This window comes from Cognataquiflexum nitidum (assembly GCF_022538055.1).
GTDB classification, from domain to species: Bacteria; Bacteroidota; Bacteroidia; order Cytophagales; family Cyclobacteriaceae; genus Cognataquiflexum; species Cognataquiflexum nitidum.
On the sequence record NZ_JAKZAM010000002.1, the window covers coordinates 57672 to 173014 of the forward strand.

General features: G+C 40.2%; 95 protein-coding genes, 1 tRNA gene and 1 pseudogene (2 of these 97 cut by a window edge). 54 read left to right on the top strand and 43 right to left on the bottom strand.

The genetic code is table 11. The features are described 5' to 3' along the window. Together MMU07_RS01475 and MMU07_RS01480 are read right to left on the bottom strand one after the other, a co-directional pair. Positions 1-924 carry the 5' portion of a DEAD/DEAH box helicase gene (locus MMU07_RS01475; RefSeq protein WP_241124058.1) on the bottom strand. The gene continues 276 nt to the left of window position 1, outside the view, so 924 of the gene's 1200 nt are visible here — the first part of the coding sequence; its start codon is at positions 922-924; its stop codon lies beyond the left edge, outside the window. Positions 925-1455: 531 nt separating this feature from the next. Next, positions 1456-2349 carry a Fic family protein gene (locus MMU07_RS01480; protein WP_241124059.1) on the bottom strand — a complete coding sequence of 298 codons (894 nt, stop codon included), beginning with the start codon at positions 2347-2349 and terminating at the stop codon, positions 1456-1458. Positions 2350-3395: 1046 nt separating this feature from the next. Here MMU07_RS01480 and MMU07_RS01485 point away from each other — a divergent pair. Both MMU07_RS01485 and purL read left to right on the top strand, forming a co-directional pair. Next, positions 3396-4025, top strand: a complete 630-nt coding sequence (locus MMU07_RS01485) for a hypothetical protein (protein WP_241124060.1) — start codon at positions 3396-3398, stop codon at positions 4023-4025. A 399-nt stretch (positions 4026-4424) separates the two neighbouring features. Next, entirely contained in the window at positions 4425-8105 is a 3681-nt protein-coding gene (gene purL, locus MMU07_RS01490; protein ID WP_241124061.1) for a phosphoribosylformylglycinamidine synthase, read from the top strand. A 140-nt stretch (positions 8106-8245) separates the two neighbouring features. On the opposite strand, the gene MMU07_RS01495 is transcribed toward purL, so the two are convergent. Beyond that, entirely contained in the window at positions 8246-8626 is a 381-nt protein-coding gene (locus tag MMU07_RS01495) for a GxxExxY protein (RefSeq protein ID WP_241124062.1), read from the bottom strand. A gap of 159 nt (positions 8627-8785) precedes the next feature. Here MMU07_RS01495 and MMU07_RS01500 point away from each other — a divergent pair, with 159 nt between their 5' ends. After that, positions 8786-9772 (top strand): GSCFA domain-containing protein, encoded by a 987-nt coding sequence (locus MMU07_RS01500; RefSeq protein ID WP_241124063.1) that lies wholly within the window; start codon positions 8786-8788, stop codon positions 9770-9772. On the opposite strand, the gene MMU07_RS01505 is transcribed toward MMU07_RS01500, so the two are convergent. Then, a complete protein-coding gene (locus MMU07_RS01505; protein ID WP_241124064.1) occupies positions 9759-9950 on the bottom strand; it encodes a hypothetical protein in 192 nt (63 codons plus the stop codon). The two genes, MMU07_RS01500 and MMU07_RS01505, sit on opposite strands and share 14 nt — an antisense overlap. A gap of 203 nt (positions 9951-10153) precedes the next feature. On the opposite strand from MMU07_RS01505, the gene MMU07_RS01510 reads away from it, so the two are divergent. The 3 genes from MMU07_RS01510 (at position 10154) to MMU07_RS01520 (ending at position 15523) form a co-directional block, all read left to right on the top strand. Beyond that, positions 10154-12181, top strand: a complete 2028-nt coding sequence (locus MMU07_RS01510) for a thioredoxin domain-containing protein (protein ID WP_241124065.1) — start codon at positions 10154-10156, stop codon at positions 12179-12181. An 8-nt stretch (positions 12182-12189) separates the two neighbouring features. Beyond that, positions 12190-14709: a replication restart helicase PriA gene (gene priA / locus MMU07_RS01515; protein ID WP_241124066.1), complete on the top strand. Its 2520-nt coding sequence runs from the start codon at positions 12190-12192 to the stop codon at positions 14707-14709. 283 nt (positions 14710-14992) lie between these two features. Next, positions 14993-15523: a YfiT family bacillithiol transferase gene (locus MMU07_RS01520; protein WP_241124067.1), complete on the top strand. Its 531-nt coding sequence runs from the start codon at positions 14993-14995 to the stop codon at positions 15521-15523. A 549-nt stretch (positions 15524-16072) separates the two neighbouring features. Here the strand turns inward: MMU07_RS01520 and MMU07_RS01525 are convergent. The 3 genes from MMU07_RS01525 to MMU07_RS01535 are packed head-to-tail and all read right to left on the bottom strand — an operon-like array spanning position 16073 to position 20740. After that, complete coding sequence (locus MMU07_RS01525; RefSeq protein WP_241124068.1) at positions 16073-17125, bottom strand: 2-oxoacid:ferredoxin oxidoreductase subunit beta; 1053 nt, start codon at positions 17123-17125, stop codon at positions 16073-16075. Further along, positions 17100-18938, bottom strand: a complete 1839-nt coding sequence (locus MMU07_RS01530; RefSeq protein WP_418884497.1) for a 2-oxoacid:acceptor oxidoreductase subunit alpha — start codon at positions 18936-18938, stop codon at positions 17100-17102. The genes MMU07_RS01525 and MMU07_RS01530 overlap by 26 nt, the downstream gene beginning before the upstream one ends. Continuing rightward, complete coding sequence (locus MMU07_RS01535; RefSeq protein ID WP_241124069.1) at positions 18935-20740, bottom strand: FAD-dependent oxidoreductase; 1806 nt, start codon at positions 20738-20740, stop codon at positions 18935-18937. The genes MMU07_RS01530 and MMU07_RS01535 overlap by 4 nt, the downstream gene beginning before the upstream one ends. Before the next feature lie 194 nt (positions 20741-20934). Here MMU07_RS01535 and MMU07_RS01540 point away from each other — a divergent pair, with 194 nt between their 5' ends. Next, on the top strand, positions 20935-21696 hold the full coding sequence (locus tag MMU07_RS01540) for an SDR family NAD(P)-dependent oxidoreductase (RefSeq protein WP_241124070.1): 762 nt from the start codon (positions 20935-20937) through the stop codon (positions 21694-21696). Positions 21697-21707: 11 nt separating this feature from the next. On the opposite strand, the gene MMU07_RS01545 is transcribed toward MMU07_RS01540, so the two are convergent. Beyond that, the gene (locus MMU07_RS01545; protein ID WP_241124071.1) at positions 21708-22442 is read right to left on the bottom strand and encodes a LytR/AlgR family response regulator transcription factor; all 735 of its coding nucleotides are present in this window, start codon (positions 22440-22442) and stop codon (positions 21708-21710) included. Next, positions 22439-24382 carry a tetratricopeptide repeat protein gene (locus MMU07_RS01550; RefSeq protein WP_241124072.1) on the bottom strand — a complete coding sequence of 648 codons (1944 nt, stop codon included), beginning with the start codon at positions 24380-24382 and terminating at the stop codon, positions 22439-22441. Before MMU07_RS01550 ends, MMU07_RS01545 begins: the two co-directional genes overlap by 4 nt. Positions 24383-24644: 262 nt before the next feature. Here MMU07_RS01550 and MMU07_RS01555 point away from each other — a divergent pair, with 262 nt between their 5' ends. The 17 genes and pseudogenes from MMU07_RS01555 (at position 24645) to ggt (ending at position 43315) form a co-directional block, all read left to right on the top strand. Continuing rightward, a complete protein-coding gene (locus tag MMU07_RS01555; RefSeq protein WP_241124073.1) occupies positions 24645-25166 on the top strand; it encodes a nuclear transport factor 2 family protein in 522 nt (173 codons plus the stop codon). Positions 25167-25385: 219 nt separating this feature from the next. Next, on the top strand, positions 25386-26690 hold the full coding sequence (locus tag MMU07_RS01560; protein ID WP_241124074.1) for a DUF418 domain-containing protein: 1305 nt from the start codon (positions 25386-25388) through the stop codon (positions 26688-26690). A 129-nt stretch (positions 26691-26819) separates the two neighbouring features. Continuing rightward, positions 26820-27344, top strand: coding sequence for a YybH family protein (locus MMU07_RS01565; protein ID WP_241124075.1), 525 nt, complete (start codon positions 26820-26822; stop codon positions 27342-27344). Positions 27345-27725: 381 nt separating this feature from the next. Further along, positions 27726-30074 (top strand): annotated as a pseudogene (locus MMU07_RS01570) (TonB-dependent receptor). Between the two features lie 161 nt (positions 30075-30235). Beyond that, entirely contained in the window at positions 30236-31003 is a 768-nt protein-coding gene (locus MMU07_RS01575; RefSeq protein WP_241124076.1) for a hypothetical protein, read from the top strand. A gap of 233 nt (positions 31004-31236) precedes the next feature. Further along, complete coding sequence (locus MMU07_RS01580; RefSeq protein ID WP_241124077.1) at positions 31237-31392, top strand: hypothetical protein; 156 nt, start codon at positions 31237-31239, stop codon at positions 31390-31392. Further along, positions 31317-31622 (top strand): RidA family protein, encoded by a 306-nt coding sequence (locus MMU07_RS01585; protein WP_241124219.1) that lies wholly within the window; start codon positions 31317-31319, stop codon positions 31620-31622. The genes MMU07_RS01580 and MMU07_RS01585 overlap by 76 nt, the downstream gene beginning before the upstream one ends. Before the next feature lie 75 nt (positions 31623-31697). Next, positions 31698-32123: a nuclear transport factor 2 family protein gene (locus tag MMU07_RS01590; protein ID WP_241124078.1), complete on the top strand. Its 426-nt coding sequence runs from the start codon at positions 31698-31700 to the stop codon at positions 32121-32123. Between the two features lie 156 nt (positions 32124-32279). Further along, positions 32280-32915 (top strand): DUF2306 domain-containing protein, encoded by a 636-nt coding sequence (locus MMU07_RS01595; protein WP_241124079.1) that lies wholly within the window; start codon positions 32280-32282, stop codon positions 32913-32915. Between the two features lie 41 nt (positions 32916-32956). Then, positions 32957-33379 (top strand): hypothetical protein, encoded by a 423-nt coding sequence (locus MMU07_RS01600; RefSeq protein ID WP_241124080.1) that lies wholly within the window; start codon positions 32957-32959, stop codon positions 33377-33379. A 10-nt stretch (positions 33380-33389) separates the two neighbouring features. Continuing rightward, on the top strand, positions 33390-34391 hold the full coding sequence (locus MMU07_RS01605; RefSeq protein WP_241124081.1) for a cytochrome c: 1002 nt from the start codon (positions 33390-33392) through the stop codon (positions 34389-34391). A 94-nt stretch (positions 34392-34485) separates the two neighbouring features. After that, on the top strand, positions 34486-35667 hold the full coding sequence (locus MMU07_RS01610) for an acetyltransferase domain-containing protein (RefSeq protein WP_241124082.1): 1182 nt from the start codon (positions 34486-34488) through the stop codon (positions 35665-35667). 184 nt (positions 35668-35851) lie between these two features. Continuing rightward, complete coding sequence (locus MMU07_RS01615) at positions 35852-39007, top strand: WD40/YVTN/BNR-like repeat-containing protein (RefSeq protein ID WP_241124083.1); 3156 nt, start codon at positions 35852-35854, stop codon at positions 39005-39007. 55 nt (positions 39008-39062) lie between these two features. Continuing rightward, positions 39063-40367, top strand: coding sequence for a M20 family metallo-hydrolase (locus MMU07_RS01620; protein WP_241124084.1), 1305 nt, complete (start codon positions 39063-39065; stop codon positions 40365-40367). A 290-nt stretch (positions 40368-40657) separates the two neighbouring features. Next, on the top strand, positions 40658-41449 hold the full coding sequence (locus MMU07_RS01625) for a sterol desaturase family protein (RefSeq protein ID WP_241124085.1): 792 nt from the start codon (positions 40658-40660) through the stop codon (positions 41447-41449). A 19-nt stretch (positions 41450-41468) separates the two neighbouring features. After that, on the top strand, positions 41469-41579 hold the full coding sequence (locus tag MMU07_RS21805; RefSeq protein WP_418884498.1) for a HepT-like ribonuclease domain-containing protein: 111 nt from the start codon (positions 41469-41471) through the stop codon (positions 41577-41579). Positions 41580-41617: 38 nt separating this feature from the next. Next, on the top strand, positions 41618-43315 hold the full coding sequence (gene ggt / locus MMU07_RS01630; RefSeq protein WP_241124086.1) for a gamma-glutamyltransferase: 1698 nt from the start codon (positions 41618-41620) through the stop codon (positions 43313-43315). A gap of 79 nt (positions 43316-43394) precedes the next feature. On the opposite strand, the gene MMU07_RS01635 is transcribed toward ggt, so the two are convergent. The 8 genes from MMU07_RS01635 to MMU07_RS01670 form a co-directional block, all read right to left on the bottom strand. Further along, positions 43395-43949 (bottom strand): RloB family protein, encoded by a 555-nt coding sequence (locus MMU07_RS01635; protein ID WP_241124087.1) that lies wholly within the window; start codon positions 43947-43949, stop codon positions 43395-43397. Next, positions 43942-45198 carry an AAA family ATPase gene (locus tag MMU07_RS01640; protein ID WP_241124088.1) on the bottom strand — a complete coding sequence of 419 codons (1257 nt, stop codon included), beginning with the start codon at positions 45196-45198 and terminating at the stop codon, positions 43942-43944. The genes MMU07_RS01635 and MMU07_RS01640 overlap by 8 nt, the downstream gene beginning before the upstream one ends. 207 nt (positions 45199-45405) lie before the next feature. After that, positions 45406-46311 carry a class I SAM-dependent methyltransferase gene (locus MMU07_RS01645; protein ID WP_241124089.1) on the bottom strand — a complete coding sequence of 302 codons (906 nt, stop codon included), beginning with the start codon at positions 46309-46311 and terminating at the stop codon, positions 45406-45408. Positions 46312-46546: 235 nt separating this feature from the next. Beyond that, entirely contained in the window at positions 46547-46981 is a 435-nt protein-coding gene (locus MMU07_RS01650) for a hypothetical protein (RefSeq protein WP_241124090.1), read from the bottom strand. 60 nt (positions 46982-47041) lie between these two features. Next, complete coding sequence (locus MMU07_RS01655) at positions 47042-47251, bottom strand: helix-turn-helix domain-containing protein (RefSeq protein WP_241124091.1); 210 nt, start codon at positions 47249-47251, stop codon at positions 47042-47044. 3 nt (positions 47252-47254) lie between these two features. Then, positions 47255-47791: a DUF2975 domain-containing protein gene (locus MMU07_RS01660; RefSeq protein WP_241124092.1), complete on the bottom strand. Its 537-nt coding sequence runs from the start codon at positions 47789-47791 to the stop codon at positions 47255-47257. Positions 47792-48079: 288 nt separating this feature from the next. Continuing rightward, positions 48080-48466, bottom strand: coding sequence for a hypothetical protein (locus MMU07_RS01665; protein WP_241124093.1), 387 nt, complete (start codon positions 48464-48466; stop codon positions 48080-48082). Positions 48467-48583: 117 nt separating this feature from the next. Continuing rightward, entirely contained in the window at positions 48584-49063 is a 480-nt protein-coding gene (locus tag MMU07_RS01670) for a hypothetical protein (protein WP_241124094.1), read from the bottom strand. Positions 49064-49504: 441 nt separating this feature from the next. Between MMU07_RS01670 and MMU07_RS01675 the strand changes: the two genes are divergently transcribed. From MMU07_RS01675 to MMU07_RS01685, 3 genes are all read left to right on the top strand, one after another. After that, on the top strand, positions 49505-52774 hold the full coding sequence (locus MMU07_RS01675; RefSeq protein ID WP_241124095.1) for a WD40/YVTN/BNR-like repeat-containing protein: 3270 nt from the start codon (positions 49505-49507) through the stop codon (positions 52772-52774). Positions 52775-52914: 140 nt separating this feature from the next. Further along, complete coding sequence (locus MMU07_RS01680; RefSeq protein ID WP_241124096.1) at positions 52915-53280, top strand: hypothetical protein; 366 nt, start codon at positions 52915-52917, stop codon at positions 53278-53280. Continuing rightward, positions 53277-54275, top strand: a complete 999-nt coding sequence (locus MMU07_RS01685) for a type II toxin-antitoxin system antitoxin SocA domain-containing protein (protein ID WP_241124097.1) — start codon at positions 53277-53279, stop codon at positions 54273-54275. Before MMU07_RS01680 ends, MMU07_RS01685 begins: the two co-directional genes overlap by 4 nt. Positions 54276-54454: 179 nt before the next feature. On the opposite strand, the gene MMU07_RS01690 is transcribed toward MMU07_RS01685, so the two are convergent. From MMU07_RS01690 to MMU07_RS01740, 11 genes are all read right to left on the bottom strand, one after another. After that, positions 54455-55579 (bottom strand): MBL fold metallo-hydrolase, encoded by a 1125-nt coding sequence (locus MMU07_RS01690; RefSeq protein ID WP_241124098.1) that lies wholly within the window; start codon positions 55577-55579, stop codon positions 54455-54457. A 199-nt stretch (positions 55580-55778) separates the two neighbouring features. Then, on the bottom strand, positions 55779-56801 hold the full coding sequence (locus MMU07_RS01695; protein WP_241124099.1) for an ATP-grasp domain-containing protein: 1023 nt from the start codon (positions 56799-56801) through the stop codon (positions 55779-55781). Positions 56802-57487: 686 nt separating this feature from the next. Further along, on the bottom strand, positions 57488-58087 hold the full coding sequence (locus MMU07_RS01700) for a carboxymuconolactone decarboxylase family protein (RefSeq protein ID WP_241124100.1): 600 nt from the start codon (positions 58085-58087) through the stop codon (positions 57488-57490). Positions 58088-58504: 417 nt separating this feature from the next. Next, complete coding sequence (locus MMU07_RS01705; RefSeq protein WP_241124101.1) at positions 58505-59734, bottom strand: carboxypeptidase-like regulatory domain-containing protein; 1230 nt, start codon at positions 59732-59734, stop codon at positions 58505-58507. Between the two features lie 350 nt (positions 59735-60084). Next, positions 60085-60429: a DUF6984 family protein gene (locus MMU07_RS01710; RefSeq protein WP_241124102.1), complete on the bottom strand. Its 345-nt coding sequence runs from the start codon at positions 60427-60429 to the stop codon at positions 60085-60087. Positions 60430-60772: 343 nt separating this feature from the next. Beyond that, positions 60773-61351 (bottom strand): hypothetical protein, encoded by a 579-nt coding sequence (locus MMU07_RS01715; RefSeq protein ID WP_241124103.1) that lies wholly within the window; start codon positions 61349-61351, stop codon positions 60773-60775. A 192-nt stretch (positions 61352-61543) separates the two neighbouring features. After that, positions 61544-61984, bottom strand: a complete 441-nt coding sequence (locus MMU07_RS01720) for a hypothetical protein (RefSeq protein ID WP_241124104.1) — start codon at positions 61982-61984, stop codon at positions 61544-61546. 97 nt (positions 61985-62081) lie between these two features. After that, complete coding sequence (locus MMU07_RS01725; RefSeq protein ID WP_241124105.1) at positions 62082-63620, bottom strand: amidase; 1539 nt, start codon at positions 63618-63620, stop codon at positions 62082-62084. Positions 63621-63739: 119 nt separating this feature from the next. Then, the gene (locus tag MMU07_RS01730) at positions 63740-63979 is read right to left on the bottom strand and encodes a hypothetical protein (protein WP_241124106.1); all 240 of its coding nucleotides are present in this window, start codon (positions 63977-63979) and stop codon (positions 63740-63742) included. 313 nt (positions 63980-64292) lie between these two features. Next, positions 64293-65285 (bottom strand): IS3 family transposase, encoded by a 993-nt coding sequence (locus MMU07_RS01735; protein ID WP_241124107.1) that lies wholly within the window; start codon positions 65283-65285, stop codon positions 64293-64295. A 20-nt stretch (positions 65286-65305) separates the two neighbouring features. Beyond that, a complete protein-coding gene (locus MMU07_RS01740; RefSeq protein WP_241124108.1) occupies positions 65306-65698 on the bottom strand; it encodes a hypothetical protein in 393 nt (130 codons plus the stop codon). Positions 65699-67310: 1612 nt separating this feature from the next. Here MMU07_RS01740 and tnpA point away from each other — a divergent pair. The 9 genes from tnpA (at position 67311) to MMU07_RS01785 (ending at position 75904) form a co-directional block, all read left to right on the top strand. Next, entirely contained in the window at positions 67311-67772 is a 462-nt protein-coding gene (tnpA, locus tag MMU07_RS01745) for an IS200/IS605 family transposase (protein WP_241124109.1), read from the top strand. A 112-nt stretch (positions 67773-67884) separates the two neighbouring features. Beyond that, positions 67885-68529, top strand: coding sequence for a hypothetical protein (locus MMU07_RS01750; protein ID WP_241124110.1), 645 nt, complete (start codon positions 67885-67887; stop codon positions 68527-68529). Continuing rightward, complete coding sequence (locus tag MMU07_RS01755; RefSeq protein ID WP_241124111.1) at positions 68526-69242, top strand: DUF3307 domain-containing protein; 717 nt, start codon at positions 68526-68528, stop codon at positions 69240-69242. The genes MMU07_RS01750 and MMU07_RS01755 overlap by 4 nt, the downstream gene beginning before the upstream one ends. A 2-nt stretch (positions 69243-69244) precedes the next feature. Next, entirely contained in the window at positions 69245-70051 is an 807-nt protein-coding gene (locus MMU07_RS01760; RefSeq protein WP_241124112.1) for a metallophosphoesterase family protein, read from the top strand. Positions 70052-70276: 225 nt separating this feature from the next. Continuing rightward, positions 70277-72454 (top strand): DUF5916 domain-containing protein, encoded by a 2178-nt coding sequence (locus tag MMU07_RS01765; RefSeq protein ID WP_241124113.1) that lies wholly within the window; start codon positions 70277-70279, stop codon positions 72452-72454. A gap of 197 nt (positions 72455-72651) precedes the next feature. After that, the gene (locus MMU07_RS01770; protein ID WP_241124114.1) at positions 72652-72933 is read left to right on the top strand and encodes a hypothetical protein; all 282 of its coding nucleotides are present in this window, start codon (positions 72652-72654) and stop codon (positions 72931-72933) included. 159 nt (positions 72934-73092) lie between these two features. Further along, positions 73093-74946: a hypothetical protein gene (locus tag MMU07_RS01775; RefSeq protein WP_241124115.1), complete on the top strand. Its 1854-nt coding sequence runs from the start codon at positions 73093-73095 to the stop codon at positions 74944-74946. Between the two features lie 82 nt (positions 74947-75028). Next, positions 75029-75286, top strand: a complete 258-nt coding sequence (locus tag MMU07_RS01780) for a VF530 family protein (protein ID WP_241124116.1) — start codon at positions 75029-75031, stop codon at positions 75284-75286. A 405-nt stretch (positions 75287-75691) separates the two neighbouring features. Further along, positions 75692-75904, top strand: a complete 213-nt coding sequence (locus tag MMU07_RS01785) for a hypothetical protein (RefSeq protein ID WP_241124117.1) — start codon at positions 75692-75694, stop codon at positions 75902-75904. A 607-nt stretch (positions 75905-76511) separates the two neighbouring features. Here the strand turns inward: MMU07_RS01785 and MMU07_RS01790 are convergent. After that, the gene (locus MMU07_RS01790) at positions 76512-78080 is read right to left on the bottom strand and encodes a M81 family metallopeptidase (protein WP_241124118.1); all 1569 of its coding nucleotides are present in this window, start codon (positions 78078-78080) and stop codon (positions 76512-76514) included. 323 nt (positions 78081-78403) lie between these two features. Between MMU07_RS01790 and MMU07_RS01795 the strand changes: the two genes are divergently transcribed. Next, positions 78404-78685: a hypothetical protein gene (locus tag MMU07_RS01795; RefSeq protein WP_241124119.1), complete on the top strand. Its 282-nt coding sequence runs from the start codon at positions 78404-78406 to the stop codon at positions 78683-78685. A 241-nt stretch (positions 78686-78926) separates the two neighbouring features. Here MMU07_RS01795 and MMU07_RS01800 read toward each other — a convergent pair whose 3' ends face one another. The 6 genes from MMU07_RS01800 to MMU07_RS01825 form a co-directional block, all read right to left on the bottom strand. Beyond that, positions 78927-79601 carry a hypothetical protein gene (locus tag MMU07_RS01800; RefSeq protein WP_418884496.1) on the bottom strand — a complete coding sequence of 225 codons (675 nt, stop codon included), beginning with the start codon at positions 79599-79601 and terminating at the stop codon, positions 78927-78929. A gap of 85 nt (positions 79602-79686) precedes the next feature. Then, positions 79687-80256 carry a Crp/Fnr family transcriptional regulator gene (locus MMU07_RS01805; protein ID WP_241124121.1) on the bottom strand — a complete coding sequence of 190 codons (570 nt, stop codon included), beginning with the start codon at positions 80254-80256 and terminating at the stop codon, positions 79687-79689. 168 nt (positions 80257-80424) lie between these two features. Beyond that, a tRNA-Ser gene (locus MMU07_RS01810) sits at positions 80425-80509 on the bottom strand. Between the two features lie 204 nt (positions 80510-80713). Next, positions 80714-81442: a CBS domain-containing protein gene (locus MMU07_RS01815; RefSeq protein ID WP_241124122.1), complete on the bottom strand. Its 729-nt coding sequence runs from the start codon at positions 81440-81442 to the stop codon at positions 80714-80716. A gap of 301 nt (positions 81443-81743) precedes the next feature. Further along, positions 81744-82943: an acetate/propionate family kinase gene (locus tag MMU07_RS01820; RefSeq protein ID WP_241124123.1), complete on the bottom strand. Its 1200-nt coding sequence runs from the start codon at positions 82941-82943 to the stop codon at positions 81744-81746. A gap of 97 nt (positions 82944-83040) precedes the next feature. Further along, positions 83041-84399 (bottom strand): NfeD family protein, encoded by a 1359-nt coding sequence (locus tag MMU07_RS01825; protein ID WP_241124124.1) that lies wholly within the window; start codon positions 84397-84399, stop codon positions 83041-83043. A 123-nt stretch (positions 84400-84522) separates the two neighbouring features. Between MMU07_RS01825 and MMU07_RS01830 the strand changes: the two genes are divergently transcribed. Continuing rightward, positions 84523-86385, top strand: coding sequence for a M1 family metallopeptidase (locus MMU07_RS01830; protein ID WP_241124125.1), 1863 nt, complete (start codon positions 84523-84525; stop codon positions 86383-86385). A gap of 97 nt (positions 86386-86482) precedes the next feature. Here MMU07_RS01830 and MMU07_RS01835 read toward each other — a convergent pair whose 3' ends face one another. Together MMU07_RS01835 and MMU07_RS01840 are read right to left on the bottom strand one after the other, a co-directional pair. Beyond that, the gene (locus tag MMU07_RS01835) at positions 86483-86659 is read right to left on the bottom strand and encodes a histone H1 (protein WP_241124126.1); all 177 of its coding nucleotides are present in this window, start codon (positions 86657-86659) and stop codon (positions 86483-86485) included. A gap of 101 nt (positions 86660-86760) precedes the next feature. Further along, the gene (locus MMU07_RS01840) at positions 86761-88011 is read right to left on the bottom strand and encodes an aminotransferase class I/II-fold pyridoxal phosphate-dependent enzyme (protein WP_241124127.1); all 1251 of its coding nucleotides are present in this window, start codon (positions 88009-88011) and stop codon (positions 86761-86763) included. Positions 88012-88192: 181 nt separating this feature from the next. Between MMU07_RS01840 and accC the strand changes: the two genes are divergently transcribed. Genes accC through MMU07_RS01855 form a run of 3 tightly spaced genes read left to right on the top strand, consistent with a single transcriptional unit; the run spans position 88193 to position 91565 of the window. Beyond that, positions 88193-89692: an acetyl-CoA carboxylase biotin carboxylase subunit gene (gene accC / locus MMU07_RS01845; protein ID WP_241124128.1), complete on the top strand. Its 1500-nt coding sequence runs from the start codon at positions 88193-88195 to the stop codon at positions 89690-89692. Beyond that, a complete protein-coding gene (locus tag MMU07_RS01850) occupies positions 89692-90993 on the top strand; it encodes a DUF1015 domain-containing protein (protein WP_241124129.1) in 1302 nt (433 codons plus the stop codon). The genes accC and MMU07_RS01850 overlap by 1 nt, the downstream gene beginning before the upstream one ends. After that, positions 90990-91565 (top strand): Maf family nucleotide pyrophosphatase, encoded by a 576-nt coding sequence (locus MMU07_RS01855; RefSeq protein ID WP_241124130.1) that lies wholly within the window; start codon positions 90990-90992, stop codon positions 91563-91565. The genes MMU07_RS01850 and MMU07_RS01855 overlap by 4 nt, the downstream gene beginning before the upstream one ends. A 57-nt stretch (positions 91566-91622) precedes the next feature. Here MMU07_RS01855 and MMU07_RS01860 read toward each other — a convergent pair whose 3' ends face one another. The 3 genes from MMU07_RS01860 to sdaAB are packed head-to-tail and all read right to left on the bottom strand — an operon-like array spanning position 91623 to position 94979. Beyond that, the gene (locus MMU07_RS01860; protein ID WP_241124131.1) at positions 91623-92933 is read right to left on the bottom strand and encodes an efflux RND transporter periplasmic adaptor subunit; all 1311 of its coding nucleotides are present in this window, start codon (positions 92931-92933) and stop codon (positions 91623-91625) included. An 18-nt stretch (positions 92934-92951) separates the two neighbouring features. Then, positions 92952-94298, bottom strand: coding sequence for a TolC family protein (locus MMU07_RS01865; protein ID WP_241124220.1), 1347 nt, complete (start codon positions 94296-94298; stop codon positions 92952-92954). Between the two features lie 6 nt (positions 94299-94304). Next, positions 94305-94979 carry an L-serine ammonia-lyase, iron-sulfur-dependent subunit beta gene (sdaAB, locus tag MMU07_RS01870; protein ID WP_241124132.1) on the bottom strand — a complete coding sequence of 225 codons (675 nt, stop codon included), beginning with the start codon at positions 94977-94979 and terminating at the stop codon, positions 94305-94307. Positions 94980-95134: 155 nt separating this feature from the next. Here sdaAB and MMU07_RS01875 point away from each other — a divergent pair, with 155 nt between their 5' ends. Further along, the gene (locus tag MMU07_RS01875) at positions 95135-95968 is read left to right on the top strand and encodes an aminotransferase class IV (protein ID WP_241124133.1); all 834 of its coding nucleotides are present in this window, start codon (positions 95135-95137) and stop codon (positions 95966-95968) included. Between the two features lie 19 nt (positions 95969-95987). On the opposite strand, the gene MMU07_RS01880 is transcribed toward MMU07_RS01875, so the two are convergent. After that, a complete protein-coding gene (locus MMU07_RS01880) occupies positions 95988-96782 on the bottom strand; it encodes a thymidylate synthase (protein WP_241124134.1) in 795 nt (264 codons plus the stop codon). A 250-nt stretch (positions 96783-97032) separates the two neighbouring features. Here MMU07_RS01880 and MMU07_RS01885 point away from each other — a divergent pair, with 250 nt between their 5' ends. Further along, a complete protein-coding gene (locus MMU07_RS01885) occupies positions 97033-99252 on the top strand; it encodes an efflux RND transporter permease subunit (protein ID WP_241124135.1) in 2220 nt (739 codons plus the stop codon). 3 nt (positions 99253-99255) lie between these two features. On the opposite strand, the gene MMU07_RS01890 is transcribed toward MMU07_RS01885, so the two are convergent. Together MMU07_RS01890 and MMU07_RS01895 are read right to left on the bottom strand one after the other, a co-directional pair. Beyond that, the gene (locus tag MMU07_RS01890; RefSeq protein WP_241124136.1) at positions 99256-100329 is read right to left on the bottom strand and encodes an endonuclease/exonuclease/phosphatase family protein; all 1074 of its coding nucleotides are present in this window, start codon (positions 100327-100329) and stop codon (positions 99256-99258) included. Between the two features lie 116 nt (positions 100330-100445). After that, positions 100446-101792: a M24 family metallopeptidase gene (locus MMU07_RS01895; protein WP_241124137.1), complete on the bottom strand. Its 1347-nt coding sequence runs from the start codon at positions 101790-101792 to the stop codon at positions 100446-100448. A 212-nt stretch (positions 101793-102004) separates the two neighbouring features. On the opposite strand from MMU07_RS01895, the gene MMU07_RS01900 reads away from it, so the two are divergent. The 11 genes from MMU07_RS01900 to MMU07_RS01950 all read left to right on the top strand — a co-directional run. Then, positions 102005-102580, top strand: a complete 576-nt coding sequence (locus MMU07_RS01900) for a DUF2911 domain-containing protein (protein ID WP_241124138.1) — start codon at positions 102005-102007, stop codon at positions 102578-102580. 120 nt (positions 102581-102700) lie between these two features. Beyond that, positions 102701-105124, top strand: coding sequence for a penicillin acylase family protein (locus tag MMU07_RS01905; RefSeq protein ID WP_241124139.1), 2424 nt, complete (start codon positions 102701-102703; stop codon positions 105122-105124). A 3-nt stretch (positions 105125-105127) separates the two neighbouring features. Beyond that, positions 105128-105484, top strand: coding sequence for a hypothetical protein (locus MMU07_RS01910; protein WP_241124140.1), 357 nt, complete (start codon positions 105128-105130; stop codon positions 105482-105484). 166 nt (positions 105485-105650) lie between these two features. Further along, entirely contained in the window at positions 105651-106157 is a 507-nt protein-coding gene (locus MMU07_RS01915) for an ArsR family transcriptional regulator (protein ID WP_241124141.1), read from the top strand. A gap of 225 nt (positions 106158-106382) precedes the next feature. After that, the gene (locus MMU07_RS01920) at positions 106383-108983 is read left to right on the top strand and encodes an SLBB domain-containing protein (RefSeq protein WP_241124142.1); all 2601 of its coding nucleotides are present in this window, start codon (positions 106383-106385) and stop codon (positions 108981-108983) included. 34 nt (positions 108984-109017) lie between these two features. Beyond that, complete coding sequence (locus tag MMU07_RS01925; protein ID WP_241124143.1) at positions 109018-109164, top strand: hypothetical protein; 147 nt, start codon at positions 109018-109020, stop codon at positions 109162-109164. A gap of 52 nt (positions 109165-109216) precedes the next feature. Beyond that, positions 109217-110323 carry a GNVR domain-containing protein gene (locus MMU07_RS01930; RefSeq protein ID WP_241124144.1) on the top strand — a complete coding sequence of 369 codons (1107 nt, stop codon included), beginning with the start codon at positions 109217-109219 and terminating at the stop codon, positions 110321-110323. A 208-nt stretch (positions 110324-110531) separates the two neighbouring features. Then, positions 110532-111848 (top strand): UDP-glucose dehydrogenase family protein, encoded by a 1317-nt coding sequence (locus MMU07_RS01935; RefSeq protein ID WP_241124145.1) that lies wholly within the window; start codon positions 110532-110534, stop codon positions 111846-111848. A gap of 152 nt (positions 111849-112000) precedes the next feature. Next, positions 112001-113311 (top strand): nucleotide sugar dehydrogenase, encoded by a 1311-nt coding sequence (locus MMU07_RS01940; protein ID WP_255737161.1) that lies wholly within the window; start codon positions 112001-112003, stop codon positions 113309-113311. A gap of 12 nt (positions 113312-113323) precedes the next feature. Further along, positions 113324-114376, top strand: coding sequence for an SDR family oxidoreductase (locus tag MMU07_RS01945; protein WP_241124146.1), 1053 nt, complete (start codon positions 113324-113326; stop codon positions 114374-114376). 588 nt (positions 114377-114964) lie between these two features. Continuing rightward, on the top strand, positions 114965-115343 hold the beginning of the coding sequence (locus tag MMU07_RS01950; RefSeq protein WP_241124147.1) for a lipopolysaccharide biosynthesis protein. The gene runs 956 nt beyond the window's last position; 379 of the gene's 1335 nt are visible here — the first part of the coding sequence; its start codon is at positions 114965-114967; its stop codon lies off the right edge, out of view.

The window sequence follows — 115343 nt, forward strand, 5'->3', positions numbered from 1 at the left end:
GATGTCAATACCACGCGCTGCGATATCTGTAGCGATCAAGACTTGGATTTTACCGTTTTTGAAATCACTCAAAGCATTCTGACGTGCATTTTGGCTTTTGTTTCCGTGGATGGCAGCAGTTTTTACATTTTCCTTTTGAAGTTGTTTTACCACTTTATCCGCGCCGTGTTTGGTTTTGGTAAATACCAAAGCCGAACCGATTTTCTTTTTTTGCAACAGGTGAAGCAAAAGCTCAGGCTTGTTTCCTTTGTTGACATAGTATAGGTGTTGGTCGATCTTGTCAACAGTAGAGGATGGTGGAGTCACTTCCACAAAAGCCGGTTTGGTCAGCAGTGAATCTGCCAATTTTTGGATTTCGGGAGGCATGGTAGCCGAGAAAAACAAAGTCTGTCTTTTGGCCGGAATGATCGAAATGAGCTTTTTGACATCATGGATAAAACCCATGTCAAGCATCCTGTCCGCTTCATCAAGGACAAAAACTTCCAATTGTCTCAAATCAACAAAGCGTTGATTGATCAGATCGAGTAATCTTCCCGGAGTGGCCACAAGCACGTCCACTCCTCTTTTGAGGGCGTTGACCTGATGGAGTTGGGATACACCGCCAAAAATGACGGTATGTTTGATATTGGTGAATTTGCCGTAAGCGGCAAAACTTTCATCAATTTGAATGGCGAGTTCACGTGTTGGCGTCAGGATCAAAGTCTTGATTCCTGATCGGATTTGCTTTTTCTCAGCAATGTGTTGGATAATTGGAATGGCAAAAGCTGCTGTCTTGCCTGTTCCGGTTTGAGCACATCCGAGCAGATCTCTTCCCTGGAGAACCAATGGAATCGCTTGTTGCTGAATGGGAGTGGGGGTAGTGTATCCTTCATTGGCGAGTGCCTTGAGGATAGGATCAATAATTCCTAAATTTTTGAATGCCATGTTGGCTGAGTGTAATTGGGCCGATGGAGATGTTGTATGTTCTGTATCAGCGGGGAGATTTATTAAAAGCGGCTTACAACTTGCCGTGCTTTTTTACAAAGTGGGACAAAGGTAGGCTTTTTTTGGGAGGAAAGCACTATGATTTTAACTCACGCAAAGACGCGAAGACACAAAACAAGAAACAATATAGCCCACAGAGACACGAAGCCACTAAGAAAAGTTTTCCTGTTATCCTGCTTCTCCAGAAGCGGGATTCCTTTTTTATTCCCGCGAAGGCGCGAAGGGGCAAATGAAAAACACTAATTTCCTGCTTTGGCAATTATTGATCAGGAAGATTGAAAGGCATTTTGGTGGATGTTTTTCTAAAGAAAAAATGTCCGATTTTTACCAGCTCCATGTTCTTGGTTCATGGTATTTTTGTCCATAACCTTTAACCACAATAATTATGGAACGGAGAAAATTTATTGTCACTACTGCTGCGCTTGCTTTTGGGGTCGTGGAGGACAAGCAGGAGTTATTGGTTTGAGCCATTTATTCAAATTCTATTTCAAAGTATTTCAGAAGGTTTTTATACTGATCTTGAGCTGTGTGACAGGTGTCCAACAGATATTCCCTTACTTGATTCCATTCCTGTAAACCTCTGTAATAAAAAAGTTTCAATTCGTCGGATATGATAAAAGGTACGATGCCATTAGCTAGACATTCTTTAAACATGATTAATCTTCCTACCCGTCCATTTCCATCCTGAAAGGGATGAATCACCTCAAACCCATGGTGAAAATTTAAGATGTCTTCTAGGGATTTCCTTTCTAATAGATGATAATCATGGAGTAATTTCTTCATTTCATTCCCTACCTCTTTTGGATGGCAGGTCTCATTGCCCCCAACCTCATTAGGAAGGAGTTTGTATTTGCCAACATTAAACCAATCTTTACCACTGTCGGAAGTTCCCGATTTTATCAAAAAATGCAATTCCTTAATCATTGATTCAGTGAGTTTGGACTTGGCCTTTTCGATGATGAAATCAATGCTTCGAAAATGGTTAGTAGTCTCTATGATGTCATCAACATTGATGTTTTGGTCAGAAACTCCTATTGTATTCGTATCAAAAATAAACCGAATCTGATCATGCGATAGTTTGCTGCCTTCAATTCTATTAGAATTGTACGTCAAGTCAATTTGAGTTCGATGGTAAATCCCTCCCTTTAATTTCATTGATTTTTCAGCCTTTAAGCGATCAAGCAATGGGTTTCCGATGATTGTCTTGAAATTTATCTTTTTAGAAAACACTGCATCTTCGGGGATATTCCATGTTTTACCTGTAAGAAAAGCTCCTTTAATTTTACCTGAAGTACAATAATGCCTGACTGTCCTTTCAGGAATATTCCATTTTTTGACAAATTCCTTGACTGAAATGTATCGCATCTAAGTGTTGATCTAAACAATTATCGGCAAAGAAATATTTTCTCTTTGTAAAATTGATCATTTTTTGCCGATATCGGCAAGAATTTCCAGTTTTCTGTTTTCCTTCAGTTATCCTGCTTCTCCAGAAGCAAGATACTTCTTATTTCTCGGGAAGACGCAAAGTTGTAAAACAAGAAAGAATATAGCCCACAAAGACACGAAGCCACTAAGAAAAGTTTTCCTGTTATCCTGCTTCTCCAGAAGCTGGATTATTCGGCACACGCAAAGTCGCCAAGTCGCAAAGCAAGAAAGAGTATAGCCCACAAAGACACGAAGCCACTAAGAAAAGTTATCCTGTTATCCTGCATCACCTGAAGCTGGATTATTCGGCTCACGCAAAGACCCCAAGTCGCAAACAAGAAAGAGTATAGCCCACAAAGACACGAAGCCACTAAGGAAAGTTTTCTTGTTATCCCGCTTCTCCAAAAGCTGGATTATTCCGCTCACGCAAAGACGCCAAGTCGCAAACAAGAAAGAGTATAGCCCACAAAGACACGAAGCCACTAAGGAAAGTTTTCTTGTTATCCCGCTTCTCCAAAAGCTGGATTATTCCGCTCACGCAAAGACGCCAAGTCGCAAACAAGAAAGAGTATAGCCCACAAAGACACGAAGCCACTAAGGAAAGTTTTCTTGTTATCCCGCTTCTCCAAAAGCTGGATTATTCCGCTCACGCAAAGACGCCAAGTCGCAAAACAAGAAAGAATATAGCCCACAAAGACACGAAGCCACTAAGAAAAGTTTTCCTGTTATCCTGCTTCTCCAGAAGCGGGATCCTTCTTGTTTCCCTCAAAGCCGTAAAGAGAAAAAACAAGTCTTTCCTACAAATTGATCAAATTCGAAGTCTAAATCAAAATAAATATCAAAGGGTATTTACTGCGATTGGATATCTAACTAAAAGAGATTAAGTTTAAATAATTGAAAAGTATCTGAAACTGTTTCTCATGTACATCATATGGCGTGCATGAGCAAGAGTTGCGTGAATAACACAATTTCCTGCAATATTTTAAATGAGATTAGAAACAATAAATAAAGAACTGGAATGCATCTTCTCGACAGTTGAGTTCGAAGAGAACGGTGAAATTCATATCACTGGGGCTGATTGGTATTCTGACGACTTAAGAATTGAGTTTGTAATAAAAACTGGTATTGAGGGACAAAGCCAACTCTGGGAAGCTCAAATTAGTGGAGTTAGAGAAGATTTGATTAAATCGGACTTTGCTGACAAACTAGAACTGTTTGAAGAACATCCACTTCTTTGGACTTACAATCAAAGGCAGACAAATTTATACTTTGGAAGACCAACAGAAAGACCATATGAATTGTTTGTAAACATTTACAACATACATCTTCAGGTGACGAGGAACAGAATTCCATTTGACAAATTTTTAAACAATACATTAGCAACAATTGAGATATGTAAATCGACAATGGGATTATTCGCTAAAGGTCCCATTAAAATAATGGAAGCATATAAAGAGGAACTTGAACGACATAACATGAACCCGTCCATTGTTGGGGGACATAATCCTAAGAGATGGCTTGACGGACACCAGGTTGACGAGACCGAGATTGTTAAAGTATTGGTGATGGGTGACTCTTATGTAGTTGGAGAAACATTTGATTTTCAAAGAGTGTGAAAAAATAATACCGCCAACTTTACCTTGGATCCTGCAGGATAAATCCTTTAGCTTAAAACACACGGCTCTGAAAGCCCGTCTTCTCATAGCAGAGAACCGTTAATAGTTCGAATTCGGCATAAGTATTGAACCTTTCGTGCAACAACATGAAATAACTAAATAGGTTGTATTTAAATTGCAAACAATGGCTGACTGAATAACATCAATTAATGGTCAGGAATTTTCTTTTTTTTTTTCTTCAGCCTTCCTCCCTCATCCTTTTCCTTTTTACCTCTCACTTTCTACCATTTACTTTCCACCCCCTTATCCTTCATCCCTCATCCTTTAAAACATTCCTTTAATCTTTTGACCCAATTGTTTACCTTTGTGGCTTCTTAAAAAAGGCTCCAAAAAACGCTCATGATCCTCTTTTTCCAATCTCCCAAAGCCCTGATTTATGCTGTTCAGGCCAAAAACCCTCTCCCTCAACAAGATATTGACAAACTGAATTGGCTCTTTGGTGAGTCCAAACAGATCCAGGCTGACAAAGTCTTGGGAAAATTTGCCGGTCCTAGAAAGGAAATGATCACGCCTTGGTCTACCAATGCGGTAGAAATCACGGTCAATATGGGGATTTTGGGAATCCAAAGAATGGAAGAATACTTCCCGATAACCGAAAATGACAGCATTGACCCGATGCTTCAAAAAGTATATGAGGGATTGGATCAGGATATTTTTGATATCCATTTGCAGCCTGAAAGAATCATCCCGGTTACAGACATCAAAGCTTACAACCAAAAAGAAGGTTTGGCCCTCAGTCAAGAAGAGGTGGATTACTTGGAAGGAGTAAGCAAATCATTGGGTAGGCCTCTTACAGATTCAGAAGTTTTCGGATTCAGTCAGGTCAATTCGGAGCATTGCCGACACAAGATTTTCAACGGTACTTTTGTGATTGACGGGGTTGAAAAGGACAAGACGCTTTTTCAGCTGATCAAGGAAACTTCCAAAAGACATCCCAATAAAATCGTTTCCGCCTACAAAGACAACGTGGCTTTTGTAGACGGACCCAAGGCACAACAATTTGCACCAAAAACACAGGATAAAGCTGATTTTTTTGAGACTGAAACCATACAAACGGTCATATCCCTCAAGGCAGAAACACACAATTTCCCGACTACAGTCGAGCCTTTTAACGGTGCAGCTACCGGCGCCGGCGGAGAAATTAGGGACAGGTTGGCAGGTGGAACAGCCTCCATTCCTTTGGCGGGAACTGCTGTTTACATGACTTCCTATCCAAGGTCCGAGACTGGTAGAAGTTGGGAGAAAGACCTGACCGAAAGGAAATGGCTCTACCAAACTCCGATGGATATCCTGATCAAAGCTTCCAACGGAGCTTCAGATTTTGGAAATAAATTTGGTCAGCCCTTGATCTGCGGATCGGTATTGACTTTTGAGCATGAGGAAGACGGAAAATCCCACGGATTTGACAAAGTCATCATGCTGGCAGGTGGAGTCGGATTTACAAGGAAAGAATACGCCAAGAAAAACGAACCTAGCAAGGGTGATAAAATCATCGTCATGGGCGGGGACAACTACCGCATAGGTATGGGCGGTGGAGCGGTTTCGTCTGTAAATACGGGTGAATTCAGCAATGCCATAGAGTTGAACGCCATCCAACGTTCCAATCCGGAGATGCAAAAGCGGGTTTCCAATGTGATCCGCGCCATGGCCGAGTCTCATGAGAATCCGATCATTTCCATCCATGACCACGGAGCCGGAGGGCATTTGAACTGCCTGTCTGAATTGGTGGAAAGTACAGGTGGAACGATTCATTTGGACAAATTGCCGGTTGGCGACCCCACACTTTCTGCCAAAGAAATCATCGGAAACGAATCTCAGGAAAGAATGGGATTGGTGGTACATGAAAAGGATGTGGCTACACTTCAAAGGATTGCGGAGAGAGAAAGAGCGCCATTCTATGTCGTAGGTGAAACTACCGGAGACATGCATTTCAAATTTGAGAATTTTGAAACAGAGGAGAAGCCCGTCGATTGGGATTTGGCCTATATGTTTGGAAGTTCGCCAAAAACCATTTTGGAGGATACTCCTGCAACGACAGATTACGAAGAGCCAAAATACTCAGCCAAGGAGCTGAAAACATACATTGAGCAGGTTTTGCAATTGGAAGCTGTGGCTTGTAAGGATTGGTTGACCAATAAAGTTGACCGTTCTGTCACGGGAAGAGTGGCCAAGCAGCAGACCACGGGAGAAATCCAATTGCCCTTGAACAATGTGGCAGTGATGGCTTTGGACTTTACAGGAGAAAAAGGAATTGCAACCTCCATCGGACATGCACCCGTTGCGGCCTTGGCAAATCCTGAAGCAGGATCAAGGTTGGCGATTGCAGAATCACTCACCAACTTGGTTTGGGCACCGATTACAGACGGTTTGGCTGGGGTTTCCCTCAGTGCCAATTGGATGTGGCCCGCAAAAAATCCCGGAGAAAACGACAGGCTTTACCGCGCGGTGGAAGCCATTTCAGACTTTTCCATTGCTTTGGGAATCAACGTGCCGACAGGAAAAGATTCCCTTTCCATGACACAGAAGTATCCCGGAGGTAAGACAGTTTATTCGCCCGGAACAGTCATCATCTCCACAGTAGGGGAGTGTTCAGCTCCGAAAATGACTGTTTCTCCGGATTTGAAGCCTATTGCAGGAAGCAAGGTTTATTACATTGATTTTTCAAAAGACACCGCCAAATTGGGTGGTTCCAGTTTTGCACAGGTATTGAATACCATCGGAAACGATACACCGGATGTGAGGGACAGCCAATACTTTGCGAAAGCATTTATGGTGATCCAAAAGCTGATCGAAAAGGGGGAAATTCTTGCCGGTCATGATATTTCCTCAGGAGGGATGATTACTGCTTTGTTGGAAATGTGCTTCCCATCCACCGAAGTTGGTCTGAAAGTGAAAACCGAAAGATTGGCTGAAAAGGACGTTGTCAAAGCTTTGTTTGCCGAAAACCCTGGCGTACTGATCCAGGTGGCCAATCCGGAAAGAACGAGAGCGGTTTTGGAAAACCTTGGAGTTTCCTATATCTCAGTTGCTGAGGTTACTTTAAATGGTAAAGTTGAGTTGCTCGGTGCTGACCTGACGCTGGATATAGTGGAAATGAGAGATACCTGGTTCAAGTCTTCTTACCTGCTTGACAAAAAGCAAAGCGGTGACAAACTTGCTTTGGAGCGCTTTACCAATTATAAAAAGCAGCCATTAGCATACAATTTTGGGGAAAACTGGAAAGGCACATTAGATGCTTTTGGTTTGAATCCATATAGAAAAGAAGCCTCAGGAAAGCGTGCCGCCATCATCCGTGAAAAGGGTGTCAACGGTGACCGTGAGATGGCTTATTCACTTTGGTTGGCAGGTTTTGACGTGAAGGATGTTCACATGACAGACCTGATCGCAGGACGTGAAAACCTCGAAGATGTTCAAATGATCGTTTTTGTGGGAGGATTTTCCAATTCAGATGTATTGGGTTCTGCCAAAGGTTGGGCCGGAGCTTTTCTTTACAATGAAAAAGCGAAACAGGCCTTAGACAATTTCTATGCGAGAAAAGATACATTGAGTTTGGGTGTTTGTAATGGTTGTCAACTTATGGTGGAGCTTGGGCTCGTTACGCCTGACCATGATGTCAAGCCAAAGATGCTGCACAATGCAAGCCATAAGTTTGAATCAATCTTTGTCAATGTGAATGTTCCTGAGAATGAATCTGTGATGTTCAAATCCCTTTCCGGTAAAAGATTGGGTGTTTGGGTAGCACATGGAGAAGGAAAATTCCAATTGCCAAAACCAAAAGACGCTTACCAGATCGGCATGACATACAGCTATGAGGGCTATCCGGGCAATCCAAACGGATCTGATTATGCTGTAGCTGGAATTGTTTCCGAAGATGGCAGGCACTTGGCGATTATGCCACATATTGAAAGATCGCTTAAACCTTGGAATTGGCCGTACTATCCTTCCGACAAATCAAGCGACGAAGTCAGTCCATGGATAGAGGCTTTTGTGAATGCATTTAAGTGGGTGGGGAGACACTAAATGCTCCCACTAAGACACGAAGGCACGAAGAAAAAGAAATAGAAATAGAAATCCCGCAAAGAAGCCGCTAAAAGATCCCACAAAGACACTGAGCCACAAAGAATATCATTTTCTTTGTGGCTGTTTATTGATCAAAGCACCTATAAATACCCATCGATTTTTCGGTGGATTCCATCTTTTATCAAATTGACTTTGAAATTGATCAGTAATCCAAGCTTGATATTTTTTAATCGCATGTAGGTCAACAACATTTTATGGTGGACCTTCTCGATTGTTTCAACAGATTTTAATTCAATGATAAGTTTGTCATCTAAAATCAAATCTGTTCGAAATCCCCTACCAAAGTTCATTCCTTTGTAAGTCACAATTACCTTCTCCTGTCGTGTAAAAGGGATTTTTCTGATATTCAATTCATAAGCAAAAATCTCCTCGTAAATACTTTCAATTAAACCTGGTCCAAGTTCTTTATGAATTTGATATGCGATATCTACCGCTTCGGTTGCCAATTCATTTTCCGTCATGTTCCAAAAGGGATTATTAAGTTATTTCTTATAGCTTAGTTAAATATAACCTTATTCAATTAAATCAAAAATTCCTTCGTGCCTTTGTGTCTTTGTGGGCGAAAAAAATTTTGCGTCTTTTCTCTAAGGATTTGTGGGCTTTCTTTCTAATTTTATAGCATGCTTTGGACTACTTCTTTTGATATCCCTGAGGGGGAAAGTAAGATTAATCATCACAAACCAATCTTTTCTATCGGTTCTTGTTTTTCTACCATGATCGGTGAGAAATTGGCCGAAAGAAAGTTTCCCATTCTCAATAATCCCTTTGGAACGCTTTTCAACCCCATCTCCATCGCCCAAGTAATGGAAGATGCCGCATTGGAAATGCCCATCAATACGGATATGATTTTGGTCAGGGATGGATTGTACCTACATTTTGGGATGCATTCTGATGTGGTGGCTTATAGTCAGGATTCTTTGGAAAGGTTGATCCACAAAAAGCAGCAGCAGACCAAACAGGTTTTGGAAAATGCCTCTCATATCCTGATCACTTTTGGTACCGCCTGGGTTTATGAATATGGAAATGATGGTCAGGTTGTGGCCAACTGTCACAAACAGCCTTCAGATCTATTTGAAAAGAGATTACTCCACCCTGATGAAATCCAAAAAGCTTTTAGCGGTTTTTTCAATATTCTGAGACAGATCAATCCCGATGTACAGGTATTGTTGACCGTCAGTCCTGTCAGACATATCAAAGACGGCATTCCTGAAGACAGGTTGAGCAAGTCCATCCTGAGGTTGGCGGCTCATGACCTTACCGAAACCTACGATTTTGTGCAGTATTTTCCTGCCTATGAGATTATGATGGATGATTTGAGGGATTATCGTTTTTATAAAGAAGACATGATTCATCCCAACGCGCAGGCCGAAGGTTATATTTGGGAAAGATTCAAAACCGCTTGGGTTGATCCCAAGGCTTTCCCATTGATTTTGGAATTTGAAGGGATCAAAAGAGACCTTGCACACAGGCCATTCAACCCGGAGAGCCCAGCCCACATCAAATTTTTAGACAATCTTCAGAAGAAATTGGAACGATACAGCCGGGATTTTGATTTTTCAAAGGAAATAGACTTGTTGAGAAAACAGGTGCATTCTAGGGGGAAGTGAGGGGAGGTTGGAAGTTTGAAGTAGGAAGGAAGTTTGAATCAGAGTAAATTCTGGTGTTTTTGACCGTTGTCGGGTGACCGATGACCGATGCTTGGACTTGTGAAAAGTAGGTGTTACGGTTGTTTTCATGTTTTTCTAAAGAAAATGAATTCTTTACTCCACGATCAATGACTTTCATGATTTTCCCTGAGAGTAGTGAAGACTCTATATTTAAATAGATTCTTCACCTCCGCAAGCTCCGGTTCAGAATGACGGGGCCAACCCGACAACCCAACAACTTGACAACCCGACAACCCGACAACAAGGACAACCACTACAACCATTACAACAACTACAACCATTATAACCATTCCAACCACCACAACCCTTACAACCAACGAAATGTCCAACCGCCTCATACACTCCCAATCACCTTATCTTCTCCAACATGCCCACAATCCTGTCGATTGGTATCCTTGGGGAGAAGAAGCTTTAAATAAAGCCAAAACTGAAAACAAACCGATCATTGTCAGCATCGGCTATTCGGCTTGTCATTGGTGCCACGTGATGGAAAAGGAAAGTTTTGAAGACGATGCTACGGCTGCCATCATGAATGCCCACTTTGTCTGCATCAAAATCGACCGGGAGGAGCGCCCTGATCTAGATAATATTTATATGGAATCGGTACAGGTCATGGGCGTGAATGGAGGTTGGCCGCTCAATGTTTTCCTGATGCCGGACCAAAAGCCTTTTTATGGGGGAACTTACTTTCCCAACAAGCAATGGAAAGCATTGCTCACCAATATCGCAGATGCGTATGAAAAGCATTTTGACCAACTCGCTGAAAGTGCAGAAGGATTTGGAAGGAGCCTCAACAGGTCGGAGTTGGAGAAATATGGATTGGAGTCTGCCAAGACTGAATTGTCAAGTGAGGAGTTGGCTTATGCCATCAAAAAATTAGAGGATCAGTTCGACTTGGAATGGGGTGGGATGAACAGAAAACCAAAATTCCCCATGCCGGCCATTTGGTCTTTTGTGTTGGAATATGCAATCCTGAAGAAAGATGAAGCCTTGACGGAGAAAGTACTTTTTACACTTCGCAAGATCGGAATGGGCGGTATCTATGACCATCTTCGCGGAGGATTTGCACGGTATTCGGTGGATGGGGAATGGTTTGCACCGCACTTTGAGAAGATGTTGTATGACAACGGGCAGTTGATGACGCTTTATGCCAAAGCTTATCAGGTAAGTGGCGAGGAACTGTTCAGGGAGAAAGTGACCGAAACCATCGCTTGGTTGGAAGCTGAAATGCTTCAGCAGGAGGGAGGTTTCTTTGCAGCCCAAGATGCGGATTCGGAAGGAGTGGAAGGAAAATTTTACACTTGGACGTCAGAAGAGTTGGAATCCATCTTGGCGGAGGATATGCGCTGGTTTGTGAAATTGTACAACATCAAATTCAAAGGAAATTGGGAAGATGAAGTCAATATCCTTTTCCAGACAAAATCATATGAAGAACTTTCCAAGGAAGAAGGTCTTTCAGTTTCAGCTTATGTAAACAGGCTTAACCGAATCAAAACCAAGCTGTTGGAGGTGAGGAATAAAAGGATTTATCCGGGTTTGGACGACAAGGTTTTGAGTGGTTGGAACGGACTTATGGTGGAGGGACTCGTTCAGGCTTATCTCTCTTTGGGAGAGGAAAAAGCATTGAAGTTAGCCCTTGCCAATGGAAATTTTATTTTGGACAAAATGTACCAAGACGGGATTTTGTATCGGTCATACAAAAATGGGAAAGCATATACTCCCGGATTTTTGGAAGATTACGCTGCGGTGATCAAAGGATTAATCTCCTTATACAAAGCTACTTTTGATCAGAAATGGCTACACACGGCCAAGGAATTGACAGACGTTGTTTTGGAGCAATTTTATGATGAGACTGACGGATTTTTCTTTTTCAATAATCCCACAGCTGAAAAACTGATAGCCAACAAAAAAGAATTGTTTGATAATGTCATTCCAGCTTCCAATTCTATGATGGCAAGAAATCTTCAGGATTTGGGTCTGTATTTTTATGAAGACAGGTATCTTGAGATTTCCGAAAAAATGCTTGGATCCATGAAAAAGCTGATCATCACCGAACCGGGTTTTCTATGCAATTGGGTATCATTGTATCTGAGTACTTTGGTAGCAAAAGCAGAGATCGCCATTGTGGGCAAAGGGGCATTAGCGAAAGCAAAAGAGATGCAAGCCTCAAATTCATCCAATTTTGAAATTGCTGCGTCTGAAACTGTCACAGAAAATATTCCGCTATTGGAATACAAAACAGCGGATTCTGAAGGAAATGCCTTAATTTACGTTTGCTTCAATAAGGCTTGTCAAAAGCCTGTTTATGAAGTTGCCGATGCTTTGGCACAGTTTCCATCTTTAGCCTGACCTACCTTTTGGAGAGTTTATTTGGTGATTTATACCCACAGGAAGACAGCAAATCCAACTTATTTGCGGACATCATATTGCCTGTACCCATCCCAAAGATGTTTACCTACAAAATTCCGCGGAGTATGGCGGAGCAGATCGGTATCGGTTTTCGGGTGATTGTTCAGTTTGGAAAAAAGAAGGTACTTACCGGCATTATCGGCAAAGTCCACCAAAAGCCGCCTTCCGCTTACGAAGCCAAACCCGTTCTCGATATTCTTGACAACCATGCTACGGTCAATCCATTACAGATCCGTTTTTGGGCGTGGATGGCGGAGTATTATTGCTGCCATATCGGAGAAGTGATGAATGCGGCCCTGCCTTCAGGACTGAAACTCAGCAGCGAAAGCAAAATCCAACTCAATCCTACCTTTGATTCAGACACCTCTCCGTATCCGCTTGACGACAGGGAGGAAATTTTGCTTCAGGCATTGGCTGCCAAAGATGATATGACCTATGAGGAGTGTGAAAATGTCCTCGGTCTCAAATCAATCCATGGTATCATCAAAAGCTTGGTCATCAAGGAAGCCATTTTGGTTTTTGAGCAATTAAAAGAGAAATATACGCCCAAAGTTGAATCAAGAATCCGGCTTTCCAAAGAGTATGCTTCAGACAAGAAAACCTTGGAAGCCCTTTTCAACGATATCGCCAACAAACCAAAGCAGGAGGAAATTTTGCTCAAGTACCTGCAGGAAATCCCGGTGTACAAAAGTCCTGACCTCAACCAAAAAGGATTGGACAAAAAAGTAATTACCGAAGCTAACCTCTCGGTATCCTCCCTCAAGACCCTGATCAAAAACGGCGTGCTTGAAGAGTTCAAAATTATCATCAGCCGTTTTGAGGAGGAAGAGGGAAATGGAGAAGAGATTGTCCTTTCAGAACTGCAGAGCAAAATTCTTGGAGAAATAAAAATCCAATTTGAAGAAAAAAACGCCGTCCTTTTTCATGGAATAACCGGAAGCGGCAAAACAGAAATTTATATTACCCTGATCAAGGAGGTCTTGGCCGGAGGTTCCCAAGTATTGTTGCTATTGCCCGAGATTGCTCTTACCACCCACATGGTCGGCAGGCTCAGGAAAGTTTTTGGTAGCAGTATGGGAGTTTACCATTCCAAATATTCAGACAATGAAAGGGTAGAGGTTTGGAATGGGGTTTTGAGCGGAAAAATCTCCTTTGTGATCGGCGCAAGGTCTTCTATATTTTTGCCATTTGATAGCTTGGGAATGGTGATCGTCGATGAAGAACATGAGTCATCCTACAAGCAGTTTGATCCTGCGCCGAGATTTCAGGCAAGGGATGCGGCGATCATGCTTTCCTGGATTCACCAAGCCAAAACTTTGCTTGGGTCTGCGACGCCTTCCTTTGAATCTTTTTACAATGCCCGAACCAAAAAGTATGGCTATGTGGCTTTGGACAAAAGATACGGAGAGGCACAACTTCCCGAGTACCACTTGGCGGATATGCTAGTGGACAAAAAGAAAAACCTACTGAAGCTTGATTTTACGAGATTACTCAGAGAAAAAATCCAGGAAGCTTTATCCAATCAGGAGCAGGTTTTGATTTTCCAAAACAGGCGTGGCTATGCGCCTTATATAGCCTGTGAAGATTGTGGATGGATTCCAGAATGTGAACATTGCGATGTCAGCCTGACTTACCATCAGTTTGGGGAGGAGATGCGCTGCCATTATTGTGGGTTCAAGGAGAAAGTCCCGCATGCATGTCCTGCCTGTGGAAGCAATAAATTGGGAGCGGTTGGCTTGGGGACAGAGCGGATCGAAGAAAGTCTTTCCTTACTTTTTCCTGAAGCCAGAATCGCAAGGATGGATTTGGATACTACCCGAAGCAAATACGGATACCAGCAATTATTGGAAGAATTTGGAAGCGGTAACATTGATATATTGGTCGGTACCCAGATGATTACCAAGGGTTTGGATTTCGATCGTGTCACTGTTGTAGGAATCATGGATGCAGACAGGATTTTGTATTTTCCGGACTTTAGGGCCGGTGAGCGTGCTTTTCAGCAAATCACCCAAGTGGCAGGCCGGGCAGGACGGCGGGACAAAAAAGGTTCCGTCATCATCCAAACACGAAAACCTGAGGAAGCCATTTTTGGACAGGTGATTTCCGGGGATTACAAGAACTTTTATATTCAGGAAATGGGGGATAGGCAGCGGTTTTTCTACCCTCCTTTTGTCAAAATCATCAAAATCACGACCCGGCATAAGGATTATAAAATTGCAGAAAAGGCCGCAAGACATCTACATAACCTGATGGGCGAAATCGATGTCAAGAAGATCATGTTGGGGCCGGAAAAGGGATTGGTCGGAAAAATCAAGAACCAATACATCTTCGAATCCATCGCGAAGTTGGATAAATCAGGAAATGCCCAAGCCCAATTTAAACATGATTTGCTCCAGCTTTTGGAAGAAATGCAGGTGCATAAGGATTTTAGAGGAGTGAGGTTTGTGGTGGATGTGGACCCTTATTGAGAAGCGAGACGAGAGACGAGAGACGAGAGTGTAGTACTAAGTATCAAGTACTAAGTACCAAGCTAAGAAAAAGTCCTAGGTACCAAGTCCAGGCTATGAATTCAAAATCAGTTAACCAATTAACCAATTAACCAATTAACCAAATAACCAATAACCAAATAACCAATAACCATTAACCATTAACCAAATAACCCCTAACCAAATAACCCCTAACCATTAACCAAATAACCCATAACCAAATAACCATTAACCAATCACCATTTAACAAATAACCAATAACCAAATGGAAATAGAATCATTAAAATTCCCTGTTGGCCGATTTTCCGCACCAAAAGAAATTACTGGCCAACAACTTGAAGAATGGGTTGGAATCATAGAAGAATTCCCTGCCTTACTCCGTGCAGCAACAGATAAACTTTCAGAAGAACAATTGGACACACCTTATCGGCCTGAAGGATGGACGGTGAGGCAGGTAGTGCATCACTGTGCCGACAGTCATATGAACAGCTTTATCCGGTTCAAGTTGGCGCTTACTGAGGATCACCCAACCATCAAACCTTATCATGAAGATCTGTGGGCGGAATTGGCAGATGCCAAAAACCTGCCCATAGAATCAAGTTTGAAGATTTTGGAAGGATTACATCACCGTTGGGTAGTGTTGATCAAATCACTTTCAGAAGCGGATTTGCAGAAAAACTTTTTCCATCCTGCCAACAAAAAAACAAGCACCTTGGCTACCACCATAGCTTTGTATGCCTGGCATTCAAGTCATCATTTGGGGCATGTGAAGTTGGTGAGTGAGAGATTTAGATAGGAAAGTTGAGAAATACCAAGAAGTACAGCAACTGTTCGACAAGGAATTTATACAGCAATGCGGATTGGATGGGTATGTTGATTATTGAGAAATCTAAAAACTTATCGAATCCCAAATCATTTAAATTAGCCCTGAAAGGGCAAAATAACAAAGGGATGGGTGAAGCCCATCCATAATTCATCAGATAATTCCCTTAAGCCCTGAAAGGGCGGGATCATTTTCTTTCTTGTCCTTAGAGATATTTCGCCCCTTCAGGGCTTTTTCCGAACATTTCTTACTATTACGATGGGCTGCACCCATCGCTGGGGTATTTCGCACCTTCAGTGCTGTAACTTTTATACCAACATTTAAACATCCTGCCTCCGATCCAATTGCATTCAAAAAGACAACCAAGACCCATAATATTGGCATTTCTAAATACCAAGCCTATCTAGATAGTTTTTGATAAATTTGCTAATTGCCTGTTACATCCGTCTTCGGTCTTCGGTCTTCCAACCCAAAACCAAGGATTTTTCCTCCAAGAAATGTAGAGGTTGCGCATATACTCATTTATCTATACCCCGCATTAATTTCCCCCAATGCCTCAACACCCGGACAAAGATCTGTTTCTTTCAATTTATTCAAAGGTGTACTGCAAGTACTTAAGGTGCCATGAAGGTCTTTCCATTCGGTATTGACATAGAGTAAGCCTGTAAGGATTTCATTTTTTGTTCTTGCATGCTGAAGGGCATTTGCTACAGAAACCCTGTCTTCCGGATTCCAATCTGTTGCCAATTTATTCAGTTGGATCAAGGTGCCATCGTGCATCGCTACTCGGGTCGACTTGCCTTTTTCGTAATTGGTTTTGATTTCGGGCATTTCCGGAACAAAGTCCAAAGTCGAAGTGGCTTCAATATGTTCCCTCACATAGTCGTAGGATTTGGTAGAACCGGGATTGTTGTTGAAAGTCACACAAGGAGAAATCACATTGAGAAAGGCAAATCCTTTATGGTGCATGGCGGCCTTGATGAGCGGAACCAATTGCTGCTTGTCCCCGCTAAAACTCTGAGCCACAAAGGTTGCTCCCAATTCTATCGCCAAACTCGCTAGATCGATAGCTTGAAATGGATTGACGGAACCGGCTTTGCTCCGCGAACCTTGGTCTGCGGTGGCAGAATCCTGTCCTTTGGTCAGGCCATAGCAGCCGTTGTTCATCACGATATAGACCATATTCAGATTTCGCCGGATGACATGGACAAACTGCCCCATGCCGATAGAGGCTGAATCCCCATCCCCTGAAACTCCAAAATACACCATGTCCTTATTCGCCATGCTTGCACCTGTGGCCACGGAAGGCATACGCCCGTGGACAGAATTGAAACCATGTGAATTGCCCAAAAAGTAGGTAGGGGTTTTGGATGAACAACCGATTCCGGAGATCTTGGCCACTTTATGTGGTTCTACAGACATTTCAAAACATGCCTGCACGATGGCGGCGCTGATGCTGTCGTGGCCACAACCTGCGCAAAGTGTAGACAGCGAACCTTCATATTCCTTTTGGGTATAGCCAAGTTTGTTTTTTGGAAGTTTCGGATGTCTAAAGAGCGGTTTCAGATAACTCATGGTGTTGGGTATTTTCTAGGTTTAAATGCTTTAAAATCTGGTTTTTGATGGCATCAGCTGTGATCGGCATGCCTTCATAATTCAAGACAGGGATCAATTTGGCAGGATTGGTTTCAAGTTCCATGATCATCATGCTGCGCAATTGGGCATCCCGGTTTTGCTCTATGACAAAAACAGTCGAATGGGAATGAATGAATTGAACCACCTCTTCACCAAAAGGGAAAGCTTTGATCCGGATCGCATCTACGATGATTCCATTTTCTTCCAAAATGTCTTTAGCTTCCTCTGCCGAAAAAGTGGATGTTCCATAGAATAGAATCCCTACTTCTGACTTGTTTTCTTTTTGGTACAAATGGGCTTTCGGAACAATTTTCTTCGCCGTTTCCCATTTGACCATCAATCGGTCCATGTTTCGTTTGTAGGCAGCACCATCTTCGGTGTAGGCAGCGTATTCATCCCGTGAAGTTCCTCTAGTAAAGAAAGAGCCTTTGGTAGGATGCGTGCCCGGATAGGTCCTGTAAGGAATACCGTCACCATCCACATCCAGATACCTTCCAAACCGGCCGATATGCTCTAATTCCTCCGCATTGAGTACTTTTCCACGGTCATACTTTCTTTTTTGATCCCAATGAAAAGGCTCACTGATGTGGTCGTTCATGCCAAGGTCCAGATCTGTCATGACCATGATCGGCGTTTGAAGGCGCTCGGCGAGGTCAAAACTTTCGGCTGTCATCTCAAAGCATTCATGGGGAGTAGCGGGGAAAACCAAGACATGTTTTGTATCTCCGTGGGAAGCATAGGCGGCAAGTAGAATGTCCGATTGTTGTGTTCTCGTGGGCATGCCTGTACTAGGTCCGGTTCTTTGGACATCTATGAGGACAGCAGGTACTTCAGCAAAGTAAGCCAAACCTAGAAACTCATTCATCAAAGAGACTCCGGGACCGCTTGTCGCAGTAAATCCCCGGGCACCGTTCCAATTGGCACCGATAACCATCCCCATGGCGGCGAGTTCATCTTCGGCTTGGATGATGGCAAATCTTTTTTCGCCTGTTTCAGGATCGGTCCTGTATTCTTCACAATAATGTTCAAATGCCTCTGCCACCGAAGTGGAAGGCGTGATCGGATACCATGCCATGACAGTGGCACCTCCATAGACTGCACCAAGGCCACAGGCAGTGTTGCCATCTACCAGGATTTTGTCTTTGATGAGGTTCCTTCTTTCAAGATGGAAGTTTAGAGGGTACTCGAAATTTGCTTCGACATAATCCATTCCAAGTTTCAGGGCTTGGATATTGGCGTCGATCAGTTGCTTTTTACCTTCAAATTGTTCTCCGACCAATTTTTCGATTTCGGAATAATCCATGTTTAACAATTTGGCCAAAGCTCCTACATAGATGATGTTTTTAAGGAGTTGTCTTTTCCTTGGATCTGAAAATGCCTCATTGGACATCTCCATCATAGGAACACCGAGATAATGGATGTCTTCTCTGAAATAGGGGGCTGGGAGTTTTTTGGTACTGTCATACATAAAATAACCACCAGGCTTGACACTTTTCACATCCTGTGCCATGCTTTGGGGATTGACAGAAACCAAAATATCGATACCTTCCCTTCTCCCGAGATATCCCTTTTCACTGACACGCACTTCATACCATGTCGGTAATCCCTGAATGTTGGATGGAAAGATGTTTTTTGGAGTAACCGGTATTCCCATTCGGAAAATGGCTTTGGCAAACAGGTAGTTTGCACTCGCCGATCCGGTGCCGTTCACATTGGCAAAACGGATGATAAAATCATTGACTGCTTTTGTCATTTCTCTATAAGGGGTAACGGGGTGATCATTTGATTGGCTTTGGTCGTGTTGTAGAGGAATTTTTGCATGTCCCAAGCTGAGGTAGGGCATCTTTCTGCACAAAGACCACAGTGTAGGCATACATCTTCATCTTTGACCATGACACGACCTGTTTTTAATTCCTTGGAAACCAATAAATCCTGGGTTAGATTTTCTGCAGGAACCAAGAGATTCTGCCTTAGTTCGGGTTCTTCTGCATTGATGGTAAAAGTGATACAGGAAGTAGGGCAGACATCCATGCAGGCATCACATTCTATACACCTGTCTTCTGTAAAAACCGTCTGCACATCGCAGTTGAGGCATCTTTGGGTTTCTTTGTAAGCTGTTGCGATATCAAAACCTAATTCAACTTCTTTCTTTCTGTCTTTGAGGGTTTGGGATTTTTTGGCTTGGGGTACGATATACCTTTGGTCAATAGCCACACCGCTGTCATAACTCCACTCATGGATTCCCATCTTTTGGCTGACAAGGTTGGTGTAGGGAGAAGGCCTGTCATGTACGTCCAATCCTTCACAAAACAGGTGGATCGATACTGCCGCTTGGTGGCCTTGGGCTACAGCTGTGATGACATTTTTGGGTCCAAATGCTGCGTCTCCACCAAAGAAAACCTTGACATTGGTGGATTGGAAGGTGACTTCATCCACCACCGGCATTCCCCATTGGTCAAATTCTAGCCCTATATTTCTTTCTATCCAGGGGAAACTGTTTTCTTGTCCAATTGCAATCAATACTTCATCTGCTTCAATGAAAACTTCATCTTCTTCCGTTGGAAGAAGTTGCCTTTTGCCGTTTTCGTCATAGACGGGTTTTACCTTCTGGAATTTCATCCCGATGAGTTTTCCGTCGTTGACTTCAAAACTCAGCGGAACATGGTTATCAATGATATTGATGTCCTCATGAAGGGCATCTTCTTTTTCCCAAGGGGATGCTTTCATCTCGTCAAACGGGCTTCTGACCACCACTTTGACTTCTTTACCTCCCAATCTTCTGGAGGTTCTGCAGCAGTCCATGGCTGTATTGCCACCTCCAAGTACGATTACTTTAGATGCGATAGATTTGGTATGTTCAAAAGCTACACCTGCAAGCCATTCTATTCCGATATGGATGTTCTTGTCTCCTTCTTTTCTTCCGGGCAATTTTGGTAAGTCCCTTCCTTTTGGGGCTCCTGTCCCAACAAAAACCGCATCATATCCACCCTCCAATACTTCCTTCAAACTCTTGACATAAGTCAGAAATTGGGTATGAATCCCAAGGTCAAGTATGAAATTCACCTCTTCATTGAGCACTTCTTCAGGTAGTCTGAAAGAGGGAATCTGACTTCGCATCATTCCTCCGCCGGCTACCTGCTCATCAAAAAGATGGATTTCATATCCCAAAGGAGCCAAATCCCTTGCAACCGTTAGTGATGCAGGTCCACCGCCGATCAGGGCGATTTTTTTTCCGTTAGATGGAAAAGGACCTTGAGGCATGTATTGCCTGACATCACCTTTGTTGTCCGCAGCGACTCTTTTGAGCCTGCAGATGGCGACTGGTTCCTCTTCGACCCTTACCCTGCGGCAAGCAGGTTCACAGGGTCGGTCACAAGTCCTTCCGAGGACGCCTGGAAAAACATTGGATTCCCAGTTGACCATGTAAGCTTCAGTGAATCTTTCTGCGGCGATGAGTCTGATATACTCAGGTACAGGAGTGTGTGCGGGGCAGGCGTATTGGCAATCCACTACCTTATGGTAGTATTCAGGGTCTTTGGTATTGGTAGGCTTCATGGTTAAAATGGGTTTGATGTCACTTTCCCAATTTTTGTTGAAAAAAGACAAAGCTTCTTAAAGCTAAGAAATTTCAGAATTTAATGCAGATACATTTGATATAAAATTATAATTTATTTTGGTGGTTGATAAATATGCAAAATCTCATATAATTTTGATTTAGAAATTTATCGATTCATAAAAGGGATTTGGCTATGAAACTCCATCAAAAAACATTCATCATTACCGGGGCTACAAGTGGAATGGGAAATGCAATAGCCTTGGATTTTGCGAAAGAAGGGGCAAATCTAATTCTGAGTGGGAGGGATGAACAAAGAGCCAAGACTTTGAAGGCAAAAATAAATGCTGCAGGAGGAAATGCTGAATTTTTAGCAGGAGATGTTGGAGATATTCAATATAACAGCGACCTCGTTTCTTATGCCATACAATCTTTTGGGCAATTGGATGGCTTGGTGACCAATGCCGGAATGCTAGGTTTGGGTTCTGTGACCGAATTGGAGCCCTCAGATTGGGACAAGACATTCAGAACCAATGTCGACTCAGTGTTTTATCTTCTCAAATTTGCCTTGCCTGAATTGCTCAAGAGGCCGACTGCTGCTGTAGTCGTCAATTCCTCGATTGCTGCTTACAAATCTTTTCCCAATCATCCTGCCTATTGTGCTTCAAAAGCAGCTTTATTGGCTTTGGCAAAACAAATAGCGGTGGATTATGGGCCTTCTGTAAGGATAAACACCATGTGTCCCGGTCCTGTGGATACACCTTTTATCCATGCTTCCGCCGTTGCATTCCCTGATCCAATCCAAGCAGTGTCCAATGCCGGAAAAGCAACCTTGCTCAAAAGGCTCGGCCTACCCCAAGATGTTTCAAAACTTGCACTTTTTCTGGCCTGCGATGATTCTAGTTGGATTACCGGAAGTGCATTTACGATCGATGGGGGGATTTTGGCAGCAGGGTAATCATTTTTAGGTCAAACCTTATTCAGCAACCTGTGCAGGTCTTCTTTGAATTGTTTTCCTATAGGGATCAACTTCCCGCCAATTTCCACATGTGATTCTGCCACAGCATCAAGTTTTGAGAAATTGACCACAAAGGAGCGGTGTACTCGTACAAAATTCTTCTGATCAAGTTTTTCGCAAAGTTTGCTTAGCGGGCTGACAATCAAATAATTTTGATTGGTAAGAATGATTTTGCAATAATTCCGTTCTGCCTCAATGTACATGATCTCCTCCAGCAAAACCTTGATAAGTTTGTTTTGATTTCTGATAAAAATCCTGTCTCCCTGATATTCCACCAAAGTATCATTGGAAAATATCTCCTTATTTTTTTCTAAGACCTTTTCTTCTACCAGTGCTATGGTTCTTTCCAAGTCAAGTTTTTTGAACGGCTTGGCGATAAATGCAAAAGGATGGGTTTCTCTGGCTTTGGAAAAGGTAGCATCATCTACATTGGCGGTAAGGTAAATGATGGGGATATCAATATATTGTTGGATATTTTTGGCAGTTTCAATTCCGCTTATTTTTCCTTTAAGCTGAATGTCCATCAATATCATATCGGGTTTGTTTTCCAAGGCATGGTGTACAGCTTCTTCACCTCTGGATTCCAATCCAGTCACCTCGTATCCAAGATTGGTCAGCTGCAAACCGATGTTGGCAGCGATAATCATGTCATCTTCTACAATTAGTATTCGTGTTTTCTGGGTCATGCGGCTTTATGTATTTGGAATTCAAAAAAGATTTCTGTCCCCGGGTTGGAAATTAGGGTCATTTTCCCATCGAGTTGTTTGGTAAGAAGACTGATGAGTTGAGACCCAAAACCCGATCCTTTGATTTCAGGTTTATCGCCTATTCCGATCCCATTATCAGAGACTTGAAGCAAGAGATGCGAATTTTTTTCCGAGAGTGATACTTTAATTATTCCCTTATTTTCATTTGGAAAAGCGTATTTTAGGGAATTTGACAATAATTCATTGACAATCAGTCCAATAGGTATAGCCTGGTCAATTTCAAGGTCTAAGGTATCCATGTCACAAACCAATGAAATGCGCATTGAGGCATTGAAAGTATCGATGATGTATTCACCTAGGTTAAGAAAAAAATCCTTCATTTCTATGGTTTTAAGGTCTCTTCCCTGATAGAGTTTCTGATGAATCAGTCCTATGCTATGCACCCTGTTTTGGGTTTGTTCCATGATACTTTGGAATTCTTTATTTTCAATTTTGGCTGTCTGAAGAGCAAGAAGGCTTGAGATCGTTTCAAGGTTGTTTTTGACCCGATGGTGAATTTCTTTGAGCAAATGTTCCTTTTCGAGATTTTGCTTTTCTAAAAGCATGTTGTATTTTTTTCGACGGACCAAGACAACATATAAAATGCCTAGAATAACAACCAAAAATCCTGCTAGGGTAAGGATGAAAATCTGCAACATTTTTTGTTTTTCCAATCGGGCCTCTTGAAGGTTTATTGTATTTTCTTTTTGGGAAACATCCATTTCAGTTTGTAGCAGTGAAATCCTTTGGTCAGCCTCTGCCGTAAAGACGATTTGCTTGAGCGCGTCATAAGTCCTACTTGCTTCCAAAGCCTTGGCAAATTTTTTATCACCCTCATAGGCCTTACTTAGTTCAAGGTACACAAGGCTCAAATAATACTTATCTCCAAAATCTTTTGTGGCTACCCGGATGCTTTTTTCTAAAAATTTGATGGCATGGGAGAAATCTCCGATGCTATTGTTGGATTTTCCCAATGAAAGCAAAGACCGCATGATCATAAAATCATTTTCCAATAATTCGGCATACTTCAATGCCTCCAAGCCTGATTTTTCGGCAGCTATATAATCACCTTTCTGATTGTATAAATCTGAAAGTGCGATATAGGTGTCGCTTAGGTTATTATAAAACCCATACCGCTCTCCGATGCTGATTGATTCTTGGAAATAGGCCAATGCTTCCTCGTACCTATTGAGTTTGATCAGGTTATTTCCGATTACATGAAGGGTAAAGTCATAATCGAGGTCATATAGATTTCTTTTCTTAAAAAGTGCAATGGATTTCAAACCATATTCCAAACCGATACTGGATTTTCCCTGTTTCCAAAAAAGGTTGCTCATGTCGGAATATGCCATTGCAATTGCTTTTTTATCCCCGTATTTTTCCCCTATTTTGAGGGTTTTTGATGCATAATCAAATGCCTCTCCCAAATTCCCTCTTCTTTCAAACACATAGCCAAGGTTGGTGTAAAGGAGCCAAGATTCACTTTCTGGAATTTTTTCAATCGCACTTTTGAGCACCATCTCAGCCCAATCCAACTCATCAAGTCTTAGAAGGATAGCCCCCTGCGAAACCTGTAATCTACCCTCCCAATACTTATTGTCAATTCTTCTTGCTTCTTCAAGTCCTCGGTTGATGATAGACAGTGATTTTTTAAGGTTTCTTGAATGGGTCAAATACCCTAGATCGTTTAGGACTTTGATCCTTAAGGTATCATTTTGGATTTTTGAAAGGCCTTTTTCTAGATTTTCGAGGTATTCTGATCCAAAATCATCCGATTCTACAAATACCTGCTTATAATTGACTTTCTCATGTGAGAAAAACAATTGGGCCTCGGTACGGAGGGTTATCGTAAAAAAAAGAAAAACAATAATCCATTTCATTTATGAAATATAGCATATTATTTATATCAAAATATTTAAATAAACCGATTATTATTCCTCGGTAATTTTTAGGCATCATTCGGACAGTATAAGGGGTCATTTGTCCTAGATCCATTTTTAATATTAATTAGGATGCTTTAATTAGATCATTCTAATGCCTGAAAGGGAATCATCAATTGGAAAAGAAGTGATTTGATTTCTTTGAATTCAAAACCAACAACCCTTAAAATTCTAACCCCAGCCAATCCTATTTTACCTAATTATGAAATACTTCATGTTAATAGGAATTTTTGTTTTGACTTTGGTTGGTTGCACATCCAAACAGAGGTATAGCCAAGATTCTCCTGAAATTGACACAGTAAAATCGCTTTTTGAAAACTATCTAACAGGAAATTGGGATGCTTATAAATCTCATTTTGCTGATAATGCCAAGATATTCATCAATGTAACAGAAAAAAATCCCGCAAACATTCAGGAACTGATTGCACAGCAAAAAATGGAAATTGAAGGTTTGTCCTCTTATTCTATAAATACAGAAACCCAAACTTTTGAAATGATACTCGATGACAAAGAAGAAACCTGGGTAAACTATTGGGGGGTTTGGAAAGGGACCCTTGCCGCAACGCAAGAGATATTTGAGATCCCGATCCACATTACCTTCCAATTCGTCGATGGTAAAATTGTCAAAGAATTTGGGTATTGGGATAACTCCAAAATTACAATGGCAGTCATGAGGATTTCCATAGCAAAAGCATCAAAATCGTTGGATAAAGCTTCAGATTAAAAAATAAATATTCTGCAGCCTGGACTCTGATATCGGCCGGCAATTTTTATTGACCATGAGAAATTAAATAAACCCTTGTTGAATAAATAGTGAAAATTCAAATGAAACGGTTTGGATTTTAGTTGATGAGAACATCGGGGTAGGGCGCCAATATTATAATAGAGGAGCTCTGTCCCGATACTTGTTTTTAGGTCATTTATTTCTCAAAAAAAGTCACTGATGCTAGCAAAAGAATTTAACTCCACGCTGATTTCTATTGAAACCGCTGAGCGAGTGACTTCGCTTGATGTGATGCGAGGCATTGTGCTTTGCGGAATCTTATTGATGAATATCAATGGCTTTGGTTTGTCAGGGGCCTATAATGACCCGACAGTGTCCGGTGGTGCAGAAGGCTGGAATTTAGGGACATGGGTCGCTGCAAACATGTTTTTTGAGGGTACCATGAGGGCATTGTTTTCTCTTTTGTTTGGGGTAGGTATGTTTATTCTTTTGGATAGATTAGAGAAAAAAGATGCCGGAATAAGGGCAGCAGACATTTATTTCAGAAGGTTGTTGTGGCTGTTGGTTTTTGGTTTGGTTCATGGCTATTTGTTGTTATGGAGGGGTGAGATTTTATTTGAATATGCCCTGATGGGTTATTTTGTTTATTCTTTCAGAAGGATAAGTCCTAAATACCTGGTCATGATTTCAGTCTTTTTGTTCTCCATCGGAACTCTTTGGAATTATGTGGATTACCGGAAGGATGTGGCAATGATGGATCAAGTGGCTTTGGCTGAAACCTACAAGGTGGAAGAAACACCCCTTTCCAAAGAAACAAAAGATGCCCTCAGCAGATGGGAGCAAAAGCTATATGACCGTTCTCAGGAATTTATTGATTTTGAAAATGAAAGTATGCGGAAGGGGTATGTGGATGTGGTGTTTTTTTTAGCTCCTGTCAATACTTATTTCAATACCTATTTCTCTTACAGGTATGATCTGTGGGACATCTTACCCATGATGCTTTTGGGAATAGCACTGTTCAAATGGAAAATTCTTTCAACTGAAAAATCATATGGCTTTTATGGTCTGATGGTTTTGTTTGGATATGGGATTGGGTTACTGGTCAACTACAACGAAATCACCTCCATTATAGCTAGCGATTTTTCTTATGTAGGTTTTTCAAAATCCAATATCACCTATGACCTCGGTCGTATTCCTGTCGCTATGGGGCATATCGGTATGATTATGGTCTTTTCCAAATTACCTGCCTTCGAATGGCTCAAGCATAGCTTGGCGGCAGTAGGGAAAATGGCCCTGACCAACTATCTCATGCATTCTGTGATATGCATGTTTGTATTTACAGGAGTCGGTTTTGGTCTGTTTGGAAAGCTGCAGCGATTTGAACTGCTATATGTAGTGTTTTCCATCTGGATTTTTCAAATGATCCTAAGTCCGATTTGGCTGAAGTATTTCCATTTTGGACCGATAGAATGGATGTGGAGAAGATTGAGTTACCTACAAAATCCGCCTTTTTGGAAAGTTTAGGCAGCTATTTTTAGGATCATTAACAAGAAATACCCTTTTGCCTTTTGGCTTGGATATCAAAAATATTGACAAAATGAAAAAACGGGAAAGCTGAAAACCGAATAGAGTAAGCACTAAACAACCATAAAAATGAACAAGAAAAACTATTTCCTCATAGCGACCGCCTGTATCGCTCTTTCTCTATTTACAGTTGCCTGTAGCTCACCTGCTCCTGAAGAAACTGTTGCACCGGAAGAAGTGGCAACTCCTCCTGCACAAGAACCCGATATGGCTGCTATCAAAGCTGAAATCCAAGATTTGGAAGATGCTTGGGGTGCCGCTGATACTGCAGGTGATATCACTTCTTTAATGGCTTTTTACGCTGATGACGCAGTAAGTATGGGTAGTGGTGCACCGGTTGCAGTAGGCAAAGCTGCCATTCAAAAAGAATTTGAGTCAAGCATGGCCAAAAGACCTGCTGGTCAAACCATCACATTTGAGGTATTGGATATTTTTGGGGATGAAAACACTATCACCGAAGTAGGGAAAACTACCCGAAAGGATGCTTCGGGCAAAGTCGTTTCCTCGGGTAGCTATATGGCGATCTGGGAAAAACGTGATGGAAAATATGTCTGTGTGAGAGATATCAGCAATAACGACTCCAAAGAAAATTAATTCCTTTCAGCTATTTGCTAATTGTATATTTTTTTAAACTGAGTGGGTAAATATAGATACCCACTCAGTTTTTTCGCTGTTTTTTAAGTTGTCCGGATTGACCTGGCTAAAAAACCAAAGAAATGCGACAATATGTTTAAATCAGTATCGTATAACGAATTAGTTAAATAATTATTTATTTTTTCATTCGGTAAATATTACCACGGTTTGGGACATAAATAGGTCTATTTCGTACTTGAATCGTTTTTTTTCAATTTTTTAATCACGACTTTTTATAAATTGATTTTAACTATTTAATTAAATAATAATGTTATGAAAGTTTTTTTGATAATGATTGTAATGTTCCTTTTTGTTTCGTCCGGTTTTTCTCAAGGAATCATAATGGGGAAGGTTCATGATTCTCAATCAAAAGGAATAGCTTTTGCAAATGTGCTGCTGAAAAGCGTCACGGATTCTTTGTTGGTCAAGGGAATCATTACGGATGAAACTGGGAACTATATTTTTTCAGAAATTCCAAAAGGGGAATATTTTGTTGAAGTTTTTATAATGGGATACTCCAAATCCTATACCCCCGGCTTTAATTTTTCAGGAACAGAAAAAAATGAGTTGGAAGGAATAACGGTGGTGGAGGAAGCCCAAAATTTGGAGGAGGTGACTGTAGTGGCTACTAGGCCATTTTTTGAGTTGGAAGAGGGGAAAATGGTAGTCAATGTGGCTAACAGTATTTCAGCTGCGGGGTTATCGGTCATCGATGTACTCGATAGAGCTCCTGGGGTAATGGTCAACAGGCAGAGTAATTCGATCTCTGTTTTAGGGAAAGACGGGGTAGTCATCCTCATGAACGGCCAAAGATTCAGAATGCCATTGGAGGCTGCTTATCAGATGCTGGCAGGTCTCAACTCGAGTGATGTCGAAAAGATAGAAATCATCACTGTCCCTCCTGCAAACTATGATGCTGACGGTGATGCAGGATTTATCAATATCGTGATGAAAAAGGACAATGCTATGGTGGGTACAAAGGGTTCCCTGACCATCGGACAAGGCTATGGTTCCGGCTACAATGGCAATATGAGCTTCAACCTCAATCATCAGGGAGCAAAATTCAGTTGGTTTGTTCTTTTGGCCTCTACCTATGTAAATCAGGAGGCAGAGTGGGAACAATTTAGAGGAAACAATAACGGATTTGAAGACATTCGTATTGATACCTACACCGATAGATTTTCGACCAGAAAATCCATCAATTACCAGGCAGGGTTTGACTACAAGCTAAGCAGCAAAACCATCCTCAGTGGCTTGGTCAGTGGCTACAATAACCGTTGGGAAATGACGGCTTTTAATACTACCAAATCCAGTTTTTCCATTTCCCCTGATACACTTTTTAGGATGACAACGGTAGAAGTCAATAAATGGAGTCATATCATGGGTAATATCAATCTTCAGCATACATTCCAAAACGGGCATGTCATTAGTACCAATGTAGACTACCTGACCTACAATAATGCCAATCCATCTGGATATACCATTATGAATTATGATGAATTCAATGATTTGATAGGTTCACAGGAATTCAGAATAACCAAAGATACCCCCATTGAGCTGTGGGTAACAGACTTTAACCATTCCATGAAAATTGGCAAATCAGTAGCTGTAGAATCAGGTATCAGAGCTACTCTTTCAAAATTCACCAATACTGTAGTGTTCGAAGAGAAACTTGATTCAGATTGGCAGATCGATCCAAAATTCACCAATGATGGCTTTCTCAATGAGGATATATTGGCAGCATTTTCCTCAGCCAAAATCAAATTTGATGAAAAGACTTCCTTGAATGCAGGAGTCAGATACGAGAACACCAAAACCAACCTGACGACAGTGTCAGGAGAGAAAATCGTTGACAGGAATTACGGTGATTTCTTTCCAACGGCATTTTTATCCAGAAAAATCAATCCCAACAACTTGGTTCAGCTGTCCTACGGACGCAGGATTACACGTCCCACTTTCAATGAGATGGCACCTTTTGCGTTTTTTTCTGACCCTTTTACCTTCTTCGCCGGAAATGAAAACATCCTGCCTACTTACACCAATACCTTCAAAACAGATTATTCCCATAAAAGCTGGATTTTCTCGCTGCAGCACAGTACGGACCAAAATGTAATTGCCAGGTTTCAACCTACTTTGGATGTAGAGACAAACACGGTATTTCTGAAAACGGAAAATATCGACCAAAGGCAGACAGTTTCCTTGATGATAGCTTTCCCCTTGAAGTTGACTTCTTGGTGGGAAACCCAAAACAACTTTACAGCAAATTATCAAAGAGTCAAATCTGAGCTGAACGGGGAGATTTAAGATGTTGATCAGAAAGGTCTGCAGGTAGTTTTGACCAATACATTCACGCTTCCCAAAAATTACACCATTGAGTTGATGGGAAATTACATGTCTCCCAGCATCAACGGATATTACTTGGGACTTTCTCGGGGCTTTCTTAACCTAGGAGTCCAAAAAGACTTCCAAAAGGCCGGGGTGCTGAGGTTATCCTGTAACGACATACTCGAAACCAGTCAAATCAGGGGGCAATCATTTGATGGTGCTGATTTAGATTTTTATATAAGATTTAAGTATGAAAAAAGGGTGTTCATGGCTACCTATACCTATCAGTTTGGAAATAGTAAGATCAAAGGAACCAGAGATAGAAAAGTGGGTTCCCAAGAGGAACAGAGAAGAGTCACTAATTGATCAAAATCCAATTTTCTTTTGGGTAAATGAATTCCCGTATTGGGACATTTTTAAGGTTGGTTAGTCCTAAACGCTTCTGTAAAGAGATATAAAATATTGATATTGATTTACAATTTTTAATCAATCTAAAACTAGTTAAAACCATTTTAATCAAAAAAACCATGAAAAAAAGAATGAATTATTTAATCATCTTGTCAATGGGAATAGTCCTCAATTGGACTCTACTTTCGTCCTCAATCGCTCAAAACGAACCACTAGGCCCATTAATGACAGTAACTGAGTTTACCATCAAGCCCGGGCATGAAATGCAATTTAGGGAAGGTGTCAAGGCATGGAAAGCCTGCTACTTAAAAAACGAAGGCGATTGGACATGGAGAATGTGGCAAAGACAGCAAGGAGAAGGAAGTGTCTTTGTGCTTGCTTCTGATATGGCCAACTGGGCTGAAATGGACAAAACCGACGAGTCAGGGAAAAAATGCCAAGACCTAGCCCGGTCGCTGATTAATCCCCATATCGAGAAAGCAACGTCACACGTGACACGTTTTCAACTTGGAATCAGCAAAGCAGCTTCACTTACAGAAGATATGATTAGGGTTTCTTTCTATGATTTGAATCCCTTAAATGGCCATCGACTGATGGAGGTAGTCAAAGAAGTGGAAGGTATCCGTAAAAGTGCAGGTCTTGAACCCGGGGGTTATTGGTATCAATGGCAGACTGCGGGACCCGAAAGCCCAAGTTTCCATCATGTGATGCCTTACAAAGATTATGCAGCGATGGATATCATTCAGGAAGGCGTTTGGCAGACTGTTGAAAAAAACGCCGGAAAGGCCAAAAGGGATGAGCTTCAGGCCGCATTTCGATCATCCCTTCAAAATACTTGGAACTACATCTACACCTTGGATAAGGACATAAGCAATCCCGGCAAGTAAAATAAAAATGTAATCCATTTTGATAAAGCAGTAAAATCCAACTCGGCCAATTGCGAATTAGTTGATAAAAATAGGGTAGAGGCATCGGGAGAAATCCTTTTTGCCAAAGCCCTTTTTTTTATTCGGGTAATAAAACCATGGCTTAGGACATAAAATCTAGTGCTTCGTCCCTGATGGTTTTATTAATCTAAAATCAAAAAGTAAATTCTGTGGTGATACCAAAGGAAAATAACATGAAAATAGAAAAACCTGAATTTTTTAGCCTCCGGCTCGAAATCGAAAATATAGCCACGCCGTCAAGATTGGGAACAGTATCAAAGTCTCCGGGGCTGTCAGCATGGATGATGGAGGCGGGCCCACTGCTGTGGGCGATTTTCTCCAGCAGATGAAAAACTGCTATTCCGATTTGGATAAAATACTGAAACACTATGGCTGCACCTTTGACGATGTGGTGGTAGAAAATGTATTTACCACAGATATGCCGGCATTTTTAGAACATGCAGGTTACCGGAATTCCATCTATACCAAGCATTTTCCGACGGGTTCCTGGCTAGAAGTCAAAGGCTTGGCTTTGCCTGAATTTTTGATTGAAATCGAATTGGAAGTGCATGAAGCATAAGATCCAACTTTTCCAAAGTTTTGAACTTTGGAAAAGCTTCAAAATAATTTAACAATTAAAACCAGTAAAAATCCTATGAAAACGATTGAAAATGATTTAAAAAATGCAACCCAAAACAGGGCGGTCATAGATGGGCTTTATAATGCTTTTGCAGTCGGTGATATCCCGACAGTTCTCGGTAGCATGGACTCCAAAATAGTCTGGAATGAAGCCGAAGGCAATTCCTATGCAGATGGCAATCCATACATAGGGCCTGATTCGGTCTTGAATGGGGTTTTTGGTCGGATAATGCAGGAGCATGAGTATTTTAATTTGGAGGATATCGAGTTGCATGAGATGTACAATAATAATGTGTTGGCCACCTTACGCTATGATGCCAAAACCAAAAAAGGAAAGAAATATAATGCTCAAGTGGCCCATTTCTGGACATTGAAAGACGGGAAAGTGGTGGCTTTTCAACAGTATGTGGATACCAAAAAATTGAGTGATGCTTTAGAATAGAACCTTTCGGTTTTCGGACTTTACCGGTTTCAACTTAAATGAACCCAGGATTCCATCCCAACTTTTAAACCCAAAAACAATAAAATCAGCAAATAGGGAATTATATCCCAAACCGCCCAAATCTCACTGGGAGAATACTAAATCGAAATAAATCTTATGGCCAAAAACCTCACCCTTGTCCCCGATAAACCCAAAGCCTGGCTGATGCTGTTGGCTTGGGGCTTTCTAATCATTTTCGCAGGAAAATTTGTCCTTGTTGAAGCTTTACCCTACTTCGGATTTGACGAGGAAGTGTACGGCAGGTTCTGGAGGATGAAATGGCCGTTGATCGGACATATCACAGGCGGTTTGCTAGCTCTGGTATTGGGACCCTTTCAGTTTTGGGCAGGGTTTAGGAACAGGTACCTGACAGTGCACCGATGGATGGGAAAGTTGTATTTGACAGCAATTCTGATCGGAACCATCAGTTCCACTTCTCTAGCCTGGACCACAGCACTAGCTATTCACTGGACCTGGGCCTTTGCACTTCAAATGCTGGCTTTTGCATGGTTTTGTACCGCTGCAATGGCATTTATTTCCATCAAAAGAAAGAGAATCCAGCAGCATAAGGAATGGATGATCCGGAGCTATGTGGTGACTTTTGCTTTTGTGATATTCAGATGGCTGGCCGCCATGCCTTTTATTATCGAGCTGGGAACTTTCGTGGAAAGGGGTCCGACTTTGGGCTGGGTTTCTTGGGTCATTCCGCTATTGATTACAGAGATTGTATTACAATGGAATAAAAAGGGATAAGCCGAAAACCTGTTTAGAGTAGGCAATAAATGAAAAACAAGATGAAAAGTGTAGCAATCATTACTATCCTTATGGCATTTACCCTAAGTGCCTATTCCCAAGGTTCTTTTACCGAAAAGACCTTCCATGAACTTATGGCTAAGACTGAAGATCGGATGTTTACATTAGAAAATACCGATGAAAACTTTGTGTTTATTACAGGTAATGGCCAGAAAATGGGCCGTACAGAGTTAAAGGAGGCAACCTCAATGATGACCGTTTTAAATGAGTTTTCAGATCTAACAGTAAATCAATCAGGTGGTACTGTGATAGTTTCGGGTCTGATCGACCAAAAGATAAGTCAAAAAAAGAATCCCTCGGATATTTTTGAATACAAAGGCGTATTTACGGCCGTTTATACATCTCAAAAAAAGAAATGGGTACTGATGTCTTGGCAACATTCCGACTATAAGCCGAATAACTAAGCTAACAGCTATGGTAAAGAAAATCATCCTTGGAATCGTTATCCTCTTGGTAGTTGTCATTGGGGGATTTGTTTTTTACGTCCAACTAAATTGGAATAAAATCTATGAAATTCCTTATCCTGATCTTCAGGTCAGTACTGATTCTACGGTAATCGAAAGGGGAAAATATCTGGTTCATGGACCCGCCCATTGTTCCAATTGTCATGTGGGAAGTGTAGCGGAAATGATTGCGGCCGATGCTGGAGAAAACATTCCCCTTAAGGGCGGAGTGCCATTCAATATGGGAGCTCTCGGCACCATGTACCCGAGGAATTTGACTTCTGATTCGGAAACCGGTATAGCAAGGTATTCTGACAAGGAAATGTTTCGGATGATGCGGCATGTGGTAAAACCGGATGGTACGGGAACTTTGATTGTATTGATGCCTTTTTGGAATATGGCGAATGAGGACCTAGTGGCAGTGGTTTCCTACCTCAGAACCATGGCTCCTTTCAATAATGAAGTGCCCGATAATGATTGGACTTTTGTAGGAAAAGCAGTGCGGGTGTTGGCTAGCTCCTTTCAACCGATATCCAACCCAAGTCCAGCTCCGGTTTCTCCTCCGATGGAGGCGACAATAGCCAGAGGAGAATATGTATCAAGGTATTTGGCCAATTGTGTAGGCTGTCATACCAATCGTGACCCCATGACCTTTGAGGCCATAGGTCCTGAATATGCCGGTGGAATGGAATTTGAACCTTGGCCTGAGTTTGCTTTGGCTGTAGGGGGTGATCCTGAAACTTGGATGCGTACCCCCAACATTACTCCCCATCCAAATAGCGCTTTGTCAAAATTTAAAACTGTGGAAGAATGGAAGGCAAGATTCCGTCAGGGAAGGCTGATCAATATATCCCAAATGCATTGGGGACCCTTTTCTAGAATGACGGATAAAGACCTGGAAGCACTTTACCTGTACCTGACAAGTTTGGAGCCTTCTGATTATGATGCAGGAGAGTTGATGTTTAAGAAATAAAAATGTAATCTGAATCTTTCAAATTGGACAACGGTCAATCGACTGTTGTCCAATTCTTTTGTTAGAAAAACAATCTTTAGAGTAATAAATTTTAATGAACACAATACCTGTCCCCAACCAAAGAATCTCCTCCATCGATCTTGTCAAAGGCCTTGCAATGCTCATCATGGCATTGGACCATGTGCGGGATTATGTGCATGCCCCTGCTTTCCTATTTGACGCGGCAGATCCTGAACAAACGACTTTGGCGATATTCTTTACCCGCTGGGTTACACATTTCTGTGCGCCTGCTTTCAGTTTTCTCGCAGGAACCTCTGCTTTTATGATCGGCAAGAGAAAACCAAAAAACGAATTGTCGGGATTTCTCCTCAAAAGAGGACTTTGGCTAGTATTTATTGAGCTTACAGTGATCAATTTTGGGTGGCTTTTTGATTTAAGTTTTGGAACTATTCTTCTACAAGTCATCTGGTCTTTGGGAATCAGTATGATAGTCTTGGCGGGTTTGGTTTACTTATCCCGCAAAGTGATTTTGATTTTTGGCCTTATCCTGATTTTTGGACATAACCTTCTTGACCCTATCAGTTTGGACAACTCTATTGCTTGGGCGCTATTTCACAAACTCAATATTTTCATGCTTTCAGAAAATTTGATGTTTGTGGTGGGCTACCCCATGATTCCTTGGATTGGAGTGATGGCTTTAGGCTATTGGTTTGGAATATATTACGACAAATCAGTTGACAGTTCCAAAAGAAAACTGACCTTCAGCCTTCTTGGTGTTTGTGCCATTATCCTTTTTGTATTGCTGAGGTGGACCAATGTCTATGGAGATCCTGTCCTTTACCAACAGTATGATAGACCCGGTCAGGATCTGGTTTCATTCCTGAATCCAAGCAAATATCCACCTTCACTCTTATTCTTATTGATGACTTTGGGAGGAATACTACTCCTTTTGGCCAATTCCGAGAAATGGAAAGGAAAGCTTGTGGATTTTATTTGCACTTTCGGCCGGGTTCCTTTCTTTTTCTATATCATCCATATCTATCTCATTCACCTGATCGCAATCGGCTTGGCGACTATGACTGGGTTTGTCTGGAAAAAGAACATGGTTTTGGCGGCATGGGGAGCAATCGAAAATCCGATTCCCGGCTATGGGTTTCCACTTTGGGTAGTTTATGTTGTCTGGATTTCAGTGATTTTGGTGTTGTATCCGATTTGTAAAAAGTTTGACCGGTATAAGCAGGGTAATAAAAACAAATGGTGGCTCAGCTATTTCTGATTATGAAATACAGGAATTCATATCACAGGAGATTCAATCCAATATGGATTCTATTCCCATGTGAAATGTAAATTAATGAGGATGCTTCTTCTTTTAAATGTAAATTCCGGTATATTCAATCCTGTGAATGAAGTTAAATTACACACAGATTGAATTAGAACCTAACAATTGAAAACCACCAAAAATGAATCATTTTAAGCATTTTCTCCTCTGTTTATTTCTTTTTCCTATGCTGGGTTTTGCACAGCAGACCAATCATGCCGAGTATTTTAAACAATTTGATTTTAGGTTTATAGGACCTGATGGTAACCGGACTATTGCTGCCGTTGGTGAACCCAACAACCTCATGGTCATGTATGTAGGTATGGCGTCTGGGGGTCTTTTCAAAACTGAAGATGGAGGGACTACATGGCGGTCTATTTTTGATGAGCAGGATATATCTTCAGTTTCTGCTCTAGCTTTGGCGCCATCAGACCCTAATCAAGTTTGGGCAGGCACGGGCGAAACTTTCCTCATCCGTCCGGCCCATGCGATGGGTAATGGGATTTACAAATCCAATGATGCAGGGAAAAGTTTCCAACACATGGGCTTGAAAGAAACATCACGTATCGGACAGATTGTGGTAGATCCCAGAAATCCGGATATCGTCTATGCAGCAGCCTTGGGTCATACTTATGGACCACAAAAAGACAGGGGAGTGTATAAAACCACAGATGGTGGGAAGACTTGGGGAAATGTACTTTTTGTCGATGAGCATACAGGTGCAGTAGATTTGGCATTGAACCCAAAGAATCCTGAGATTATATTTGCAGCTTTTTGGTCCATAGATATCAAAACTTGGGGGCTAAACAGCGGTGGTTTCGGCGGAGGCATCTATCGGAGTAAAGACGGAGGCGCTACTTGGGAAGCTCTGAAAGACAAAGGTTTGCCGGGTGGAGAAAAGAATCCGGTGGGCAAGACTTCAGTAGCAGTTGCCTACAGTGATCCTAATGTGGTCTATGCCTTATTTGAAATGGATAGCCCTCAGCTTTGGAAATCTACAGACGGAGGTGATTCTTGGGCACTTACTATGATCAACCATGACATCAATGAGCGGGCACCCTATTATACCAAATTGAGGGTCTCAACAGACGATCCTGAGGAGATTTATTTTGCTTCGGTAAAATTCAGTACCTCCAAGGACGGAGGCAAAACTCTTGCAAATGCAGGTTATCGGGCAGGTGGAGACAACCATGATATCTGGGTTGATCCGCTAAATCCAAACCGGATATTGGTAGCCCATGATGGTGGGCTTGGGGTGACTTGGAACAAACAAGAATCCTATAAGCAGCATGTGTTCCCCAATGCACAGATGTACCATGTGTGGACAGACAATCAAATTCCTTACAATGTTTATGGAAACCGACAGGATGGATATTCCTACCGTGGCCCAAGCAATAGCCGTCAGGGTAGTATACCCCTGGGACTATGGCATGCCGTGGGAGGATGTGAGAGTGGATGGGCTATTCCTGACCCTATGGACAATCATATTGTTTGGTCGGGATGCTATGATGGAGGTCTCCAGGTATATGACCTCCGGACAGGTCATGCCAGAGATGTAAGGGTTTGGCCCGAAGCAGGATATGGTTGGGCACCACAGGATATGCGGTACAGATGGCATTGGTCATTTCCGATATTTATAAGTCCCCATAATCACAAACGTGTCTATGTTGGAAGCCAATTTGTCCACATGACTGAGGATTATGGGCAAAGCTGGAAAATCATCAGTCCGGATCTCACCCGAAATGATAAATCCCATCAACAGTCTTCCGGAGGTATCGCCACGGACAACCTCATGACCTTTGATGCCTCGGTACTTTTTGCCATTGCAGAATCCCAATTAGAAGAGGGACTTATTTGGACCGGCAGCAATGATGGTTTGGTTCAGTTGACCAGAGACGGAGGCAAGACATGGACCAATGTCTCAGATAATTTCATTGGCAAACCTGATCTGGGGACAATTTCCAGCATTGAACCATCGAGACATCAACTGGGAACTGCCTACGTTACTGTGGATGCACATCAGTTGGGAGATTTTGATCCTTATATTTTCAAAACCACCGATTATGGCAAGACTTGGGAAAAGATAAGCGAAGGAATAGAACATTCAGAATCCAGTTTTGTCCATGTTGCTCGAGAAGATCCAAAAGTCAAAGGAATACTTTATGCAGGAACTGATAAAGGTCTATATATTTCCAAAGATGACGGCAATAACTGGTTCAGACTAAGAAACAATCTTCCTCCTGTACCGATTTATTGGCTGACCATTCAGGAGGAATTCAATGATATGGTTATCGGTACATATGGCAGGGGATTCTACATTTTGGATGATATTGGCGCTATACAAGAATTGGATCAGGAGGTTTTGGCAAAAGAGGTACATCTCTTCAATCAACGGTCGGCATACAGATTTCAAGAAATACAAGGAATCAAAACAGAGGGCCGAACTATGACCACGGGATCAAATCCTCCTTATGGCATGGATATCAATTATTTCTTAAAAAATCCTGCCAAAGAAGTCCTAGTAGAGATTTTTGACTTGGAAGGTAAAAAAATCAGAACCCTCAATGGCAGAAAAGATTCAGGTGTAAACAGGGTTTGGTGGGATTTGCGACATGAACCCACGCTTCAACCAAAATTATTGGTAGCGCCTCAGGATAAACCTTGGGTAAAATTAGAGGGCAGGGAATTCAGACCGCTGGTGACCTGGGATCTGGACCTTTATCGTGGACAATTTGGACCTAGGGTGATTCCTGGAGAGTATGTAATCAGGATCACTGTAGATGGGCAAACTGTCAGTCAAAAAGGAAAGGTCATCAAGGACCCAAATACTGCCGGTACTTTAGATGATATTCAAAAGCAGGTTGAGTTCTCATTGAAACTCAATGCAGCAATGAACGAAGTGGTAGTTGCCATCAATGAAATAGAAACCATCCGCAAGGAACTTGAGGAATTGACAGATCTGAATCAGGATGAACAAATCGCTTTGAAAGCAAATGAACTTGAAGCAAAAATATTGGAAGTCGAAGGAGCTTTATTTGATGTTAACCTTACAGGTGCAAGGGAAGATGCCTTTAGAAATCCGATGAAACTCTATGGAAGAATCAGTGCTTTGGCTAGCGATGCCGGCGGATTTGGAGCTGATTTCAGGCCGACTAATCAGCAAATGGAAGTTTACAATGTCTTTAGAAAACAGCTGGATGACATTCAGGTCCAATACAAAAAACTGATAGAGGAGGAAATACCGAAATTCAACCAGTATCTACTGTCAAGAGATATCCAAATGATTCTGAAAAGGTGATTTTCAATTGAATCGGACTACAAAAGCATTGGGGAAAATGAAAAATTCAATTAGTATGAAATCAATTTTACTGACAATGACACTTTTCTTGTGTGCAATTTCGGTTTTTGCCCAAGTGAAGGTCAATGAAAAACGTATTGAACAAAGAATTTTTGAAATGGCTGAGTTTGGGAAAAATGAAAAAGGAGAAGGCCAAAGGGTTGCTTACAGCAAAGGCGATATTGAAGGAAGAGCCTATTTTATGAACCTGATGCGAAAGGCAGGGTTGGAAGTGCATGTTGATTTTGCCGGCAATATCATTGGAAAAAGGGCTGGTAAAGACCCTTCCAAAAAGCCCATTGCCTTTGGTTCCCATATAGACATGGTGCCCAATGGCGGAAATTATGATGGCACTTATGGTTCCATTACAGCGCTGGAAATCATCGAAGTTTTGAATGAAAATAATATCATCACAGACCATCCTCTTGAAGTCATAATTTTCCAAAATGAAGAAGGGGGATTGGTTGGCAGCCGGGCATTGACTGGGAATTTGAGTAGGGAAGCTTTGTCCCAAAAGTCTGCCAGTGGCTTGACACTTGAGGAAGGAATCAAAGCCATCGGCGGAAATCCGGATAGGTTGGGGGAGGTAGTCCGAAAACCGGGCGATTTGGCAGCATTTATTGAAATCCATATCGAGCAGAGCAAAGTATTGGAAAGCCGTGGTGTCGATATAGCCATTGTCGAAGGGATTGTTGGGATTGAAGATTGGGACATCACTGTCACCGGGATGGCCAATCATGCAGGAAGCACGCCCATGAACGACCGTCAGGATGCGCTGATTGCAGCCTCCAAACTAGTGCTTGCTGTCAATGAAGTGGTCAACAGCTATGAAGGCGACCAAGTTGGGAGCGTGGGCAAAATCTCTGTCCCTTCAGGGGCACCCAATATTATTCCGGGAAAGGTGGAAATGAGTCTGCAGATGAGGGACCTTTCTTCAGAAAAGATCATGAAGATGTTTGGTGATATTGCAAAAAGAGCGGTACAGATCGGCAAGGAAACAAACACTCAAATCCAATTTGAAAATCTGAATTTAGGAACCACCCCGACCTTTGCCAGTCAGGAAATACAGGAAAAAATGATGTCAGCAGCAAAATCCTTTGGCATCTCTTATATCAAAATGCAAAGTGGTGCCGGGCACGATGTACAGGAAATGGGTAAATTGGGGCCGATTGGACTTGTCTTTATCCCAAGCAAAGACGGCATCAGTCACAATCCCAAAGAATATTCCTCACCTGAAGAAATGGCAAACGGTGCCAATGTGATGCTGCATACGGTATTGATGTTGGATAAGGATTTGATCCTAAAAATTGATATTTATTGATACTGGATATTGATTGATATTGGGTCATCCTGATAAATAGATTCAAAACCTCTTGATAAATTAAACAGATAAGTAAGAGCAGAAAAAAGAGGACAATCAATAATGGTAAAGCATTTCCATTGTGACAAATATCCATAAATAACTTGTCCGCTGAGGCGGATTTAATATCCACTAATATCCAATAATATCCACTAATATCTAATATCCATGAATATCTAATATCCATGAATATCTAATATCCACTAATATCCAAACTCCTAACAAAAGAAAATTATCATTTAAGAAATAACATGGAAACCCTCGAATACCTCCTTAGCATTGACATCAATTACATCGCAGTCGGATTGATAGCACTGTTTTTTACTTTGGAACATGTACTCAGCACACAATTTCCATTTAAAGAAAGAGGCCGGCATTTTTGGCACAGTTTCCTGTTTCAGGTGGTATTCCTGATCGGCAACCTATTTTGGGCTGGTTTCTTTGTTTTCTGTATCCAATGGCTCAATCAAAATGAAATAGGATTGTTTTATATGCTTGAAGTTCCCCTTTGGCTGAAGTTGATTTTAGGTATTTTGATTTTGGATTTGGGTACATATTGGTTTCATAGGTTGTCGCATCTTTCTACTGTACTGTGGAGGTTTCACAGGGTTCACCACAGTGATACTACCATGGACTCATCCAATTACTTCCGATCCCATCCGATTGAGGTATTGTTTTGGTTTGGAAGTGCACCCATTCTGATGTCGGCCATTTTCGGATTGGATCTGTTTACCATAGGGGCTTATTTTTTGGTCTTGACTCCTTTTTTGGTCATTGAGCATTCTAATCTAAAGTTCCCTGCATGGTTGGACAAAACCATGGGATTGGTCATCACCACACCTAATCTCCACAAAATCCACCACGATCAGGATCAACATTATACCGACTCCAACTTTGCAGATATTTTTATCCTTTGGGACAGGATTTTCGGAACTTATAAGTACAAGCTTGCTGAGCAGGTCAAACTGGGATTGGCTGAATTTGATGAAGAAAGAAAGCAGACTTTCTGGTATTTGATCAGAAGTCCATTTTTAAGAGATTGATTGTCTGCTTTATTTTTTAATTTCCCATGAATATTTTAATATCAAAGTGACTGCTATTTGGGAAATCATCCAAAAAGCCTTGCCCAAATTGAAATCAATGGTTACAATTATCCTTGAAACTGAGTTTTAACTGTTGCTCAAGAAAATTCTAAATAGCCTTTCCCAAATATGAAAAACTTCAAATCCATTATACTCCAAATCCTCTGTTTAGCCAGCCTCTTTTTTACTCCATTCTTCCTCCATGCCCAGACTTATGGCAAAAACGGTATGGTCGTCTCTGACAATGTCCTTGCTTCGGAAGCGGGAATCGACATTTTGAAAAAGGGCGGAAATGCCATCGATGCGAGTATTGCGACAGCATTTGCATTGGCAGTCACCCATCCTGAGGCAGGCAATATCGGTGGGGGAGGATTTATTGTTTTTATGAAGTCAGATGGCGATGTTACCACATTTGACTTTAGGGAAAAAGCGCCGCTCAAAGCAACTCCTGACATGTTTCAGGATGTCGCAGGTAACCTTATCGAAAATGCAAACCACAATGGCTTAAAGGCTGTAGGCGTGCCGGGGACTGTCGCCGGACTTTACCTCGCCCACCAAAAATACGGAAAATTGCCTTGGGCGGACTTGGTGCAGCCATCTGTTGACCTTGCCAAAAATGGTTTTCCAATGACTTGGGGATTGTACAAAGTGGCTTTGGATATGGAAGATTGGGACGATTCCTATGATATCATGACCAATTATTTCCGCAATGCGGCAGGGGAGATCATCCAACCGGGTGAAATATGGACGCAACCTGCTTTGGCCAATACCCTAGCTTTGATCCGCGACAAAGGTCAGGATGGATTCTATAAGGGTGAAGTTGCCGAAGAAATAGAAGCCTACATGAAAGCAAAAGGAGGGATCATCACCAAGGAAGATTTGGCAAAATATACGGCCATTGAGCGAAAACCTGTCAAAGGAACCTACAATGGCTACGAGATTTATTCCATGCCGCCTCCAAGTTCGGGTGGGGTCGCCCTGATCGAGATGATGAATCTCATGGAACAGGCAGACCTCCAAAAAATCGAATTCAATTCCACGGCTTATGTGCATTTGGTAGCTGAAGCGATGCGAAGGGCATTTGCCGATCGGGCGGAGCATTTGGGTGATCCTGATTTCAATCCTGAGATCCCTTTGGATCGGTTGATATCCAAGGAATTTGCCAAAAAACGGTTTGAGAATATTGACATGCATAAGGCTTCACCAAGTGATTCATCGATGTATGGACAACTCTATGATGGCAGCAGTACGACACACTTTTCGGTTGTGGACAAGGATGGCAATGCCGTTTCCCTGACCTATACCCTCGAAAATTCCTATGGCGTTGGGATGGGTTCCTCCAAACTTGGTTTCATCTTCAACAATGAAATGGGGGATTTCAACCCTGAAGCCGGAGTGACCAACAGCAGTGGACAGATCGGATCCAATCCCAATCTCATTGCCCCGGAAAAACGGATGTTGTCAAGCATGACACCAACCATTGTAGCCAAAGACGGCAAACCCTACCTGATCATCGGAAGTCCGGGAGGAAGAACGATTATCAATACGGTGTTTCAGACAGTGCTCAATGTCTTGGAATACAATATGCGGATCGACAAAGCCATCGAAGCCATGAAAATCCACCACCAATGGCTTCCCGATATGTTGGTCTATGAAAGTCACCTGCTTTCTCCTGACACCCGTGATGCTTTGGAGCAGATGGGACACAAGCTCCGTGCCGTCAATAACCTAGGTGTACTGATGGGAATCACCTATGATCCCAAGCTAAAAGTATATATCGGTGCTGCTGATTCGTCGAGTGAGGATGGGGCAGCGGTGGGGTATTGAGAGATTTTAGGATCATTTTAATTTATTTTCTCGATTCAAAGACCAAAATTGATTAAATTTATTTACAACTTGTTTTTGCTCACTTTTCTTTTTTTATCTTCTCTAATTCTTCAATTAAAATATGAAGATTAGATGAAGGGTTTTTATAGTGATTGGAATTTTTAGCCCTTTCACAAGCTTTTTTACAATTTTCATTAAGCTTCACCATTAATTTGTCATCGATAACCCCTTTTTTGTATTCTTTTCTATTTCTATTGCTTAATTCTTTGGTACAATCTGAACTTTTTAAAATTGCCTTTTGATCTTTATAATGATATAGAAACCAAAGTTCTATAGATGGATTGGATACAATCATTGTAGCCGTAGAAATCTTTTGGAGTTGTTTAATAATTTCAGGTGTGTCACCGTCATACATCAGGAAATCCTTATCCTTTATATCAACAGGCTTGCCTTGTTTTGATTTCTGAATGAAACTTTCATTAATATCTAATCCTCCAATTTTAGAATTGATTTCAATTGGCAGCCTATATTTTGAACGTAGGAATGAAATATAAGCAACTTCAGTTTGTCCCTCACAAAAAATCCAGTAAGTTGGATTAATTCGCTTTCCTTTTGCTCGGTTTCTTTTACTCATGCAAAATATGCTTGATGTTTTCTAAAGAATCATTAACAATAGGAACAGCATCAAACCTTCCTTGGAGGTAGGCCTTTTCAAGATCCATAGTATCCCTAAAATCACTATAATCGTATAGGGAGTACACTTCAGTGGATGCATCTTCTTTTTTATTGACAAAATAGATTTGATCCTTTCTCATTTTTTTTAAATCCAGGAACTTAGTATTATGTGTGGTGCATAAAAGTTGTGCATTTTCACCTGCCTTGAAAAAATTGAAGATGTACTCTATGATTTTCGGGTGCAAACTTTCTTCTATTTCATCTATCAAAAGAATTTTATTATTTCTTACCACATCAAGTATAGTAAGCATGATAAAAAATAATTTGATTGTTCCTTGAGACTCCTCAGAAAGAAAATCGAATGCTTTTCCTGGATCTTTTCGATGGTAGGTAGTTATATGCAAGCTTTCTTGAACAACTTCCTCTATTGTCAAAGTCAAAGTGTCAAGGTTTGCATTTACATTTTTTCCGGGCTGTTTGAGAGACTTAATCTTTACATCCACTATATCACTATCTGCTATTTTCAGCGCTTCCACCAGTTGTAGTTTGTTTTCATGGCTTAGATTTTCAAGAGCAGACTTTCCGAATCCAAGATATTGAAGAATAAAGGTTTTGTGAAAATAATTAAATATTTCCTTTGGTATTTCTCTATCCATTTGACTTGCTCTGCTTATATAAAGACTTTTATTAGAAGTATTATCTGCTACATCCAAAGGTCTTTTCATAACATCTCCAAAAGTGTAAATTTCACTCTTCTCCTTGCCTTTACTTTCATCTCTAGTAAAAATTTCTTTTATTCTTCCTTTAGGATAAAAATAAAGGCTTTCTTCCACTATCTGGGTAGGGGTCAGGCTAAAAGAATACTCATATTCAATACCATTTGAGATAAATCGAATAAAATATTTACTTGGCTTGTTTCCAAAACCATCAAATTTGAAAGGTTTAAAATTGAAAATAGTGTTTTCATTATGCTTATGTGATTCAAAAACCATGGCGTTACAAAAGCGAATTGCTTTTATAATATTGCTTTTGCCTGAAGCATTTGCGCCGTACATGATAACAGTCTTAAGGATATCGGTTTTTTGGAAGCGGAATACATTATCACATAAAGCTCTTGCATTAGCTGATTTGATCCCTGCACCACGAAAGTCAATGCAGATTTCATCCTTGATTGAGAAAAAGTTACTTATACGTATTTCAAGAATCATTTTATTTCCTTTTTTTGTAAAATAATTTCAAATATATCAATTAAAATCACTGATTCAATTTGATTTCACGATCTATATAAAAAAATTTCATGGTGTTCGATTGGTAATTAGTTTATCGAAAAAAATAAGATAGATTATCTCCAACCATTTCGGTATTAGAGATCCTAAAGAATTGAAAATTCGAGAGATCCTAAAAATCATAAAACCCTACACCTTCTCAAACACCAACCGAAAATGATCCATGACCTCCTTTTCAAAACAGACCTTGTTTGGACTTATTTTGAAAACTTCAACCAAGTGCCTGAATTCTTTGTCGGTAAAATACCTCGGAAGCAACGAGAGATAGAGTAAATACTTTTTGAGATGAAACTTTCTGAATTTTTTGCGCCATTGGGCAATGGTTTCGATATAATCCAGTCTTCCACTGCTTTTGGAAATCAATTTAAACCCGGGTTGGGCACAATTGACCACCATTTCGGGACCATAGGGAAGCCATGAACCGGGAAATTGCTTTACCATCAAGGCCATGATATGCGCCGGCGATCCTTTTTCTGCATTCACATCCATTTCTTCAAAATCGATCATATTCTTACTGAATGTCATGGTCTGCATGTAAAACCTTCCCCCAACCGGCAATAAATCATAAATCGTTTGGAAAAAATCGCGATACACTTGCTCCTGCTTGCCCGCTTTCCATTCTTCCACCGTACAGAAATGCTCTAACCCTCCGATGCAGACGATGGCGTCAAAAACCCCAAAGTCCTCCGGCTTTACATACCGGCAATCTTTCACCAAAACATTATAGCCATTCTTTTGGCATGCATTTGCCTGACCCTGCGAAAGTGTCAAACCGATGCTTATAGCACCTCGTTCGTCTGTGATATACCTGGTAAAAGGCGCCCAACCACAGGCCATGTCGAGGACTTTGCTGCCTTTTTTGATGTGGAGACTGTCAGCTATAAATTTGTGCTTTGCTTTTTGGGCATCTTCCAAAGTCATCGAAAAATCGCCATCATATTTGGCACCGCTGTAATCTCCTGTTTCTCCCATGCTGAGCCGGAAGATTTCGTCGATGGTGGTATAGGTAAAATCTAAATCTTTTTGGTCAGCCATGATATTATTCTAAAATCGTGATCAAATATTGTGTGAAACAAAAAATGCAGATATCCATCGAAAATGAACCGATACCAATAAGAATGCTGGTGTTTTACTTTACTTAAAGATAAATTTTTTGGCTGTATTTCCAATTATTATAATATACTATTTATCAACCCAATACAGAAAAATTTTGCAATTGGATTGATTTAATTGAACCTAAAATGAATTTATAGGAAAGACAGTCTGGCTGTTAGAGATTTTTACTTGTTCTTGTTTTCATTATTGCCATCGCAACGAGGAACTCGATATACACAAGAACAGCTACTATCATTATTTCCCCCAAAAAGTACGCAACGCCAAATGCTGTAAGTTGCGGAAAATAGACGAGGACAAGCCCCAAAGTCAAGACACAATAGAGCGAGTTGGCAATTCCAATTACCCATATAAACGGCACCCAATTCCCTTTTAAGAAAAGAAAGCAAGCTGCAGAATAAAGACAAAAAGCGGCAGAAATGAAAGATAGGTAAGTCAAAACCGAAACCGGTAATCCGAATAATTCATAGAAAGTTCTTAAGACTACAAACAAGGAAAGCGTGGTGAGCAATGCCCCCACGCTATCCACCAAAAACAAAATCCTTGGCTTCCCTGTCAGTCGAACGATGATATTATTAATGATACTTTTCACCTAAATTTAGTATTCATCGAAACCCAGATAAAATCTCTTTTGAATAGCTGTAGTCACATTTTATTTGTCTTCGACAAATTCCAAAATATCTCCCGGTTGGCAGTCCAAAGCTTGGCAGATTGCTTCCAAAGTACTGAAACGTATGGCTTTCGCTTTCCCGGTTTTTAAGATCGAGAGATTGGAAAGAGTCAGTTCCACTTTTTCTGACAATTCATTGAGCGACATTTTCCGCTTTGCCATTATTACATCCAAATTCACAATGATCGGCATGGTTTATACGGTTAAGTCTTGGTCGTTTTGTAATTCAATTCCTTTCTTGAATATCGTTGCAATGACGTAGATGACCGCTGCCATCAAAATAAAAGCCTGACTGTCTACCCAAAATCTATCGAGTTGATCGATTTCATAACCCCGATGTAGCAAGTTCTTGGCGGTTTGCCGTGCTATATAGCTCAAAATTCCTATGGAAAAAGTGAGGGAACTGATATGTGAAATCTGTTCGGAAACAAAACTGCTGAATGGCTTTGACAGATCAAGTTTGGTGATCAGTTTGATAAGGATATAAAACAGGTATGCTTTCAAAACCGAGATGACCATGATAAAGGAGTACATGCCGAAATAAGCCCATTTGCTGCGGTTATACATGTCACTTAGGTCCAATTTTTCATAAAGGTGGGCGATTATTTCAGGTTTGAATAGACTGTAAACAAAATTTACAATCAATGCGCCGGCCTCTATGCACAAGCCAACGAAGATTACCCAAGCCACCACAGTCAGGAATTTAAATACGAAGTTGCTGTTTTTTGACATCACTGTTAAAGTTTAAATTGATGTCACAAACATAAATACATATTTATTGAAAAACAATAAATATGTATTGTTAAATAAAATATAATTATTGAATAGGGTGATTTGAAAGATTTGGATCATTCAAATTCAAACCTACATGAGATCGGTTTAGGAACGAAAAAAGGCATGGTACTGATTTTAGCCTATGGAAGGAGCCTACAAAGTCGCTAAATCGAGTTTAATTTAATGAATAGGAAAAATCTTGAATTGACTCGTTTAGAAAATATGGTTTTGACTCCTTCCTTGGCGTTATTCTATTTTGTTTGCCTTCAATTCAGCTTTGATGTCCCTAAATTTCTTATAATTCATAATTGAATATTCTTTGATTTTTTCGAAGGTTTCTTTTGTCAAAACAGCCTCAGCCGCTAATTTGAACTGTCGGTTGGAAAGAAGCTCTTTTCTTTCATTTTCTTTTTCAGTAGCCCTTACCTCTTCAAGTCGTTTGTCAATGATATTTTGAAGGGTAGAAAGTACTGATATTTTTCCTTTGATCTCAGCTTTACCTACAATATCCTCCGTTTTTACAAGGAGAATATGGTATCGGGAAACCTCCTCTGTTAGATCAACCATCAACTCAAACAAACGCGAGGCGCTTTCGGAATGAATTACATCTTGCTTGATATTTTCTATATCCATTTTTGCCTCAGATTTTTTTGGTAATTTTAAATCGTTTTTAGTTTTGTGATCAGGCTCTAACGGAGGAAATAATTTCAACCTACGAAACATTACATGTAACCACACACCTTTTCAAATTTATTTGACCAATGTCCTCTTAAAGAACATCCTTGTAATAAATAGCCCCGTACCGTCTTCGACTCCGGCATGGCTTTCCACGCCACTTGTCACATAGGTCAAAGAAAAGCCTTCAGATTCCAACTCCATGATTCTTGCCCCGATCATGGCATCATTAGAGGCAATGTTCTGGAAATTGATCCCAACACCGCTGAAAAAGTTAAGCAGCTTGGCTTCGTCAAAATTGTTCACTTTGAGTTCACTGCGGCTTACCTCTCTTTGAGAAGAGGCCTTTCCATCGGTTCTCGTGGTTCGGAACTGCTCCGTGTTGACATCGGTCATGTTTTCAATCATTCGAGACCGACCGACTCCCATCGGTACAATTGATTCTACCACTGTGACGATTTTCCATTCATTGAATGGCACATTTGAATCTACTTGACCAAAAGAATGAATGCCAAAGCTTAAGAATAAAAAAAGGAAGAAAATAGATTTTTTCATGAGGAATTTAAATTAGGTGGATTTATGGTGTATTTTAAACGAAATATACCGCTGAATTTTTTAATTCCAAATAGTTTTGAAAAATAGGAAAGAAGAGTTAATTCTATTTGTGGTGGATTTAATTTGCTCAGAATGATTGAACACCTTCAGAATGAAATCACATTAAAATTTGATGGGATAATTGGCTAGAATTATATATCCTACTCAGTTTTAGCATCAGAGGGAGGTATTTAGAATTCACTTAAATCCATTTTTGGAACCGGGAAGGGAAGGGTAAAAGGGGAATGATTTGAATCTGTAGGCTAACCGCATTTCACCCCGGCAAACAATGAAATGGTAGGCAAAAACCTCCGATTGGAAGTTTTTAAGACTTTTTTTGTAAATGGTTAAAGAGAAATTGATTTTTCTTGTACCTTTTTCTTCGATTAAACCGAATCTGTTATGCAAAAAACCATTAGCCTTTTATTCACAACTCTTCTTTTCTTTTCCATAAACAGTTTTCCAATCCGGGCTCAATCCAATCAAAAGGAAATGGCCGCGAAGGTGGCCAATGGACTCCAGCTTAGAGGCATTGGTCCTGCCTTAATGGGTGGAAGAATTGCAGATATAGCCATCAACCCAATCCATAGCAGTACTTGGTATGTTGCTGTTGGCTCAGGGGGATTGTGGAAAACTACCAACAGTGGAACTACTTGGACACCTGTTTTTGACGCCCAGGCCTCTTATTCCATTGGTACAGTTGCTTTGGATCCCAATAATCCCGAAGTGGTCTGGGTAGGTACAGGCGAGAATGTGAGTGGCCGGCATGTAGGTTGGGGAGATGGGATATACAAAAGCATGGATGGAGGTGCCACCTGGCAGCAGATGGGATTGAAAAAGTCAGAGCATATAAGTAGAATTTTAATTGACCCCAGAAATTCTGAGGTGGTATATGTGGCAGCAGAAGGCCCATTGTGGTCATCGGGAGGCGAACGTGGCTTGTATAGAACCAAAGATGGGGGCAAGACCTGGCAATTGGTCCTTGAAATAGATGCAGATACAGGAGTCACTGATGCGGAATTTGACCCTTCAAATCCTGACATCGTCTATGCTGCAGCCTATCAAAGAAGAAGAAAAACCTGGGCCCTACTTGGTGGAGGTCCAAAGTCCGGAATCTATAAATCCTTGGATGGTGGCGAATCCTGGAGAAGGATTAATGCAGGATTGCCTCAAGGCGACATGGGAAAAATAGGGTTGGCAGTGACTCCAGCCAATCCACAAGTAGTATATGCGACCATAGAAGCAGACAATGCAAATAAGGGATTCTACCGCTCCACAGATAAAGGCGAAAGCTGGGAAAAGCGCAACAGTTATATTTCTGGGGGAACCGGGCCTCACTATTATCAGGAGATTGAAGCTTCACCCACCAATCCGGACCTGGTTTACCAGATGGATGTTTTTATAAATGTAACCCGCGATGGTGGAAAGACATTCGATTATGCCGAAACCGGAAGAACGAAACACAGCGACAACCACGCGTTGTGGATTAACCCTGCCAATGGACAGCATTTGATAGTGGGAACAGACGGAGGTTTGTATGAGTCCTTTGATGAAGGAGTTACCTGGCGTCACTTCCCTAACCTGCCTGTCTCACAATTTTATAAGGTAGGACTAGATAATGCAGAACCGTTTTATAATGTGGTAGTGGGAGCGCAAGACCTTGGAACTTTGCTAGGTCCCTCTCGAACGACCAATGTAGAGGGTGTGCGAAATCAGGACTGGTACGTCCCCTTGGGGGCCGATGGCTATGATGTCGCTTTCGATCCCAAAGATCCCAATATTGTGTATATGGAAATTCAACAGGGCGAATTACACCGTCACAATAGAACCACCCTAGAAATATTAAATATTCAGCCACAACCGGAACCTAATGACCCTCCCGAAAGATGGAACTGGGATAGCCCAATTCAGGTAAGCCCCCATGACCATAAAACACTCTATTTTGGATCGCAAAGGGTTTGGAAAAGTACCGACCGCGGTAATTCATGGAAGGCGATCAGCGGTGACCTGACCACCAACCTCGGCAGGTATGAAATGGAAATGATGGGCCGTGTACCAAGTATTGACGCATTGTATGACAACGGTGCCATGTCGAAATTTGCCACTCTGACCACAATTTCGGAATCAACCCTGCAAGCAGGATTACTCTATGCCGGCTCGGATGATGGCCTGATCCATGTGACCGAAGATGATGGGCAAAACTGGAGGAAAAGTGGAAGCCTGCCCAAGGTTCCGGCACTGACATCCATCAATAATATCGAAGCCTCTTCCCATGATGTCAACACAGTATTTGCCGCAGCCGATGCGCACCAATTGGGAGATTATGCTTCTTATGTTTTCATCAGTACAGACAAAGGAAAAACCTGGCGCTCTATTGCGGGAGACTTGCCTGTCAATACGCTTGTTTGGGTGATCAAACAGGACCATGTAGATGAAAACTTGCTTTTCATCGGAACGGAGTACGGGATTTATTTTTCTGTGAATAAAGGTGTCAATTGGACCAAGCTGAATGCAGGCGTTCCCACCATTCCTTTCAGGGATCTTGCGCTACATGCCGGAGACAATGATTTGGTAGGGGCAAGTTTTGGGCGCGGGATTTATGTTTTGGATGATTATTCTCCTTTGAGGGAGATCAACAAATTGGCCAATGCCAATTCAAATATCGTCTTGCCTGTGAGGGATGCTTGGTGGTATGTCCCTAACGAACCCATGCAGGCCAAAGGAATGCCTTCTCAGGGATCTACCAGTTTTGTAAGCGATAACCCACCTTTCGGCGCAGTATTTACCTATTTCATAAATGACCTTCCCAAAACAGAAAAAGCTGTGCGGAAAGAATCGGAGAAGAAGCTCAACGAGCAAAAAGCCAGCATTCCTTTTCCCGGTTGGGATCAACTGAGGGGAGAGTCTATCGAAGAGGAACCAAGTGTCATGCTTTTGGTACGGGATAAAAACAGGGAGGCCATACGTTGGATCGAAGGGGTAGCGAAAACAGGCTTGCATCGGGTAGGTTGGGATCTGAGACTGTCTCCGCCCGATCCTATCGAACTCAGCGTTCCCGCCTTCCAACCACCTTGGGTAAGCGATCCGCAGGGACCTTTGGTAGCGCCCGGGAAATACAGTGTCGAGCTCTATGTCATAAAAAATGGAAAACTGGAACTTCAAGGAGACGCGAAGGAGTTTATGGTGAAACCTGTTCATCCGACAAGTGATGATTATGAGGCGATGGCGGCTTTTAAAAAGCAAACCAGTGATCTTTCCCGAAGGACCTCAAGTGCTGCCAGCCAATTGAGTGAGGCCGGTGATAAGCTTCGCTATATCAAAGCGGCATTGACAAAAACTCCAAATGCATCTCCTGATTTATTTACACAATTGACCGCACTGAATGCCTCTTTATTTAACCTGAGAACTGTACTATTTGGAGACAGAGTGCTTCAAAGCAAGGATGAGTCCACTTCCCCTTCCATCATGAGTAGGGTAGGAGCGGTGATTTATGGACATTGGAATACTACTGAGCCTCCAACAGCCACCCACATACGGAATATTGAAATCGCACAAAGTGAGTTTGATCAATATTTGAAAGATGCTTCAGCCTTTTATAATGAATTGGCGGACTTTGAGGTAAAGCTGGAAAAAGCAGGAGCACCTTATACGCCAAATAGAAAAATGGATTAAAGGACAAGGCCAAAATATTGAACTTAGCAAAAAAAAACAGGGGCAAGTGAAATACTACTTGACCCTGTTTTTTATAAAATACACTTTAAAGGTTAATTTTATTTAAAAAATTTGTTTTTTAAAACTTTATCGTGATACCTTTGCAAAAAACATCCAAAGAAAAAGTCGATGAATTCTTAAAGGATTTTAAGATAAAAATGAAGTTTTGGGGAGTGATCTTCTTGGATGACAGAGGAAAAAACTTTGAGACCCTCACCCAACTTGATATCCGTCCTAAGGATCGTGAGCAAATTCTAGAAGAATTAATTGCTGAAGATTATGCAGAAGGTCCTAAACCGGAAGAAATGTACGGCACCAAAGAAATGTGGGTCTTTGGGAAAATTGTAAAAGGGCAGGAAATCTACATTAAGATTACTAAAGGAATACCGGGATCAAATGTTCTATGCATTTCTTTTCATTTTGCCGAGCGAAAAATAAAATACCCTTTTAAAACAGCGATTTTATGAAAAGTCCATTAACTGGCAAAGAAATGCCATTAAAGCATGAAGCACGAACTGTTACTTTTCGGAAGGAGGAAATCAGAATAAGATTTCAATTTTATCTGTGTGAGGAAACCGGAGAAAAATTCACGACAACAGAATTAGATGAATTTAATCTATTAATGGTAGAACATGCCTACAGAGCAAAAAAACACATTCCTCAGCGCGAAGAGTTTATTGAAATAAGAGAAAAGTATGGTTTATCCGCTATCAGGATGGGAGAAATTATGGGTTTCGGTCAAAACACATACGGACTTTATGAGAAAGGGGAACTTCCTTCCTTGGCAAATGCAAACTTAATTAAACTGGCTCGGGATCCATATAAGTTTAAGGCCTTGGTAGAGGATTGGAATCCTAAATCTGACAATACTAAAGCCGAACTGGTAAAGAGAATAGATCGATTGATTTCATCAGAAAAATTAAAACTAATTAACCTTGATAATTATCTGCTGGGAGATGGGGAAGCTTCTGTTTTAACAGGCTACACTAAGCCAAACCTAGAGAAACTAGTTGAAATGATAGTGTTTTTTTCACACGAGGTTCCTTGCTTCAAGACGAAGATGAATAAGCTGTTATTTTATGCAGATTTCTCTTACTTCAAATATTTTGGAAATTCTATAAGCGGATTAAAGTATAAGGCAATAAACTATGGTCCTGTACCTAATATGTTTGAAACAATTTTTGAAAACCTATCAGAAGACGATGTTATAGACATTAAATATGAAGATAAGCCTGATGGAATAAGGATAGAAAAACTGGTGGGAAGAAAAGATAGACTTTTCAATCCAGAAATCTTTTCAAAAGAAGAATTAGAAACGCTTGAAAAAATAAAGACCCAGTTCAAAGATGTTTCCACCAATGGGATAGTTGATACCAGTCATCTTGAAAAAGGTTGGTTGGAGAATGTTCATGGCAAACAATTTATTTCCTATGAATATGCACTAGAACTTAAGGCGGTATGATGGGTTTGGAAAATTGGAATTGAAAGATTGGTATTGGTTTCAACTGCTGTTTGAGAAACTTCCGAATAGAAGCGTTCAAATTTCGGCTTGTCTTACTTGATTAAAAATCCAATTTGAAATTAGAAGGAGTTAAGCGAAAATATTGACCTTAGCTAAAAAAAACAGGGGCAAGCAACAAGCTATCTGTCCCTGTTTTTTATTTCCCACCACTTATTGGTTGGGCTAGAACCGGGTATAACTTTCTCGCCCATAAGGGGTGTCACCAGTTCGATGTTTTTTTCTGCTGCCATGTCAGCTACCATTTTGATTGATTCATCCCAGGGGTGCATTGCCAAATCAAAAACGCCCCAATGTATGGGAAACATGAGTTGTGTATTGATTTCCTGACATAACTGAACTGCCTGATCCGGGAAGAGGTGGGTCAAGGGCCATCCTTTGTTCCAGCCATCTATCTCCACAAAAGCCAGGTCGAAAGGACCATATTTTTCTCCTATGTCTTTCAGGTGTGAGCCGTAGCCGGTATCGCCACTTACAAACAGGTTTTTCTCATCTCCCTTAATGGCAAAAGAAGCCCAAAGGGTTTTATTCCTATCATCAAAACTCCGGCTAGTGTAGTGGATCCCCGGAAGGGCAGTGATTTGCAACGAACCAACAGTCTTGGCATCATGCCAACCCAACTCGCTGATGTTGTTTTTCTGAATACCCCAACTTTCCAATCTGCTGCCTACACCCAACGGTACTATAAATTTCGTGTTTCTAGATGCCAGAAATCTTATGGTAGCAGCTTCCAAATGATCGTAATGATCGTGGGTAATGACCACCAAATCAATCTCGGGCAGTTCCTCTCTTTTGATGGGAGACACATCAAACCTTCTCAAAATAAAGGGTAGGGGGCCTCCATTTTCGAACACAGGATCGAATAAGATCCGCTTCCCGTCAAGCTCAAGGATAAATGTGGAGTGACCCAACCAATAGGCAGCAAAATCAGAAGGGGTTTCTGAAAAATCACTTTTGGTAATCATCTTTTTGGGTAATGAAAAACCCGGTGCATTTGGGGAAGTTTTAAAAAACCGTGCAGGACCTGAATCGCCTCCTGTGGTCTGTTCCGGGTAATAGGGCAATGTCTCCGGACTTATAAACTGATCGGTATCTGCATCATAATATGCCAACCTGGAGAATCTTGCCTTGCGGTCTTCCAAGGAATCCAAACTGCCCATTTGTTTACTTACATAATATGCCAAACTCCCTGCAACCATCAGAATAATGGCTAAGGTCCAGAGTACTATTTTCAATATTTTCTTCATTTTTATAAATGTTTACTCAATGTCGTTTAGATAAGCTTTTGCATTATACAAACCTTTTCCAAAGTTGGGACCAGACCAAGAAAATCTTAAAACATCCATTCCGAACTTTGGAAAAGTTTATCGAATCTCCTCAAAAAAACGACATTGAATGGTTACTTTGGTGATTGAGTTTGGAGAATGGTATTCGAAGCCGAATCCTTCAAATACTTTTTCCAAATATTCCTTGTTTGATTCCTCTTAAGAACTTATAAACAATGGGGATTGGGTCATCAATTTTGTAACGCAAAGGAGTGTTTTTCCATATAAATCCCGTCTTGAAAAGTAAAGCTTTGTCTTTTTTATAAACCTGGTTTAGCCCATGCAAATTGACATAACTGAACTGCTTGTAGGCATGAGGTTCAATATTTTTGTCAACCGTCAGTTGTATCAACAGTTGAGGGAAATTTACTCCGGCCATGAGGGAGGCTGTTAATGAATTCCAAAACCTAGGATTAATTTCCAACACATAAAACACCTCTGCCTCAGAATCAAAGAGCAAATCAATATTGGCAACACCGGACCAATGAAGTGATTTCATCAAATTTTTCATCATTTGATACAAGGGTTCATTGTAGACGAAGTCCATTCCCACTTGGGCGGTGAAGGGTTTGGAATCCCAAAAAGTTCCTTTTTGAATCGTGTATGCCAAAATATCACCTTCGTAGCATAACAGATTGCAGCAATAATCAACTCCTCTCTTAAATTCTTGGAGGATATATTCCTCCCTGAGTCCAATGGATTCAAAATGCTTTGCCAAGGCATCTTGGTTTTCGAATTTCACTATGCCCCTTCCGTTTCCTGATTTAAGCGGTTTGGCTAAAATTGGAAAGCCTAAAGTTAACTGCTCTCTTTTTTGGATTATATCTAAAGATAGCCGAACGGTCCTGGGTCCTGCTATCCCTATCTCCTGAATGTGTTTGGCTAACAAGCCCTTATTTGCCGCGACTATATAATTATCTAAAGATGGTAAGGGGATCAGTTTATCGCTTTGTAAAAGACTTTTATGTTCGATGAGTTTTTTGATACCTCTATCCCATATTGGCATAATGACGTCTATGCCATATTCTTCCACCACGTTGTTAATGTCCTCAATCCAATCTAGAACATTGCTTTTTTGTGGAAAATATAAAAAGCGAAACACATGTCGTGAATAGCGCAAATGATGATTCCTTTTTGTAGACATGACAAAAAGGCGAATATTTTTTAAGTGAGAGACACAATAAAGCACGTTTTGTAAGGAGGAACCCTCACCATCAGGAATTAAAATTGAATAAACGTTTTTTTCTACTTTCATTTAAGCGGTTGCTTCTGGGTTTATCATTCGCCTTTTTTGATCGTTTGGCTACGATAATTTTAAAATAAAGCCAAATGTACTTACCCTTCCTTTAAGAAAGATTAGGAGGTTAAGTCAAATGTCCATTTAACCCAAGGTTAAATTGTTTGGAAGAAATGCAAAATTCAAAAAGAGTCGCAAATCAATTCTCAAAAACCAGTCCAAATGAAATTGTAGGAAGAAGACCTCATGAAGTCTCTGGATAGGGGAGCAGCAAAGAAAATTAATTCCTTATGAACTTGCACAGGAATTTAAGGCGGTTTGATGGGTTTGAAAATGAGTAGGGGTGGCGCGTAACTGCAAAAAAAGAGATAGATTACCAATAAACAAAAGAATCTCTTTAAAGTTAATTTTGGTGCCTGCAATCATCTGGAAAGCCAGAAGTTTTTGTGTGTATCCGCTTCATTGCACGTATCCAAACAAATAATTGTTGAGGAACAATAAGCGGTTCTGTGGACAGTGGACTGTGGTCCGTGGACAAGTATCCGCATCCGATAAAGTCTTCAAGCCCAACGTGCAACATTGCGGATACTTTTTCAATATTGATGCTTCCCCACCGTCCAGCCATTCTCTTTTAAATGCTTATCACCGGATTCTATAGCTTCCTTTTCAAGTTCGGTACCCATGGAATCATTCCATCTGTTCAAAAATCCAAAAAGCGCTATCACGCCAAGAATTTCCACAATCTCACCTTCATCCCAATACAACCTCAGTTTTTCGGCAACTGCATCATCCACTGCATTTGGTATGACCGAACTTGCAAATGCAAATTCCAGTGCCGCCCGTTCCGCTTCCGAAAACGCATCATTTGTCCTAAACTCCCAAATGTTTGCCAGCTTTTGCTCATCCGCACCATACCGCTCCGCAGCCCTGATGGTATGGGCCTGACAATACCTGCATCCTGCCACATTGCTGCTGATGTATCCGATCAGCCTTTTCAGTGAACTTGTCACCCTGCCCTTATTTTCCATCACGGCCTTGTTGAGAGCAATGAAAGCGTAAGCAATGGAAGGTCGGTGATACATCGTTTTCACACTGTTAGGGCAAAAACCCAATGTTTCATTAAAAAACCGGATCAAATCCTGGAAATCCTTGTCTTCTTTTTCTGTGGAGGGGAGTACTAATGGTCTTTTCATAATTAGAATTTCAATTGATAAAAAAAGCAAAGAAGGTCTTTTTTCTAAAAACCTCCTATTAAATATAAACCCATTTCTTTGGAATGGAGATGGGGTGAATTTCCTTTTTATAGCATTTGGATGAATAGTCCAATTGCATCCCGATTGCTATCGTGGATGGAAGGATAAAAGGGTAGGACAAGGCTTTTAGAAATGATCCCTATGGTTCCGATAGCTATCGGAATTTGCCTTGGGCCAGGTGTAGGGTAGGTAAATTTCACCCAATCGTAGCATCAGACGTTATATTACACTCAGATGGGGCATGGAAATCGATTTTAAGCTATCAATACATGGCTTTTATAAATCTTCAGCGTAGCCTTGGGTGTTGATATATACAAAGAATAATACGACAATTAATATTTTATCAATCATAGAAATTTATTTAAAATAGGTACCGAATGCATTATTTTTATCAAATGAGGCGATAATTGCCTCCTCTTCGATCGTTCTTTTGATGACGGGATTATTCATCCAAAACTTAGGCTTGTACTTCGCGTTTTCAAAATTGGATACATCCTCTAATTCCAAACCTGCGGAGCGAAGACCTTTTGGTTCTTTATCCAATAGTTGATACACCAGAAACTTGGATGAAACTCGTGATGGTAGCACTTTTCCGTTATAAATTAAATCATACGAGTAATCCACTTGTATAGCATCTATATTCCCAGAAATCTCAGAAAAATTAAATTGAAAAAAATGTTTCGGATTTTTAAGTTCTATATCTTTCCTCGAGTCAGCGGTAAATTCATCTGTGCCTAAGGCATGATTTATTTCGGCAGTATATTGCAGGAGTTTATTCTGAGTCACATTAAAAACGAACTTCCCAAAAGAAAAAATGGGATTAACTAATTTGGAACTTGGCTGAAATTCTATCACAACGTAGCGATTAGAATCTAAGGTATATTGCTTGTCTAAATAAAAATCATAGTCTTTAAAAAAGTGTTCACCAAAAGGTTTTGCAATCCGGGAGTGATCATTTCCGGTTACTGCCGAATAGATACTATTTGCAACTGTTAGGTATGAAAAATTTGTGAAAGACATGAATAGATTTGTCGAATCATATCTTATTCTTGCAAAGCGTGCTTGGTCTATTTTTAATTTATCGATACCATTTGCCGAATAAGCTATATCGTAAAATGCCTCGATCCATTCTGTAGCTTTAGAATCAATAGAGGCAGTTTGCCTATAAAATGCCTTACCATATTCAATAGAGCTATTTTTCAGAACATTCAGCACACATAATGCTATATCTTGAACCGGCACGTCTGTTACCGATATTTCATCAAGGACTATTTCTCTTGGATCAAGATGTATGGTCATAATAGGTTCTACAGAGATCGGCCTTTTGATCGTATAATAGGCTAAATGACTAATTATAAGGGTGTCTTGACCAATTGATAAGCCAGAGATCTCAAAATCACCGTTTTCATTACTGATTGTTGCCTTCTTACTCTGACTTGCCAAAATATAGGCAAACGAAATAGGCTCCCCAGAATTCATATCTATCAACGAACCAGAGATACTCTGACCATACAATGATGAGGTGAAGATTGAAAGAACAAGAAACATGAAAGTTTTGGTTTTTCTTAAATCAAATTTCAAATGCATACTTAAGGTTTTAAGAGAAAAGGAATTTAACTTACTGTCTTTTGTAAATGTAATTGTATATGTTGGATGGAAGGATAAAAGGGTAGGACAAGGCTTTTAGAAATGATCCCTTTGGTTCCGATAGCTATCGGAATTAGCCTTGGGCCAGATGCAGGGTAGGCAAATCCCACCCAGCCGTAGCATCAGATGCTATACTACACTCAGATGGGGGGTGTCTTTGCAATGACCGCTTACGTCCCAGGCTTTGTGCAGTTTGGGTGGAATTACTTCCGAAGCTGTACGGAATCCACCTAGTCCAGACCAAACGTTATTCTACAATTAGCGGGGTATATTTAATACAAATTCCATCATCAATCTTGAGATATTACAATTTCATGCGGCTCAGGATAGCTGAGTAGTTTTTCAAAATTCACTTTCCAAAAATCCAATTCGAATAAATCACCTCTATCATCAAAAGTCAACGCAATAATTACAGGAATTTTATCCGAGTCAACGTAATTTACTTTTAATATGTCGCCACAATAAATTCTCTCTCTGTTATTTGTGAATTTAATAGTGCCCATTCCTCCATCATCTAATTCATAAACTACCTCAGGAATTGAGGAAATTCTATCCTTGAAATTAGCAACTTCCAGCATAAAGGTGATCAAAACCTTTTCCTCTTGTTTGATATATCTGCATTTTGTGGTTGTCATAAAGTTCGACTGACATTTAAATAAGTCCCTGCTGTTTTTTTATGGATCTCTTTTCGGTCCCTTTAAAATTAAGGAATTTAGTTGTATTTGGTTTCAGACTATCATCATATTTCTGTATACCACATTGATGGGATTGAAATAAAAGCTGGAAATTGAATTGGAAAGTTGTTGGCAAAATTCCTGTGCACTAAGAGAGAAATCCAATTGTAAATTGGTAATGATAAAAGGGTGGAATTACAAATTCACCCAGTCCAAAATCAATCGCTAATCTACACCTAGTGGGGACTTTTGATTAAAAGCAGGGGTGGAATTACAAATAACATCCGGTCATAGGCGGTTAATTCTAATTATTCTCATCGTCTACCCGAATTATTTCTATTTGGTTGTTTTTGGAAACTGTATATAAAACTGAATATTGATAGCCTGTATCGGGTTGGGCAATAGTCGCACGAAAAACTGGTTTATTTTCAAATACATATTCAAATTCGTTTTTCCAGATTGAGGCAATTTTTATAAAGTCATCGGATAAACTGTCTTTGAGGTCGTATTTTGTAAGGCGAGAAGGAAATTCATAACCATCCCGCTGAATTACAAAATCAGCAACATAATTGTGGGCGACAGCAATCTCAATTAAGTTCTTGTTTTCACTTCTTTTATCTGAGAATGTTTCATTAAACACCAAGCTGTCATTCAAACAATAAAATTTCATGTAGTAATGAGTGTCAGATATTAAAGTGTCAAAATCCACCACAGAGTGATCCGTTTGATAATAATAAAATATAGTATCTCGATTTTCATTGCGATTTTCATGCTCGATCAATTCCTTACCTTCGTTAAGGATTAAATTCAAGTCGTTTTTTTCATCTTTAGAATTACAAGAGAAAAGGACAAGAATCGCAAGTAGGCTAACCAAAATCTTCATAGGTCTTAAAATTTAAATTCCAGCAATAGATTCTAAGAAACATAGTTCAATTGGGATTGAATTTGGGAATTCCAATTGCATCCCTATTGCTATCGTGGATGGAAGGATAAAAGGGTGGAATTACAAATCCCACCCAGTCGCAGCATTTGGCGCTTGACTACGCCCAAGATGGGGATTTAAATGAAATGGATGTTATCCGGTTTGATTGTATTTTTTTTCAATTTGTTTTCTTAAAAATCTCACCCAAAAATTCCAGGTCGTTGTTTTTTTATTTTCAGAAAAATTATTTTCAAGCTTATCAAATGCGTCTTCAATTAAGGCATTGTGTAGAGAACGAATTCCTAAAATCCAACTTAGAGTTCCTTCACCTACAGTATTCATATCAATAGTATGCTTGATTTCAGTTTTTTTATCGGTCAGGTCTCTTAACTCAAATTTATGAATTCCATTAAATCCATTGGGTTTTAAAAATCGAAACTGAATTACTTCACTTGGATGATACGTTTCCACCAAATATCTTATTGGGCCGTGTCCTCCTTTCGCTCCAATTTTTAGTCCTTCCCTAAATTTCATAGCTGGCCATTTTTCTGTTGGCCAAATCCTATCCTCTTCCGTTGATAAAGTTTTTATCATCTCGACCACCTTATATTTCGGTTGGTGAATTATTCGCTTATGGATATTAAGTACTTTCAATTTATTTCAAGCTCCTTTTACTATTCTTTCACCTTTGTCAAACAGGTGGATGCTGCAAGTTCCAGTCTGTTGCTTTTTCATAGGCATGACCAATCCGGCACAACATTGCTTCTTCCAAAAAACCGCCAGAAAGCTGCATCGTGTAGGGAAGCCCCTTATCGGAGAATCCACAGGGAACGACCAATGCCGGGGTTCCCGCATAGTTATGAGGAAACGCAAAGAAAGCCGGATGCTTCGTAGAGGAAGCCTTGAGGATTTTGGAAATCGCTTCATTCCAATGGGTAAGGGATTTGTACTGTAATCCTTCGGGAATAGCAAAGGGGCTGCCTGCCGCAGGGGAAAGCATGGCATCAACCTCGGAAAGCATGGCTCGAAAGGCTGTGCTGAAGGATTCCCGGATTTGCCGGATATCAGCAATCTCGGATGGATTTACCCGATGACCAATTTCTAGAAACTCCCGAAAATATGCTCCATATTCCTCTGACCGTGAAGGGAAATTTGCCTCATGGGCTTTGGCTGCCTCTGCAGCGCAGAGTAGGATCCAGGTCTTTACAACTTTCGTAAGATCCGGAACCTTTACCTCCACAATTTCAGCTCCCAGGCCCTCCAATACTTCTATGACGCGCTCAATTGCACTGGCTAATCCTGGATCCACACCATTCAGCGCATACTCGCGGTCAAATCCTATCCGAAGTCCTGCGACACCTTTGTCAATATCTTTAAGCATATCCGGGACCGGTTCGCTTAGGGAGGTAGCATCGTTGGGATCTTCACCGGCAATCGCCTCAAGCATGATGGCAGCATCTGCGACACATCTGGTCATGGGTCCTACATGGTCCAATGATTCTGCAAGTGGAAGCACGCCATGCCGACTGACTCGGCCATAGGAGGGTTTGAGGCCCACAATGCCGTTTGCCATTGATGGGAAACGTATGGATCCTCCAGTGTCAGTGCCCAATGATCCGAAACATAGTCCGGCAGCAGTGGCCACACCCGACCCACTGGACGATCCACCCGCCCACAAATCTTTCCCCCAGGGGTTATTCGGTATCTTAAAATCAGGGTGATATCCAACCATGGCGCCTTCTGTGAGATTTAGTTTTCCCAGCAATACGGCGCCTGCAGCTTCCAGTTTGCTCACCACTGTAGCGTCAAAGTCGGGCACGAAGTCGCTTAATACCTTCAGTCCGCCTGTGGTAGGTACTCCTTTGGTGTAGCAAAGGTCTTTTACTGCAATCGGAACCCCATGCAAGAATCCGCGGTATTTTCCTGCTTCAAGTTCTTTGTCCAGTTCCCTTGCCCTTTCCAATGCTGTATTTTTCATTACGGTGAGGAAGCTGTGCAGGCTGGCATCAACCGTTTCAATCCGGTCGAGCATGAGTTGGGTAAGGTCAAAAGATGAAATCTCATTTGATTTGATCATCTTAGAGATTTCAACAATCGTTTTGTAGTGTAAGGGTGATTCACCTTGTATGTCTATCCCTGATTGCTTGTAAGTGCATCCGATGGGAATAAATATGGCCAGGCTTCCTAAACCCATTTGACCGATAAATTTGCGTCTTGAAGTGGTTAGCATGATATCTTCTTATTTATGCATTAGCATTGTCAGTTTGTGTATGATTAGCTGCTGTGTATGCATACCCAATTTAGAAAAAAAATCGGTAGTGCCCGAGCAATTAATAACACCACACGTTTTTACTCTAATTCACCTGAAAGCCAATGTAAAGTATTAAGTACAAACTGTTTCCAATCATATCCTATAAGATTCATTCCTGCAGCTTGTTTTGGGCCATCTTCAGTATCAAAGAGCATTGCAGCAAAACCATTGGAGTCTCCAAACGCCACAACTTTTCCTTTTCCAATTGTTCCGGCTAATCCTTGGGAATTTCCTTCGTTTTTGGTTGTAAAGTCGAATGGAAGAGCTGTTATAATCATTACAATGCCAAAGCGCTTTAAATATTCAGGCGTAAATTCTAAGCTATCAACGATTGTTTGATATCCATTATTTTTGGCAAGGTCAGTGAAGGGATTGATAAAATCCCACTGAATAAAAAAGTTATGGTGAGCACCATCTAAAAGAATCTTTGGCCCTTTTCTCCCTGTCGTAGCATCAGGACTTTGACAACGTCTAGTGGGTGGATGGCGATGGCGCTAGGCGTATCCGCGACAATTGTCGGGATGAAATTACTGTCTCGTCCTGAAAATGGTTGACACTTTTGTTGTTTGAAATTAGTTATTGTTTCAATTTCTAAAGAGTTTCTATTATCTTACAATACCACGATGAAGCGGAGGCAAGCTCTGCTGAGGAGCAACTTGCCAAGGAATAGTCGTTTGGTCCGATAGCGTTGCTATTTTCAGACCGGGCCTTAATAGGTTCGGTCTTCTTTTTCCAATTGTATTTTTTACCAATAACGCGTTCGGTATCATGCCTTTTAAAACCTTTGTCATGTACTTGGTTTGGAGTAAGATTTCCCAACCCTTCGTGCGGTCTCATATCATTATAGATTTTGATAATCTGACTGATGTATTTTTTCGGGTAGGCATTTGTTTCTCCTGCAATATCCACCAACCACTCTTCTTTTAGAATTCCGTTAACCCTTTCCGCTATGGCATTTTCTTGTGGGGAGGCAGGCTTTGTCATACTTATCCACACATTTTTCTTTTTCAAAAGGTCTGTATAATCATAACTACAGTACTGTACCCCCCGGTCTGAATGATGGACCAGAGAATGATCAACTATGTTCTTTTGAAACAAAAAAGCCATATTCAGAGCATAAAGTGCTGATTCAGCTTTCAGGTCCTGAGAAAGATTCCATCCCACTATTTTCTGGGAATACGCATCCGTGATAAGGTACAGATACATGACTTCTCCGTTTAGTTCGACATAGGTAATATCGGAAACCCATAACTGGTTAGGCCTGGAGACAACCATGTTTTCTACAAGGTTTTGGTATTTCCTGAGCCAATGATGGCTTTGGGTTGTGAAAAACTTCCTTTTTCTTTTGCTTACCAATAACCCGTTCATGCGAAGCAGATCAAACAGTTTATCTCTGCCTATTTTGATTTTAAGTCTGATTAAATCCCTCTCAATCAGGGGGTACATCTTCCTCAATCCCCATCTGGATGTTTTAGCCTTCTTTCTTATCCTTAAAACAAGACTTAAAACCAACTCTTCCTCAAATGCTTCGCGGCAAATATAATTTAAAGCTTTATAGTAGCCTTGCCTGCTTTTGCCAAACAATCCACAAAGTTGAGCCAGACTTACCTCCGATTCTTCTTCTCTGAGTCTTTGAACTGTTTGGCACCAGACTTTTTTTCAAGATCCAGACCATATTCTTCTTTGGCAATATCGACCATGATCTGATATGCCCTCCCCTTCAATCGGCTGAGTTTAAGCTCTTCTTCAAGTTGCCTGATACGGCCTTTTAACTCACCGGTGGAATCTTGTTTCTCTGACATGTCTCTTAAAATAGGAAGAGGATCTTTCGGAACTCTTCTTTCAAGACCGGCAAAAATCCTCATCCATTCCAAGATAGCGGATTTGCTTTTTATTCCATAAACATTCCTTGCCTGTTCTTTGGTTAAAGTACCTGACAATACTTCCATGACTATTTTTCTCCTTGAATCTTCAGAGAATTTTTCTGATTCACGCATTTTGTCCGTGTATAGGTTTACAATTTTGAATTAAATTGTGTCAACCTATTTCAGTACATGACCGCATTTTTTTATAGACTCCTATTCCGACCCGGAACGGGTCACATATTTATAGAAAATCATTGAATCAAATGTTGGCCGATCGGGAACCGGTCGAATGATTTTCGTTACGAATATTTTTATTCGACCCCTTCAGGATCGGAGGGTCTGATAGTTTGTTTTTTCAATTATAAATATTTCATCCCTTTGGGATGGGAGAGACGTTTGTTTATACCGTTGAGGCATTTTTTTAAGACTCCTATTCCGACCCGGAACGGGTCACATATTTATAGAAAATCATTGAATCGAATGTCGCCCGACCGGGAACCGGTCGAATGATTTTCTACGAATATTTTTTATTCGACCCCTTCAGGGTCGGTTGGTCTGATCGGTTTTTTTTTCAATTATAAATATTTCATCCCTTTGGGATGGGAGAGATGTTTGTTTATACTATTGAGGCATTTTTTTATAGACTCCTATTCCGACCCGGAACGGGTCACATATTTATAGAAAATCATTGAATCAAATGTCGCCCGACCGGGAACCGGTCGAATGGTATTCGCTACGAATATTTTTTAATTCGACCCCTTCATTGTCGGAGTTTCTGATCGGTTGGTTGTTTAATTATAAATATTTCATCCCTTTGGGATGGGAGAGATGTTTGCTTATACCATTGAGGCATTTTTTTATAGACTCCTATTCCGACCCGGAACGGGTCACATATTTATAGAAAATCATTGAATCAAATGTCGCCCGACCGGGAACCGGTCGAATGGTATTCGCTACGAATATTTTTTAATTCGACCCCTTCATTGTCGGAGTTTCTGATCGGTTGGTTGTTTAATTATAAATATTTCATCCCTTTGGGATGGGAGAGATGTTTGCTTATACCATTGAGGCATTTTTTTATAGACTCCTATTCCGACCCGGAACGGGTCACATATTTATAGAAAATCATTGAATCAAATGTCGCCCGACCGGGAACCTGTCGAATGATTTTCGATACGAATATTTTTATTCGACCCCTTCAGGGTCGGTGGGTCTGATCGGTTGGTTGTTCAATTATAAATATCTCATCCCTTTGGGATGGAAGAGACGTTTGTTTATAGCGTTTAGTTTTTTTCTTGTTGGATCCTATTTCGACCCGGAACGGGTCACATATTTATAGAAAATCATTGAATCAAATGTCGCCCGACCGGGAACCGGTCGAATGGTATTCGCTACGAATATTTTTTAATTCGACCCCTTCATTGTCGGAGTTTCTGATCGGTTGGTTGTTTAATTATAAATATTTCATTCCTTTGGGATGGGAGAGATGTTTGCTTATACCATTGAGGCATTTTTTTATGGGCTCCAATTACGACCCGGAACAGGTCACATATTTATAGAAACGATTAAACCGAACGTTGCCCGACCGGGAACCGGTCGAATGATTTTGGTACGAATTATTTCTCCATCCCTTTTGGAGAGGAGTTTCAATTATTTAAACGTTTAATATCGACTTAAAATTTTGAATTCATTTCCCTTTTAGAGAACTTATTCCTTCTGATTATTTTACTTAAAAACCTTCGCCATGCCGGGTACCTTTTCGCAATTATATATCCATGTTGTCTTTGCTGTTAGAGGGAGAAAAAGTCTGATTCTTTCAAACTGGGAGGATGAGTTATACAAATACATCTCAGGTATTATCCAGAACAAAGATCAAAAACTGTTGGCAATCAACGGAATGCCTGACCATATTCATATTTTGATTGGAATGAAGCCTAATTGTTGTCTTTCAGATTTAGTGAGAGAAGTAAAAAAATCCTCTAATAATTTCATTAAAGAAAGAAAATTTACGAGGCAGAAGTTTGAATGGCAAGATGGATATGGTGCATTTTCACACGGTCAACGGTCTTTGGATACCGTTATCCATTACATTATGAATCAAAAAGAGCATCACAAAACGCAGACGTTTCGGGATGAATATATTGCTTTTCTTAAAAAATTTCAAATTGAATATAAGGATGAATATCTCTTTGAATGGATTGTTTGATCATCTGTAGTATCATAGATTTTTCAATTTATCTACTTATTAATCGATATTATATTTTATCTACTTATAAGATGATATTTTGATTTATCGATTATTTAATAGATATTTGTTTATGCTTGCCGTCATCACAGGGGATATCATCGATTCAAGGAAGTTGGCGAACCAACAGGATTGGTTGATGCCGTTAGAAACTTTGTTTAATGGTTGGGGTTCCAAAAATGACACTTGGGAGATTTTCCGTGGTGATAGTTTTCAATTGGAAATGAACAATCCCTTGATTGCTTTATACAAAGCCATGCTGATCAAGGCCACCTTGAAATCTATCAAATCTTCAGAAAACCAGAAAAGGTATGCGCATATTGATGTACGAATGTCTATCGGTATCGGTGAAAGGGAACAGGATTCGGGCAGCATCGGTACAAGAACAGGTTCTGCGTATATCAACTCAGGGGAGGCATTTGAGCAATTGAAGGCGAAAGGCCAGAACCTTATGGTAAAAACCCCATGGATGGATTTTGACAAAGACATGAACCTGATGCTCAAACTGGCCCTGATCGTCATGGACAACTGGTCGGGCAATTCAGCTGAAATCATGAAAATTGCATTGGAAAAGCCCGGGTTAAAACAAGCCGAAATCGGAGAAATCCTTGGGATCGAACAAAACTCTGTCAGTGCAAGAATTGGAAGGGCATATCACAGTGAAATGATCGAACTTCATCTTCTATTTAAGGAAAAGTTAACTCAACTGTTGCCATGATCATATTCATAAAAATACTGCTTGCCCATCTCTTGGGGGATTTTTTGCTCCAACCCAAATCCTGGGTGATGGAAAAGGAAGCTAAAAAAGCACTTTCTCCAAAACTATACATTCACGTATTGATTCATGGCGCACTCATTCTATTACTTCTTTGGGATTTTCAATATTGGGCTTTGGCACTTATAGTGGCCTTTTCCCATTTTTTGATTGACTTGGCCAAACTTTTATTCCAAAATAAAAGCACCAAGACAGCTTGGTTTATCGCCGACCAATTGCTCCATATTCTGGTTTTGGTTGGCGTATCCTTGTTTTGGTTTAATCCTGACACATCATGGTTTTGGATTTTGGAATCCCTCGATTTTTGGGCTATAGTCACGGCAGCATGTTTTCTGAGTTTTGGAGTGGCAATAATTATGAACGTCTTGCTCGAACCATGGTCAGAAAAAGTCTTTGATAAAGCGAATGACTCGCTTCCAAATGCCGGGAAATACATCGGAATTTTGGAAAGACTTTTCGTATTTGTATTCATCCTGACAGACCATTGGGAGGGAGTCGGATTTTTGATCACCGCCAAATCCGTCTTCAGGTTTGGTGATCTCAAGGAATCCAAAGACCGAAAGCTGACTGAATATATCCTTATAGGAACATTGATGAGCTTTGGTATGGCAATTTTGACAGCCTTGGCTATCTTGTACCTGATAAAAACCTTTTGACTATGAACCGACGGCCTTTTCTTATAAAATTAACTTTGGTTACTTCAGGGGTAACGGCCATGCCGTTTATGACCTTTGGAAAAATGCATTTTCCTACAAGTAACAAGCTCAAATTTATAGTAGCCTCCGACGGACATTATGGGCAGCCCCAAACAGATTTTGAAGGATTCCACAAGCAATTGATCGATGCGGTCAACAGTGAGAAAGAGGTGGATTTCGTGGTTTTCAATGGAGATTTGATACACGATGAACCTGCTTTGATGCCCAAAGTAAAGGCAGTATATGACAAATTGAACGTTCCTTATTTCCCGGTAAAAGGAAATCATGATCGGATTTCAGAGAAAGACTGGGAAGCGATTTGGGGAATTCCCGCTGATTTTGCATTTATAACCAAAGAGAATTTCGGGATTATTTTGGCTAATAGTTCCAATCAGGCAGGGGAATACCTTTGTGTGGATACAGAATTTTTGAAATCAAAACTAGAGGAATTCAAATCTCTTTCCCACGTATTTATCTTTATCCATATTTCCCAAAATGATTGGACTAGGCATGGTGTTTCCTGCGGGGAGGTTTTGGAACTGATAGGAGCTTATCCCAATGTCAAAGCCATCTTCCATGGCCATGACCACGACGTGGACGGTATCATGCTGAATAGAAAGAAACCTTATCTTTGGTCGGGACATTTTGGGGGAAGTTGGGGTTCACCATTTCCGGGTTATAGGGTATGTGAGGTCGGGGCAGACGGAAAAGTGGCCACTTATCTCAAAGCGATAGCAGACGGGATGATTCTGAGCCGACATACACTTTAATTTATTTCCCAAAAATCCAAAATAGAGAACCTTTGACTGTCCTCATTTCAATATTTTATTGACTTGTTTCAATTATTACCAAAATCTAAGGTGTATTTTTTCATTTTTCAAACCAATAATTTCCCTCCCTTAACAGTTACACCGACATTGGAAAAAGAAATGTTTAACTTCCATGGGTGTTGGGATACTTTTGTGTCAATTCGCTTTTATTCCCCTCAAAATTCCATGAAGAAAGCCATCCTGATGGTCTTTATTTGCTTCGGTGTTGTATCTGTTTCTTTTTCCCAAAAAATCAATGATGCATATCGATTGAATATCCGCAAAACTGTTGATCCTATAGTGATTGATGGGAAATTGGATGAACAATCATGGACAGATGCGGAAGTGGCAACGGATTTTTTTATGATTACACCTATGGACACAAGCTTTGCTGAAGTCCGGACGGATGTCAGGATGGCCTATGACGACAAGCATCTCTACTTGATTGTGGTGAATTACCATGCGCTCGAGGGCCCCTACATGGTAGAATCTCTCAGACGGGATTTCAGCTTTGGTAAAAATGACAACTTTCTTCTTTTCATGGATCCTTTTGATGATCAGATCAACGGGTTTTCATTCGGTGCCAATGCCGCCGGGGCACAATGGGACGGCATCATGTACGATGGCGGTAAGGTTGACCTGAGTTGGGACAATAAGTGGGAGTCAAAAGTTACAAATTATGATGACAGATGGGTTTTTGAAGCTTCTATTCCTTTCAAATCCATCCGTTATAAATCAGGAATCAAGGAATGGGGTATCAATTTCAGCCGTCTTGATCTCAAGACCACCGAAAAATCAGGTTGGGCCCCCGTGCCCCGTCAGTTTCCTTCAGCTTCCTTGGCCTACACGGGCATCCTTGTTTGGGACAATCCACCGCCTGCAGCCGGCCCAAATATTTCTGTGATTCCCTATGGGTTGGGAGGTCATTCTCAAAACAGAAAGGAAGGGGAGGAGCCAATATTTAGAAACTCCTTTGGAATGGATGCCAAGATCGGACTTGGTTCGGCACTCAACCTCGATTTGACTGTCAATCCTGATTTTTCCCAAGTGGAGGTGGATAAGCAAGTGACCAATCTGGATAGATTTGAACTCTTTTTCCCGGAAAGGAGGCAGTTTTTTCTTGAAAATGGAGACCTTTTTGCCAACTTTGGGTATGAGACTATACGACCATTTTTTTCCAGGAGAATAGGCCTGAAAGCTCCTATTCAAGCAGGCGCAAGACTCAGTGGTAAATTAAACAAGGATTGGAGGATCGGGGCAATGACCATGCAGACAGGGCAGGTGGAAGAGGAAAACCTTGATGCTCAGAATTTTTCCGTCCTTACTTTACAAAGAAGAGTGCTTGCACGGTCCAACCTGAGCGCCATCGCTGTCACTAGGCAGGCGGGCATGTTTACCCCTCCATTATCCGAGGATTCGGTTTCCGCTGCCCAATTTGACAGGAATGTCGGACTAGAATTCAATTATGCCTCTTCCAACAACCTTTGGACAGGAAAAGCCTTTGTTTTGAAATCATTCAATCCTTTAAAACCGGGGCAAGGTTTGGTTTATGCCGCTAACTTGCGCTATACCAGCGGGAACCTTTATTGGAATGTGCAACATGAATATGTTTCAGAAAATTATACCGCTGAGGTGGGTTACGTTCCAAGAACAGGCTTCTACAAAATAAATCCATTGGTCGGATACCTGTTTTTTCCGGAAAGTAAAAAAATCCTCAGCCATGGTCCTGAATTCAGTACCAAATCATTTTTTGACACCAAAATGAACCAAACCGACAATGAAACCTATGTTTCATATAAAGTGAGATTCAGGACACAAAGCGTCTTTACCACATGGGTTGCGCATGATTATATCAAGCTTCTGAATCCTTTCGATCCTACCAATTTCTCGGGAGATACCTTGGCTGCGGGATCGGAGCACCGATGGTTTGCTTGGGGAACGGAATTTACTTCCAAGCCCCAAAGTATATTTACCTATGCCTTAGCCACAAGGGTAGGAGGGTACTATGCTGAGGGCAACAGGTACAATATCAGTGGAGAATTGGGATACAGGTTTCAGCCTTATTTCAGCATGACCATGAATGCCAATTACAACGAAATCCATCTCACAGAACCATGGGGAATCACTTCTTTTTGGCTCGTGGGTCCGAGATTTGACTTGACACTCACCAACAAGTTTTTCATAACTGCATTTGTCCAGTATAATGAACAAGTTGATAACATTAACCTAAACACGCGCATTCAGTGGAGATTTAAACCCGCTTCGGATATTTTTCTAGTGTTCACAGACAATTATCTTCCTGCTCCTTTTTTTGCAAAAAACAGGTCTGTGGCTCTTAAATTCACTTATTGGTGGAATATTTAACCCAGAGTTTTCCCGATATGGCATTGTGTGCTGCAGAAGATTTTATCGGATAGGGATATTTTTCCAATGTGTTCAGTTCTTTGTGCGAGGAATCTCCAATCGTTTTCTCCCGATTAATTATTTGGGTATGGGCAATAAAGGGGAAACGCAAATATTTAATTATGTTTGTACTGCCCAACTATCAAAGTACTATTCTCATGTTACAAAAGGTCTTTAAATCGGTAATTCTTTCCTGGCTTTTTTTGTTGGTTTATTTTCTTTTTGGAAGTGTATCAGACTATGAAAATGATTACCAGATTATCCTTCCAATAATTATGGTTCCCCTCGCAGGTGGGCTTTCGGGTTTTGTTTCTCACCTTATTGACCGATCTCAATCCAATAGCAACGCCAATCCTTATTTTTTGAATGCAATCAAAATAACCGTTTTTGTGGTTTTGGTAGGAATTGCTTTTGTGTTAGGATTGAATGGTCACCATTGAAACCGAACATATCGTAGAATAGGACCTTTGATTGAATTTTCTACATGTTCTCCATTTTCCCTTTGTAAAAAGGAGCTTTATTTTCAAAAACAGGTTTAGAGATTATTGAGGTAAAGTGACATACGCTTGTTATATTTAAATGCAAAACCTGACTTCACTTTGGCAAAATTCGAAAGATTTAAACTTTTTCTTAGAAACACCCGCAGAATATTAACTCCAGAGCGCTTCGCCTTGGCCTCAGTCTGGGTGCAGTTGATTGCTATTTTCCTTACAAGTGCGGCGATCATCATTGCCTTTTCTCCATTTGTTGGAGATTTGCCGTTGACATACAAGATTTTTGCTGATCCTTCTTATTACGCTGATGCAAAAGGGACAGTGCCTATCGTAGCAGGACTTTTCCTTGTTTTATTGGGCTTGGTCTTGTTTTCTTTTATCATTTCGGTATTGTCAGCTGCCTTGATCAAATTAATTGATAATATCAAAAGCGGATCCTTGCCATACAAGGGCTCAGGACATACTGTATTCATAAATTACAACATCAAATTACCTTTGATCCTTGACCAATTTAACCTCAGGGCCAAGGATAAGGGAATTATTGAAAATGTGGTTCTTCTTTTTTCTGATAATCATATTGTCTCTGCATTTAGGATTCAACTCGATAGGGAGCGATGGGGGAATTTGGATATTTTTATAAGACAGGGAAATCCATTGGCATTCCAGACTTATGAAAGGCTTTCGATTTCAAATGCTCTTGGAATAGTAATTTTAATGCCTGATAAAGGAGAAGATGATTTTTCAGCTGATAATTTTAATCTCAAAATCCTTACAACCCTTACCAACAATCCTTCATTTTTCAAACACTTGTCTGACAGGCATGGCTCCAAGCATCCTGTAAAATGTTCTATTGAACTGTCAAACAATCAAGATAGCAGAAACATTGCACTGGAACTGACTTCACATGGAGCAGGATCTCTTTTTGCCGTCATCACTCCGGGAGATGTAATCGGTAGTATCCTGGCAAGGGCCAAAGTGGATGTTGTCTATTATAAAGCATTCTTTGAAATTCTTTCATTTGATGGATCAACAATACATTTTATTGATCCAAAGAGGTTTTTGGATAAGGGTGATTTAGGAGGGTTGTTGTTTGAACAGTTGTTATTCAGTTTCGAGGGAGGAACTTTGCTAGGTTATTCTGGAGTCAACAATGAAGGAGGTTTTGAAATGAGTCTCTGCCCCTTTGGGAAATCCGCCAAATCTACGGATTGGCTTCTTTTTCTCACCAAAAACATCAAAGAATTGAATTACAGGCCGATTAACTATACCCCGGTTTTGGTAAAAAACGATGCAATTATTCCCCCCAAAGAAGCCGCAAGTAAAAAGATATGTGTGATTGGCAATGCCTGGCCATTGGGAAATATTGATGATTTTATGGATGTATCAAGTTTGGCCTCCCTGGATGAGTCTCATTTTGTTTTCGAGGAGCCTTCAGAATATTTCATGCCCGCATTTCTGCAAGGTCTCCACGAAGTCGATTATGACAATATTATCATCAATCTTGACGATGAGCAAGGTTTTAGATTGACAATGCTTTTGGTTTCCAAAAATCGAAATAACAAAAACTTTATGACTAAAATTGTCACCATCCTCGGAGATCCTGTAACCGAACAGCTCCTAAATACCAATGTACTCAAAAGCAATACAGTACTCTCCCATAAACTTTCAGCAAGATATATTGCCCAAATATCCTTTCAAAAAAACCTGGACAGGCTGTTTACAGAACTTGCCTTTGCAGAAGGTGCTGAATTCAACCTTTTGGAAGTCGGTAAACACATACCTGAGTATTTATTGGGTGATTTGAATGAATTGAAAACACTGTTGGCAGCCCACAAAATGATCTATGTCGGTACTGTCGATAAAGAGAAAAACGTTTATTTAGAAGCTACAACTTTTTTAGGCACCCAACAGATTTTAGTCTTGAGTTTTGGAGAAATTATTTGTAAAAATCCTCTTTAAAAACCTTAGCCAAAAATTTATAAAACCCGCCTGGAGCTTTGATGGTTTGTATGAGATTTTCATTATCTATAAATTTGCGTTTATGGATAAAGAGAATGAATTTAACAGTCCCGAAAAACAAATCAATAATCCCCTACATGGCGTACGCCTTGCTGATATTTTGGATTATTTGGTAAAGAAACACGGTTGGGAATACCTCGGTGACAGGTTTAGTTTTAGATGCTTTACCCATGACCCCTCTGTCAATTCAAGTTTGAAATTTTTGAGAAAGACAGATTGGGCAAGAAAAAAGGTGGAAGACTTTTATGTCAAATCCATCGAAAGAGAGAGACGAGGCTGATTTTTTTTCTTGAAAATACTATCGTTTATTTCAGTTGACCTGTGGTGAATTATTCCTTTTTGATCCACTGATTTCTCCCCTTTTTATCAAGGTGAAGATTTATTTTAGCCTTTTTGAAAAAAAAATATTTTTTTTTCAGTCTTCCTAAATGGGTAAAAAGTAAAGCTGAAAAAGTAAAATGCAAATTCCTTGAATCGATTTACAATAATTAAATGATGTAATGGGTGCTGCATTAATTACTTCATTTTCAGGTATTTTTCACCGAAATTATGCCAAGTTAAAGAGTTTGTATTTAGATTTTTTTGTCCCATATTAGATCCGAAATAGAGACTTGATCACCCAATGAACAATGGTTTCTTTTCAGTTTTGTAATCGAAATCTTGTCTAAACACCACCTAAAACGTTATGAAAAATAAAACAAAATTTATTAAAGCGAATTTGTATGCGCTTTTTGCAGTCCTATCTATTCTGACATTCTATGACATGGTAGGAATTGAAATTGGGAACTCGGTTTCTGCAATAGTTCCAAATGCAGTTTTGTTGTTAGCCCCACAACTTGGCTTTGTTTGGTATTATTGGAGGTCATATAGCGTGAAAAGCAAGAAATTATCAGTTTAATAGAGTTTCTTGAAATTTAAAAAAGTAAAAAACGTAGATTGTAGTAATAGTATAGGTTTTTGGTTTTTTGGTAATGACCCTTCAGGGTTTATTTATTTTTGATTTAAAGGTTAAATGGTAGCATTCTGGTCTGGGGATTTTTGAAGTTTTAAGCTTCAGAAATCCCCGGTTTTTTTATTCAGATATATTCCTTTAGCAGCAGGGCCAAGGTTCCACTTTTAATTCTAAAAAGCTGAAAGTTTCGGCTTAAGTCCATTAATTCTTAGAAAGTAATTTTTGATACCATAATTTGAAAAAACTAAAACGGTTAGGATTTGTGCAGTATATATTAGGTGCAGATCCTTATCAGTTTCCAAAAATGAATAAGGCAGGTCTATGAGGCCTGCCTTATTTAATAAATAGCTCTAACAAATTTTTGTTAGGTTATCGTCTATGACTAGTAACCAACAACAATTCTCAACTAATCTGATGAATTCCCTGATGTTAGATACCTTTGTGTAATTATTTGTAAATAATATGCATGATTTTTGTTCCAATAAGTAGCGTTTTTTTCTTGTTTGATATAGAATTTTCATGTCGATTCACTCCTGATTTTCAAAATCTAGCCTCACTTTTCGTAGGACAAGGGAATCAGTATTGGGCTGAGATCAGGATCTGTCATTTCCCTGTCAAATGGGAACATCGGCCTATTGATCCGCTTAAATTCCATCCTTTCCAAATCCTGGTCCACACCTCCCGGAGTAAGTGCCATGATCCAATTTCCCCTCATCTCATAAAGTTCGGGAACCAAATAGCCAATTTTCACCACCACCACATCGGTTTGCCTTGGGTCCAAACCAAGCCTGGTAAAGTCAGATTCCAAATGATAGGGTTTTCGTTTTTTGGTCACTATCACAGAGACACTTCCGACTTTGACGACCACTTCAGATACGGCATGCTGATCACCATGGACAATGGAAGTCACTTTGCCGGAAAGAAAAACCGGTGGGGAAAAACGGGCATCCACCTTGGCACCGGCATATCCTTCTACCTTGCCACCAACTCCGGCAGCTACTGCTTTGTCAATAAACTCCGGCCCGGGAATGGAGGCATAGATGAGAGAAGGTCCATCCTCGGATTTGAATTCAGGCCGCATCAAGATTTCATTCAAGGTCCAAGTGACATCACCGGCACCTCCTGCTGTGGGATTATCTCCCATATCGCTGATGATGTAGGGTCGCTTATCGCTGCTTACCGCTTTATCAAGGCTTTCTTCCAAAGTAGCTGTCGGGGCAATGAAATCAAACTCATGCCTGACATCCCAAAAGCTCTTGGCAAGATCGCCTGCTGTTTGCTTTACCAATTCCCCATCATCACCGGTCACCATGATGTAAGCTTGATTCCTCGGTTCATCCGCCCAAGCATAGCCAATCCAAATTCCGGCATCTGTGACGCCTTCCTGATCTGCCGCAGGGGCTACTTTAGCATAAAGACTCTTGGCAGGGTCAATCCTCGTACTCGTTTTTTCACCCGGCAACAAAATCGGTACGGCCACCCAAGCCTTGTAGGTAGGTTTTCCCAATCCTTTTTCTAAGCGCTCCAGAAGATTGTCTACCGTCCTTTTTTTGGATTCCATGGCATCCTCATGTGGTGCCAATCGGTAGCAGGTAATCAGATCTGTATGCTTTGCCAACCTTGGTGAGACGCTTCCATGAAGGTCCATAGAAGTGGAAATCACTGTTTCGGTTCCGATTACTTCCCTGATCCTCATGATCAGATCCCCTTCAGGATCGTCCAATCCGACTACGCTCATGGCGCCGTGGATATCGAAAAAAAGTCCGTCATAAGGAGCATTTTTCCGCAAGGAATCCAACATCTCAGTGATCAATGATTCATATGTTTCGCGTGTGACCGCTCCTCCCGGTAAAGCCCTCGCATAAAGTGCCGGTAGCCAAACAGCACGTTTGCGGTTGGCGGAATCAGGGGAGAAAAACGGGTACAAATTGAAAATCTCCTCGCCACGACTGACTTTGAAAGCGTCGATTTCACTGACAGCCGGTGAAAATGTACTTGACTCAATGGCGATTCCGGCAATGCCGATCCGCGGCAAATCATCAAGAGTGGATTTTTGGCTGCATCCAATCACGAGGACAAAGAGGAATATGAAAATTGGGAGACTTGACTTTATTTTGTTCATGGTGGAAAAGGAAGGTTTGGGTTGTATAGGACTACTATAATACTAAAAAATATCGTAAGTGAAGGAACCGCTGCTACAAATTTGGGATCATGAAAAATTCAATAGGATCAAACACCTTTTTATTTAGTAGAGTTTGTAATTCAAATTGCCGAGGATTATCTTTCGATTAGGGGGATTGGTTAGAAAGCCAATTGCAAATGGGAATAATAAAGGAGAGGAATTGCTTCCAACTTCTGTACGGAACACATCCATTCGTAATATCAGGTGTTTAATTATTTCCACAAAGGGTATCTCAGAAATGGAAATAGATTTGTTAATTAAAGATGAAAAAGTTTCAAGAAAATTTAAATACTGCAGTATTGACAACTATACATGTGCTTGAAAACCAATCTCCAATCACTCATGTTCATCACTATGATGAAGATGGTGTATGGCAATTTTCAGGTTTAGAAGAGATTGATAATAACCAAGCTTTTAGAATTGTTTCGTTGGAAGAGATGATAAAACTAGATGATTCAATTTTAGAGGTTTCTGATTTACCATTAGGTTATGAAGCCTACCGTGAAAAAATTGGATCATTTTGGAAAATTATTAAAATGTCATAATAATCAGATAGTTTACATTATCTCAATGAAAAGCAAGGGCAAAGTTTGGCATTTGAACAGGAAACCTCCTCATTTCTGGGCTTTTGGTGGAAGGCGACCCATGAATAGAAATTGCAATGGGTTTCTATTCAGAAATCTTATGCTTCAGAAATGGACTAGAACACCCTTTGGGAATTCTATCTGACAGCGGTGTAGAGAAAACCCTGGGAATCAGGTTTTTTTTGACCCTTTTATTCACTCTTTATTGAAAGGCCCAACCCACAAATACCCCATAATTTGGTTTAAAATTCTTTTCGGGACCGTATTGGTCCAAATTGGCTCCCAAACCAAAATTGAGCGCATTCATTTTCAATCCTGCCCTAAGCTGGAGAAAACTCCTTGCATGGAGGTCGTCCCGCGTGCTGTGGATATACAGGAACTGAACCCTAGTGTATAAACTTGTTTTGGGACTTAAGGAAGGCTTGTATTCATAGATTCCAAAAAGTTCCACGTTCTTTTTTGAATGAAGGAATGCCGAAGCAACCGTCACCGCCACCCATTCTTTATTGGCAAAGGAATGCTGTGCGCCCAATAGAGGAGCAAAACCGACAGCATTATTGATTGAAGTTCCTCCGACTAGTCCAAATCCTTTGTAAATATTATAGTTGATCAATATGGGCATTGCTAAGTCCAGATCCTCTTTGTTATTGTCATAGCTGGCTGACAATGAGGACACACTCAAAAAACCAAATTTACTCTCAGCTGAAAACTTTCTCTTGACCACCATTTGAAAAAACATCCTGTTGTTTCCAACCATAAATTCCACAGGGGTGGGAACTTTGGGTGGAAATTCCTGGGACATTGCAGAATGGGACATTCCTGCCCAAAGGAGAGCAATGAAAACACAGGATAAGTGGTAGCCGGGTCTATTTTTCAAACTTCGCATAATTTTCAATTAATTTTTATGCAAAGCTCCGCAAACAGAAACAGGAAAAAGTTGCTCTATGTCAACGTTTTGACTTTTAGAGATTGGCTTTCAGTCGGCTCAAAGTATATTGGGTAATTCCCAGGTAGCTTGCGATTACTTTATTGGAAAGCCTATTGAAAATACGCGGCTGCTGTTTCAGCAGCCATTTCAAGCGTCCCAAGCTATCGCTTCCCTGCAAGTCATAAATTCTTTTTTGGGTCGTGATATAGGCCGATTCAAGGATATTTCGGTAGATTTTGTTGACAGCCGGTTCATTTTCTACCAAGTAGAAAAAGTCATCTTTGGTTATCGTAAGCACAACGGACTTTTCCAGGCTTTGGATGTATTCGATAGAGGGATCTCCGGTGATCAAACTTGTAAAGGAAGTGCCGAATTTTCCTTCAAAGGCAATGTACCTTGTATTTTCCAGTCCTTCATTGTTTACCGAAAATAAGCGCAGGCATCCCGAGAGGACAAAATAATTGAACCTGCAAACCTCCCCCTCGCGGAGTAAAAATTCATTTTTTTTGACTGTTTTCTCCTTAAAGTAAGGAGACAAAGCTTCGAGTTTTTCTTCGTCGATTTGGGTGAGGTCCTGAAAATAAGATTTTAAAATGGGATGCATATTCTAAATTAATGGATTTAGTTTGAAATAAATATGTTGATCGGAGTTTTGCTAAAAAAAATATTGGGCAAAAAGGATTAGAAAGAAGTTCAAATTGAATTGATCACTCAACCTTCCCCAAAGTCTCAAACGCAAAAAAAAGCCCGGCATCAGCCAAGCTTTTAGGTGCAGAGGAGGAGGGATTCGAACCCCCGGTACCTCACGGTACAACGGTTTTCAAGACCGCCGCGATCGACCACTCTGCCACTCCTCTATTTGTTTGTAAAACGAATTTGTCGTTTACGGATTGCAAATGTATGCCTTAACTTTGAATTTGCAAACCCCACCATTCCAAAAAGCCTTTGTTAAATGCTAATCTCCTGATTTTCTGATTTATTATTTTCAGGTTTAAGGCACTTCTTTCTTTTATACAACCATTAACCCAATAACCATTATCCATTAACTCAATCTTAATTCCTCATCTCCTCAATACCTCAATGATTTTCTCCAAATCCTCGCTGATGGTAATGATCCCGATCACCGGTTCATCTCTTCGGCCCGATTCGGTAATGAGGAGCGCTTCTGCAGGGTGTGGATTGCCAAGGCTTTCAACAAAATATTCACGCGCTGTCACAAAATCCGTATCCTTCTTGATGATTCTGTAATTTTTGAGTTTGAGGGTTTTTGTGATGATGTCTTTGACATATGAATCTTTGAATAGCTTCAGCGGTTCTGAAGTTTTGGTCAATTCAGCCATCCACCTTGCAATGGCTTCAAAATTGATCAAACCTAAAATAAACCCGTCCTGAATGATAGGTGCCTGACAAAAATCTTTTTCTACCAAGGTCTGAAGCACAGTTACCAGACTGTCTTCAGGGGAAACAGAATAGACTGTTGTCAAAAAATGTTGGGATACCAAAGGGGGATTCATGAGGATGCCTGATATTTTTTCGATTTCGGCGACTACATCTTCCCTCGGATCCGCTACAGGCTTTCCCTGCTTTCTTTCGGAATGAATAATGGCATTGCGGAGATTTCCAAACAATCTCAGCTGATCTCTATATTGCCTGATGATGAGGTTGGTCTCACTCATGTCATCGATCAAGTTGAAATAACTCACAAAGTTCCTCGCCTCTAAATTTCTCCTTAGAAAATTCTCGATAGCATTGAAAGCTTCCAGAAACCTGTCTGCATTACTCATTTCCATAAAAATCTTATTTTGATATTACAATCACAATTCTCTTAATCAGGACATCATTACTTCCCAAAAACAATTTTCACTTAATCACCTTCCACCTCTTACCTTTCACTTTTAACAATTCAAGTTCTCCACTTTCCACTACACCAAACATCCGTCATCCGTCATCGGTCTTTACTTCCAACTTCCATACTTCCCACAACTTACCTTTCACCTCTTACCTCTTACTTTTCACCAATAACCAACAACTCAATAACCACTAACCAAAAACCCAATAACCATTAACCAATAACCCAATAACCACTAACCATCATCCATTGACCAATTCAAAAGTCTGCTTTCCTATCTCCAATTCCTCATTGGTGGGGACCACCAGAATTTTGACTTTGGATCCTGAAATATTGATTTCCCGGATGTCTGAACTTCTCTTGGTATTTTTTTCCTGATCCAGATAGATTCCAAAAAACTCCATATCCTGACAGACTGCTGCGCGCATTTCTGCATCATTTTCTCCAATCCCTGCCGTAAAGACAATGGCATCCAAGCCATTCAGCGCAGCGGAAAAGGTGCCAATGTATTTTTGGATCCGGTAAGCATAAAGTTCATAGGCAAGCTTGGCGTCCTCGTTTCCATCCAATATGGCTTGTTTTACATCCCGCATGTCGCTGTATCCGCAAAGTCCCAACAACCCGCTTTTTTTATTCAGGATGTCATTGACTTCTTTGGAAGTATATCCTCGCTCATGGATCAGGTGGAAAATAATGGAAGGATCGATATCCCCGCAGCGTGTTCCCATCACAAGCCCGCCCATCGGACCAAGACCCATGGAATGGTCTATGGATTTGCCGTCCTTGATAGCAGTCATGCTGCTGCCGTTGCCGAGGTGGATGGTGATGATTTTTGGTTCGGAAATATTCAGGTATTCATTGGTTTTGCGGGATACATACTGATGGCTGCTGCCATGGAATCCATAGGCACGGATACCTAATTTGGTGTACATTTCCTTTGGAATGGCAAAGCGATAAGCCCTGGGAGGCATGGTTTGGTGGAAAGCGGTATCAAACACAGCTACTTGTTTGGCTAGGGGAAATACCCTTTCGGCAACCGTGATTCCAAGGAGATTTGGTGGATTGTGTAAAGGTGCCAAGGCAAATAATTCTTCAATAATTTTTTTGACTTCACCGGTAATCAAAGTGGTAGCGGCAAACTGCTCGCCGCCATGGACTACGCGGTGACCGATAGCCTTGACTTCCGACATGTCAGACAAAACCCCTTTTTCGGGGTCTATCAAGAGGGACGTCACTGCCAAAAGGCCTGCCTCATGGTCTTTGATTTCCTGTTGGAGTTTGAAAACTTCTTCTGAGCCATGGATATATAATTTGTGGGTCAAAGTGGCATTTTCCAGCCCGATCCTATCTACCAAGCCACTACACATCGGAGATTCATTAGGCATGTCAAAAAGTTGATACTTTAACGAACTGCTGCCTGAGTTCAGAACAAGAATTTTCATTTTCAATATTTATTAACCTAAATCCAATAGCCAATTAACCAATAACCAAATACTTGTACTGAGCGGAGTCGAATTAACCAATAACCCTTAACCAATTCTATATTTTCTTCACCTTCAAAGAAGTTCCCTCAGTACTGATCACTTTGATTTTTTCACCCTGATCAATAAATTCTCCTCTGGAATAAGCATCATAAACTTCATCGTCGATGATGATTTTGCCGCTTGGCATCAATCGGGTGTTGGTAATTCCTTCTTTGCCCAAAAGACTGTTTTCATACACCGAAGAAGTGTAGCCCTCTGTCCGCTGTTGGGTCGTGGCTAAAGCAATGGTCCTGAATGCACCCCATTTATTTACCTTGGGTGCCAAAAAGAAAATCAACGTCAAAGCAGCGATGGCTGCCAGTATCACTGTCAGCAATGCCACAAACAAATCCCCTGCCGGAACAAATGAAAAATCCAAAGCATCATTTGGAATCATACCAAGGGTCAGTCCGGTAAGGATGCCGAGTATTCCCAGGATTCCAAAAATGCCAAATCCGGGAATCACAAAAATCTCCACCAACAGAAGAATAACGCCAACAATGAAAACAGCGATTTCCCAGTTTTCAGCCAATCCGCTGAGGTAATAAGGGATAAAGTAAAGAATAATAGCCGTAATTGAAGCTGCCAAAGGAAATCCAACTCCGGGCGTCTGCAATTCGAAATATATCCCTGCAAAGATGATGAGGATCAAAAATCCGCTTACGGCAGGATTTAAAAAGACAGAAATTATTGATTCGACTGTGGAAGTTGTTTGCTCGATGATCTCATAATCAAAAATGCCCTGCTTGGCGATGACCTCTTCGATAGAATCGACTTCACCTTCACAAAATCCGTTTTCAATTGCTTCAGAAACAGCAAATGTGATGACCGAGCCTTTTTCACTGATTCCTTCAATTTCGATTTCCTCATCTACCATTGCTTCAGCGATTTTGGGATTTCTACCTTTTGCTTCGGCAGTACTCCGCATCATGGAGCGCATATAGGATTGGTATTTGTCCGGTGCAGCTTCACCGCCGCCGCCCATCACCACAGTAGCTGCGCCGATACTTGCTCCGGGAGCCATATAAATGCTGTCGCAGGCGATGGAAATCAAAGCCCCTGCTGACGCTGCGTCTTTATTGATCCATACATGAACTGGGATTTCTGACTCGAGTATCATGGTCCGGATATCATCAGCATCATTGACAGCACCTCCGTAGGTATCCATTTCAATGATGACCATTGCAGCAGATTCTTCTTTGGCTTCTTCAAGAGCCAATTTTACCTTACGGTTCATCCGAGGATCAATGTTATCATCAATCTTAAAAACATATATTTTCCTTTTGGCTGAGGATAAATCCACTTGGCTAAATACTTCAGATGGCTGCAAAACAAAAATAAAGACCAACAAAATTGATGTTAAAAGGGATTTCATATCATTTGCTATTTGAGTTTTGAATATACCAATTATTCCCTTAACAGCCGCAAACACCAATTATATCATTGGTTTGTAGGGGAAATGAATTTTGACTTATTTTAAAGCCAAAACAATTCAAATATGATTAATAAATTCAGTTTATCAGTTCTGACAATTGCTTTCATTATTGCCTTTACATCCCTTCAGGCACAATCAGACCGGTGGCAGCAAAAAGTCAAATACATCATGGATATTTCCATGGATGTAGAGAAGAATACCTATAAGGGAACACAAAAATTACATTATACCAACAATTCGCCTGATACCCTGACAAGGGCATTTTACCATCTCTATTTCAATGCTTTTCAGCCAAACAGCATGATGGATGTCCGTTCACGTACCATTTCTGACCCGGATAGAAGGGTAATGGACAGAATCCAAAAGCTATCTCCTGCCGAAATCGGGATGCTGAAAGTAAATAGTCTAACCATGGATGGGAAAAATGTGGACTTTGAGCATGTGGAGACCATATTGGAAGTGAATTTAAACAAACCAATCCTTCCGGGACAGACGGTTGTTTTTGACATGGATTTTGAAGGGCAGGTACCCCTACAGGTAAGAAGGGCAGGCAGGGACAATGCCGAGGGAATCCGCTATTCCATGTCCCAATGGTACCCCAAAATGGCTGCTTATGATAGGAGAGGTTGGCATGCTAATCCATACGTCGGAAGGGAATTTTATGGAAACTTTGGGGATTTTGATGTGAAAATCACCATTGACAAAACATACATTCTCGGCGGTACCGGATACCTTCAAAATGCCAATCAGATCGGTCACGGGTATGAAGATGAAGGTGTGACTGTTCCTGTTGCAAAAGGAAAAAATCTCACGTGGCATTTCACAGCACCCAATGTCCATGATTTTATGTGGGCGGCTGATCCCAAGTATACCCACGAAAAAGTAAAAATGGAAGATGGGCCTATGGTTCATTTCCTCTATGTAAAAAATGACAAAACCCAAGAGAATTGGGCCAAACTCCAAGGATACACCGTGGATGCCATCCAATATATGAGCAATAATTTTGGGAAGTATCCCTATGAGCAATTCTCGGTGGTGCAGGGAGGCGACGGAGGTATGGAATACCCAATGTCGACTTTGATCACCGGGCATAGAGGACTTCAAAGTCTAGTTGGGGTGACAGTACATGAGCTCATTCACAGCTGGTATTATGGCGTTCTTGGGTTTAATGAATCTTCAGAACCTTGGTTGGATGAGGGATTTACCACTTGGGGAACAAGTGTGGTGATGGATGCTGTATTTAAAAAGGAAGATAATTTTGTGCAGAATGGAGCATATACTTCCTACTTCAGGTTAGCCAAAGCTGGATATGAAGAGCCCTTGACCACACATGGTGATCACTATAACCTCAATTCTGCTTATGGACCCGGTACTTATAACAAAGGAGCAGTTTTTGTGGAGCAGCTGGCATATGTTATCGGAAAGGAAAATTTTAACAAAGCCATGATTAGGCTATGGAATGATTGGAAATATATGCATCCAAATGGGCATGACGTCATCAGGGTGATGGAAAAAACAAGCGGATTGGAGTTGGATTGGTATTATGATTATTTCATCGCTTCCACAAAGACCATTGATTATGGTGTCAAATCCGTGGAAGCAGTAGACAACCAAACCAAGATAACTTTGGAAAGGGTGGGTTTAATGCCAATGCCATTGGATGTGGTGGTGACCTATACTGACGGTTCGCAAGAAATGATCTACTTGCCGTTGGTAATTCAAAGGGGCAATAAACCTGAAGAAAAAGGAATGCCTGTAAGGGCAATGACAGTTAGATGGCCTTGGACAAATTACACGCAGGATGTACAGCTTGATAGGCCTATTTCTTCCATCAAATCAATAGAAATAGATCCTAGTCTCAGATTGGCAGATATCAATAGGGCAAATAATAAATTGGATGTCAGTACTTTAATGGAAAAGAAATAACAAAAAAGCCTTCAAAAGAATCAACTTCTGAAGGCTTTTTTATCGGTCCAAAGAAATAAAAAAAGGTGTTGTTAGACACCTTTTTTTATTTTTTGAATTATCCTGCGTTTTTCTTCTCTTGAACTTCGGTACGGATTTCCTGTGCCAAGTTTTTAAGATCCTGCATTCCCTTTCTTACGCGGGTACCTGCAGCTTGATTGCCTTTGTCATAGAATTTTTCAAAATCTCCTTCAAGTCCAAGGACGAGATCTTTTAGTTCGCTAAATCTGCTCATATTAAAAGTCAGTTTTTAAGGTTGATGATAAGTTTATTTGTGCGGTCAATATAGCTAAATTGTTTATAAAACAACACAACAAAGCCCTTTTTTGCCTTTAATTATTCTCCAAATGACATCGCCATTTCAGTATTTCTGTAATAACCGCTTGTTAGTTTGTCTTTTACGGCTTCGAAGGCTGCAATTGTTTCATTTACGTCATCGATGGTATGCACAGCGGTAGGGATCAATCTGAGGATGATCATGCCTTTTGGAATTACGGGATAAATCACCACTGAACAGAAAATATTATAATTTTCTCTTAGATCTCTTGTCAAAGTAGCCGCTTCACCGACGGTTCCGTTAAGGACTACCGGAGTAACAGGGGAGTTTGATTTTCCTGTGCTGAATCCTTTTTCCTTCAATCCGTTTCTTAATGCATGGACGATTTTCCAAAGGTTTTCTTTCAATTCGGGTTTGGTTCTGATCAAATCCAATCTCTTCAAGGCTCCTTCTACCAAAAGCATCGGCAATGATTTGGCAAAAATCTGTGACCTCATATTGTATTTGAGGAATTGGATGACATGTTTTTCTCCGGCAATAAATGCTCCGATAGATGCCATTGACTTAGCAAAAGTGGAGAAATATAAATCTATCTGATCCTGCACACCTTGCTCTTCACCGGCACCTGCGCCTGTTTTACCCAAAGTTCCGAATCCGTGCGCATCGTCTACCAATAGTCTGAATTCATATTTTGCCTTCAAAGCTACGATATCAGCAAGCCTGCCTTGATCACCGGTCATTCCAAATACACCTTCTGTAATTACAAGTACGCCGCCACCGGTTTCTTCAGCAAGCTTGGTAGCCCGTTGCAGTTGCTTCTCGCAGCTTTCTATATCATTGTGTGGAAATACATATCTTTTTCCTAAATGCATCCTCAAGGCATCAATGATGCAGGCATGGCATTCGCTGTCATATACCACGACATCTTTTCTGTCCAAAATAGAATCGATGACAGACATGATACCCTGATATCCGTAATTGAGTAGGTAAGCACTTTCTTTGCCAACAAAAGCCGCAAGTTCTCTTTCCAACTGCTCGTGAAGGTCTGTTTGTCCCGACATCATTCTCGCGCCCATAGGATAAGCTGCTCCCCACTTTGCAGCAGCGTCTGCATCAGCTTTTCTCACTTCGGGATGGTTGGCGAGACCTAGGTAGTTATTTAGACTCCAGGTCAAGACTTCTTTTCCCTTAAATTTCATCCTGGGAGCAATTTCTCCTTCTAATTTTGGAAATGCGAAATAGCCTTCTGCAAGCTCAGAATGCTTGCCTAAAGGGCCAAGGTTGGTTTGTAATTTTGCGAATAAATCCAAGGCTAAATTCTTTTAGGTTTTACAAATTTGTGTATGGATATATCATCCATTAAATCGGGCAAAACTAACACAAATAGTCCAGCCTTGCAAAAATCCAATTCCAAATCAAATATTCTTTTACTAACTCACATTAATTTACTTACTTCGCAGCACAAGTTTTTTAAAAGAAATAAACCCAATTATGCATAAAATCAAGAAGCTTTTGGTCGCAAACCGGGGAGAAATAAGCCTTCGGATCATGCGAACAGCCAAAGAAATGGGTATAAAAACGGTTGCTGTGTATAGCGAAGCTGACCGTAATTCTCCCCACGTCAAATTTGCAGATGAAGCAGTCTGCCTCGGACCTCCGCCGTCTAAACAATCGTATCTTCTGGGCGACAAAATCATCGAAGTGAGCAAAGAGATGGGAGTGGATGCAATCCATCCCGGCTATGGCTTTTTGTCTGAGAATGCGGCTTTTGCCAAAAAAGTGACAGATGCTGGGATCATTTTTGTCGGGCCATCCCCCGAATCGATAGAGTTGATGGGTAGCAAACTTGCAGCCAAAAATGCAGTTTTGAAATACGGAATACCAATGGTACCGGGTACGGACCATGCCATCAGTGACATTCCTGCGGCAAAACAAAAAGCCAAAGAAGTAGGCTACCCCATTTTGATCAAAGCAAGCGCGGGAGGTGGTGGCAAGGGCATGCGGATCGTAGAAGAGGAATCGGAATTTGAAGAACAGATGCTCCGCGCTATATCTGAAGCTCAATCCTCCTTTGGAGATGGGGCTGTATTTATAGAAAAGTATATTACCTCACCCCGACATATAGAAATACAGGTCTTGGGAGACCAATACGGCGATGTCGTTTATTTATTTGAAAGAGAGTGTTCTATCCAAAGAAGACATCAAAAGGTAATAGAAGAAGCACCATCGGCAGTTGTTTCTCCTGAGATGAGAAAGGCCATGGGAGAAGCGGCCGTCTTGGTAGCCAAAGCATGTGATTATTATGGAGCGGGCACAGTAGAATTTATAGTAGACGAAAACCTCGATTTTTATTTCCTTGAAATGAATACAAGACTTCAAGTCGAGCATCCTGTGACAGAAATGATTACAGGGAAAGACTTGGTGCAAGAACAAATCTGGGTGGCTGAGGGAAAACCCCTTTCTTTTAAACAAGAAGATTTGAAAATCAATGGTCACTCTCTTGAGGTTAGGGTCTATGCTGAAGATCCAAGGAATAGTTTTCTCCCAGATATAGGTATACTTCAAACTTATATCAGGCCACAAGGCCCCGGCATACGCGTCGACGATGGATTCGAAGAAGGTATGGCTATTCCTATTTATTATGATCCAATGATAGCCAAACTGATTGTCCATGACGAGAGCAGGGAAAAGGCAATTCAAAGAATGGTCAGGGCGATAGATGACTATCAGGTTACTGGCATTGAGACTACTTTGGGATTTTGTCGGTTTGTATTGGAGCATCATGCATTTAAATCAGGCGGTTTTGACACCAAGTTTGTTGAGAAATACTTTTCTCCGGACAAGTTAGACATCCAATGGAATGATGAGGAACTGATTTTATTGGCAGGCTTGGCAATAGAAATTTTTGATAAAAATAAGTCCAGCCTTAAAGATTCCCAAAGCAGCCAATTGGCAGGAAGCAAAACAAACTGGAAAAACAGGTTGATCTGATGGCTGAAATTCTACCGATTAAGGCCTGGCGTTACCAAGAAAGTTTCAAAGACAGGATGGAGGATTTGATCTCTCCATTGTTTGATGTTGTTTCCAAAAAGCAAAGGCAGGCTCTATATGAAAACCCTTTCAACAGTATTCACCTTTCTGTTCCTTTGGGGGAGCATCCAGCCCTTTCGGCCAAAGTGATCCTTGAAAAATGGAAACAGGAAGGAGTGATTTTCCAGGATCAAATACCCGGAATCTATGTTTATTACCAATATTTCAAGTTGCCCGGGGAAGAAAAAGAATCCTGCAGAAAAGGTTTTATCGCCCAGATCAAAGCGTACGACTGGCATGAAGCTGTGGTGCTACGCCATGAAAATACCATCCCCAAGTCTGTCGATGACAGGGTGGAAATGTTAAAATCCACGCAGTTTCAGCCAAGTCCTACCCACGGACTATATGAAGACCCGATGCATCTGCTTGAACCCTACTTGGATGAAGCGATTGAGGACCCGATCTATGATGTGGAAGATTACCAAGGGGTAAGGGAGGTTTTGTCTGTGATTCATGACCTTCCCACCATCAGGGTTTTCTTAGAATTGATCGAGTCAAAATCCATTATTCTTGCAGATGGGCATCATCGGTATGAGGCGGCGATTAAATACAGAAATGAAATGATTGCTTCAAATCCCAATCATCGAGGGGATGAAGCATATAATTACCATTTGATGTATTTTACCAATGCACATTCCAAGGACTTAAGAATCCTTCCTACTCACCGCTTATTCAGAGGAAATCTATCCTCAGAAAATGAAATTTTAAAAAAAGCAGATGAGTGGTTTACTATTAAAAAAGTATTTGACTCGGATGAGATTTCTGAATTGATCCTGCATAAGCAGTGGGCATTTGGCTTGGTGTTCAAAGATAGCGCTTACAAAATCAGGCTTAGACCTGAAAAATTCAAGGAATTTGATTTGGACCTTCCAGATGTGGTCAAGTCGGTAGATTTGATGGTCTTGCATTACTTTTTCATTCAGAAGTTATTGGGGATAGATATGGAATCCCAAAGGTTTTCAGACAACATTGAGTATGAGCGCAACCTGCGAAAATGTATAGGAAGGGTGGGAGAGGGTTCTGCGGATTTTGCAGTGATAACCAAAGAGGTTTCAATGACCCAAGTATTGGAAGTTTGTAAAACGGGATTTATGATGCCCCAAAAGTCCACCTATTTCTATCCAAAAACAGTATCAGGTCTACTGTTTGCTTCTGTTGATGAACAGGAATTCAAATTTCCATACCAAGCATTTCGGCCATGATAGACTTAGGTAACAAAAAGCTTATTCTCGCTTCCCAATCCCCAAGGAGAAAAGAACTCTTAAAGGGATTGGGCTTTGATTTTGAGGTTCGGATCAAAGATACCAATGAGGATTTCCCTCTGAATCTTGATACATCCGAAGTTGCGGGATTTTTGTCGGTAAAGAAAGCAACAGCTTTTGTTCACGAAATAGGTCCAAATGAAATCGTTTTAACCTCAGACACCGTGGTGATTCTTGATGGAGAGATTTTGGGAAAACCCTCAAATCAAGAAGAAGCTTTTGAAATGCTTTCCGGACTATCAGGAAAAATGCATTTGGTTACAACAGGGATTACTTTTTTGACCTTGGAAAAAGAAATAACCCTTTCGGATACAGCAAAAGTGTTTTTCAAGACCTTGTCAAAATCTGAGATTGAATACTACATAACCAATTTTAAGCCTTTTGACAAAGCCGGAGGATATGGGATTCAGGAATGGATTGGATTTGTCGGGGTTGAAAAAATCGAAGGCTCCTATTTTACTGTTATGGGTTTGCCTATCCACCTCGTGTACGATGTGTTGAAAAAGTGGTAAAAAAAACTCCCACAAATGATGTCTGCGGGAGTTAAGTAGTTATGGAAAATGAAGTAATTATTTCTTAGCAGGCGTCAATTCGGCCTTGTCAACTTTCTTGACAGGATCATTGTCTTTTAGTTGTTTGGAAACAACAAAGTATGGGCCTGAGATGATTTCTTGACCTTCTTTTAAGCCTTCCAAAACTTCAATATTGTCAAAGTCAGAGATGCCAGTCTTGATTTCAGTCAGTTTTGCCCTGTTGTTTTCGATGATAAATACCAACTCTTTTGCTTTGGTTCCTTCAGGATTTTTGGCAGTAGAATCTTCTCTAGTAGTCACTGCGGCCAAAGGAACAGCAAGAACATTGTCCTTCTTTTGGGTAATGATATCCACACTTGCGGTCATCCCCGGACGAAATGGGTATTTCATTTTTTCTGTAATCAAGTCTGCATAAGATTCATTCAGTATTCTTATTTTGACTTCAAATTCAGTTACTGCATCTACACTTGCCTTGGTGTTTGCTGAGTTGGCAATGGAAGTGACCACACCCTTGAATTTTTTGCCTGCAAAAGAATAGGAATCCACATCAATGATGGTTGTATCTCCTTTGCTGATCCTGACGATGTCATTTTCGTTGACATTGACGCGGACTTCCATTTTGTTTAAATCTGCTAGTCTCAACATTTCAGTGCCGGCCATTTGCTGTGTTCCGACTACCCTTTCGCCCTTTTCAACCAAAAGTTGGGACACTACACCGCTGAAAGGTGAATATACGTTGGTCAACCTCAAATTTTCTGAAGCTTCACTGACTGTTGCTTGTGAACTTTTAACAATGAATTCTGCTGCAATAACGGATTGCTTTGCTGCATCAAGGTCATTTTGGGCAGTCAGGTAAGTTGATTGGATCTGCTCCCAATCTGCATCTGAAATGACCTTGTCTTTGTGTAGTTTTTCGTTTCTTTTAAATTCTAACTCAGCCCTCACATATTGGGCCTCAGATCTCTTGAGGTTTGCTCTAGATTGGGCCAAGTTGGCCATATTTTGATTAAGATTTGCCTTTGCCCTGTCAAGTGCTGATATGAAGTTATCAGGTCTGATTTTGACCAAGAGGTCTCCGATTTTGACAGAATCACCTTCCAACACATTGAGCTCGATGATTTCACCCGCCACATCCGGACTGAGTTTTACTTCTGTTTCGGGTTCTATAATACCTGAAGCACTTACTTTCTCAATGATAGATACTTTGGATACTTTAGAAGTTTCCACATTGGTTTCTTTTTCACCACCGATCCATCCTGCTTGCCGTCCGATGATAGCGAATATGATGACTACAGCCAGAACTCCTAAAAGGATATAAATAAGCTTATTTGACTTTTTCTTTGCCATTTTGATTTTGGTATTTTATTAAAGTTTGAGTGGGTTTCCTAGGTAAAAATCCAAGACTTTTACCCTAAATATGTATGTGTACTTGGCAGTAACTAAGTCTGCCTGTGCATTAAAGAAATTATTTTGTGCTAATTGAAAATCCGCAAAATTGATAGCTCCTGCATCAAATCTTTGTTGGGATATCCTAAAAGACTCCTGCAATGAGGCCACCCTGACCAAAGAAGCCTGATAAGATTGTCTTGCTGCAAATGCACTTGTGTAAGCACTTTCAATATCCTGTCTGAGTTGGTTCACAGTTTCTACCTCCTGAATTTCACTTAACCTCTTTTGAAGTCTTGCCCTTTGTACATTCGCCCTGTTTCTCATGTTGGAAAGAATAGGGATGTTCAACTGGAAATTTCCTGAATAAGAAAAGTTATTTCCGATTTGGGTACTAAAATCATCTCGGATACCTGAGAAGCTAGCTTGGTCAACATAGTTAGAAAAACCACTTCCTCCGACTCCTATAGTGGGGAAATAACCTCCTTGTGCAATTCTAACACCTATTTCCGCACTTTCTACACCCAATTCAGCAGATTTGATTTCAGGCATCAAAGCAAGGGCACTTTCAAAAACTTCATTAACTTCTTTATCAGCCATGGAATAGTCATCGGCTTCCAATTCAGGAATGACAATATTGAAGTTGTCATTAAACGGAATCTGCATTGATTGAGATAGGTTTAGTTTTGCTATTCTCAGATTGTTTGTGGCGTTGATTACTTCAAGTTCATTGGTGGCGTTTTGTGCCTGAATGTCCAGTTTGTTTGCCAAAGGAAGTGAACCTGCATCTACCAATTTGGTAGTGTTTGCCAATTGCTCCTGTGTACTTGCCAATTGGTTTTGGGCAATTTTAAGTTGCTCAGAGTTGAAAACCACATTGATAAAGAAATTGATCACATTTAACGTGATGGTATTTTCTGTTGCCAAGACGTTAAACTGTGCCGCTTCAATGTCTATCTTGTTTTGCTGAATCGAATTGGTAATCTGTTGTCCTGCAAACAAGGTGAGGTTTGAATTGGTAAATAGGTTGATGTTTCCGATCCTGTTGTTTTCAAACAAGTTGGTTACCGGGTTAATGGAACGGCCCCACCTGTAACCTGTACTTGCACCTGTTGACCACGTGGGGATTCTTTGTCCACGGTTTCCGATCAGATTAGCTTCAGAAATACCAAGGTTTGCCTGACTTCTCTGAAGGGTCAGGTTATTTTCCAGTGCGATTTCAATACATGTTTCAAGATCTAATCTACTGAAATCTACATCTTGGGCATAAACGTTGGAAAATGTAAGCAGTAAAAAAGCAACTGCCGTGAGATAATATTTTTTCATCATGGGTTAATCAATATCAGGTATGTAAATTAATTCTTTGATCCAAGTAAGGCTTTTCAGGTATTCTATGGTTGTTGATCTGATGCCGCTGTCCATTTCAATCACATGGCAGGCTATGTCATTTTTTCCTTTTCTGGAAACGGACATCGTGGCAATATTTGTTTTTTCTTGCGCAATAACACTTGAAATGAAGGCAATTGCACCTGAAACATCTTCAGCTTTGATGATCAAAGTATGGGATTGAGTCGAGAAGTTTGCATTAAATCCATCAATTTCTGCAATATTGATCACACCGCCACCTAGACTTTCTCCAATTACTTCAACTTTCCTGTCTCCCTTGGTAAGGTTTAGTTTGATGGTATTGGGATGGTAAACAGAGGCATTACCAATGGACTTAAAGCTGAATTGCAAACCTTTCTCCAGGGCTAGATCAAATGAAAGCTTTATGTTAGCGTCATCGGTTTTGAAATCAAGTAAACCTGCTATGATGGCTTTGTCACTTCCGTGACCTTCGTACGTCCTTGCAAATGAATTGTAAAAAGTGATGGTTGCATAATCAGGAATACCCCCGAGTACTCGTATGGCTGCCCTTGCTATTCGGACTACACCGGCCGTGTGGGATGAGGATGGACCTATCATTACCGGACCTATCATATCAAAAATACCACTTTTTGTTCCCATGGAAAAATCAAGTTTCAATTAGCATGCTAAAGTAAGAAGGTTTTTAATTTGAAAAAGAAATTTTCAGGAAGTTTGCCTTTATTAAGGATTAAATCATCATTATTTAATTATTTTTAACGCTTCTTAATAATTACAAAAATCTATTTTGTTCAAGAATGAACAGTGGTATGGTCGGATTTGATACAGTTTTTCTTTACAAAAACCAAGATGGGTCTTGGTCGGATGGTGCAGATGAATTTCACAATCGGGGATTTTTATTTGGAGATGGACTTTTTGAGACAATGGTTTTTGTAAAAGGTAGAATCAGGTTTGCTAATCAACATAGTGACAGGCTTGTTTCTGGCATGAGGATTTTGTATTTGGAGGAAAATGGGCTTTCGGAATTAAGTGAAATAGAAGTTCTCCTCAATGAAATATGGGGGGATAAAAAAAGCCTGCGTGTAAGATGGAATGTTTACAGGGCTGGTTCGGGAAAATACACACCTGAAACCAATACAGTCATCGAAAGTCTCCAAATCCATACTTTCCAACCTGCGCCAAAGCTGAAAGAAAAAGCCTGTTTCAGTCAAAATATCCATATCCATAAAACTCCTTGGAGCCATTGTAAGACATTAAGTGCCTTGCCCTATGTCATGGCCAATCAGGAAAGGAAGTCCAAAGGATTAGACGAAGTCATATTGACTACACCTGATGGGTTTATCTGCGAAGCAGGGGCTGCCAATTTATTTTGGGTAAAGAGCGGCCATTATTTCACGCCTTCTTTGGATTCGGGGTGTATTGCAGGTGTCGGTAGAAGTATGATTCTTGATTACCTGAGAGAAAACAACATTCCCTTTTCAGAAGGGCTGTTTAAAATGGAAGATTTGCTAAAGGCAGATCAAATATTGACTACCAACGTGACGGGTATCAGCTATCTCCAATCATTTGAAAACAAAGACTTTAACGCCAATAGAGAAAAAGGTTTGGATTCAATCTTTGAACTGAATTAATCCGGATTTTTTTAACTTCTCAAATAGCAACTGCAGCCTTGATATGTGGATGTGGATCGTAATTAAGCAATTCAAAATCCTCATATTCAAAGGCAAAAATATCCTTCACATTCGGATTGATTTTCATAGTTGGAAGTGGACGCAATTCCCTGCTTAGTTGCAGGTGGGCTTGCTCGAGGTGATTGCTGTAAAGATGTGCATCTCCAAAAGTATGGACAAATTCTCCCGGCTCAAGGTCACAGACCTGAGCGACCATCATTGTAAATAATGCGTAAGAGGCAATGTTGAAAGGAACTCCCAAAAACACATCAGCACTTCTTTGATAGAGTTGGCATGAAAGCTTTCCTTCCGCTACATAGAATTGAAATAATGTATGGCAGGGAGGAAGCGCCATATTATCCACATCTGCCACATTCCAAGCACTTACGATATGCCTACGGCTGTCAGGCTTGGTTTTGATCTGATGGATCAGATTTTTGATCTGATCGATTTCCCCACCCTTGCCATCAGGCCAATGTCTCCACTGATATCCATACACAGGTCCCAAATCTCCATTTTCATCTGCCCATTCATCCCATATACTGACTTTGTTTTCGTTAAGGTACTTGATGTTGCTGTCGCCTTTGAGAAACCATAGCAGCTCGATGATAATGGATCGGAGGTGGAGCTTTTTGGTGGTGACCACAGGAAACCCATCTGCAAGATTGAATCGCATCTGATGACCAAAAACACTGATCGTTCCTGTTCCTGTTCGGTCTGTTTTTTTGACACCTTTATCCAAAATGTGCTGCATCAAATCATGGTATTGCTTCATAGTCAAAGAGGGGATTTTTCTTGGGGCAAGATAGGAAGATATGTAAAATTAGGAAAGGAGGATTTTGCTTTTAATTGTAGGAATTGAATTTTGGTCTTTATCGGTTTGTTTTTTTGCAAAATCATAACAGTACCCAACGATCTAAAAAGATTATTTGGAACAATTACTTTTTTTGATGTGTAAACAAAATCAAGGGTAACCTGTATCTTTCAGGGGCATTATGTTTACAAAAAAGAAATCATTTTGGTTTTTGGGATTAGCAGTGTTATTGACATTGGTAATCGTGGTATATAGGCCGGTGGTCAAATTTGACTATGATTTTGAAAGTTTTTTTCCACATGAGGATGAGGAATTGGCCTTTTACCAGGAATTCAGAAGCAAGTTTGAAAATGACAATGATTACCTACTGATAGCACTTGGAAGGAATCCGGATGTTTTTGATTCCACTTTTTTAACAACTGCAAATTTTCTGAATGAAAGCCTCAGACAACTTGACAAAGTGGAGAGTACACTTTCTCTTCTTGATTTGGAGGAACCTATTGTCAATCCCTTCGGCATCAGGTACCGAAAAGTGATGGAATGGGACAATTTGAATAAAATTGATTTTTCCAAGAGAACAATTTTGGGGTCAAATCAATGGAGGGGAAACCTGATCAGTGATTCAGGCAATTTCCTTTTGATCATTTTGAAAAACAAGCAAAGGATCAGCAAAGAGGAGGGGGATGAATTGTATCAGGAAATAGAAAGTATCGTTGCCAACTCAGGAATCAGTGAGTATCATTTGGCAGGAAAAATCAGGGCTCAGGGTGAATTTGTGCAGTTGATGCAAGAGGAGTTTACCTTCTTTTTGGGGATTTCGGTTCTCTTGATTGTATTTCTACTGATTGTAATATTCAGAACATGGTGGGGTGTTTTGATACCTTTAACCGTCCTCGTATTTGGAATTCTTTGGACTATAGCTTTGTCCCTCTATTTTGGACAGCCATTGGACGTGATGTCTGTGATGCAGCCAACAATTCTTTCAGTAGTTGGATTGGCAGCATTGATTCATTTTTTCAATCATTACCTGACTCAGACAAGAAATGGGCATCCAACTGAAGAAGCCATCAGGTTGTCATTTTCCGAATTGGCATCAGCGGTTTTTTTGACATGCTTTACTACTTCTTTGGGTTTTGTATCACTTTTTTTTACAAATATTCCAACTTTAAAATTTTTCGGACTCTACACAGGCATTGGGGTAATGATGATGTTTTTGGCGGTGATTTTGGTTGCCCCCGGTATGTTATATTTGTTATCTCCTTCCAAAGTTTCTGAAAATAATTCATTTTCTAACCTTTGGGGTAAAGGAATGAGACAATCTTTTTTAATGACTTTATCACACACAAAATCCATTTTGGGAGCATTTATATTGATTACATTGATGTCGGGTTATGGGTTATTTGAGCTAAAAGTCAATGGATATATATTGGATGATTTGCCTGAAAGCAATTCCCTAATAACCGAATTTAGTTTTTTTGACAGGGAGTTTGGAGGATCAAAGCCCCTGGAGTTTTCCCTGAAAAGCGGACCCGAAGCGGAGCACTTGATGCAATATGAGGTATTGAAAGAACAGGAAAAAGTAGAAGTTTTTGTGAGGAATATTTTTGGGGCATCTTCGATTGTTTCCCCTTTGACCCTGTCCAAGAGCTTAAACAAAGCACTGAATTCCGGTAATGAAAATGCTTTTTCTACGCCATCATTGGGACAAGTTCGCCGGATGGAACCGTACATTTCAAGGGTAATTGAAAGTGCACCTGTTAGGGTTTTGACGTCAGATCTGAAGAATGGAAGACTTTCAGCCAGGACTGAAGATATGGGAAGCCTTATTTCTTCAGATATGAAAAACCGCTTTTTAAAGTTTTTAAATGAGGAAATCAATCCCGATCTCCTACAAGTAAGGATTACCGGAACTTCCCATCTTATTGATTTGAGCCATGAAAGCGTCACACGGCAAATGGCAAAAGGTTTGGTTTTTGCTTTTTCGATTGTGGCTTTGATTGTTGGATTTTTGTTTAGGTCATGGAAAATTGCTTTTGTAACCATAATTCCCAATATCATTCCGCTGCTATGGGTGTGCGGGTTAATGTTTGTTTTTGGGATTGAATTGAAGCTTACCACTGCTATCATTTTTACTGTGGCGTTTGGCATCGCTGTAGACGATACCATTCATTTCATGGCAAAGCTGAAAATGGAAATTGAAAAAGGAAAATCATGGTTATATGCCATCAAAAGAGCCTATTTGGAAACGGGAAAAGCTATCATCCTTACGACAATTGTTTTGGTTTCCGGCTTTTCAATATTGACTTTGAGTCAATTTGGAGTGACATTTTATTCCGGATTACTGATTGGGATGGCCTTGGTTTTTGCTTTAATAGCAGATTTGGTTTTACTTCCGTTATTATTGGTTTTTTTGATAAGACCGGGCAAATAAAGCTTATTCCTCGATATCAGATTTAATTTTCTTGATAGTTTTGTCTAAAGAAAAAACAGCGGAAATAGGATAATGATCCGAATAATCTACTTCTGAGTGGGTTTTAAAATCTAAAATTTCCAGCGCATCATCAAAAAAGACATTGTCAATTCTCAGGAAAAAAAGGACTTTGTTATAGGTAAAGCCAAAACCTTTTCCAGCTTTCTCGAAGCCGTTATTCATAATATTTCGGAGGGTGAAATAGGTGTAACTGTAAGGAACGTCATTGAAGTCACCGACTAGAATATTGGCATAGGGACTGTTTTCCATGTGGTCCATTAGGATTTCCAATTGGGTAGCCCTTGTGACCTGTCCTCTTTTAAGTTTCCGCAGAGTTTGCCGGTAATTTTCTTTTATTCCTTCAAAATCCCCTAACTCTGCAGAAGGAATATTCATGGATTCAAGATGGGCGTTATAGATTCTGAAGGTATCTTTTTCAACTTTGATATCGGCAAAAATTATCCCATTTGTACTTCTAGAATCCAGTACTATACCTTCATTCACAATGGGATATTTGCTAAAAATAGCCATCCCAAAGGTACTTGATCTCTGATTTCCCTGGATGACCTGATAAAAATGATTGTAGCCAGTTTCTTTCCCGAGCTGTTTGATGGTATTCCTAGAGGGTGTGGTGGGGTCTTGGTAAAACTCCTGAAAACACTTGATGTCTGAGGGATTTTCTTTGATCCATTGTATCAGGTTCTTTGAGGTTCTGTTTTTGTCATCTTCTTTATTATAACTAAACATATGGACATTATAGCTTAGCACTGAAAGACCTTTTTTTGGTTCAGGATCGGTTCTAAACTGAAAAGTAACTCCAACGTATTTCCAGCCAATTAACAATGCAATCAAAGGAAGTAATGCCAGTTTTCTTTTTGAAAAAACAAGCGCAATGAATAAAAACCCGTTGATGACCAGCAAAATTGGAATGGTGAGGGTGGCCAAACCGACGTACGGAAAATATTCAGGAGAAATGTATACACTAAAAAACAAAGCCAATGAAACCAAAAAAAAGAAGGAAGTAAGAAATCTTATCATTGGCCTGAGTAATTATTTTTCATAAAAATAAATTGAATTCAATCCTATTCCAAGTGGACAGGGGTATAGAAGTAAACGTCCTAAATCAAGAACTGCTTTTTCTATACCCCCTTTTTTTATTTTATGAGAATGAGCTCACTTTGTGGTTCCATCAGATACCTAGCCCCATCTTTGGTGATTACGGCGGTTTCTTCCACAGACATGGTTTTGGTTCCTATTTCTGGAAGTTTCCAAGCATGGAAACCATCGAAAGCGAAAAGCATACCTTCTTTTAAAGGCTTCATCGCGGCAGGCCTGACAGAAGGATCGGGAAGAAGTCCACCGCCGAGGTTTGGTCCGATGTCGTGTGCAACATAGCCTACGGGATGTCCTGTACTCCACATGACTGGTTCTGAACCGCGTTCTGCCATCCAATCTCTTTGCGCTTTATCCACCTGGTATCCTAAGACACCGGGTCTCATGGCTTCCAGAGCAATCCTGTTGCCTCCAATAGAAGATTCAAAATAAAACTGTACAGAATCCGGAGCTTTTGTTTCACCTTCTCTCAAAACATAGGCAAACCGCTGTATGTCTGATACCCACATATCATATACTCTGATGCCAAAATCCGTCTGGATAACATCACCCGGCATGATGACTTTATCAGTAGAATGGGAATGTCCACGGTCTGGTCCTGAATTGACATTTGGATTTTGGTCAGGTGACCATCCGTCTTTAACACCATATTCTTCCATTTTTTTCTTCAAAAATCTCGCAATATCAGCATCAGTGCTTTTTCCGGGAATGACACTGGCATATGCTTCATATTGCCATTTAGAAGTTAATATGGCTGCTTTGGTCATTATTTCAATTTCAGCAGGCAGTTTGACAGAAAGCCATTCATAGATCAGGTCATCAGCCGAAACCACCTTAGATGCATCGGTGCCAAGTGCTTCCTCCAATGATTTTCTCTGAGTAAAACTCAAGCCATCTGCCAACTCATTCTCAAAAGAACTATTGATGGCAATATTTTGAAATTGTTTTGTTTTGATATATTCAGAAGCATCCATGATGGCCGAATTTCCCCTTTGAACAGGAATCACCTCGTCATGAATTTTGAGATCGGCTAGTGCGGTTGCCTCCCCAATGGGACAAAAGACCACTGATTTGACATTTTCTCCCTCGAGATAAAATAAAAATAAAGCCTGCCCTCCTGCATTTTCTCCCCCAATGTGATGGGCGATCGGGTCATTGTTGTTTTCCCTGCAAAGAATGATCCAAGCATCGGCACCGGCGGTTTTCATTGCTTCAGGTAATAATTTTTGGATCCTTTCTTTTCGAATTTCGGGCCATGGACTGGGACCTGAAAATGGATTGTCAAAGGTTTGGGTTTTCTGTCCTTCCGGTTGGCAAGAAACCAAACAAATCAAAATAATGAACGCAAATGTTGAGGAAATAAAATTTATGGATTTACCTGTCTTCATTGAAATTTGGGATTTTAAATAAGGTCAGGAATTTAATCACACAAGGAGAAAATAAAAAGCCTTTTTTTATCGGGACACATTAAATTTATCAAATCAGGCTTTTTTTTTAACTTCTTCTTCTTGAACAAACCTTGATTTTGAAAGGATATCGATCGTGGTTTGGTTTTGTTGAAAAAAAAATAATTATCTTCGGATCGTAAAACTACAACTTTATGAAAAAATCAAACTTGTTCACTTTAGCTATTTTCTCTCTCACAACCTTGTTTTTTGCAGGTTGCGGAGCTGAAAAAAGCACCGAGACCACAGCAACAGAAGAAGTCGTCGCTGAAGAAAAACCTGCTTCGGAAGAGAGACCCAGTCCTTTGAGAACTTTGGAAGGAAATGTTGGGGCTTCAAAATTAATGATTCAATATGGTGCTCCCTCCATTAAAGGAAGGGTTGTTTGGGGAGATTTGGTACCCTACAATGAAGTCTGGAGAACAGGCGCCAATGAGGCTACTTATGTAGACTTTAGCTCTGATGTGATAGTAGAGGGACAACCTTTGAAAGCAGGAAGGTATTCTTTGTTTACCATTCCAAAGGCTTCCGGATCTTGGACTGTCATTTTCAATTCTGAATGGAATCTTGAGCATGGTCATTTCCAATATAAAGAAGAAAATGATGTGCTTCGTGTAGAATCAACGCCTGAATGGGTAGAAGAAAGCCAAGAACAATTAACTCTGGCCATTGAATCTCCGGGAATAGTTGTGAGATGGGAGAAGCTTAAACTTCCTATTGCAATACAATAACTTTGAATTCCCGTATTAGGCCCTGTCAATTTTTTGGCAGGGCCTTTTTTTAGATTTTTTTATTTTACTTTTTATATCACCATCAATTAATCCAAATATTGCTTTCTCAATTTTACTAATATGAAATACATTGGTTTTCTCCTAGTTTTCTTTGTCACTCTAGGATTGGGAATTACACTTTCTTATCAATTTGGGTCTGTTCCACCCGTTGGAAAGTTACTGGATCCTAACCATGGATTCTGGCAAAATTCTTACAGTGAAGATATGACTTTTGAGGAGGAGATTGATCTCCAAAACCTCAGCAACACGGTCAGTGTATTTTATGATGAAAATCTTATTCCTCACATTTTTGCTGAAGATGAAAAGGATTTGTACAGGGTTCAAGGTTATGTCACAGCCAAACACAGACTATGGCAAATGGAATTCCAAACGATGGCTGCCGCAGGAAGGATTTCAGAAATTGTCGGTCCTATGGCCATAGAATTGGATCGTATGACGCGAAGGAAAGGTCTGGCTTTTGCGGCTGAAACTTCCCTCCAATACATTCAAAAAGAACATCCCGACACCTATGAATTGGTCGAAGCCTACGCAGATGGGGTAAATCAATACATCGAAAGTTTGAGCGCTGCGGATTTGCCTATAGAATATAAAATTCTTGATTACAAACCGGAAACATGGAGCGTTTATAAATCAATGTTATTGCTAAAGTACATGGCTGACATGTTGGTAGGAGACAGGGATTTGGAATATACCAATCTCAGGAATCAGATAGGTCAAGAGATGTTGGATAAGCTATATCCTGATTTTCCTGAGGATAATGATCCAGTCATTGAGGCAGAGAGAATTTGGGATTTTGTGCCTCTGGAAGTTTCAAAACCTGAAGGTACAGGCTATCTTGAAGCAGATATTTTTGTAAACACCATGCCGCAACCTGTAGAGGGAATAGGCTCAAACAATTGGGCTGTATCCGGAGCCAAAACAAAAACTGGAAACCCGATTTTGGCCAATGACCCTCACTTGAGTCTTAACTTGCCTTCACTCTGGTACGTGATGCAACTTTCTACTTCTTCCCATAGCGTCAAAGGAGCGACATTACCGGGAGCCTTGGGTATCATTTCCGGCTTCAATCAGGACATAGCTTGGGGAGTTACCAATGCCACGCGGGATACAAGAGATTGGTACGCCATTCAATTTAAAGATGAAAGCAGGACAGAGTATCTTTATGATGAAGTTTGGGTAAAAAGCACTTTCCGCATAGAAGAAATTAAAGTCAAAGGCCAGGGTTCCTTCATGGATACTGTAGTCTATAGCCATTATGGTCCTGTGGTCTATGACAAAAACTTCAGATCTGACCGAAAGGATGTTAATTTTTCCTTGAAATGGACAGCCCATATGGCGTCAAATGAACAAAAAACCTTCCTTTTGCTCAATAAAGGGAAGAATCATGATGACTACATCAATGCATTGAACCATTATACTTCCCCTGCACAAAACTTTGTTTTTGCCTCAAAAGATGGTGATATCGCCATGAAAGTTCAGGGCAGATTTCCACTGAAATGGGAAGGTCAAGGAAAGTTTTTGATGGATGGGAAAACCCCGGATTTTGAATGGCAGGGTTTTATTCCCAACGAGCATAACCCTTCGACGCTGAATCCGGTTCGTGGATTTGTATCCTCAGCCAACCAACATTCAGTCGATCCCTCTTATCCGTACTATATGTTTGACCACAGTTTCGAACATTATCGTAACAGAAGATTGAACAGTATACTTGAGGAAATGAGTCAAATTACCACCAAAGATATGATGGCACTCCAATTTGATAATTTTCATCTTCATGCAGAGGAAGCACTACCCGTAATGCTGGGCTTATTGGATGCTACAGAAGTCAATCAGATGGATGATTTTGGTAAGAAATACCTGAGTCAGTTAAAGAAGTGGAATTTCAATGCCTTCCCAAATCAGGAAGCTCCGGCTTTATTTCAGGTATGGTGGGAAAAACTACATGATGGAATTTGGTCAAAGTGGAAAATTGAAGGCAGACCCATTGTGTTACCCAACAAATACCAAACAACCAAATTATTGTTGAATGAGCCTAAAAGTGAGATTTTTGATAATCCGGAAACTCCAGAGAAAGAAAATGCTAGCTCGCTGGTAAAGTCCTCTTTCTATGAAATGGTAGAGACAATAAAAAAAATAGAAGAAACTGAAAAAGATTATTCATGGGCAAATTTTAAAAAAACTTCTGTTTTGCATCTCGTTCCAAATTTCAAATCATTCAGCCATATTAATGTCTATACAGGTGGGGGTGCTGGGATTTTGAATGCTACAAGCGAGCGAAATGGAGCAAGTTGGAGGATGGTAGTTGAGATGGGAGAACAAGGAAGTGCTTTTGGTATTTATCCAGGTGGCCAATCCGGCAATCCGGGAAGTAAATACTACGATAACCTGCTAAAAAAGTGGGCTAATGGAGAATACATTGATGTTTCTTTAAAATTTGAGGATAGTTTCCCAAATCCTCTTTTCAAAACTGTATTTAAAAATTGATTTATGGAAAAATCGCTTTTGTTATTTGTTTTCGTTACCCTGTTGGTTTTGTTTGCCGGGCCTTACGCTCCTTATTGGATTTTGATGATAGTGGTAGCCACCGTTACTTTTTTAACAGGAGCGGGGAAGACAACTTCTTTTCTCAGCCCGGGACTTGCTTTTGGTTTATCATGGATGGCGATCTCTTTTTTCATTTCTATAAAAACGGATTCAGAGCTTCCAAAAAGAATGGCTAAACTGATGGGTTTGGCAAATGACAACCTCCTTTTGTTTGGAACTGCAATCTTGGGTTTTTTAATTGGAGCATTTAGTGGCTTGACAGGAACGATGCTAAGGAAGCTGTTAGAAAGGAAAGGTTGATTTTCATTTCAAAAAATGGAATTTTCTTTCACTTTAATTCATTATTAATTGTATTTTAAATCCAATTATTAGCGGGTCGGATTATACCAGTCAAAAAAACCAAAAATATTTTGCTTTTACTTCCTATACGAGTACTTTTGTTGCTCGTTTTGTGCATGTCACTTTTATGCTTGATTATTTAATTACGTCTAAAACCCGATTAAAACTTTTGGTAAAGTTTTTCAGCAATGCTGAAAATCAAGGGCATCTGCGAGGTCTTGCGGACGAATTTGGAGAATCAACCAACTCAATCAGGAAAGAGCTTAATCATTTATCAGAAGCTGGTTTTTTGGTTAAAGTAGCTGATAAAAATAGGATTGAATACCAAGCCAATACCCATCATCCTATGTTTTCAAATCTTCAGGATATTATAAGAAAATACTTGGGATTTGACCGTTTGTTGGAAGCAGTATTGGAAAGGATGGGAGAAGTCAATGAGGTTGTTTTGGTTGGGGATTATGCTCAAGGCATCGATTCAGGTACAATTGATGTTTTGATTAATGGAGAATCATTGAATGAAAATTATCTTGGGCATTTGAGTAATAGAATTGAAGAATTGATAGACCGAAAAGTACGGTTCATTGTCAATAAAAATTTTGCTCAGAAAGATGCCCTAGTTTTATTTAAAAAGTGAAAAGTTAAACTTTTCACTTTGCTTATTAAATTTATTTTGGAAGTGCATAAAATGTGACTGAAAGGGCGAAGCTGTGTCAAGTGAGTGAAGTAAAATGATTTATTTTCTAAATAATATAAGACTTTGGTTTAATTTTCGGAATGAGCATTTCAAAAAATCAATTATCATTTTAGTATAGGAATAAAAAATCCTTTGTTATTATCTTCAAAGGCAAAAATTTTAAAAATGAATAAAAAAATAATTAATCAAATCTTGGTTGTAAAGTTGTTTTTTACCGGACTTTTGTTTGTGCTATCTACAGTAGTCCTGTATGGCCAATCGATTTCGGATATTCAAAACATCAAGGTTGATAACCTATCGGATGCCCAATTAGAGCAGCTGATTAAAAGGGCTGAATCCTCAGGAATGACCGAACAGCAGCTTGAAGCAATGGCGAGAGAGCGTGGAATGCCTGCTACTGAGGTAGCGAAACTAAGGCAAAGAATCAATCAGATAAGAAATAAAGGCAGTGTAACTTCCACTTCCCCTTCTCAAAACACCACGGAAAGAGAATGGATTAAGACAGAGGAATCTTTTTTTGTTGAAGAAATTGAATTTACTGAGGAAGAGAAAAAAATATTTGGTTTTTCTTTGTTCAGAAATAACAGCCTTACTTTCTCTCCGAATTTAAATATTCCTACGCCACAGAATTATATTTTGGGATCAGGAGATCAAATTTTGGTTGATGTTTATGGTGCATCCCAGTTTGAATATGATTTGAAAGTCAACAATGAGGGTTTGGTTTTTATCCCAAATGTCGGTCCTATAAATGTTGCAGGATTGACCGTTGAAGCAGCAACCGCAAGGTTGAAGAATTCCTTAGCAAATATTTATTCAGGCTTAAGAGGCACTTCTCCAAATACTTTTATGCAGCTTAGGGTTGGGAACATCAGGTCAATCCAAGTTTCAATAGTCGGAGAGGTGTTTACTCCAGGGAATTACACACTTTCATCCTTTGCGAGTGTTTTTAATGCCATTTATGCCTCAGGAGGAATAAAAAAAGAAGGTTCATTTAGGAATATTCGAGTTTATAGAAACAGCAAAATGGTTGCGAATATGGATATTTACGACTTTTTGGTAAATGGCAATCAATCTGCAAATGTTAGACTGGAAGATAATGACGTGATCATGGTTCCCCCGTTCGACAAAAGAGTTGAAATTACAGGGCCTGTTCAAAGACCCGGATTATTTGAAATGAAAAGTGATGAAAACCTTCAAGTCCTTATCAAGTTTGCCGGGGGCTTTTCTACCACAGCTTACCAAAATGTGGCAACAGTTTTCAGAACAACAGAAAAAGAATTTAAAGTTGAAAACATCGATAGTCAAAATTTTGGAAATTTCATTCCTAAAGGTGGAGACAATTTTGTTTTCGGGGAGCTTTTGGAAAGATATGAAAACAGAATTCAGGTATCCGGTGCACTTTTGAGACCGGGCACATTTGCTTTGGAGGAAGGCATGGGAATCAACGACCTGATCAAAAGAGCTGGAGGATTGAGGGATGATTCATTTATGAATCGTGCTGCTTTATATAGAACGAGGCCTGACTTTTCATTAGAGGTGGTTTCCCTAAATATTGGTGCTATCGTTAACGGAACTGAGGAGGATATTTTCCTTCAAAGGGAGGATGTTTTGTATATTCCAAGTATCTATGACCTAAAGGAAGAGTATTATGTTATAATCAGCGGGGAGGTCAACAGACCCGGTGCATTTGCTTTTGGTGAAAACATGAAGGTTGCCGATTTGGTACTTAGAGCAGGAGGTTTTAAGGAATCAGCTACATCTTCTCAAATAGAAATTGCCCGTAGGGTCAAGGATGACGTCAGCGGTAAGTTGGCCGAAATAATCCATATAAATGTAGATAAAGACCTGAAATTATCCGGGGATAATGCAGGTTTGACTTTGACTCCATTTGACCATGTAATTGTCCGGAGGAGCCCTGGATTTCAAAGGGGAAGATTAGTAAGAGTTGAAGGAGAAGTTTTTTTTCCTGGGGAATATGCAATAGCACATGCCAATGAAAAGATTTCAGATTTATTAAATAGATCGGGTGGTTTGACCCAATTTGCTTATCCAAAAGGAGCAACGCTTATTCGTAGGAATGAATTTTTTGCAGGTCCAAGCGACAATCAGATAAAATCCCAAAATCTGACAGAAGTGAAGCAAAATCTTCAAAGGATCAGGAGAGACACTTCTGAGGCGGAAAAAATTCTTCTATCAAGAATTGATCAAAAAATTTCGGAGAAGGGCGGTGATTTATCAAATAAGCAGGGAGGTTTGTTGATTGATGATTTTAGAAAGGAGACAATAGAATCCTTGATTTCTGAAAATGATACCTTGAATAGGGATATCGTAAAAACGCAAGACATGATTGGAATTAATCTCCTAGCAATTTTATCAAATCCGGGAAGTGAATATGATTTGATTATTCAAGAAGGAGATATTTTAAGTATTCCCAAGCAGTTGCAAACAGTAAGGATGAGAGGTGAGGTTCTTTTTCCTACAACGGCCCGGTATAGGGAAAATGGTAGATTTAAAACATATATCTCCAGAGCAGGTGGATTTACAGACAAATCAAGGAAAAAACGATCTTATGTTGTTTATGCCAATGGGGATGTGAAAAGAACCTCCAACTTTTTGTTTTTCAAAGTCTATCCAAAAGTTGAACCGGGTTCAGAAATCATAGTTCCATCAAAGAGAGACAAAGAGCCTATGTCTATTCAAGGGTGGTTAGCCATTTCTACAACACTTACCACGATTATACTTTTAATCAATAATTTGAATCGGTAAATAGCTTTAAGGGATAGGAAATACTTTAAAAAATATGGAAATACGCTTCTTTGGCAGTAACCCTATATTCTTCTTTAGTGGGGACGGAATTCCGATAGCTATCGGAAAGAAGTCAGAAGACCCTCGCCTGCCCTCGGGCAGGGATGTGCTGGATATTTTTAGTCCACAGACAAGAATTTAAATGGATATCCAATCTACTGGCATAATTGTGTACATACATCTTAAAAAAAATAATGGAATCAAATAAAAAAAGCCCCCTCAATCAAACAACAGATGAAATTGATTTGTTGGAGTTGGGCAAAATCCTGTGGGTAAGTAAGAAGACAATCGTTTTTATCACGTCTTGTTGTGTCGTCCTAGGGGTTTTGGTTGCTATTTTATTGAAAAATGAATTTACCGCTGGTTCAACATTTGTTCCCCAAACGTCCGAACCAAGTAAAGTAGGAGGAAGCCTTGGAGGTTTGGCTTCTCTTGCGGGTATAAATTTGAGTGGAATGGGTGGAGGTAGTGAAATCCCACCGACATTGTATCCGAAAATCGTGACATCTGTTCCTTTTCGAAAATCATTGTTAGATGCAGAAATCTATCTTCTTGGAGAAAATCAGCCGATCACTTATCAATATTATTACGATAGTGTATTTGATCCCGACGTTTTGACATTAATTGGTAAATACACAATTGGTTTGCCAGGATTGTTGTTAAAATCATTTAAAGGATCCAATAAAAATAAATCCGAAAATGACCTTGGATTGATCAATGTTTCTGAAAATGAATTTGAACATTTCAAAAGACTCGATGAACAGGTTGCTATTCAATATAACGAAAAAGAGGGGTTTGTTACTTTATCATTTTCTATGCCTGAACCAATGATGGCTGCACAAATGGCAAAATTTGCTGAAGAATTGCTTCAAAAAGAAGTAATTGAATTCAAAATTCAAAATGCCAGAGAGCAATTGAAATTCACATCAGAAAGGTTTGAAGAGAAGAAAACTGAATTTGAAGAAATCCAAAATAAATTGGCCAATTTTAGAGATAGGAACCAAAATCTTTCATCTGCTATGCTTTTAAATCAATTACAAAAACTTGAAGCGGAATATAATTTTGCGTTTAATGTGTATACCGAATTGGCAAAACAATTGGAGCAAGCAAAGCTCCAAGTTAGTAAAGACACACCGATTTTTTCCATTATTCAACCGGTTACCATACCCATTGAGAAGTCTGCACCAAAAAGACCCTTAATTGTAGTAGTTTCCTTTATAATAGGTATTATTTTCTCTTTGGGATTTGTATTTGGAAAAGAATATTTTTATTCATTTAAAGAAAGTTGGAATAAAAATTAAAAATAAGACTGCGTCATATGTTATTCTTAAAATTAATTTTTTTTAAAATACATAAAAAAGTATTTCAAATATTTTTATTTGTATTTTAAATTATTTTAATTTGCGTCTGTAAATAATTAAATCTATCTCGGTAGAATTATCTTAAAACAAACCCGAAAAAAAGGGCAAGTATAATTCAATAATTTATTAATCATAAAATTTTTAAAAAATGAAAATTACAGTAGTAGGTACAGGATACGTTGGTTTGGTATCCGGAGCGTGTTTTTCCGAAGTAGGCATTGAAGTTGTCTGCGTGGATATCGATCAAAAAAAGATCGACAATCTTAAAAACGGCATCATGCCGATTTATGAACCTGGTCTTGAGGAAATCGTTAAAAGAAATTTTGCAAGTAAAAGGTTACAATTTTCCACCAATCTTGGTGAAGCAATCCAAGGTTCGCAGGTTGCATTTATCGCCGTAGGAACACCTCCGGGAGAGGATGGTTCAGCAGATTTGAAATATGTATTGGCAGTAGCTGATGAAATAGGTCGTACCATGACCGACTACATTGTGGTGGCTACAAAAAGTACAGTCCCCGTGACAACAGGTGAAAAAGTTAGAGCAGCGATTAAAGGAGCTTTGGAATCAAGGGGAGTTGATATTCCTTTTGCAGTAGCTTCTAATCCTGAATTCCTAAAAGAGGGAGCTGCTGTGGATGATTTCATGAAACCTGACAGGATTGTAATTGGTGTGGAAGATGAAAGGGCAGAGGAAATTATGAAAAGGCTGTACAAACCTTTTCAATTGAACGGAGATAGAATTATCTACATGGATATTCCATCTGCGGAAATGACAAAATATGCGGCTAATGCTATGTTAGCAACCAAAATTTCATTTATGAATGACATAGCAAATCTATGTGAGTTGGTAGGTGCCAATGCTAATATGGTTCGTAAAGGGATAGGTTCAGATCCAAGGATTGGAACTAGATTTATCTACCCGGGTGTTGGCTATGGGGGATCTTGTTTTCCAAAAGATGTAAAAGCAATTGTCAAAACAGGTAAGAAATACGGATATGATCTTCGGGTTCTTCAAGCTGTTGAAGATGTAAATGATGACCAAAAGCACGTCTTGGTAAAAAAGGTAAAGAAGCATTTTGGAGATGACCTTAGCGGAAAAACATTTGCGATATGGGGCTTGAGTTTCAAACCTAACACAGATGATATGAGGGAATCACCTTCAATTGTTATCATTGATGAGCTTTTGGCAGCAGGGGCAAAGGTCAAAGCCTACGACCCAATCGCAATGAAAGAAGCACAGCATATCTACATTGGAGATAAAATCACCTATGCAAAAGATTCCTACGATGCTTTGGTGGATTCAGATGCATTATTGTTGGTGACAGAATGGTCAGAATTTAGGATTCCAAGTTGGTCTGCTGTTGGCAAATTACTTCACAACAAAGTGGTTTTTGACGGAAGAAATATTTATGATAGAGAATACCTTGAGGAGCTTGGATTTACATTGTACGGTATAGGTGTATAACTCTTGAGCGTTTCTAGTATCTCATACTAGAAACGCTTTTTTATTTTAATGCTATTTTTGAAAACCTCCCTAAACATGGTCCTTTAATTGGATTGATTTTCAGTTAGTTTTTTGTTTTAAAAGTTTACAAATTCTTAATTATCAAAAATATAATGATAAAACCATTATCAGAATCAAAAATCGCGATTTTTGGGCTTGGCTATGTAGGGCTTCCCCTTGCGACTGCTTTTGCAGAAAAATTTCAAACTGTAGGATTTGATATTGACTTAAAAAGAGTTCAAGAACTTCAAAATGGTCATGATCGGACTTTGGAAATTGAAGATCACGAGCTAAATAATGTACTTGTGGGATCTCAGGAAGGTCTGAATTCTAATAGAAAAGGACTCTTGGTTACTAGTGAGATATCATCGGTTACAAACTGTAATATATTTATTGTCACCGTACCAACACCTACGGATAAACATAACAGACCTGTCTTGACTCCAATGCTCAGGGCATCTGAAATGATTGGGAAAATATTGAAAGAAGGAGATATAGTGATTTATGAATCTACGGTTTATCCCGGTGTAACTGAAGATGAATGTGTACCAGTTTTAGAAAAATCTTCAGGGTTAAAGTTTAATTTGGATTTTTTCGCAGGGTATTCTCCTGAACGAATCAATCCGGGAGATAAGCAACATACAGTTACCAAGATTTTGAAAGTCACTTCTGGAAGCACTCCTGAAATCGCGGATTTTATAGACGAATTATACAAATCCGTAATTGTTGCGGGGACACACAAAGCCTCCTCCATAAAAGTCGCTGAGGCGGCTAAAGTTATAGAGAATTCCCAAAGGGATATCAATATTGCTTTTGTAAATGAATTGTCCAAAATCTTTAATTTATTGGAAATAGATACCCATGAAGTTTTGGCTGCAGCAGGTACAAAATGGAATTTCCTTCCCTTCAAACCGGGATTGGTAGGCGGACATTGTATAGGGGTTGATCCTTTTTATCTTGCCCAAAAAGCGCAGGAAGTAGGTTATCATCCTGAAATTATCCTAGCAGGAAGAAGACTAAATGACTCCATGGGTAAGCATGTCGCCACAGAAGTGATCAAATTGATGATGAGAAAAAATCTCAAAGTCATTGATTCTAAAGTCCTGATTCTCGGCTTTACTTTCAAAGAAGACTGTCCTGACGTCAGAAATACCCGGGTAATTGACATTTACAATGAGTTGAAATCTTTTGACATGGACGTAGATGTTTTTGATCCATGGGCAGATCCAAAAGAAGTCCTTCATGAATATGGAATTCATATTTTCAGTCAAGCAAGTAAGCCTAGCCTAAGGGATTATTCCGCCATTATTTTAGCAGTGGCCCACAAGGAGTTTGTTTCCCTTGATATTCAAAAATCTAATAATCAAGTTGTCTACGATGTCAAAGGGATTCTTGACAAATCAAAAGTGGATGCAAGACTGTAATATAATCTGTTTATGAAGGATTCGAGAATAATTCAAAACAAAAAAGTACTTGTAACAGGTGGAGGCGGATTTATAGGCTCCAATCTTGTTGACGCCTTATTGGATCAAGGAAATGAAGTTGTTTGCTTGGATAATTTTTCCACAGGAAAAAGAGAGAATCTTCAAGTTGCTTTACAGAATGGAAAATTCAAATTGATAGAAGGTGACATTAGAAATTTTGAGGATTGTGCCTTAGCTGTAGAAGGTTGCGATTATGTATTGCATCAGGCAGCATTAGGCTCTGTTCCTAGATCAATTGCTGATCCGATGACTACTACAGATGTCAACATCGGAGGGTTTGTAAAAATGCTTTTTGCCGCGAAGGAGGCAGGGGTAAAGAGATTTGTGTATGCGGCAAGTTCATCTACATATGGAGATCATGCTGCACTACCCAAAGTAGAACACGTGATCGGTAATGCTTTGTCTCCCTATGCTATCACAAAATATGTGGACGAACTATTCGCCAAAAACTTTTCTGATATTTATGGAATTGAAACGGTTGGACTGAGATATTTTAATGTCTTTGGAAGAAGGCAAGACCCAAATGGTGCCTATGCGGCGGTGATTCCAAAATTTGTATCCGAGTTAATGGCACATAATAGTCCTGTTATAAATGGTGACGGAAGTTATTCAAGGGATTTTACCTACATAGACAATGTGATTCAGGCCAATCAGTTGGCAGCAATTATACCAACCGCTGAATTTAAAGAAAAGTTAAAAGTTTACTCCGAAGTCATAGGCATAAATTACAATCACGAAAGTACGATTTCAGAGGTTTTCAATGTTGCATTTGGAGAAAGAACCTCGTTGAAAGAACTGGTTGAAATATTAAAAGAAACATTGTCGAAATTTGATTCGGGCATTCATAAAGTGGAAATTTTATATGGTCCTAATAGAGGTGGTGATATTCCTCACTCGTTAGCGTCAATAGAAAAAGCTTTGAATATTCTTGAATACTCACCCAAATTTAATATTCAAAGTGGTTTAAATGAGGCCATTGTATGGTATTGGAAAAATCTAAAATAATTGAATTAATTGTTTTTAAATCAGGTAGTTAAAAAATCAATTCTAATCTAGATTTTCGTTCAATTTTTTTTAGGGAGAAAAAAACCAAACTATATTGGTTTCAGGTATTTAACCTTATTTTGTTCAATATATTTCTATTCTGAGTTATGTGGTCTTTGTTTTGGTTGACCTTCTTAAAAAAAAAATCCGATGACTGTCTAAATTGGAAATGTTCCCCAAGGTTATCAAACAACAGATGAAATTATAATCCTAAAAGCTTAATATTTTTTGGTTTCTCTTTTGAGGAAGAGACCCCTCATCTTGGAAATATGCATATAGGAGATTATCATTTGGAGTTGAAATGATTTGATATGGAGGTAGATTTTTATGGCCCATAAGCAGATCCTATGAAGGTAGAGCAGGAATATTATAAGCAAGTTATAAATAGGTGCAGAAAACCAAGTTTACATGAGTTTTCTAGCAAGATTTTGGCTTTAGCTTTTAAAGAATTAATGGAGCGGAAAATTCAAAAGTTACATCACAATTGGACTTTGATTGGAAGTCTTTTTTCCCAAAAGAATCTATTGATGCAAGAATTTAAATTAAAGCATGATTGATCGATTCTTTGAGAGATTTCGTGGAAAACATTCGAGAAGTGTTGCATATTTACTTGTACTTAATGGAGTAGGGATAATTGTTAACCTACTTTTAGTCCCTCTTCTGATAGAAGTACTCGATTCAGAGAGGTATGGAGTTTGGTTGACTGTCACAACTCTAATATTATGGATGAACTTCCTAGACGTTGGTTTGGGACATGGCTTACGAAACAAGTTGGCGGAGTCATTGGCGGCTGGAAATAAGGAAATGGCCGTTTCTCTGACCAGTACAGCCTATTTTTCCATATTAGTTTTGGTTTTCATTTTTTGCATTGTTGCAATTACTATAGTACCCCACATTTCGTGGACTGCGTTTTTGAATGCACCAAGCA

Excerpts from the sequence above, each read along its gene's own strand:
- MMU07_RS01640 (WP_241124088.1), bottom strand. The coding sequence starts at position 45,198 with ATGATTCTTGAAATACGTATAAGTAACTTTTTCTCAATCAAGGATGAA.
- MMU07_RS01695 (WP_241124099.1), bottom strand. The coding sequence starts at position 56,801 with ATGTCTACAAAAAGGAATCATCATTTGCGCTATTCACGACATGTGTTT.
- MMU07_RS01670 (WP_241124094.1), bottom strand. The coding sequence starts at position 49,063 with ATGAAAAAATCTATTTTCTTCCTTTTTTTATTCTTAAGCTTTGGCATT.
- MMU07_RS01495 (WP_241124062.1), bottom strand. The coding sequence starts at position 8,626 with ATGACGGAAAATGAATTGGCAACCGAAGCGGTAGATATCGCATATCAA.
- MMU07_RS01520 (WP_241124067.1), top strand. The coding sequence starts at position 14,993 with ATGGAAATAGAATCATTAAAATTCCCTGTTGGCCGATTTTCCGCACCA.
- MMU07_RS01700 (WP_241124100.1), bottom strand. The coding sequence starts at position 58,087 with ATGAAAAGACCATTAGTACTCCCCTCCACAGAAAAAGAAGACAAGGAT.
- MMU07_RS01945 (WP_241124146.1), top strand. The coding sequence starts at position 113,324 with ATGAAGGATTCGAGAATAATTCAAAACAAAAAAGTACTTGTAACAGGT.
- MMU07_RS01665 (WP_241124093.1), bottom strand. The coding sequence starts at position 48,466 with ATGGATATAGAAAATATCAAGCAAGATGTAATTCATTCCGAAAGCGCC.
- MMU07_RS01765 (WP_241124113.1), top strand. The coding sequence starts at position 70,277 with ATGAAGAAAGCCATCCTGATGGTCTTTATTTGCTTCGGTGTTGTATCT.
- sdaAB (WP_241124132.1), bottom strand. The coding sequence starts at position 94,979 with ATGGGAACAAAAAGTGGTATTTTTGATATGATAGGTCCGGTAATGATA.
- MMU07_RS01555 (WP_241124073.1), top strand. The coding sequence starts at position 24,645 with ATGAAATACTTCATGTTAATAGGAATTTTTGTTTTGACTTTGGTTGGT.
- MMU07_RS01805 (WP_241124121.1), bottom strand. The coding sequence starts at position 80,256 with ATGCATCCCATTTTAAAATCTTATTTTCAGGACCTCACCCAAATCGAC.
- MMU07_RS01710 (WP_241124102.1), bottom strand. The coding sequence starts at position 60,429 with ATGACAACCACAAAATGCAGATATATCAAACAAGAGGAAAAGGTTTTG.
- MMU07_RS01910 (WP_241124140.1), top strand. The coding sequence starts at position 105,128 with ATGGAAAAATCGCTTTTGTTATTTGTTTTCGTTACCCTGTTGGTTTTG.
- MMU07_RS01815 (WP_241124122.1), bottom strand. The coding sequence starts at position 81,442 with ATGGAAATGAGTAATGCAGACAGGTTTCTGGAAGCTTTCAATGCTATC.
- MMU07_RS01505 (WP_241124064.1), bottom strand. The coding sequence starts at position 9,950 with ATGAAAGTCATTGATCGTGGAGTAAAGAATTCATTTTCTTTAGAAAAA.
- MMU07_RS01850 (WP_241124129.1), top strand. The coding sequence starts at position 89,692 with ATGGCTGAAATTCTACCGATTAAGGCCTGGCGTTACCAAGAAAGTTTC.
- MMU07_RS01715 (WP_241124103.1), bottom strand. The coding sequence starts at position 61,351 with ATGAAGATTTTGGTTAGCCTACTTGCGATTCTTGTCCTTTTCTCTTGT.
- MMU07_RS01705 (WP_241124101.1), bottom strand. The coding sequence starts at position 59,734 with ATGCATTTGAAATTTGATTTAAGAAAAACCAAAACTTTCATGTTTCTT.
- MMU07_RS01685 (WP_241124097.1), top strand. The coding sequence starts at position 53,277 with ATGAAAAGTCCATTAACTGGCAAAGAAATGCCATTAAAGCATGAAGCA.
- MMU07_RS01595 (WP_241124079.1), top strand. The coding sequence starts at position 32,280 with ATGGCCAAAAACCTCACCCTTGTCCCCGATAAACCCAAAGCCTGGCTG.
- MMU07_RS01730 (WP_241124106.1), bottom strand. The coding sequence starts at position 63,979 with ATGATTATAACAGCTCTTCCATTCGACTTTACAACCAAAAACGAAGGA.
- tnpA (WP_241124109.1), top strand. The coding sequence starts at position 67,311 with ATGCCGGGTACCTTTTCGCAATTATATATCCATGTTGTCTTTGCTGTT.
- MMU07_RS01575 (WP_241124076.1), top strand. The coding sequence starts at position 30,236 with ATGAAAAAAAGAATGAATTATTTAATCATCTTGTCAATGGGAATAGTC.
- MMU07_RS01500 (WP_241124063.1), top strand. The coding sequence starts at position 8,786 with ATGCTTTGGACTACTTCTTTTGATATCCCTGAGGGGGAAAGTAAGATT.
- MMU07_RS01890 (WP_241124136.1), bottom strand. The coding sequence starts at position 100,329 with ATGATAAGATTTCTTACTTCCTTCTTTTTTTTGGTTTCATTGGCTTTG.
- MMU07_RS01790 (WP_241124118.1), bottom strand. The coding sequence starts at position 78,080 with ATGAACAAAATAAAGTCAAGTCTCCCAATTTTCATATTCCTCTTTGTC.
- MMU07_RS01540 (WP_241124070.1), top strand. The coding sequence starts at position 20,935 with ATGAAACTCCATCAAAAAACATTCATCATTACCGGGGCTACAAGTGGA.
- MMU07_RS01530 (WP_418884497.1), bottom strand. The coding sequence starts at position 18,938 with ATGACAAAAGCAGTCAATGATTTTATCATCCGTTTTGCCAATGTGAAC.
- MMU07_RS01880 (WP_241124134.1), bottom strand. The coding sequence starts at position 96,782 with ATGAAGCAATACCATGATTTGATGCAGCACATTTTGGATAAAGGTGTC.
- MMU07_RS01635 (WP_241124087.1), bottom strand. The coding sequence starts at position 43,949 with ATGAGTAAAAGAAACCGAGCAAAAGGAAAGCGAATTAATCCAACTTAC.
- purL (WP_241124061.1), top strand. The coding sequence starts at position 4,425 with ATGATCCTCTTTTTCCAATCTCCCAAAGCCCTGATTTATGCTGTTCAG.
- MMU07_RS01900 (WP_241124138.1), top strand. The coding sequence starts at position 102,005 with ATGAAAAAATCAAACTTGTTCACTTTAGCTATTTTCTCTCTCACAACC.
- MMU07_RS01720 (WP_241124104.1), bottom strand. The coding sequence starts at position 61,984 with ATGATAAAAACTTTATCAACGGAAGAGGATAGGATTTGGCCAACAGAA.
- MMU07_RS01485 (WP_241124060.1), top strand. The coding sequence starts at position 3,396 with ATGAGATTAGAAACAATAAATAAAGAACTGGAATGCATCTTCTCGACA.
- MMU07_RS01820 (WP_241124123.1), bottom strand. The coding sequence starts at position 82,943 with ATGAAAATTCTTGTTCTGAACTCAGGCAGCAGTTCGTTAAAGTATCAA.
- MMU07_RS01620 (WP_241124084.1), top strand. The coding sequence starts at position 39,063 with ATGAAATCAATTTTACTGACAATGACACTTTTCTTGTGTGCAATTTCG.
- MMU07_RS01550 (WP_241124072.1), bottom strand. The coding sequence starts at position 24,382 with ATGAAATGGATTATTGTTTTTCTTTTTTTTACGATAACCCTCCGTACC.
- MMU07_RS01645 (WP_241124089.1), bottom strand. The coding sequence starts at position 46,311 with ATGGCTGACCAAAAAGATTTAGATTTTACCTATACCACCATCGACGAA.
- ggt (WP_241124086.1), top strand. The coding sequence starts at position 41,618 with ATGAAAAACTTCAAATCCATTATACTCCAAATCCTCTGTTTAGCCAGC.
- MMU07_RS01895 (WP_241124137.1), bottom strand. The coding sequence starts at position 101,792 with ATGAAGACAGGTAAATCCATAAATTTTATTTCCTCAACATTTGCGTTC.
- MMU07_RS01835 (WP_241124126.1), bottom strand. The coding sequence starts at position 86,659 with ATGAGCAGATTTAGCGAACTAAAAGATCTCGTCCTTGGACTTGAAGGA.
- MMU07_RS01750 (WP_241124110.1), top strand. The coding sequence starts at position 67,885 with ATGCTTGCCGTCATCACAGGGGATATCATCGATTCAAGGAAGTTGGCG.
- MMU07_RS01930 (WP_241124144.1), top strand. The coding sequence starts at position 109,217 with ATGGAATCAAATAAAAAAAGCCCCCTCAATCAAACAACAGATGAAATT.
- MMU07_RS01935 (WP_241124145.1), top strand. The coding sequence starts at position 110,532 with ATGAAAATTACAGTAGTAGGTACAGGATACGTTGGTTTGGTATCCGGA.
- MMU07_RS01770 (WP_241124114.1), top strand. The coding sequence starts at position 72,652 with ATGTTACAAAAGGTCTTTAAATCGGTAATTCTTTCCTGGCTTTTTTTG.
- MMU07_RS01725 (WP_241124105.1), bottom strand. The coding sequence starts at position 63,620 with ATGCTAACCACTTCAAGACGCAAATTTATCGGTCAAATGGGTTTAGGA.
- MMU07_RS01605 (WP_241124081.1), top strand. The coding sequence starts at position 33,390 with ATGGTAAAGAAAATCATCCTTGGAATCGTTATCCTCTTGGTAGTTGTC.
- MMU07_RS01865 (WP_241124220.1), bottom strand. The coding sequence starts at position 94,298 with ATGAAAAAATATTATCTCACGGCAGTTGCTTTTTTACTGCTTACATTT.
- MMU07_RS01760 (WP_241124112.1), top strand. The coding sequence starts at position 69,245 with ATGAACCGACGGCCTTTTCTTATAAAATTAACTTTGGTTACTTCAGGG.
- MMU07_RS01830 (WP_241124125.1), top strand. The coding sequence starts at position 84,523 with ATGATTAATAAATTCAGTTTATCAGTTCTGACAATTGCTTTCATTATT.
- MMU07_RS01560 (WP_241124074.1), top strand. The coding sequence starts at position 25,386 with ATGCTAGCAAAAGAATTTAACTCCACGCTGATTTCTATTGAAACCGCT.
- MMU07_RS01545 (WP_241124071.1), bottom strand. The coding sequence starts at position 22,442 with ATGACCCAGAAAACACGAATACTAATTGTAGAAGATGACATGATTATC.
- MMU07_RS01915 (WP_241124141.1), top strand. The coding sequence starts at position 105,651 with ATGCTTGATTATTTAATTACGTCTAAAACCCGATTAAAACTTTTGGTA.
- MMU07_RS01785 (WP_241124117.1), top strand. The coding sequence starts at position 75,692 with ATGAAAAATAAAACAAAATTTATTAAAGCGAATTTGTATGCGCTTTTT.
- MMU07_RS01580 (WP_241124077.1), top strand. The coding sequence starts at position 31,237 with ATGAAAATAGAAAAACCTGAATTTTTTAGCCTCCGGCTCGAAATCGAA.
- MMU07_RS01525 (WP_241124068.1), bottom strand. The coding sequence starts at position 17,125 with ATGAGTTATCTGAAACCGCTCTTTAGACATCCGAAACTTCCAAAAAAC.
- accC (WP_241124128.1), top strand. The coding sequence starts at position 88,193 with ATGCATAAAATCAAGAAGCTTTTGGTCGCAAACCGGGGAGAAATAAGC.
- MMU07_RS01615 (WP_241124083.1), top strand. The coding sequence starts at position 35,852 with ATGAATCATTTTAAGCATTTTCTCCTCTGTTTATTTCTTTTTCCTATG.
- MMU07_RS01675 (WP_241124095.1), top strand. The coding sequence starts at position 49,505 with ATGCAAAAAACCATTAGCCTTTTATTCACAACTCTTCTTTTCTTTTCC.
- MMU07_RS01925 (WP_241124143.1), top strand. The coding sequence starts at position 109,018 with ATGGAAATACGCTTCTTTGGCAGTAACCCTATATTCTTCTTTAGTGGG.
- MMU07_RS01755 (WP_241124111.1), top strand. The coding sequence starts at position 68,526 with ATGATCATATTCATAAAAATACTGCTTGCCCATCTCTTGGGGGATTTT.
- MMU07_RS01860 (WP_241124131.1), bottom strand. The coding sequence starts at position 92,933 with ATGGCAAAGAAAAAGTCAAATAAGCTTATTTATATCCTTTTAGGAGTT.
- MMU07_RS01510 (WP_241124065.1), top strand. The coding sequence starts at position 10,154 with ATGTCCAACCGCCTCATACACTCCCAATCACCTTATCTTCTCCAACAT.
- MMU07_RS01780 (WP_241124116.1), top strand. The coding sequence starts at position 75,029 with ATGGATAAAGAGAATGAATTTAACAGTCCCGAAAAACAAATCAATAAT.
- MMU07_RS01905 (WP_241124139.1), top strand. The coding sequence starts at position 102,701 with ATGAAATACATTGGTTTTCTCCTAGTTTTCTTTGTCACTCTAGGATTG.
- MMU07_RS01940 (WP_255737161.1), top strand. The coding sequence starts at position 112,001 with ATGATAAAACCATTATCAGAATCAAAAATCGCGATTTTTGGGCTTGGC.
- MMU07_RS01740 (WP_241124108.1), bottom strand. The coding sequence starts at position 65,698 with ATGCGTGAATCAGAAAAATTCTCTGAAGATTCAAGGAGAAAAATAGTC.
- MMU07_RS01920 (WP_241124142.1), top strand. The coding sequence starts at position 106,383 with ATGAATAAAAAAATAATTAATCAAATCTTGGTTGTAAAGTTGTTTTTT.
- MMU07_RS01825 (WP_241124124.1), bottom strand. The coding sequence starts at position 84,399 with ATGAAATCCCTTTTAACATCAATTTTGTTGGTCTTTATTTTTGTTTTG.
- MMU07_RS01690 (WP_241124098.1), bottom strand. The coding sequence starts at position 55,579 with ATGAAGAAAATATTGAAAATAGTACTCTGGACCTTAGCCATTATTCTG.
- MMU07_RS01855 (WP_241124130.1), top strand. The coding sequence starts at position 90,990 with ATGATAGACTTAGGTAACAAAAAGCTTATTCTCGCTTCCCAATCCCCA.
- MMU07_RS01610 (WP_241124082.1), top strand. The coding sequence starts at position 34,486 with ATGAACACAATACCTGTCCCCAACCAAAGAATCTCCTCCATCGATCTT.
- MMU07_RS01480 (WP_241124059.1), bottom strand. The coding sequence starts at position 2,349 with ATGCGATACATTTCAGTCAAGGAATTTGTCAAAAAATGGAATATTCCT.
- MMU07_RS01600 (WP_241124080.1), top strand. The coding sequence starts at position 32,957 with ATGAAAAGTGTAGCAATCATTACTATCCTTATGGCATTTACCCTAAGT.
- MMU07_RS01590 (WP_241124078.1), top strand. The coding sequence starts at position 31,698 with ATGAAAACGATTGAAAATGATTTAAAAAATGCAACCCAAAACAGGGCG.
- MMU07_RS01535 (WP_241124069.1), bottom strand. The coding sequence starts at position 20,740 with ATGAAGCCTACCAATACCAAAGACCCTGAATACTACCATAAGGTAGTG.
- MMU07_RS01565 (WP_241124075.1), top strand. The coding sequence starts at position 26,820 with ATGAACAAGAAAAACTATTTCCTCATAGCGACCGCCTGTATCGCTCTT.
- MMU07_RS01660 (WP_241124092.1), bottom strand. The coding sequence starts at position 47,791 with ATGTCAAAAAACAGCAACTTCGTATTTAAATTCCTGACTGTGGTGGCT.
- MMU07_RS01655 (WP_241124091.1), bottom strand. The coding sequence starts at position 47,251 with ATGCCGATCATTGTGAATTTGGATGTAATAATGGCAAAGCGGAAAATG.
- MMU07_RS01795 (WP_241124119.1), top strand. The coding sequence starts at position 78,404 with ATGAAAAAGTTTCAAGAAAATTTAAATACTGCAGTATTGACAACTATA.
- MMU07_RS01875 (WP_241124133.1), top strand. The coding sequence starts at position 95,135 with ATGAACAGTGGTATGGTCGGATTTGATACAGTTTTTCTTTACAAAAAC.
- MMU07_RS01625 (WP_241124085.1), top strand. The coding sequence starts at position 40,658 with ATGGAAACCCTCGAATACCTCCTTAGCATTGACATCAATTACATCGCA.